The organism is Kribbella soli, assembly GCF_004331345.1.
GTDB lineage: Bacteria > Actinomycetota > Actinomycetes > Propionibacteriales > Kribbellaceae > Kribbella > Kribbella soli.
Genome location: NZ_SJJZ01000001.1, coordinates 784,761 through 897,212 on the forward strand (window position 1 = coordinate 784,761; position 112,452 = coordinate 897,212).

Consider the following 112,452-nt stretch of genomic DNA (forward strand, 5'->3'; position numbering starts at 1 on the left):
ACGAGAACTGTGGTGTCCGCGACCCGTTGTGCGGCACGGGTCCAGAACGACTCCTTGGTCCGGATCGCAACCAGTTCGTCGGGCACATGTCCCAGGTGGCCGTCCTGCCAACCGGCGTACCAGATCGCAGCCACCGCATCGGCATCCTCGGCAACAGCAGGTCTCACGGTCATACGGCCAGCGTAGGTGAACCCGCCGCGCCCCTACGCTTGCTGCGTTCCGCTTCCCTCACGAAGGAGAACACGCCGTGGCCACTGGCCTGGTCAGGACCGACGATCCGTGCGTCTCCTGGGGAGAGTCGATCGTCGAAGCCGTCAGCGAGACCACCGATCGCGTCGTCCGCTGGCGCGGCATCGACTTCGTCGTCCAGCCGAACGGCCGAGAGCCGAACGCGGTCCACTCGCTTCGGTCGAACGACAGTCCCCTGTTCCTGCCGGAGGAGCTGGCCGACGCGGTCCGCCGGTACGACGCCGGTAAGCCGAAACGGGGCGATGCGGAACGGTTGGTCCGGGCCACCGGGCACACGATGTCGCAGTCGGCCGGCTTGAGCAGCCCGCTGTTCGACAACATCGGCGGGCTCCACGAGCAGGAGGCCGTCCTGGACGGCGCGCTGGCCGACGTCTGGACCCAGGAACGACTGGCCGACCTCTGGCCGAAGACCGACTCCGGAAGGTTCCTCCCCGCCGACGAGGTGCCGGACTTCGCCTTCGCCGGCCGGAACCCGGCGGCGGCCGCGGCAGCACGGGACCTGATGACGGAGATCGTCCGGCAGCAGGGCCCCGGCGCACCGGTCGGACCTGAGGACTACGCCGCCCTCTCCGAGGCGTTGATCGCGACGAAACCCGAGGAACGGTTCGGCGAGGTCCTCAAGCTGCTGCCGGGCACCGACGAACTGTCGCCGTCCGACACGTTCTCGGCCGAGGCCGCCCTCCGCAGGGGCTTCGCCGAGGCCGTCGCACAGGGCGACCCGTCGCTCGCGGCCACTGCCGTCCGGAGGGCGTCGGAGCGGATCGACCCACAGCTGCGCCGGCTGGTGGAGGATCCTGCAATGGCCCCGGTCACTGCGGGTCGTACGCCAGATTCGGCCGGAGCCAGCGTTCGACCTCAGCGACCGGGAGATTCCGCCGTACGGCGTAGTCCTCGATCTGATCGCGGCCTAGGCGGCCGACGCTGAAGTAGCGCGACGCCGGGTGCGCGAAGATCAGACCGCTCACCGCCGCGGCCGGCGTCATCGCGAACGACTCGGTCAGCCCGAGGCCGATCTTGTCCGCCGCGAGCAGCTCGAACAGCTCCTGCTTCTCGCTGTGGTCCGGGCTCGCCGGGTACCCGAGGGCCGGCCGGATGCCGCGGAACCGCTCCGCGTGCAGGTCCTCCAGCACCGGCTGTACGTCGGGCTCGAACCACGCCCGCCGCGCCTCCAGGTGGATCCACTCCGCGAACGCTTCCGCCAGCCGGTCGGCCAGCGCCTTCACCATGATCGCCCGGTAGTCGTCGTTGCGTTCCTCGTACGACTTCGCCAGCGCCTCCGCGCCGTGGATCGCGACTCCGAACCCGCCGAGATGATCACCGGACGGCGCGATGTAGTCGGCGAGGCAACGGTTGTCCCGCCCGGCCGGCTTCGCGGTCTGCTGCCGCAGCATCGGGAACGACCGGTCCAGCCCGTCGAGGATGATGTCGTCGCCCTCGCTGTGCGCCGGCCAGAACCCGTACACGCCGTCGGCGGTGAAGGACCCGTTCGCGATGATCTCGTCCAGCAACGTGTTCGCGTCGTCGAACAGCTCCCGCGCGACCGGCTGATCCAGGATCGCCGGGTACTTCCCCTTCAATTCCCAAGCCAGGAACAAGAACTGCCAGTCGATCATCTCGCGCAGCGTCTCGATGGATGGCGACACGTACCGCAGCCCGGTGAACTCCGGCACCGGCAACTCGCCGTACTCGACTGTCTCCTTGTTCGCCTGCGCCTCGGCCAGCGTCAGCATCGGCGCGCGCTGCTTGTTCGCGTGCTGCTCGCGCAACCGCTCCTGCTCGATGCTGTTGCTCTTGGCAAGCTCTACGGCGCGGTCGGCGTCGAGCAGATCGGACACCACACCAACGACGCGCGAGGCATCCAGCACGTGCACAGTGGTGTTCTCGTACGCCGGTGCGATCCGGACGGCGGTGTGCTGCTTGGAGGTCGTCGCGCCACCGATCAGCAACGGGAGCTTCAGCCCGCGCCGCTGCATCTCGTCGGCCACCGACACCATCTCGTCCAGTGACGGCGTGATCAGCCCGGACAGGCCGACCGCGTCCGCGCCCTCGGCCACCGCTGTGTCGAGGATCCTTGCCGCCGGCACCATCACGCCGAGGTCGATCACCTCGTAGTTGTTGCAGCCGAGCACCACGCCGACGATGTTCTTGCCGATGTCGTGGACGTCGCCCTTCACGGTCGCGAGCACCACCTTGCCCTGGCCGCGGACGGCCTCGGCGCGGCCCTCGAGCCGAGCCTGCTCCTTCTCCGCCTCCATGAACGGCTCCAGGTAGGCGACCGAGCGCTTCATCACCCGGGCGCTCTTCACCACCTGCGGCAGGAACATCTTGCCGGCGCCGAACAGGTCGCCGACCACCTTCATGCCGTCCATCAACGGGCCTTCGATCACTTCCAGCGGCCGCGGCAGCTTCTGCCGGGCCTCCTCGGTGTCGTCCTCGATGAAGTCGACGATGCCGTGCACGAGCGCGTGCGACAGCCGCTGCTCGACTGTGCCCTCACGCCAGGTCAGGTCGACCTCGCGCTGCTTGCCCTTGCCCTTCACGTTCTCGGCGAAGGCGACCAGGCGGTCGGTGGCGTCGTCGCGGCGGTTGAAGATGACGTCCTCGACCAGCTCCAGCAGGTCCTTCGGGATGTCCTCGTAGACCGCGAGCTGACCGGCGTTCACGATTCCCATGTCCAGGCCGACCTGACCGGCGTGGTACAGGAACGCGGAGTGCATCGCCTCGCGGACGATGTCGTTGCCGCGGAACGAGAAGGACAGGTTCGAGATACCACCGCTGATGTGGACGCCCGGGCAGCGTTCCTTGATCAGAGGCAACGCCTCGATGAAGTTCTGCGCGTAGCCGTTGTGCTCGGACATGCCGGTCGCGACCGCGAGGACGTTCGGGTCGAAGATGATGTCCTCGGCCGGGAAGCCGATCCCGGTCAGCAGGTCGTACGCGCGGCCGCAGATCGCCACCTTGCGCTCGACGGTGTCGGCCTGGCCCTGCTCGTCGAACGCCATCACGACCGCGCCGGCGCCGTAGCTCATGATCCGGCGGGCCCGGTCGAGGAACTCCTCCTCGCCCTCCTTGAGGCTGATCGAGTTGACCACGCCCTTGCCCTGCACGCATTTCAGGCCGGCCTCGAGCACGGTCCACTTCGAGCTGTCGACCATGATCGGGATCCGGGCCACCTCGGGCTCGGTCGCGATCAGGTTCAGGAACGTGGTCATCGCCTGCTCGCTGTCGAGCAGGTCGGCGTCCATGTTCACGTCCAGCAGGTTCGCGCCGCCGCGCACCTGCTCCAGCGCCACGTCCACCGCGGCCTGGTGGTTGTCGCCCTCGATCAGCCGGCGGAACTTCGCCGACCCGGTGACGTTGGTCCGCTCACCGATCATCACGAACCCGGTGTCCTTGCCGATCTTGAACGGCTCGAGCCCGGAGAACCGGGTGGTGAGATCAGCGGGTACGACGGTGCGCGGCGGCAACGGCTTCACGGCGGCCGCGATCTGCTTGATGTGGGCAGGCGTCGTACCGCAACAGCCGCCGACGATGTTGACGAGACCGGACTGCGCGAACTCCTCCAGCATGCCGGCGGTCTCGTCGGGCGTCTCGTCGTACCCGCCGAAGGCGTTCGGGAGGCCGGCGTTCGGGTGCGAGGCGACGTACGTGTCGGCGAACCGGGCGAGGTCCGCGACGTGCGGCCGCATCTCGGCGGCGCCGAGCGAACAGTTCACGCCGACGACGAGCGGCTTGGCGTGCTCGACCGAGCTCCAGAACGCCTCGACGGTCTGCCCCGACAGGGTCCGCCCGCTCAGGTCGACGATCGTCACCGAGATCCACAGCGGCAGGTCGGGCGCGACCTCGCGGGCGGCGGCGACGGCGGCCTTGGCATTCAGGGTGTCGAAGATCGTCTCGATCAGCAGCAGGTCGACGCCGCCCTCGGCGAGCGCCGCGATCTGCTCGGCATACGCGTCCTTCACCTGCTGGAAGGACACTGCGCGGTACGACGGGTCCTCGACGCGGGGGCTCAGCGACAGGGTGACGTTCAACGGGCCGATCGAACCGGCGACGAACCTACCTCCGAACTCGTCGGCCGCCTGGCGGGCGAGACGCGCGCCGGCGACGTTCATCTCGCGGACGTACTCCTGCAGGCCGTAGTCGGCCTGGCCGATGCTCGTCGCGGTGAACGTGTTCGTGGTGGTGATGTCCGCGCCCGCCGCCAGGTATTGCCGGTGGACGTCGAGGATCAGATCCGGCCGGGTCAGGTTCAGCACGTCCGGGTCGCCGGTCACGTCGTGCGTGTGGCTCCCGAAGCGATCGCCCTGGAAATCGGCGGTCTGTAGCTTCGCGCCCTGCAGCATCGTGCCCCAGGCACCGTCGAGGACCGCGATCCGCTGATCCAGCAGGTCCCGCAGCGCGGCTTCACTCATCTGCCAACCCCTCCAGAAGAACTCTCCGGAGGCGCCCTTGCATCAGTGCTCCAGGTCGAGCGTGGCGGACCTGGGTCCGTTGCAGCGCCTCTCGGCCTGGATGCCCCATGTTAGTGGCGTCACACTCAGCACCAAGCGCTTTGTCCACATTGTAGGACGGGCGTTCAATCAGTGGATAAGTTGCTGGATCGCCGGGGCGTAGAGCCCGGCGACGGTCCCCAGGTCCGCGGTGGCGATCGGGCCGGTCTTGTCGATCGCGATCGCGGCGCCGAGGCCGAGCAGCTGCGCGGTGATCAGGCCCGCCCGGAGCTCGGCGTCCGGTCCGGTCAGCCGGGCGGCGAAGGCGCGGGTGACCTGGTCGCGGAAGTGCTCGCGGATCTGCGCCCGCTCGTCGGCCTTGCCGGCCGCGAACACGACCCGGACGAGCAGGTCCTGATCGTTCTCCCGGCGGTACTCGACGAGCGTGCGGACGGCGTGCTCGCCGAGCCGCTCGTTCGGTGCGGCGAGCAGCAACTGGGCCGCCTCGGTGAAGTCGGCGACCCGCTCGAACAGCGCTTCTTTGCCGCCGAAGTACTTGACGATCAGGGCGGCGCTGACACCGGCGTCCGCGGCGACCCCGCGGAGCGTGACCGCGTCGTACGACTCCCGTGCGAACGCCTTGCGCGCCGCGCGGAGGATCGTGGTCCGCCCCGGGTCGGTCACGCCGTCGTCACCTTGACCGGCACCGGCTCCGGCCGCCTCGCCGGGATGAACATGACCAGGCCCGCCGCGACCAGGGCCGAGATGCCCGCGATGACGAACACGATCAGGTACGCCGACAGCGCGGGCGCGACCCGGCCGCCCGAGGAGATCGTGACGCCGGCGAGCACGCTCGCGACGATCGTGCTGCAGATCGCCTGCCCGATCGTGCGCATCAGCGTGTTGAGGCCGTTCGCCGCAGCTGTTTCGGTCACCGGCACAGCATGCATGATCAATGCCGGAAGCGCCGAGTACGCAACGGCGGTTCCAGCGCTTACGACCGTTGCGCCGATCACGATCCCGGCGACATTGCTGCTGGTGAAGAGGCGGACGACGTACCCGGCGGCCATCAGCACCGACGCGATCGCGAGCGTGAACCGCGGGCCGCGCGCGCTCGAGATCCGGGCCGACACCGGCGAGAGCAGCACCATCGCGACACCGCCCGGGAGCAGGCACAGGCCGCTGACCACGATGGATTCACCGAGGCCGTAGCCGGTCCACGTCGGCTCCTGGACGAGTTGCGCCGTCGACAGCGAGTTGGCGTAGAAGGCGAAGCCGATCAGCAGGGCGCCGAGGTTCGTGAAGAGAACGGCCGGGCGCGCGGACACGCGGAGGTCGACGAGCGGGCTCTTCGTACGCAACTCGTACCAGCCCCACAGTGGGACCAGCAGGATCGCGGCGGCGGACAGGCCGGCGATCGTCGTCGTACTCCACGCACTGCTCTTGGAGACGGCGAGCAGCAGGCAGACCAGGAACGCGCTCAAGCCGACGGCACCGAGGATGTCGAACCGGCCCCTGGTGCGGATTGCGGACTCCGGCACGATCAGCAGGACCAGCACAACGTCGAGCACGCCGAGTCCGAGGTTGATCCAGAACATCGTGTGCCAGTTCGCGTACTCGACGACGAGCGTCGCGGCCGGGATGCCGAACGCGGCGCCGATGCCCAGGGTCGAGCTCATGATGGCGATCGATGGGATCACCCGGCGCGGCGGCAGCTCGTCGCGCAGGATGCTGATCCCGAGCGGGACGACCGCGACCGCGGCGCCCTGGAACGCGCGGCCGACGATCAGCACGGTCAGGTTCGAGCTGCTCGCGCAGAGCAGCGAGCCGACGATCATCGACGACAGCGCGATCAGCAGGACGCGGCGCTTGCCGTACATGTCGCCGGCGCGGCCGAGCAGCGGCGTGAACACCGCGCCGGTGAGCAGCGTGACCGTGATCAGCCAGCTGACGTCCGCCGCCGGGCTGTGCGTGATCGCGGGGAGTACAGGGAGCAGTGGCACGACGATGGTCTGGCTGATCGACACCAGTACGCCGCAGAACGCTAGCGCTGCCAGGACCAGACGTGGACGGGCAGCAGGACGGACGGTCAAGCGGAGTCCTCACGGGGGTGAACGGTTGTTTACCCAGGCATCGTAAACGCTTGTTCACCCCGATCGGAAGTGGCCCGGGAAACCGTTCACCAATTGGCCCAGCGCGACCGGTACCCGGTTCCCTACGGTGGGCAGCATGAGGATCTTCATCGCCGGCGCCACCGGCGCAGTCGGCCGCCGCCTCGTCCCCCTCCTAGCGGCCGAGGGCCACCACGTAACAGCCCTGAGCCGCCGCACCCACCCCGGCGCGGGTGGTGGCGTGACGACCGTTGTGGGGGATGTGTACGACGCGGAGCGGTTGCGGGACGTGGTTATGGCGGCTCGGCCGGATGTGGTGATGCATCAGTTGACCGATCTGGCGTCGCGGGACTTCGCCGCGAACAGCCGCATCCGCCGCGAGGGCACGCGCAACCTGGTGGACGCAGCCCTGGCCGCCGGCGTACGGCGGGTTGTGTCGCAGAGCATCGCGTGGGCATACGAGCCCGGCTCGACGCCCGCGGACGAATCCACCCCGCTCGACCTGCACGCCCCGGACGCCACCCGCCGCGCCACGGTCGAGGCGGTCGCGACACTGGAGGCGATCACCGCCGAAGCACCCGAGTGGGTCGCGCTCCGGTACGGCATGGTCTACGGCCCCGACACCTGGTACACCAAGGGCGCCCTGATGGCCGACCTCGCCACCACCGGCAACCTCCCCACCGGCCCCGACATCACCAGCTTCCTCCACATCGACGACGCCGCCACAGCCGCAGCAGCCGCCCTCACGTGGCCCACCGGAGCCGTAAACGTCGTCGACAACACTCCCGCCCCCGCCTCAACCTGGGCCCCGGCCTTCGCCGAATCCGTCGGCTCCCCCGCTGCAGCCGCGGACGGTGGGGCTGCGGGCGACGTACCGGATGAGGTGGCTGCTGCGCGTACGCCCTGGGCTCGTGGGGCGTCCAACGACTACGCCCGCTCGCTCGGCTGGTCACCTGCTCACCCGACCTGGCGTACCGGCTTCGGCTCCTGACTCGTCGAGTCGTGGTGTTTGGCTGGCGGCCCGGATCGCGAGTCGTGGATTGTGGTTGAGGTTCGGCGCCGATTCTCGCGACTCGGCGGGTGCAAAGAGACCGGGCCCGACGCTCCGAGGGGGAGGGGAAGCGTCGGGCCCGATCTGGGCGGTCCGCCGGCAGCGGGGGGGCGCTGAGGTCAGCGGACCGGGCCTGTGATGAGTTCGATGGTTGCCTTGTGGGTCTGACCGGACTGGTCGGTCCAGCCGACCTCGACCTTGTCGCCCGGGTGCTGCTTGTTGAGGAGCTCGGACAGGGTGTCGGGCGAGGTGACGGCGTGCCCGGCGAAGGAGGTGATCACGTCACCGGCCTCGAGACCGGCCTCGTCCGCGTGACCGTCCGCGACCACGTCGCCGACGACCGCTCCGCTGGTACCGGTGCTGGTCACGACCGAGATCCCGAGCATCGCCGAGTCGCCGATGTGTACGTCGGCCGACGCCTTCCCGTCCTCGATCTGCTCGGCGATGTCGAGCGCCTGGTTGATCGGGATCGCGTACCCCTCGGTCGTCGTCCCCGACCCATTGCCCTGCCCCGACCCGTCACCAGAACCGTTCCCGGACCCATCGCCCGAGCCGTCCCCGTAGCCGTTGCCCGAGCCGTTCCCGTAGCCGTTGCCGGAACCCGAGCCGTCACCCGAACCGGAGCCGTCGCCGAACGGGAAGCCGCCGGTGCCGTTCCCATCGCCGTAGCCGCTGCCGTTCCCGGTACCGGTGTTGCCGTCGCCCCAGGCCGCCAGCGTCGCGGTGGCGCTCTGCGCGGTGGACGCCGAGGTCTGCCCCGGACGACCCTGGCCGCCGTTGTTGCCGCCGTTGCCGGCCACGTCGACGCCGACCACCTCGCCGTTCGCGTTCGCCAACGGGCCGCCGGAGTCGCCGGCCTGGATGTTCGCGTCGGTCTGGATCAGGTCCTCCAGGTTCTCCGGGTCCTGGCCGTTCTCGTCGGTCGCGGTGATCGACTGGTTCAGCCCGGTCACCTTCCCGGCCGCGTAGCTCGGCGTGCCGCCGTCGCCACCCGCGTTCCCGATCCCGACCACCTGGTCGCCGAGCTTCACCTGGTCGGAGTTCCCGGTCTTCGCGGTCTCCAGCCCGGACGCGTCCTTCAGCTTCAGTACGGCGATGTCGTGATCCTCGTCGTACCCGACGACACTCGCGCTGTACGTCTTCCCGTTCCCGACGTCCGTCACGCTGATCGACGTCGCGCCCTCGATCACGTGGTGGTTGGTGAGGACCTCGCCGTCGGAAGTGAGCACGATCCCGGTGCCGGCCGCTCGCGCGTTCTCGTACCCGAGGACGGTGTTCACGTCGACCAGCCCCGGCGACACCTTCGCCGCCACGGCTGCCGGATCGAACGCCTGCTGCGACAGTTGCGAGCTGTTCGCGCCGGCGCGCTGGTCGATGCCCCAGGCAACCGACCCGGCGACCAGCACCGCGGCCAGCCCGAACGCCCCGGCGGCCAGCAGTCGCCGCCCACGCTTCTTCGGCGGCTGCGGCGGAGGACCGAACGGGTACGGCGCCCCGAACTGCGGCCCGTTCGGCGGACCGTACTGCGGACCGTACTGCGGCACCTGCTGGTACTGCGGATACGGCTGCGGCTGCCCATACGGCTGCCCGTACTGCGACCCTGGCTGCTGCTGCGCGTGCGGCTGCCCGTACTGCGGCCGCGGCTGCTGCCCGCCTTGCGGCGACTGCCCGCCGTGCTGCTGCCCGCTCTGCGGCGCCTGTCCGCCGTTGTACGGTCCCGGTCCAGCGCTCTCGTTCATCTGGTGTCGCCCTCCTCGGCAAGTTCCCTCTGCCTTCGAGTAGAGCTCGCCAGACTGAGAACTCCATCGGGCCCACCAATGAATCAGCTGAGAATCCGCTCCACCGCCATCACAACGGCCGTCCGCCGGAGCGACCGGTCCGGAAGCTCCGCGCCGTACTCCGGATTCATCGACGACCAGCTCGTCGCGATCGCCTGAATCAGCGACAGCAGACTGACCGGGGTGAACCGGCGCGACACCACCCGGCGCCGTATCCCCCGCTGGATCTCCTCCAGCCGGCGCTGATTGACCGCGACGATCGCTTCCAACGGCTGACCGTCCGGCCGCTCGAGCCGGTACCAGACCGACAGTCGGAGCCGGTCCGGATGCTCCTCGAAGTAGTCGAACACCCGGCCCGCGTACGACGGCAGGTCGTCGACGTCGAACCCGACCTCGTCCAGGTACTTCTCCACCGACGCACTGAACACCGCGTCGAACAGGTCGTCCTTGTTCCCGAAGTACGCGTACAGCATCGCCTTGTTGCACTCGGCCACCTCAGCGATCCGGCTGACCCGCGCACCGCCGATCCCGAGCGCCGCGAACTCCTCGGTGGCGGCCTCCAGGATGCGGGCCCGGGTCCGGTCTGCGTTCCGTTGCTGCATACCGGCAGCTTACCAACCAACCGGTTGGTTGATTTCTAACCAACCGTTTGGTTACATAGAGGACGTATCCAACCGAACGGTTAGTTAGGAACGACAATGAGCAAGATCTGGCTGGTCACCGGCAGCTCGCGCGGCCTGGGTCGCGCGCTGACCGAGGCAGTGCTCGCGGCCGGCGACCGCGTCGTCGGCACGGCTCGCAAACCCGAGCAGCTCGACGACCTGGTGACGAAGTACGGCGACCAGTTGCGGGCCGTCGCCCTCGATGTCACGGACGCCGAGGCCGCGCGCGCCGCCGTACGGACCGCGGTGGCGGAGTTCGGCGGGCTGGACGTGGTGGCGAACAACGCGGGTTACGCGAACAGCGCGTCGATCGAGGAGATGGCCGACGACGACTTCCGGGCGCAGGTCGAGACCAACCTGTTCGGTGTGGTCAACGTGACGAAGGCCGCCCTGCCGGTGTTCCGCGAGCAGCGCAGCGGGCACTTCCTGCAGTTCTCGTCGATCGGTGGACGGGCCGGCGGCACACCCGGCATGGGTGCGTACCAGACCGCGAAGTTCGCCGTCGAAGGCTTCTCCGAGGTGCTGAACAACGAGGTGCGCCCGTTCGGCGTGAAGGTGACGATCGTCGAGCCGGGCGGTTTCCGGACCGACTGGGGCGGCTCGTCGATGCAGCTCGCCGACGTGCACCCGGATTACGAGTCCACCGTCGGCGAGATGCACCGGCGCCGTCTGGAGACCGACGGCAAGCAGCCCGGCGACCCGGCCAAGGCCGCGCAGGCGATCCTCGAGATCGTCGGCCTCGACAACCCGCCGCTCCGGCTGCTGCTCGGCACCGACGCCCTCAAGCTCGCCGAGTCCGCGTCGACGTCCCGCGCCGCCGAAGCCACCGCCTGGGCGCACCTCACCACCTCAACCGACTTCAGCTGAGCGAACGCTGCACTACCCGCGGAGGTCGTGGAAGAACTCTCTGACGTCGGTGACCAGCAACTCGGGCTCTTCGAGCGCCGCGAAGTGACCACCGTGGTCAACCTCGGTCCACCGCGTGATCGTGTTCGACGTCTCGCAGTACTTGCGGATCGCGACGTCGTGCGCCATCGCAAGGACAGCGGTCGGCACACCCGAGTTCGGCCGCGGCGACCAGTCGCGCGGCTGCGCGTACCCGATGTAGGCCGCCGACCCGCCGGTCCCGGTCAGCCAGTACATCATCACGTTCGTCAGCAGCCGGTCCTTGCTGATGATTGCCTCGGGCAAGGTCTCGGCCGGGTACGTCCAGGCCTTGAACTTGTCCATGATCCAGGCCAGTTGCGCGACCGGCGAGTCGACCAGGCCGTAGCCCAGCGTCTGCGGCCGGGTCGACTGGATCGAGATGTAGCCGAACTCGTCCTGCATGAACTGCGCGATCCGCGCCATCTTGTCCTGCTCCAGCGGCGTCAGCGTCTGCAGTTCCTCGTCGGACATCTGCAGCGGCGGCAGGTTCGTCCCGCCGTTCGTGTGGACGCCGACGACGTGCTCCGGAGCGGCCCGCCCGACCTCGGGTGACACCGATCCACCCAGATCCCCACCCTGTACGCCGTACCGCTCGTAGCCGAGCTCGTTCATCAACGCTGCCCACACGCGCCCGATCCGCGGGAACGTCCAGTCGTCGTCCGCCGTCGGCCCGGAGAACCCGAACCCGGGCAGCGCCGGGATCACGACATGGAAAGCGTCCGAGGCCTGCCCACCAAAAGCGACCGGGTCGGTCAGCGGCCCGATCAGGTCGAGGAACTCGACGATCGACCCGGGCCAGCCGTGCGTGAGCATCAGCGGCAGCGCGTCCGGCTCCGCGGACCGGACGTGGATGAAGTGGATCCGCTGGCCTTCGATCTCGGTGGTGAACTGCGGGTACGAGTTCAGCTCCTTCTCGGCGGCGCGCCAGTCGTACGTCGTACGCCAGTACTCGACCAGCGACGAAAGCCAGGCGACCGGTACGCCGGTGTTCCAGTCGTCGCCGGGAAGCGGTGCGGGAAGCCGGGTGCTCGCCAGCTTGGCGGCGAGTTCGTCGAGCGTGCTCTGCGGGATGTCGATGCTGAACGGCTTGATCATGTCCACAACTCTGTCACCCACCTAGGACACCTTCAGTCCTAACAACCTGACAGAATTGAAAACATGATCGAGACCTCGGCACGACTGCTGAAGCTCCTCTCCCTGTTGCAGCAACCCAAGGAGTGGAGCGGCACCGCCCTGGCCGGCGAGCTCGGCGTCGGGGTTCGGACGGTACGGCGGGACGTCGACAAGCTCCGCAACCTCGGCTACCCCGTCGACGCCATCCCCGGTGTCGCCGGCTACCGCCTCGGCGCGGGCGCCGCACTCCCCCCGCTGCTGCTCGACGACGAGGAAGCGATCGCGGTCGCCATCGGACTGCGGGCCGCGGCGAGCGGGACCGTCGCGGGCACCGAGGAGTCGTCGGTCCGCGCGCTGACGAAGCTCGAGCAGGTGCTGCCGTCACGACTACGCCATCGGATCGAGCTCCTCCAGCAGATCGCCGTGACGCCCTCGGGCGGTCCGTCGGTGCAACCCGACGTACTGCTGGCGGTCGCGGCTGCGTGCCGGGACCATCAGCGGCTGCGGTTCGACTACCGCAACCACGACGGTACGGCGACCACGCGGACGACCGAGCCGCACCGGCTCGTGCACACCGGGCGCCGGTGGTACCTGGTCGCGTGGGATCTCGACCGCGACGACTGGCGGACGTTCCGCGTCGACCGGGTGGAGCCGCGTATCCCGACCGGCCCGCGGTTCACCCCGCGCGACGTACCTGATCTCGCGACCACGAACCGCGGCGTCGCGTACGGCGGCTACCGCTACCAGTCACGACTGCTCGTCCAGGCCCCGGTCGAGCAGGTCGCGGACAAGTTCGCGCCGAGCGTCGCCACGGTGACGCCCGTCGACGCGACGACGACGCTGGTCGAGACCGGGGCCAACTCGCTCGACGAGCTCGCGCTGCACCTCGGCCTGCTCGGCTATCCGCTCGAGATCCAGTCACCGCCGGAGCTGATCGACCACATCCGCGAGCTCACGACGCGCCTGGCGGCGGCGATTCCGGCGTCCTGACGGGGCCACGCCCCTGTACCGTTCAGGCATGCAGGATCGCTACGTCGAGACCGTGCTCGGCCGGATCCGGTTGCGCGTCGACGGGTCCGGACCCGCGATGCTGTTCTGGCCGAGCCTGTTGATGGACGGCACGCTGTGGTCGGCTCAGGCCGCGCATTTCGCGGACCGCTTCCAGGTGATCCTGGTCGATCCGCCCGGGCACGGCGGCAGCGATCCGCTGACCGGGCCGTTCACGTTCGAGCAGTGCGCCGAGGTGATCCTGGCGATCATCGACGACCTGCAGGTCGATCGGGTGCACCTGATCGGCAACAGCTGGGGCGGGATGATCGGCGGTACCTTCGCCGCGCTGCATCCGGACCGGATCGGCATCGCCGTACTGATGAACGCCACCGCGTCCCCGGCCGGACGACGGCAGAAGATCGAGTACGGCGTCCTGATCCGCGCGGCGCAGCTGCTCGGCGGGATGCGCGGACCGCTCACCGGGCCCGTGCGCGACGCCTTCCTCGGCCCGACCGCGAAACGCGAGAAGCCCGAGGTCGTTGCCACGGTCAACGAACTCGCACGCAAGGTGGACATCACGTCGGGGCGGCACGCCGTCATCAGCGTGGTCCCGCGGCGTCCCGATCAGCGCACGCTGCTCGGCAAGATCCGGACACCGGTCCTGGTGGTGGCCGGTGCGGAGGACGCCACCTTCCCGGTCGCCGAGACCGAGGAGATGGCGGACTCCATCCCGGGCGCGAGGTTCGTCGTACTCGAGCAGTCCGCCCATCTGGCGGCACTCGAATCCCCGCAAGAGGTCAACGCCCTGATCGACGATTTCCTCGCCGATCAGAGCGCGACCCCGTCTGGCTGACGAATGGCTTAGCTGACGACAGCCCCGGTCTTCGGGTCCAGGATCACCTTCTGCTTGCTCGGCCGCCAGAAGTTGAACATGCCGGTCAGGCTGCCCGCGCGCTGGTCGAACGAGTGGTCACCGATCCGGCCGGTCCGCCAGTTGTCCTCGATGAACTTCAGGACCGAGGTCTGGTCGGTCAGCGAGTGGTCGACGTAGTTGCTCTTGGCGTACGGCGAGACCACCAGCAGCGGCAGGCGCGGGCCGTAGCCGCAACGGTCGGCGTACCCGCCGGACACCGGAGCCTTGCCACACGTTGCCGACTGGTCGAGCGCCGCGTCCTTCGAGCCGTTCACCGTCAGGGGCTTCACGTGGTCGTACCAGCCGTCGGAGTCGTCGTACGCCAGGACAACCGCGGTCGACGACCACTCCTTCGACTTCTGCAGCTGGTTGATCTCCTTGACGACGAACGCCTGCTCGTCCAGCGGGTCGGAGTACCCGGCGTGGCCGTCCTGGTACTCGCCGGCCTTCAGGAAGCTGACCGCCGGCAGGTTGTTCGACGCCAGGGCTGCGTCGAAGTCCGACGTGTCGTACTGGTGGTTGGCCTGGTCGGTGTGACCGATGGCGGCCGTCGAGGTCGGCGGCAGGTGCTTCGGGTTCGCCGTCGACTTGTAGTACTGGAACGGCTCGTGGTGCGGGCTGTAGTCGTTCGCCGCGATACCGCCGATGTTGGCGTGCTGCGCGCCGCAGACTGCCTTGCCGTCGACCGTGCTGGTCGGCTTGAAGCCGCCCTGGAACCAGCCCCAGGTGACGTTGCGCTGGTTCAGCAGGTCACCGATGTTCTGCCCGTGCATCCCGGCCAGGTTGTTGGTCGACTTGCCGTTGTTGTTCGAGCAGTCGTCGTAGATCGGGTCGGGGTCGTTGGTGATGGTGCCGATCCCGTTCTGGTCCGGCGACTGTACGGCGTACGCGTCGGTGGTCGGCTGCCCCGTCTTCGGGTCGTAGGCCTGACCGCCGTGGGTCTGCCCGGAGATCAGGTTCAGCGCGCCCGGGGTCGACGGGCCGTACACCGTGTCGAACGAGTTGTCGCTCATCGCGTAGTGCTGGGCGTAGTTCCACAGCCCGGTGACGGTGTTGCCGTCGTAGTAGTCCATCACCAGGCCCGGCTCGCCGAACAGCACCGGCTGACCGGTGCACTTGTCGGTCTCGGTGTTCTCGACGAACTTGTCCAGCTTGCCGCCGTTGACCGCCTTCTGCTCCGGCCCATAGCCGTGGTTCTGGTCGCAGGTCAGCGCCTGCGACGGGGCCAGCCGCTTCGGGTTGTAGGCGTTCGGGTTGTCCGTCAGCAGCTTCTTGGACAGACCGTTCACCTTGGGCGTGTGCCGGGCCGCCGTGAACGGCGTACCGTCCGCGTTGGTCGCGTTCGGGTACGTCCCGAAGTAGTGGTCGAACGAGATGTTCTCGCCAAAGATCACCACCACGTGCTTGATCGGCGTGGTCGTCCCCGCCGGATGGTACGAAGCGGCGTCTGCCGCTGTGAACGCCGCGCCGGCGTTGGTCACCTGCTGGGCGGCGCCGGGGGCGCCACAGGCGGCCAGCAACAACCCCGTCGCGGCCGCGACGGCCGTGGCGGCGACAGGAAGTCTTGCGCGCATGCCTTCTCCTCCTGAATAACTCATCCGAGCAACGACCGCGCGAAGTGGTCGTTGCCGTCCCGAACACCGGGAAGCACGAAGAAATAGCCGCCGCCGACCGGCCGGATGTAGTCGACGAGAGGCTCGTCGGCCAGCCTGGTCTGCACGGCCTCGAACTGCCGGGCGATGTCCTGCTGGTAAGCGCAGAACAGCAGCCCCATGTCCAGGTCACCGACCGCGTCGGTGCCCTTGTCGTAGTTGTAGCCGCGGCGCAGGAACTGGCTGGCCGCGGTGTCCGCGGTGCGCGGGTTGGCCCTGCGGATGTGACTGGTCAGCGGAATCGCCCCGCCGGTCGGATCGGCCGGGTAGTTCGGGAGGTCGGTCTCGCTGCTGCCGTCCAGCGGCGCACCGGAGTCCCGGCGCCGGCCGAACATGTTCTCCTGCTCGCCGACCGACACCCGGTCCCAGAACTCGACCAGCATCCGGATCTGCCGCAGCACCTGGTAGCTGCCGCCCTCGGTCCAGGCCGGCTCGCCGTTGCCCTTGCCCACCCACACGAGCTTGTCGTGGTCGGCCGACGCCGGTTTGACGATGCCGTCCTTGAAGCCCATCAGGTTGCGCGGCGCGCCGGCTGGGCGCGGCGAGCTCTGGAAGCCGTCGACCCGCCAGCGCAACTGCATCGCGCCGCGCGTGTGCCGAGCGAGGTCCCGCAACGCGTGCAGCACGGTGTCGGTCTCCGACGCGCACAACTGCAGGCTCAGATCCCCGTGACACAGGCTGTCGTCCAGACTGTCTTTCGGGAACTCCTTCATCGCCGTGAGCTTCGCGGGCTTGCGATCCTTCAGGCCGTACCGGTCGTCGAACAGCGACGCCCCGACTCCGACGGTCACCGTCAGATCGTCGCCGGGCATCTCCGGCCCGAGTACGCCGGAATCGGCCGGCGGGGCCGTGATACCCAACGGCGGCAGCGCACCACCCGCGGTGAGCAGCCGCGCCCGATCGGTCAGAGTCCTGAACAGGTCGGTCAGCTCGCCCCGGTTCGCGGCGATCACGTCGAACGACGCGAAGATCGCCTGCTTCTGCTGATCGGTGGCTATGCCGGCCTGATGTACGCCGTGGAACGGCACGGACGTCGGCGTCGCTGCGTCAGCGCGCATCCCAGTCGCTGCCACAGCACCGGCCCCGGTGACTGCGGCCGCGCCCGCCCCGGCGAGTGCGCCGCGGAGGAAGGATCGGCGGCCGACGTCGCTCATGACCCCCTCCGGACTTCGCAGATCGCGGCGACCGGGGCGAGCTTCTCCAGCAGCTCCCCCACCGCACCGTTCAACTGTTCCCGGGTGGTCCGGTCCAACTGGTCGACCGGTGTGTTCCGGTGCGCGGTCAGCAGCGTGCGCACGCGGCTCTCCCACTTCTGCACCTCGGGAAGGTCGGGGTAGCGCGGTTTGAGGACCGGGTCCAGGATGGCCAGCACGTTCGCCGTGCCGTTCAGGTTCGCCAGCGCGGTGTTCAGCGACGTACCGCTGCCTTGGTCGTTCTCGCCGGTCAGCTCGAACTGGAGGGCGTTCTCCATGATCTCGTGGGCGCGCAGCCCGAGATCGTTCGGATCCACCTGCTCGTTGGGCAGATCCTTCTGCAGGCCGTGCACGTCGGCGGCCAACTGGTCCGCGATCGGCTTCAGCCCAGAGGTCTTGTGCCACAGGCCTTTCTCCAGCGGATGGAAACCGTTGGAGGGTCCATCGATCTTGTCGGCAAAGTCTCCGAAGGCGTCGTACGCCGCGCCGAGCGAGTTGTACGCAAGGTGCGCGGACAGCCAGTCGGTGCGGGCGGCGTCCAGGTTGCCGGCATCCACATCGGCGCGCAGCTTGTCCGTCTTGAGTGCCAGGTCCGCGATGCCGCGGGCGACCCCGGCCTGGTACTTCTTCACCAGCGGCAGCATGTCGTTCTTGGTGACGGGGACGACGGCAGGACCGCCCTGCGCGTCACCCGCCAGCGTGACCGTCGGCCCGGTGATCGCGTCGGTGTCCTCGATCAGGCAGCGGATCGCGTACTGCCCGGCGCCGAGTTGCACGTCCATCGACGCGCTCGTGTTCGGACCCAGGCCTTCCACTTCGCCGTACACCTTGTTGCTGCGGACCTCGACGAGGTCGACCTCGGCGGCCGCGTCGCCGGTGTTGTGGACGACGAGCGTCTGCCGGCCGGTCCTCGCGTCGGTCCACCCCTGTCCGCATTGGCTGCGGGACACGGCGATCCCGGACGGGCGGCCGGTCGCGTCGGCGGAACCTTCCCAGGGCCGCCAGACCGTGACCCCCGCCGCTGCGCTCAGAACGACCAATGCGACAGCCGTCGGCACCGGACGGGGAGTGCGCACGACAGGTCGCTCCTGAAGATCGGCAATTTACATTCGCCGGTAATGCTAATCCTGGGATCGCCCGGGTTCGGGCTTGTTCGCCGGTCCGTCACGCATTGTTCGTCCGCTACGCCTACCGGTTCGGTTAGCGGCGAGCCGGAACTGAGAGCCGGCTGAGATCGGAGGCGACCACGATCTCGCCGGAGAACTCCGCCGCGGCCTCTTCGTAGAAGCGTTCCGGCTCGAGGTAGCGCTGGGAGAAGTGCGTGAGGACGAGCTTGCGGACGCCGCATTCGGCCGCGACCCGCGCGGCCTGACGGGCGGTCAGGTGACCGAAGCGGCGGGCCAGTTCGGCTTCGGACGACAGGTACGTCGACTCGATGACGAGCAGGTCGGCGCCGTCCGCGAGGCGCAGGACGTTCTCGCACAAGCGGGTGTCCATGATGAACGCGAATCGTTGCCCCGGCCGCAGCTCACTGACGTCGTCCACGTGCACAGTGCGATCGCCGAGGTCGAGCGATCCGGCTCGGTGAAGCCGGCCGACGTCAGGCCCGGTCACGCCGTACGCCGCGAGCTTGTCCGGGAGCATCCGGCGTCCGTCGGGCTCGATCAGCTGGTACCCGAACGACTCGATCGGGTGCTCCAGGCGCCGCGCCCACAACTGCCCGAACGATCCGACGGACAGCAGCCCGTCCTCCTCGATCGGCTCCTCGAGCAGCTCGGCCCGCTCGAAGAACGACGCGGCGTATCGCAACCGCGTGAAGTAGGTCTGCCCCGATGCCGGATAGTGCGCCCGCACCGGATGCGGTACGTCGTCCAGCGACAACCGCTGCACCACTCCCGGCACCCCGAGACAGTGATCGCCGTGGAAGTGCGTCACGCACAGCCGCGTGATCGCCCGGGCCGCGAGCCCGGCGTAGATCATCTGCCGCTGCGTCCCCTCGCCGGGATCGAACAGGAACCCCTCGTCGTCCCAGCGCAGGAAGTACCCGTTCTGCGTACGTTCCCGGGACGGCACCTGACTGCCGGTCCCGAGTACGACGAGCTCACGCAAGGGCAGCCACCAGCGTGGAGGACGACATGTTGCCGCCGCAGGACACGACCGCGACACGCTTCCCGGCCAGTTCGGTACGTCGTGCGCTCGCCGCCGCGAACGCCAGCGCGGCCGAGCCTTCGATCAACTGGTGCTCGGTGTCGATCACCGTCCGGAGCGCCTCGCGGATCGCGTCCTCCTCGACCAGCACCCAGTCGTCGACCAGTTCACGACACAGGTCGAACGTGATACTCCCCGGCTCGACGCTGCCCGCCGTACCGTCCGACAACGTCTGCCCGGCGTCGACCTGCACGATCTCGCCGGCCCGTACCGAGGCCGCCATCGCGTCGTCGACGGCCGGCTGCGCGCCGTACACGCGGATCCCGGGCAGGTGCTTCTTGAGCACCGCGGCGACCCCGCTGATCAGCCCGCCGCCACCGACCGCGACGACGACCGCATCGAGTGACGCACCGGCCAACTGCTCGACGATCTCGACACCGACCGTCCCCTGCCCGGCGATGATGTCCGGGTCGTTGTACGGCGGGACGTACGCCAGCCCGTGCTCCGCGGCGTACGCCCGGGCCTTGATCTCGAGCACACCGGTGTCGTTGCCCTCGGCCCGTAGTTCGAGACCGAGCCGGCGCAGCGCCGCGACCTTGCCCGGCGCGGCGTTCTCGGGCAGGTAGACGATGCCATGGCCCCCGAGTGTCGCGAGCGCGTTGCCGACGCCGAGCCCGTGATTCCCGGTGGACGCCGTGATCACGCCCGCCGCACGCTCCGCCTCGGTCAGCGTGAGGATCTTCGCCAGCGCACCGCGGGCCTTGAACGATCCCGTCCGTTGCTGGTGCTCGCACTTCACGAGCACCTCGGCGCCCAGCTCGTCGCTGAACGCGCCGTAGCGGACGAACGGTGTCGGCGGCAGGTGCTCCCGCAGGGCCGGCGCGACGCGCTCGGCCCGTGCGGCAGCTTCCGCGGGGGTCATCACTCCGCGGCGTTGAGGCTCGTGCCGAGGGCCTGCCAGTCGAGGACCGGTGCGGCGAGCTTGCTGATCGTTGCCAGCAGCCCCAACCGCGCGGCGCGGATCTCCGGCTCCTTCGCCATCACGAGGATCTCGTCGAAGAACGCGTTCACCGGCTCGACCAGGACCGACGCGGTGGAGACGAAGTCGCCGAGCCCGGTCGGCGCCTGCCCGATCTTCTGGACCGCCTCGTGCAGCACGACCTCGGCGGGCTCGGTGAGCTTGCCGGCGTCGTACTCCGCCTCGGTGCCTTCCGGAACGATCCGGCGGACCCGCTGGAGTACGGCGACCAGGTCGGCGAAGTCGCTGTTGCCGACCAGGCCCTGCAGGGTCTTCAGCGTCTCGTCCGCGACCACCGGGGCAGTTGCCAATGGCAACACTGCGGCGACCTGGAGGTGGTCGTCTCCGCGGTCGATCAGCTGCTGCTCGTACCGCCGAACGGTGAAGTCGGCGACCTCGTCGAGCGAGTCCGCCGGTACATCGATGCCTTGCGCACCGATCTCGTCAGCGGCCGCCTTCAGCCCGACCGGCAACGTGATCGCCCGCAGCTCCGGGTGTTCGCGGAGGATCGCGACCACACCGGCAGCGGCCCTGCGCAGCGCGAACGGGTCGGAGCTTCCGGTCGGCTTCGCGCCGATCCCGAACAGACCGGCCAGCAGATCGAACCGGTCGGCGAGCGCGAGCAGCGAGCCCGGGGTCGTCGACGGGACGGGGTCACCGGCCGACCGCGGCAGCTCCATGTCGTACAGGGCCTGTGCGACGGCCTCGGTCTCTCCGGCGCGCTTGGCGTACTCGCGAGCCATCGTGCCGGCCAGGCTGGTCAGCTCGACCACCATCTGCGAACCGAGGTCGAACTTGGCCAGTTCGGCGGCCCGCTTCAGTGTCGTCAGGTCGTCGCCGTCGAGGTCGACGGTGGACGCCAGCTTGGTAGCGATCCGCCCGATCCGGCCGGCGCGGTCGGCCATCGAGCCGAGCCGCTCCTCGAAGGCCAGCTTCTCCAGCTCGCTCTTCATCGACTCCAGCGGCGTCTCCAGGTCGGCCCGCCAGAAGAACGCGGCGTCCTCGTAGCGTGCCCGCAGTACCGCCTCGTTGCCGGTCCGGACCCGGTCCTCGTCGACCGAACCGTTGGCCACGGCAACGAAGTGCGGCAACAGCTTGCCGTCACCGTCGCGGACCGGCAGGTAGCGCTGGTGCTTGCGCATCACGGTCGTGAGGATCTCGCTCGGCAGGTCCAGGTAGTCGGCCGCGAAGCCGCCCAGGATCGGCGTCGGCTCCTCGATCAGGTTGACGATCTGGTCGACCAGCGCGGACTCGCCGTCGACGTCGACCGTACCGCCGACACCCTTCGACAACTCAGCCGCGGCCTCGATGATCTGCGCCCGCCGACGAGCCGGATCGGCTTCGATCCCGTGGATCCGGAGCAGGTCCAGGTAGCCCTCGGCCGACGCGATCTCGACCTTCGGCTGCGCGGCGGTCCGGTGCACCCGCGTCGTCCGTCCGGCCGCGAGGCTCGAGACGGAGACCGGGACGATCTCGTCGCCGAGCAGCGCGACCAGCCAGCGGATCGGGCGGGTGAACGACAGCTTGGCGTCGTTCCACCGCATGTTCTTGTCCGAACGCAGGCCCGCGACGATCTCGCTCAGTACGCCGCTCAACACCTCGGCCGCACCGCGGCCCGGATCCGGCTTGGTCACCGCGACGTACTCGACGCCGTCGACATCCAGGTCGTGCAGCTCGGTCGGCTCCACTTTCTGACCGCGGGCGAACCCGGCGGCGGCTTTGGTGAGGTTGCCGTCGGCGTCGTACGCGGCCGCCTTCTTCGGACCACGCACCACCCGCTCGGCATCCGGCTCACCGGCCTGGACGGAGGCGACGAAGGCGACCACGCGGCGCGGGGTTGCGTACGTCGTGATTGCGCCGTGCTCGAGCCGCGTCGCGGCCAGCTTCTCCTCCAGCGCAGCCTGCACCGCCGCGGCGGTCTTCGTGACCTCGGACGGCGGCATCTCCTCGGTGCCGATCTCGAAGGTCAGCTGCCGGGTGCCGGTGCTCGCCGGGAACTCGGTCGGCTCCTCCGCGGCCGGCGGCAGTTCAGCCAGGCCCAGCGGGTGCTTCAGCTCCTCGCGGCGCTCGGCCCACAGCCGCGACACCTCGCGGGCCAGGGTCCGCATCCGGCCGAACGCCTTGGCGCGTTCCGTCGTACTGACGGCACCGCGGGCGTCGAGGACGTTGAACGTGTGCGAGCACCGCAGGACCTGGATGTGCGCCGGCACCGGGAGGCGGTCGTCGATCATCCGGCGGGCCTCGTTCGCGTACTCCTCGAACAAGCGCTTCTGCGATTCCACGTCCGCGTCGTCCAGGTAGTACCGGCTCATCTCGTACTCCGCCTGGCCGAACGCCTCGCCGTACGAGATGCCCGGCGCGTAGGCGATGTCCTTGAAGTGCGAGACGCCCTGCAGCGCCATCATGATCCGCTCGATGCCGTAGGTGATCTCCACCGACACCGGGTCGAGCGTCATCCCGCCGGCCTGCTGGAAGTACGTGAACTGGGTGATCTCCAGACCGTCCAGCCAGACCTCCCAGCCCAGACCCCAGGAACCGGTCGCCGGGTTCGCCCAGTTGTCCTCGACGAACCGTACGTCGTGCGCGTCGATGTCGATTCCGAGCGCGGACAGGCTGTCCAGGAACAACTCCTGTGGGTTACCCGGGTCCGGCTTGAGCACCACCTGGAACTGGGTGTGGGTCTGCAGGCGGTTCGGGTTCTCGCCGTAGCGGCTGTCGTCCGGCCGCACACTCGGCTCGACGTACGCCACCCGCCACGGCTCCGGACCGAGCACCCGCAGGATGGTCGCCGGGTTCAGCGTTCCGGCACCGACCTCGGTGTTGAACGGCTGCACCATCATGCAGCCTCGGTCGGTCCAGTACTTCGTGAGCGCGATGAGCGCGTCCTGCATGGTGAGCACAACAAACCTCAAGCCATCTTCCGGGGTGGTGTTCGCCCGAAGTCTATTAGGCCGACGCCGGTGCTATCCCCCGGATTGCCAGCGTGAGCAACCGGTCGGCCTGAGCGGTGTCCTCGGCACTGGCCAGCGAGATGCCGTTGACCAGCTTCAGCAGGTCCTCGATCCGGACTTCCGCGGGTACGACGCCACTGCTCTGAGCGCGCTCCAGCAGCTTCCGGCCGGCCGAGATCACCCGCGCGTGTGTGTCCGAACCACAGTCCCCACTCATCACCAGCGCCGTCGCCAGACCGCGGCTGCTGGTCGCATGCCGGACCATCGCACGCAGCCAGTTCGTCAACGCCCGCAGGGGATCCGGATCGTCGAGCAGCTCGGTCGCCTGTGCACAGACCTCGTCGACGCTGCTCCGGAACACCTCCTCCAGCAACCTGATCCGGCCGCCGAAATGCCGGTGCAGGGTCGCCGACCCGACGCCGGCCCGACGGGCGATCTCCTCCAGCGACGCGTCCGCGCCCTGCTCGGACACCACCTCGGCCGCGACCGCGACCAGGCGGTCCCGGTTCCGCTGAGCGTCAGCGCGCATCGTGCCCGTCCCTTGACGTAAGTGGGGTGGTCCCCCATATCGTAGCCGAAGGTAAGCGGGGGGCCACCCCACTTAGATCGAGGAGACTTTGTGATGCGCATTGGCATGGCGTTCGGCGACGTCCGTGGACGGGCCCCGCTGACCGAGATCACCCGGCAGATCCAGGAGGCGGCCACGGCCGGGGTCGCCTCGGCCTGGGTGACGCACGGGGTGGGCTGGGACGCCCTCACCACACTGGCGGTCGCCGGCCCGACGGCTCCCGGCATCGAGCTCGGCACCGCGGTCGTACCGTTCCCCCAGCGGCACCCGCTCGTACTCGCGAAGCAGGCACTGACCGTGCAGGCGGCGATCGGCAACCGGCTCACCCTCGGCATCGGCGCCGGCATCGCCCGGATGGTCAGCACGATGTACGGGCTGCCCACCGATCGACCGACGCGACGGATGCGTGAGTACCTCGAAGTACTGCGGCCGCTGCTCCGCGGCGAGACGGTCGACCATCACGGCGAGACGTACACGGCCGTCGGTGCGATCGACCTTCCCGGGACCGAGGCTCCGTCCGTACTGCTCGCGGCGCTCGGCCCCGCGATGTTGAAGGTCGCGGGCGAGCTCGCCGACGGCACGATCACCTGGATGACCGGACCCCAGACACTCAGCAAGCACGTCGTACCGTCGATCACCCGAGCGTCCGGGAGCCGCACCCCGCGCATCGTGGCGGGGCTTGGTGTGTGTCTCACGTCCGCCGAGGACGCCGTACGAGCACGGTTCGCCGAGCAGTTCGGGCTGGCCGGGCAGGTCCCGGAGTACCGCGCGATGCTCGACCGGGAAGGTGTCGACGGGCCGGCCGACGTACTGATCGTCGGCGACGAGGGCTCGATCGCGAAGCAACTCGCCCAGATCGGCGACACCGGCGTGACCGACCTGATGCTGGCACCGATCGGTACGCCGGAGGAGCAGGACCGGACGACCGCCCTTCTGTCTACAGTGGTGCGGTGACCTCGCCCAGACATGCGGCGGTAGTTCGCTAGTTCCGTCGTCCGCTCCCCGATGCCGATCCGGCGTTCGGGTGAGCCGTGCTGCCCATCTTCGCTTCGCACCGGCAGGGACGACTCTTGCACCAGGTCATCACGATCGACGACTCCATCTCCGCGGATCGGGCGCTGCGCCTGATCAGACGCGGATCGACACTTCACTGGGAGGGTGATTTCCAGAACGCCAAGCAACTCCTCGCCGCCCTCGGCCGCCGACTCCCGGCGCCGAGCGGCGGAACATTCCACGACCAGCGCCGACACCAGGCAGAACGGGTCCGCGTCCTGAACTCGTTGCTGGTTCCGCTCATCGACCACCGCATCACGCTGCGCCGCGCACCCGACGTACGGACAGCCTGTCGTGAGGCCTACGGCGCGCCCGACGGCGAGCGGTGGGTGCCACTGCGGGAGTTGCTGGGGGTGATCGGCGCGCACCAGCTCCGGCTCCGCGGCGTCTTCGTACCGGCCCTCGGCGAGCGCATCCACCCCCACTACAGCGTCTTCGCCCCCACCAGATCGGAGTACGCCGACCTCGTCGCTGACTGCCCGTTGCCGACCGGAAACACGGCGTTCGACATCGGCACCGGGACTGGACTGCTCGCCGCGATTCTGTCCAGGCGAGGCCTTCGTCGGGTAGTTGCCACGGACAACAACCCGCGGGCAATCGCGTGCGCCCGCGAGAACCTCCAACGACTGCAGGTGAACGCCACGATCGTCGAGACCGATCTGTTCCCGCCGGGGCGGGCGGATCTGATCGTCTGCAACCCGCCGTGGATCCCCGTGCCGCCGACAACCCTCCTCGACCAGGCCGTGTACGACGCGGACGGACGAATGCTCCGCGCGTTTCTCGGAACCGTCCGCGAACACCTCGAACCGGGCGGCGAAGTGTGGTTGATTCTGTCCGATCTGGCCGAGCGGCTCGAGCTCCGGGAACGGGGCGAGCTGCTGGAGATGTTTCGCGCCGGTGGACTGCAGGTCGCCGGGCGGGCCGACGTCGTACCTCGGCACCGTCGGGCGCGGGACGGCGAGACGACCTCATTATGGCGACTGCGGTCCACCGGATTCGTGTCTACTATCGGCGGGTGACGGTTACGGATGCGCACGGGGCGGTCGACGCGGTCTGGAGGATCGAGTCGGCGCGGATCATCGCGGGCGTCGCACGGATCGTGCGGGACGTCGGACTCGCGGAGGAGCTGGCGCAGGACGCGCTGGTGGCCGCGCTGGAGCAGTGGCCCGAGTCCGGCGTACCGAACAATCCCGGCGCCTGGCTGATGGCGATCGCCAAGCGGCGGGCGATCGACCTGATCCGGCGCAAGGACACCTATCAGCGCAAGCTCGCCGAGATGGGCCACGAGCTGGAGATCGACGGCGACAGCGTCGAGGACGACGTGGAGGCCATCCTCGAGGACCACATCGAGGACGACCTGCTCCGGCTGGTGTTCACCGCTTGTCACCCGGTGCTCACCATGGACGCCCGGGTGACACTGACACTCAAGCTGCTCGGCGGCCTGAAGACCGACGAGATCGCGCGCGCGTTCCTCGCTCCGGAGGCGACGATCGCGCAGCGCATCGTCCGCGCCAAGCGCAACCTGGCCAAGGCCGGCGTCGAGTTCGAGGTGCCGTCCGGGCCGGAGCTCCTGGAGCGGACGTCGGCGGTGCTCGAGGTCGTCTACCTGATCTACAACGAGGGGTACTCCGCGACCGCCGGCGACGACTGGATGCGGCCGGCCCTGTGCAACGAGGCGATGCGCCTGGGCCGGCTGATCGTCGAGCTGATGCCGACGGAACCCGAAGTACTCGGCCTGCTGGCGTTGATGGAGCTGCAGTCGTCCCGCGCGAACGCACGCGTCGGGAGCGACGGCGAGCCCGTACTGCTCCTCGACCAGGACCGCCGCCGCTGGGACCGGCTGCTCATTCGCCGCGGTCTCGAGGGCATCGAACGCGCCTGGGCACTCGAGAAGCCGCCCGGCCCGTACCTCCTGCAGGCCGCGATCGCCGCCTGTCACGCCCGCGCGACCGACCCCGAGGACACCGACTGGGCCCGGATTGCCGGCCTGTACGCCGTCCTCGCACAAGTGACCCCGTCACCGGTCATCGAGCTGAACCAGGCCGTCGCGATCTCGATGGCGTTCGGCCCGGAACGTGGACTGGCCGCGGTAGACCTGCTGGCGGACGACCCGTCGCTGAAGGACTACCACCTACTGCCGAGCGTGCGCGGCGACCTGCTGTTCAAGCTCGGCCGCATGGACGAGGCCCGCGCCGAGTTCGAGAAGGCCGCGGCTCTGACCCGCAACGAACGCGAACGCAAGCTCCTGCTGGAACGCGCCGCGGCCTGCTGACCAGCTGTCTACTTGTGCCGGCGGACCAGCCAAGCCATGACGCCGGCACCTAGGACCACGACTCCGCCGACGGCGGCTGCGGCCTTCGGGTGGCGCCTGCTCGTCGCGGGCAGTTCCTTCATCGCCCCAGGTACTTGCTTCATCTTCTGACCCGTCTGTCCGGCCGCGTCCGACATCCGATGGCCCGCGCTCGACGCGGTCTCCTTCATCCGGTGCGGAACGTTCAGCCGCCGGGTGAGTTCCTGAACGGTGTCGGCGAGGTGCTGCCGGGTGTGCTCGAGATCCTCGCGCAGCGTCTCGCTGTCCGTCATCGGCTCGCGATCCGTGGCGTTCTTCGTGGTGGTCATGCGATGCCCTTCCCTTCCGGCTGGTGTCCCTTGAGCGCTTCCAGGTCCTCGTGCACGCCGTCGACGGCACGTTGCGGAACGGGCGGAGTGGCACGGCTGACGTGCCGCTTGCCGAGCAGAGCGGCGACGGCCGCGATTGCGAACAGCACCACCGCGACGATCAGGGCCGACAACCAGGCCGGCAACGCGGTCGCGAGTCCAAGGATCGCCGCGGCGATCAGGACGCCCAGGCCGTACAGCGCGAGCGTGCCGGCTCCGCCGAACAACCCGGCACCGACGCCGGCCTCCTTGCCCTTCTCCTTCAGTTCGGCCTTGGCGAGCTGCACCTCATCACGTACCAACTGGCTGAGGTCGCTGGTCACCTCGCTGACGAGGCCACCGATGTTCACGCTCTGACCGTTCGGTCCAGCCTCACGCCGGACCATTTCCGGACGTGCTGTCATGACCGCCTCCCGTGCTCGGTTGCCCGCCCGGTACCCAGATGGGGCGAAAGCCACGCGACGAACGGCCGGCGAAGTGATCTGCGTCACATGGTGTCGAGTGGTCGTCCACCGTTCGACGCAGTGGTGAGATCGTCACCGACCAGGAGGAATCACCATGAATACCGTCGTATCGAAGGACGGCACCACCATCGCCTACGACCGGCGCGGGAACGGGCCGGCGCTCGTTCTCGTCGACGGCGCGCTCTGCTCCCGTGCACAGGGTCCGATGCCCGACGTCGCCGAGGCGCTCGCGGACCGTTTCACCGTCTACAACTACGACCGGCGCGGGCGCGGCGACTCCGGCGACGCGGGCGACTACGCGGTCGAGCGGGAGATCGAGGACCTGGCCGCGGTGATCGAGGCGGCCGGTGGATCGGCGTACGTCTACGGCTCGTCGTCCGGCGCGGCCCTGTCATTGCGGGCGGCGGCGGCCGGGGTGCCGATCGAGAAGCTGGTCGCGTTCGAGCCGCCGTACGTCGTCGACGACAGCCGCAAGCAGATCCCGCGGAACTGGGTCGCCGACCTGCAGGCGCTCGAGCCGGGCGACGCGATCAAGTACTTCTTCACGAAGGGAATCGGGCTGCCCGGGATCTTCGTCACGATGATGAAGCTGATGCCGGCCTGGAAACCGATGAAGGCGATCGCGCACACCCTGCCGTACGACGCCCAGGTGCTCGGCAAGAACTGCTTCGGCGACCCGATGGACACCGAGCAGTGGACACCGATCGAGCAGCCGGTGCTGGTGGTGAACGGCGGGAAGAGCCCCGGGTGGATGAAGACCTCGACGCGGGCGCTCGCGGCGGCGGTGCCGGGCGCCGGGCACACCGAAGTACCGGGTCAGAACCACGTGATCAAGGCTGGAGCGATCGCTCCGGTGATCGCTGAGTTCTGTAAGTGACGGTCGCCCACGCCATCACAATCGCGCCCGCCGGCCCCGCGTGAGCGGGGAACCGGCGGGCGCGATGAATTGTGATGGCCTGGGCGTCCGCGGTGGATCAGGCGCCGGTGATCAGGGCGCCGGCGCCGGAGCGGGCCGCGTCGAAGCGAGCCTGGGCGTCCGCCCAGTTCACGACGTTCCACCACGCCTTGACGTAGTCGGGCTTCACGTTCTTGTACTGCAGGTAGAACGCGTGCTCCCACATGTCCAGCATCGCGATCGGGATCTGGCCGGCCGGCAGGTTGCCCTGCTGGTCGTAGAGCTGGTGGATCAGCAGCTGACCACCCAGCGCGTCCCAGCCGAGAATCGCCCAGCCGGAGCCCTGGATCGTGGTCGCGCTCGCGGTGAAGTTGGCCTGGAAGGAGTCGAACGACCCGAAGAACTCGTCGATCGCCGCACCCAGCTCGCCGTCCGGCTTGTCGCCACCGTCCGGCGACAGGTTCTTCCAGAAGATCGAGTGGTTCACGTGCCCACCGAGGTTGAAGGCAAGCGTCTTCTCCAGCCCGACGATCGCGCCGAAGTCACCCTTGTCGCGGGCCTCGGCCAGCTTGTCCAGGGTGTCGTTCAGACCCTTCACGTAGGTCGCGTGGTGCTTGTCGTGGTGCAGCTCCATGATCTCGCCCGCGATGCTCGGCGCGAGCGCGCTGTAGTCGTAGGGGAGGTCGGGAAGCGTGTACGTGGTCAACTCTGCTCCTTCGTCGGGGCCCCGCGAGGGCCGATATCTGCGATGTCCTGGGTCAGCGACACCAGCTTGAAACTTCAACCACGGTTGAGGTCAAGACGCCACGCTGGCGAACGCAGCAGACCGGTGCCCGGCGCGACCGCTTTCACACCCCAGCGCACGCACCGGACACCCCCAGCTTCACATACTCCACCCGACGACCCACGGGCGAGTCTCACCTCCGCGGCTGGACGGCTCCCAGCAGGGCGCGCAGAGCGTCGGCGAAGGCCTCGGGGTGGTCGACAAAGCCGGTGTGGTCGCCCGGGAAGCGGGTCGGCTTGAGGCCCAGGCGGTCGGCGAGGGCGGTGGAGGTCCGGTCGCAGAGCTGACCGGTGGATTCCTCGCCGATTCCGACCACGATGTCGGCGGCGCGCAGCTTGTCGACGTCCGGGAGCCAGGTGATCGACTCGCGCATCTCATGGCCGAACCAGAACCGCTCCGTCGCCTCCTGCTCGGGGTCGCGCTCACCGCCGAACATCATCTCCACGACCTCGTCGGGCAGGTGGATGTTCGCCAGCGCGAAGAACTGCTTCCAGGCACCGGTCACATCGCCGGCGAGGTAGTCGGCCATCAGCTTCTCCGACTTCGCGAGCACCTCGTCCGCGTCCGGGATCAGCCGGTCGAGCGGCGGCTCGTGCGCGATGACGGTCCGGACGACCTCGGGGTGGGACTGCACCAGCGCGAGCGCGCTCACCGCTCCCCCACTGGAGCCGAGTACGACGGCCGGCCCGGCGTCGACGTGTCGGATCAACGCGGCCAGGTCGTCGGCTCGCTGCTCGGGTCGCGACGTACCGCCCGGGTCGAGCTTGCTCCGCTTCACACCGCGCGGGTCCAGAGTGAGGACCGTGTAGTCGGGTGCCAGCAGGTCGGCCAGGGGCGTGAACGCGTCCGCGTCCATGGGGGCGCCGACCAGGACCAGCAGCGGTCCTGATCCGCGCACCTCGTAGTACAGCTCTGCGTCGGAAACCTTCAGTGTGTTGTTCATGGCACTACCACGAACGGGACTGCCGGCTATGGACAGTCAGCTCGCGAAGACGTCCGAATCCGGTCCGAAGTCGGCTTCCTCCACGACCCGGCGTACCTCGACCTCGGAGCCGAGCGCCTCGGCCAGCCGGGCGGCCCACTCGATCGCCTCGTCGCGGCTGCGGACCTCGACGACGATCACGCCGCCGATCAGCTCCTTGGTCTCGGCGAACGGGCCGTCGGTGACGGTGCGCTTGCCGGCGTCGACCTTCACCCGCGCGCCGAGCGAACTGCGGTGCACGCCCTCCGCGAACAGCAGTACGCCGGCCTTCGACAGGTCCTCGACGACCCGTCCGACGCCTTCGGCTACCTCCTGCGGCGGGAAGTTCCCGGCCTCACTGTCGGCGTCGGCCTTGTTGATGATCATGTAGCGCATCGCTGATGCTCCCTCGTCGTTTCGGTCGATCACTTACTCTCACGTCGAGCGGGCCACCACCAGATCGACACCCTGAGTTCAGATCAATTCCCTGGTCAGCTCGTACAGCTTGCGCGCGTTCCGCGGGTCGAAAGTCTCGAGCTCCGGGTCCACCGGTTTGCCGACCGCTCGCAGGATCAGGCGCTCGGCGGGTTGGGAGTCCATGACCGTGAGGGTGTCGCGGACGCTTTCCGACGGGGGCTTGGCAAAGAGGGTGGACATGAGTTTGGCCATGGTCCGGAGCGGCTGTGGCAGGTGGTTGGTGCCGCTTCGCGTGTACGGCGGTTGCACGCCGAGGTACTTCGTCCGGCCGTCCGGGTGGTTCTGGAGATAGTGCACCGCGAGCAGATCGTTCGCCCGGCCGCCGCTGAGGACCGCCTGCACCACCCTGTACTTCCTGGTGAACTGCAGGTCATCCCAGTTGACCGCGCCCTTGGTGATACCGGTGGCGCCGAGGTTCGTGATGATCGGCGTCTCGCCGCGCTCCAGCAGATCGGTCAGGCCGTAGCTGAGGATGAAGCGGCTCAGGTAGTAGAGCATGAACGTGCCCTCGAGCCCGTCGGGCGTCTCGCGGCGCTTCACGAACGGGAGCATCGCGGCGAGCACCAGCGCGTCGAGCGCGTCGTGCCGCGCGGCGACCTCCTTGATCACCCGCTGGTTCTCCGCGATCGACAGCAGGTCCGCGCGCACGAACGCGGCCTCCCCGTCGAGCGGTTCCGCTGCGCGCAGGAACTCCTCCCCGCGGGCCGGCGTACTGCCGACCACGGTCACGCGGGCCCCGCGCCGCAGGTAGTGCAGCGCGATCTCCCGTCCCATTCCGGTCGTACCGCCGGCCACCACGACGTTCTTCATCTCTGTCATCCCTTAAGTCATCGATCGGTGACTTAGACCGTAGAGGGCGTCCGGGTAACATGTCAACGATCGATGACTTGGAGGGCAGATGGCGCACAAGCGGGATCGGGAGGCGACCCGGGCCCGGCTGCTGGAGTGTTCGCGGCTCCGGTTCGCCCGGGACGGGTACGACGGGACGAGCGTCCGGGACGTGGCCGGCGACGTGGGCGTCGACCCGGCGCTGGTGTTCCGGTACTTCGGGTCCAAGTCCGGGTTGTTCACCGAGGCGATGGCGGGATCGTCCGCTCCCGTCGTACTGCCGGACGGGCCGGTCGAGGAGTTGCCCGCGAAGCTGTTGCGGCAGTTGGTCTTCGAGGACTGGTCGGAGTACGCCGGAGAGCATCCGCTGATCGCGATGCTCCGCTCGTCCGGTCACGAGGACACCAAGGACCGCCTCCGCCAACAGGTCTGCGAGGGCTATCTCGACGTACTGTCCCAGCTCGCCGACGGCAACGAGGACAAGAACCTCCGCACCGAACTCTTCGCCGCGTGGCTCCTCGGCATCGGCATCCTCCGCACCGCCGTCGGCACCCCCACCCTCACCAAGGCCACCGAGGAAGAGCTCCTCCCGCACCTCGCCGCGGTCGCCGAGGCGTTGTTCGGTCGACCCGTCCCGACGGAATAGCGGTCAGCCATGCAGGCAGAACCCCTCGTTTTGGACGTGAACACCCCGCTGCGGCCAGGTTCTGCCTGCGCGGCGGTCCGCGCAAACTAGTTCGGCTGGTCGCCGTTGGGGTTGTAGGCGCAGGCGTCGGCGAGGTTCTGGGTCGGGCCGGGCGGTGCGGTGGTGGTTGCCGTAGTGGGCTTACGCGTGGTGCCGGGTGTGGTCGGCGTGGTGGGGGTCGTCGGGGTCGGGGCCGGGGCGGACTCGAGGGCGTTCTCGACGGTGTCGCGGAGGGCCTGGTAGTCCGGGTGCAGGTACTTCAGGCGCAGCTTGTCGGAGTCGAGCGTGACGTTCGAGACCGTCCCCGACTTCACCTTCAGCGCCAGCTGCACCATCGCGGGCAACAGCTCCTGCGGGATGTCGGTACGCAGCAGGTGCCGGCCGGCGCGAGCGATCGCCTTGTACTTCGTGACCAGCGTCTGCGGATCCGCCGCGTCGACGATGCTCTTGATCACGCACCGCTGCCGGACCTGCCGCTGGTCGTCGTCGGCGCCGTACCGCCCGCGGGCGAACCACAGCGCGTGCCGCCCGTCGAGGTACTGGTTCGGTCCCGGCTCGATCCACTCCTTCGGCGGGATGTGCGAGCTGCTGACGCCACCCATCGCGACCCGCTCGTTCACGTTCACCCGGATCCCACCAAGGGCGTCGACGATCTCCGGGAAGCTCTGCAGGTTGACCTGCAGGTAGTAGTCGAGCTTCAGCCCGATCGCCTCGCCGACGGACTGTTTCACCACGTCCGCGCCCTCGTTGTCGGACGGTCCGAGGATGCCGGGATGCGCGTCCGGGACGTTCTGGTACATCGCGGTCAGCATCCACTCCAGCCGTCCGTCGAGGCTGAGCCCTTCCTTGCCGAAGCCGTTCGGGTAGTACTTGCGCAGCGGCGAGTCCGCCGGGAACGGCATGAAGGTCAGGTTCCGCGGCAGTGAGACCAGCGCCGTGTTCCCGGTCTTGGTGTCGATGCTCGCGACGATCACCGTGTCGGTGCGCACGCCCTCGCGGCTCGGTGCGTCGTCCCCGCCGAGCAGCAGCAGGTTGAGCCGCGGCTTGTCCTCCCACGGGTCCTTGACGTTGACCGTCGACGGCCGGGTCGCGCTCTTGCTCTCACCCTGTGCCTGGAACACGTCCTGCACCAGCGACCGCTGCGCCAGCACGCTCTGTACGCCGACCGCCGCCGGCGCCGCGATCGCGAAACACAGCAGCCCGACGAACGTCGCGCCGAAGGCCCGCCCGCCGGCCCCACCCGTTGCCGGGCGCAACGACCGGTGCGAGGCCACGATCACCACGATCCAGCAGAACGCGACCGCGCCGATCACCACCGACGTCATCAGCAGCCGGCTCGGTACGACGGCGGCCGCGAGCACCTCGTCCCGGCGGGTGAGCCCGACGTACACCACAAGCCCGATCAGGCCGAGGAAGAGCGTGAGCACGAACGCGCCGATCCGCCGGCGCCCGCCGACGATCAGTCCGAGTCCTGGGATCACTGCGCCCAACAGGGTGAACCCCAGCAACTTCGGCATCGACCGCGGCCGCCTCGCCGTCGCGCGTGCACTCCCCATTGGCACCCCTGTCGCCCCGTCGTCCCCTGATGCAAGTGTGCGTCAAGTACCCGCGCCCTTACCTCTTCAGACGTGTTACAGGGTCAATCGGTTGTCAAACGGTCAGATGAGCGCCGTTGAAGCCTTCGGTCTCGACGAGGGTGCGGACCACGGCGGCGATCCGGTCCGGCGGCGTCCACTTGCTGGTGTCGGCGTTCGGCATCGCGGTGCGGTTCGCGGGGGTGTCGATGGTGCCGGGCAGGATGGTGTTCACCCGGATGCCGTCGCGCGCGTACTCCGCGTGCAGCGCGTCGGCGAACGCGATCACCCCGGCCTTCGCGGTGATGTACCCGGCCGCCCCGGAGAACGGGCGCAGCGCGGCGCCGCTCGAGGTACAAACGATCGCTCCGCCACCGCCGGCGAGCAGATGCGGCAGGACCCCCTGGGTGATCAGGTACGTCGGACGCAGGTTGAGCCGGAGCTGCTTCTCGAACTCCTCGATCGGCGTCTCGTGCACCCGGGCACCGGACGCGAAACCGCCGACGAGGTTGACCAGGGCGGTGAGCGGAGCGTTCTCGTCCGAGGTGGCGAGCGCGACGACGTCCGCCGTACCGGCCGGGTCGAAGGGGTCGGCGACCACCGGGTTGAGCGCCGGGTCGGCACCGAGGCGAGCGAGGGATTCCTCGGACCGCCCGGGTACGACGACCCGCCAGCCGGCCCGCAGGAACTCGGCGGTCACCGCGACGCCGAGCGCGCCGGTGCCACCGGCAACCACCACAGTCTTGGTCATATCCGCGAGCCTAATCGGACTGCGGGGACTAAGTTGAGCGGTTGTGCGGATTCTGATGCTAGGTGGGAACGGTTTTGTCGGGCGCGCGATCGTGGATGACGCGTTGGCGCAGGGCTACGAGGTCACGTCGTTCAGTCGCGGGAAGAGTGGGTCGCCGCTCCCCCCGGGCGTGACGCAGCTGATCGGGGATCGGGAGACGGGCGACTATTCGGCGCTGCGGACGGGCGAATGGGACGCGGTCGTCGACACGAGCGGCTTCCGGACGCGGGACGTCGATCAGGCGATGGACGTGCTCGGGGACCGCGTCGGGCGGTACGTGTTCATCTCGAGCCACGCGGTCTACGTACGGGATCTGCCCGCCGGGACCGACGAGACCGCACCACGCCGCGAGCCGCTGCGCGATGCCGACGTACTCACGAACGACACGTACGGCCGGTGCAAGGTCGCGTGTGAGGACGACGTCGTCGAGCGGTACGGCGATCGCGCGACGCTCGTCCGCCCTGGTCGGGTCACGGGCCCCGGCGACTCGTCCGGTACGGCGCTCTACTGGATCCGGCGCGGCGCTCGCGGTGGACGGGTCGCGCTCCCGACCAAGCCCGAGGCGCCGCTCCAACTGGTGGACAGCCGCGACGTCGCCGGGCTGATCACGCGACTCGTCACGGACAACCGCGCCGGTGCCTACAACGCGATCGGCCCTGATTCCACCATCGCCGAACTGATCCGGACCGCGGCCGAGCTGTCCGGCAGCACCGTCGACATCGTCCCCGTCCCGTTCGACGCCGTACCGCGCCGCTTCCCCCTGATGGACCCCGAGGCCGAATGGGGCGAACGCCGCCGCAACCCGGCCAAGGCCCGCGCGGCCGGCATGCCCGTCACACCCCTCCGCACGACGGTTGCCGACGTCCTCCAGTGGGACCACGACCGAGGCACCCCACCCCTCACGATCGGCCTCACCCCCGAAGCCGAAGCCACCCTCCTCACCCAGCACAATTTGCCTGGCTGACCCACCAATTTGCCTGGCTGACCCACCAATTTGCTTGGCTGACCCACCAACTCGGGGGTTCTACACCGTGGTTCCGGGTGTGGAACCCCTCATTTCGCTGGTTGACCCAGCAAATGCGGTCGGGGAAGGGTTACTCCGGTAGGGCGAGGGTGCGGCCGGCGTCTCGGGCGGCGTTGATGGAGCGGGTGAGGGTGTCTTTCAGGGCACTGGCCTCGTCGGCGAAGCCCTGGACGACGGACGTGTCGCCGACGGGTTCGGTGCGGGCGAGGAGTTCGATGTAGCGGTCGCCGTCGTCCAGCGCTGCCTCCGCGCGCAGGGCGGCGTCGGCGGAGCGGACCCGGTCGGCGTACCGGTCCAGGAGATCCACCTTGCGCTTGATCGCGTCCACCGAGAGCGCGAGGGCGCGACGCTGCGGTCCCAGTACGGCGTCGAGCTCGGCGGTCGCCATTCCGCGCGCGACGTCCTGCTGCCTGGCCCGCAGTACCGTCTGCTCGCGGAGCACCTGCGCGATGTCCCACAACTGCTCCGGCAGCACGAGCTCGTTCTGTACGTCGTCCAGCAGGCCACGCCGGGTAACCGTTGCCTCAAGCACCGTTTTCACGGCCCGCTGCGCCCGCCCGAGCAGCCGCGCGGCCGGCTCGTCGAAGTCTTCCGGCAGCAGGTACTTCCCGTGCTGCACGCGGACAGCCCTGTGCCCACGGTCCTCGACCGCCGACTTCACCAGGATCCCGCCGGTCGCGAGCGCCGCGACGCCCGCGAGTGCGACCGCGCCCCACGCCGCTACCGCGGTCGGCAGCGTCGCCGCCATGATGATCAGCGCCAGGATCCACCCACCGACGCACACCGCGATCCACACCAGCAACGTGCCGAACGTGTTGCCCGGCGCGACCGACCAGGACGTCTGCCGCTTCGGCCGCGGCGCGTCGGCCGCCACGAACAACTCCGGCCGGTGCTCGTACAACCGCCGCACGCCAACAGGCACACCCGGCGCGAACACAGGCTCCATTGCCACCTCCGGAGAAGTCGTCAGCACTCAGCGTAGCCGTGCGGACAGACCATCGAGGAAGACCCCGAGGCCGAATTCGAACAACTGATCCAGGTCGTACTCGTAGTCGAAGCCGTCGGCCAGCAACTCCTGGAACGCCGTCAGGTTCCCGGCTGCGATCATCGCCGCCAACTGGTCACCCTGCCGGGTGGCCCATTCGTCCGCGGTGACCCCGGTGTCCTGCTCGGCCTGCGCCTCGGACTCCATCACCAGCGCGATCCCCCGCACGTACGCGAACAGGCTGATCGTCGTCGACAACGCCGCACTCTTCTCGAACCCGCGCAACGCGCGCAGGATCGCGTCCGTGTGCGGCAGCAACCGCGGCACCAACTGCGGCCGGCTCAGACTGATCGCACTCGCCAGCCAAAGATGCCGCCGGTACGCCGCCCAATGCACGCGCGCCACGGCCGTCACCGCATCCCGCCAGTGCGCTGGACTCTCCCCCAACGGAAACTCCCCCAGCGCCGCGTCCACCATCTGCACGACCAGCGCATCCTTGCCGCCGACGTACCGGTAGAGCGCCATCGTCGACACCCCGAGCTCGGCCGCGATCCGCCGCATCGACAACGCCGCCAGCCCCTCGGCGTCCGCGATCGCGATCCCCATCCGCACGACCTCGTCGCGATTGAGATCCGGCACTCCATCAGGAGCGACCGCCGTACGCCGGGATCGCGGCGGCGGACCCACCACGGTCCCGACCCCCGGCGCGGGATGCACCAACTGGTCGGCCTGCAGCACCTGCAATGCCTTCGTCGCGGTCGCCATCGCCACCCCGAAGTCGCGGACCAGCGCCCGCGTCGACGGCACCCGGTCCCCCGGCAGCAACTCCCCGGCCTCGATCCGCCGCCGCAACTCGGCCGCGATCACCTGGTACGGCGCCTCACTCATGGGTCCCCTTCGACTAGTGCACGTACATCGTACGCGCACTATCTCAGATCGAGACCCGCTACTGACAGGTCAGCTAAGGTAAGGCTATCCTCAGCGCCATGCAGGAATCAGGCATCGTGGGGCTGACAGGCGACGACCTGCGGCTCGGGTACCACGGCCGCCAGGTGGTCGACGGCGCCTCGCTGCACATCGAGGCCGCGAGCGTGACCGCGCTCGTCGGGCCGAACGGCAGCGGGAAGTCGACGCTGTTGCGCGCCCTCGCCCGCCTGCACCAGCCGGACGCCGGGAGCATCACCTTCCCCGGCGGCGGCAACGCGCTCGACCTGTCGGCGAAGGAGTTCGCCCGCAAGGTGACGTTGCTGTCGCAGTCCCGGCCGACGCCGAACGGCGTCAGCGTCCGCGACGTCGTCGGGTACGGGCGGCATCCGTACCGCAGCCGCTGGCGCAACGAGGACACCGACGGTCCGCGGGCGATCGAGCACGCCATGAGCGTCACCGGAGTCACCGCGATGGCCGAGCGCGGCGTCGACGAACTCTCCGGCGGCGAACTGCAGCGGGTCTGGCTCGCCACGTGCCTCGCCCAGAACACTGGCGTACTCCTGCTCGACGAACCGACCACGTTCCTCGACCTGCGCTACCAGATCGAGATCCTCGACCTGATGCGCGAGCTCGCCGACGAGCACGGGGTCGCGGTCGGCGTCGTACTGCACGACCTGAACCAGGCCGCCGCGGTGGCGGACCGGATCGCGCTGCTCGATCAGGGGCGAGTACGCGCGACCGGCACGCCGGAAGAGGTACTGCGGGCCGACGCACTCACCGAGACGTACGGCATCACCATCGAGGTCGGCACCGACCCGGCCACCGGGCTGGTCAGCACCCGCCCGGTCGGCAAACACCTGACCCGCGTCACAACTATCTGAGGTCATCCTGATGAGACGAACCGCCATCGCCCTGATCGCTGCTGCCCTGTTCGGCCTCACGGCCTGCGGCACCAGTGAGCCCGCCGCAACCGACGACGCCAGCAACGCTGCCGCGCAGCCGGTGTCGCTGACCGACGGCCGGAGCAAGAAGCTCGACCTGAAAGCGCCGGCCACCAAGGTCGTCGCGCTGGAATGGGGCGCGGCCGAGAACCTGGTCTCGCTCGGCGTGATGCCGGTCGGGGTCGCGGACACCAAGGGCTACACGAACTGGGTCACCGCGGCCAAGCTGGACCCGTCGGTGAAGGACGTCGGCACCCGCGGTGAGGCCAGCGTCGACGCGATCGTTGCCCTCAACCCCGATCTGGTGATCACCACCACCGACGAGGCGGCGAACACGATCGCGCAGATCGAGAAGGCGACGCCGGTGCTGGTGATCCGCGGCGCGGATGCCGCGAACGCGATCCCGCAGATGAAGACGAACCTGGACCTGATCGGACAGGCGGTCGGGAAGTCGGAGCAGGCCAAGCAGCTGACCGCCGACTTCGACAAGGCGGTTGCCGACGGCAAACAGAAGATCGCGGACGCGGGCAAGGCGGGCACCGGCTTCACGATGGCGGACGGGTACAAGCAGGGCAGCACGATCTCGATCCGGATGTACACGACCGGCTCGCTGCTCGGCGCGGTCACGACCGAACTGGGTCTGAAGAACGGCTGGACCGGTGCCGGCGACAAGGACTACGGCCTCGCGCAGACCGACCTCGAGGGCCTGACCAAGCTGCCCGACGGCGCCTTCCTCTACATTGCCAACAAGAACGACGGCGGCGACGTGTTCGACGGCGACCTGGCCGGTAACGCGATCTGGAAGAACCTCCCGTTCGTGAAGTCGGGCCAGGTCCACCGTCTCCCCGACGGCATCTGGATGTTCGGCGGCCCGAAGTCCACCGAGCAGTTCATCGAGGCCGCAGTCCAGGCAGTCACCTCTTGACCCAGTTGACGGCGCCGGTGCCGAAGGTCGAAAGCCTCCGGCAACCGGTACGCAGGATTCGGGTCGCGGGCGTCTTCGTGCTCGCGTGCGTCGCCATCGTGGTGCTCGCCGCCGTACATCTGACACAGGGGACCTCATCGGTCGGCGCGAGCGACCTGGTGCGGCTGGTGTTCGGTCAGGGGACCGACAACGCGGCGAACGTACTGGTGGCCTCGCGGCTGCCTCGGTTGCTGGCCGGGGTGCTCGTCGGTGTGGCGTTGGGTGTAGCGGGTGCCGGGCTGCAGTCGTTGGCCCGGAATCCGCTCGCCTCGCCGGACACGTTGGGGGTGAACTCCGGGGCCTACCTCGCAGTCGTGGTGGTCGCGGCGTTCGGGGTGTCATTGCCGGTACTGCCGGCAGGTGGGGTCGCGTTCGTCGGCGGGCTTGCGGCCGCTGGTCTGGTACTGGCGTTGTCCGCCGGTGGATCGACCGGGCCGACACGGCTGATCCTCGCGGGATCGGCGGTTGCGATGGCGTTGGGCGGAGTGACGACGCTGATGCTGCTGCTCTTCCGCGAGGAGACCGTCGGCACCTTCGCCTGGGGAGCCGGCACGCTCGTCCAGACCGATCTGCACGCGGTCACCCAGATGGCGCCGGTCGTTGCCGTCGGCATCGTCGGCGCCTTCCTCCTGGCCGCGAACCTCGACATCCTCACCCTCGGCGACGACACCGCCGCGGTCCTCGGCGTCAACGTACGCCGGACGCGCGTGCTCACCACCCTCGTCACCGTCCTGCTCTCCGCGGCAGCCGTCACGGTCGCAGGACCTGTCGGTTTCGTCGGCCTGGTCGCCCCGGTCCTGATCCGGCTCCTCGCCCCGCTCGTTCCCGGTCTGCTCCGGCACCGCGTCCTGCTCCCGCTCTCCGGTCTCGCCGGCTTTCTCGTCGTACTGACGTCGGACGTCGCACTGCGCGCGGCGTTCGGCGGCCAAGCCGGTGTGGAGATCCCGACCGGCATCATGACGATGGTCGTCGGTGCGGTCGTCCTGATCTGGCTGGCCCGCAAGCATCGCGACTCCGGTCCGAGCCGCTCCCCCGCCGGAACCGGCAGCGGACTCCGCAGCCGCCGTACGTTCCTGCTGGTGGCCGTGGGACTGGTCGTTCTCCTGATCGCCGCCGTGCTCACCGCGATGCTCACCGGCGACGCGTTCCTGCGCACCGGCGACCTGGTGAACTGGATCAACGGCCGCTCCGGACGCGCGATCACCTACGTCCTCGACCAGCGCTTCCCCCGCGTCGTCTCCGCCGTACTGTGCGGTGCGGCGCTCGCGATCGCCGGTACGACGGTGCAGGCCGTGTGCCGCAACCCACTCGCCGAACCCGGCATCCTCGGGATCACCGGCGGCGCCGGGGTCGGCGCGATCGCCACGCTCATCCTGTTGCCATCAGCAAGCATCTGGCTGCTGTCCGGGGTCGCAGCGGCGGCTGCGGTGATTACGTTCGGGCTCGTCTACCTGATCTCTTGGCGCGGCGGACTCAGCTCCGATCGGTTGGTGCTGATCGGCGTCGGCGTCTCGTCGGCTGCGACCGCGATCATCACGCTGCTGATCGTCGCTACGGATCCGTGGAACCTGAGTCTCGCGATGACCTGGCTCTCCGGCAGCACCTACGGCCGGACGCTCCCGCAGGTCGCCCCTGTCGCGCTAGCACTGCTAGTCCTCACTCCGTTCATCGTGCACGTACGGCGTGATCTCGATCTGCTCGCGCTGGACGACGACGTACCGCGCATCCTCGGCGTACGCCTCGAGCGGACCCGCCTGCTAGCACTGCTAGCGTCCGCGCTCCTGACGGCAGCGGCCGTGTCCGCGATCGGTGTGGTCGGCTTCGTCGGTCTGGTCGCTCCGCACGCCGCCCGCGCACTCGTCGGCGGACGGCACGCCCGGATCCTCCCGGTCGCCGCACTCCTCGGCGCGATCCTGGTCAGCCTCGCGGACAGCCTCGGCCGCACGGTTCTCGCCCCCGCCCAGATCCCCGCCGGCCTCCTCACCGCCCTGATCGGCGCGCCGTACTTCGTCTACCTGCTCTGGAGAACGCGGGTGCCGGTGCGCTGAGCTCCATGTCAAGATGGGGCGCATGCTGCGCGAACTGCACCTCACCGGCAATCCGGACGCCGACAAGTTGCTCAACGACGACCCGTTCGCCTTGCTGGTCGGCATGCTCCTCGACCAGCAGTACCCGATGGAGCACGCCTTCTCCGGTCCGCTGAAGATCGCGAACCGGATGGACGGTTTCGACCTGCACAAGATCGCCGCGACCGACCTGGAGACGTTCGTCGAACTCTGCGTCACCCCGCCGGCGATCCACCGGTACGGCGGCTCGATGGCCCGCCGCGTGCACGCCCTCGCGCAGGAGATCATCGAGAAGTACGACGGTGAGACCGCGAACATCTGGCTCTCCGGCCGCCCGAAGCCGGACGGCGCCGAGGTGCTGAAGCGGTTGAGGGCACTGCCCGGATTCGGCGAGCAGAAGGCGAAGATCTTCCTGGCCCTGCTCGGCAAGCAGCGCGGCGTGGCACCGAAGGGCTGGCGTGAGGCCGCGGGCAACTACGGCGACGCCGGCTCCCGCCGATCCATCGCCGACGTCACCGACGCCGCATCCCTCGCCGAGGTCCGCTCCTTCAAGAAGGCCGCAAAAGCAGCCGCGAAGGCCTGATCGGCGCGACAGTTGCGCCCGGTCTGTTGCAGGCCGGACGCGGGAGTCAACGGGGATTTCCCTTGTACTCCACGCGATTCCCTGCGAAGTCCGCCGTACCGCCTTATGCTCCTTAAGGCGATGGGAGGAGCGCGGATGGATATCCGGGATCTGGATCGCAGGGCCGGCGCAGTGCTCGGGGAAGTCGTGATGCAGGTACGGGCAGAGCACCTGTGGTTTCCCACCCCGTGCCCCGACTGGACGGTGCGAGGGCTGATGCGCCACCTGGTCAGCCAGAACGAGGGCCTCGCCGCGGCCGCGCTGAACGGATCCGCCTCCGTCCACGTCTGGACCGGCGGCCGCCTCGGCGACAACCCGGCCGGCGCCTACCGCCGCTCGAACGTCCGGGTCGCGGACGCGTTCGCCGACGGTGGCGCATTGGACCGGCTGGTGGAGGTCCGCGAGTTCGGCTCGTTCCCGCGCCGGATCGCGCTGACCTTCCACCAGCTCGACTGCATCGTGCACGCCTGGGACCTGGCCCGCGCGATCGACGTCCAGTACAACCCACCGCCGGACATGGTCGAGCTGGCGCTCACCCTGGCCCGCCGGATCCCCGACACCGAGGCGAACCGCGGCTCCGGCTACGCGTTCGAGCGCAGCGTCAAGGTCTCCGGCACGGCCCCCGACCTCGACCAGCTACTCGGCCTCCTCGGCCGCAACCCGGAGTGGGTCAGCCCGCTCGACTAGCTCGTGTCCGGTGATCCAGCGCCGTACCGAGGAGGTGCTCGGTGCGGTAGCTCGGCGTGCGGGGGCGAAGGTCTCGATGCGGAGCATCGTGGCCTTTGCACCCGTGCGGCGAGGTGCCGTGCCGAGTGCCCCGCAGTAGGCGCTGGATCACCGGACACGAGCTCGGTAGTCGGGCAGGTCGATCGCGTCCGGTTTCGCCACGGCCGACTTCGCCAGTACGCCGGCCAGCAGCCGCGACGTCATCACCCGCAGCACGAAGTCGCGGTAGGCGATCCCGAACGCGCTCATCGGCATCGCCATCTTGATCCCGCCGGGCGGCAGCTCCATCCGCTGCTCGACGTACGCCTGCATCCGGGTCTGGTACGCCGGGAACGCGCGGACGTGATCGCCCTGCGCAGCGGCCAGCTCGCCCGCCAGCACGTACGCGCCGACGAGTGAGAGCGCCGTACCGTGGCCGGCCATCGGTGAACCGCAGTACCCGGCGTCACCGACGAGCGCGACCCGGCCGCGGGACCACTCCGGCACCTCGACCCGGCTGATGGTGTCGAAGTAGAAGTCGTCGGACGCGTCCAACCCGTTCAGGATGTGCGCGGTGTGCCAGCCGAGCCCCTCGAAGCGGGACCGCACCAGCCGCTTCTGCGCCTCCACATCACGCCGGTCATAGGTGAGCAGCGGCGACCGGAAGCTCAACAGCGCCTTCGCGAACCGCGGATCGCGATCCGGCCGCAGGCCGACCCAGCGCCCGCCCGGTGCGGTGTGGATCTTCATCCAGTGCTCCAGATCCTCCGGAGCCTCAACCGTGAAGTACGACGTGTAGCCACCGAGGTGGTGCACGAACTGCTCCTCCGGCCCGAACGCGAGCCGCCGTACCCGGGAATGCACGCCGTCCGCGCCGATCACGAGATCGAACCGCCGCCGCGTCCCGCTCGCGAACGTGACGTCGACACCGCTCGGATCCTGCGTCAGTTCGGTGACCGAGTCGCCGTACAGGTACTCCACCTCACTCGTCGCGTCGGCCAGGATCTCGGCGAGGTCGCCGCGCAGGATCTCGATCTCCGCGACCGGCCCGGCCCCGTCGAGCAGTTCCGCGGGCATCGCCGCGGCCTGCCGCCCGTCGGCCTTCACGTACGCGAGCCCGCGCTCGTGCAGCTGCCGCTCGCCGACGGCCGGCATCAGCCCCATCCGCTCGGCCACCACCCGCGACACCCCGCGCAGGTCCACGGTCTGCCCACCCGGCCGCGGCCCCGGCGCGATCTCCACCACCGTCGGCGCGAACCCGAACCGCCGCAACCAGAACGCCAGCGCCGGCCCCGCAATCCCACCACCGGAAATCAGCACAGTCTTCATATCCCAGCTCCCTCTCACTAGTGCGCGTACGCTGTACACGGTGCACTAGGTGAAGGGATGACGCCAGCGCGCACTAGTGCACCGGGCTGGGTGCACTAGTACCGCCCTGCAGGCAGAACCCCCGGATTGACGCCCTTCGACCCCGAATCGGAGGGTTCTGCCTGCGTGGCGGTTCGCTCAGAGCGTGAGAGCCAGACGGGTCGCTTGCTCGATGGCCCGTTTCGCGTCGAGTTCGGCGGCTACGTCCGCTCCGCCGATCAGGTGGACGGGACGGCCGGTGGCGCGGAGCGCGTCGGCGAGGTCGCGGACCGGTTCCTGGCCGGCGCAGACGACGACCGTGTCGACGGCCAGCACGCGCGCCTTCTCGCGTTTCGGACCGAACGTGACGTGCAGCCCTTCGTCGTCGATGCGTTCGTAGTTCACCTCACGCAACTGCTCGACCTGCTTGTTCTTCAACGCCGCCCGATGCACCCACCCGGTCGTCTTCCCGAGCCCGGCGCCGATCTTCCCCGCCTTGCGCTGCAGGAGATACACCTTGCGCAGGGACGGTTCCGGCTGCGGTACGGCGAGCGCGCCCGGAAGGAGCGTCGGATCGCCGACACCCCACTCCGCCTTCCACGCCGCGAGATCCGGCGAGGTCGTGGTCAGGAACTCGCTGACGTCCACCCCGACCCCGCCGGCCCCGATCACCGCGACCGTGTCCCCGACCGGTTTGTGTTCGCGGACGACTTCGACGTACGAGAGCACCTTGGGGTGATCGATGCCGGGGATCGCGGGCACCCGCGGCACGACGCCGGTCGCGAGCACGATCTCGTCGAACCCGGCCAGGTCGTCGACCCCGGCGCGGCCGCCGAGGTGCAGCTTGACGCCGGTCAGCTCGAGCCGCCGCCGGTAGTACCTGATCGTCTCGGCGAACTCCTCCTTGCCCGGGATCTGCTGGGCGATGCCGAACTGCCCGCCGATCTCCGCATCCGCCTCGAACAGCTCGACGTGATGCCCGCGCTCGGCCGCCGTCACCGCCGCCGCCAGACCAGCCGGTCCGGCCCCGACGACAGCGATACTCTTGGTACGCCGGGTCGGCAGCAACTGCAGCTCGGTCTCCCGGACTGCGCGCGGATTGACCATGCAGCTCGCCTTCTTCTTCGCGAACACATGGTCCAGACACGCCTGGTTGCAGGCGATACACACGTTGATCTCGTCGGCCCGATCGGTCGTTGCCTTGAGCACCCATTCCGGATCGGCCAGGAACGGTCGGGCCATGCTGACCAGATCGGCGTCACCGCGGGCCAGGACCTCTTCGGCGACCTGCGGCAGGTTGATCCGGTTCGACGTGACGACCGGGATCTTCACGTGCGGCTTGAACGCCGCGGTCACGCTGGTGAACGCGGCTCGGGGTACGGACGTGACGATCGTCGGCACCCGTGCCTCGTGCCAGCCGATCCCGGTGTTGATGATCGACGCACCGGCCGCCTCGATCTCCTTGCCCAGCGCAACCACGTCGTCCCAGGTCTGCCCGCCCTCGACCAGGTCGGCCATCGACAGCCGGTAGATGATCAGGAAGTCCTCGCCGACCCGTTCCCGGGTCCGCCGGACGATCTCCACCGCGAGCCGGCGCCGGTTCTCCGGGCTGCCTCCCCAGCGGTCGGTCCGCTTGTTCGTCCGCTCGGCCAGGAACTGGTTGATGAAGTACCCCTCGGATCCCATGATCTCGACGCCGTCGTACCCGGCCTCGCGGGCGAGTGCCGCACAGTCGACGTACGCCTCGATCTGTTGGCGGACGCCGCGATCGGACAGGGCACGTGGCTTGAAGGGGTTGATGGGGGCCTTCAGGGCGGAGGCCGAGACGCTGAACGGGTGGTACGAGTACCGGCCGGCGTGCAGGATCTGGAGCGCGATCCGGCCGCCCTCGGCGTGCACGGCATCGGTGAGCAGGCGATGCTTTCGGGCCTGTCGCCTGGAGGTCAACGTCGATCCGAAGGGCGTCAGCCAGCCGGTGCGGTTCGGCGCGTAGCCGCCGGTCACCATCAGGCCGACACCACCGCGAGCCCGTTCGGCGAAGTATGCCGCCAGCTTGGGCAGATCGCTCAACCGGTCCTCGAGCCCGGTGTGCATCGACCCCATGATCACCCGGTTCGGCAGGACGACATGGCCGAGATCCAACGGCTCCAGCAGGTGCGGGTACGAACTCATCGGTTGTCCTTCCGGAGGGCGTCGATCACCTCGTCGCACCAGGCGACGAAGGATTCCTCGGCGCGGACCCCGCCGCGCAGTACGAGGTACTGGTGCAGGTCGCGGCCGTGCAGCGTGCTCGGCTTCGGGAAGTCCCGTTTCTGGATCCCGCGGTACACCTCGAGCCGCGTGGCGTGCTCCGCCCGGTGCCGCTCGATCTCCTTGAGCACCACGTCCGCGGCACCCAGCGAGGCTCCACGCAGCTTCACCCCGAGCCCGTCGCGCAGTACGGCGGGATCCTCCGGCTCGGCCAGCCAGCGCGACAACTCCGCACGCCCGGCCGCAGCGACCCGGTAGACCTTCTTGTCCGGGCGGCCGTCCTGGGCAATCTCGGTGTGCTTCACCCAGCCCGCCTCGTCCATCCGCCGCAGCACCCGGTAGATCTGCTGGTGCGTGGCCGGCCAGAAGTACCCGATCGACCGGTCGAACCGCCGGGCCAACTCGTACCCGGACCCGGCCCGCTCGGTCAGCGAAACCAGAATCGCGTGCTCCAGCGCCATGACCCTGAGGCTACCTATGCAACCAGTTGCACTGCACCTGATTGCATCCCAGCTCACATCACTTGTCCGAACAAGCTTGGTGGAGTTTGAGAGAATGGTTGCAGACGCCAGCTATTGATCGGAGCACCATGGACGCGCAGGCCCACCCGACCAAGACGACGTTGCCGGGGATCGGTACCCGGTACGACCTGGTCACCGAGGCCGGTAAGCACGTGTCGGTGGTGGTGCACAACGACGGCCGGCGGTTCCTCGGCTTCCACAATCCCGAGGACGACGACGAGTGCCAGGCCACCGTCCCGTTAGGTCAGGGCGAAGCGGCCGCGCTCGCGCAACTGCTGCTCCCGGCGCAGCTCGACCCGGTCCGCGGCGAGATCGAGATCGACCTGGTCACGGAACACATCCCGATCACCGCCAAGTCGCCGTACTCCGGCCGGACGCTCGGCGACACCCAGGCCCGCAGCCGGACCGGCGCGTCGATCGTCGCGGTACTGCGGCGTACCGGGGCTACCCCGTCGCCGACGCCGGACTTCCGGTTCGCGATCGGCGACACCCTGGTCGTGGTCGGCACCCGTGAGGGCGTCGACGCCGTGGCCGAGCTGATCGCGGGGGGCTGAGCATGCACGAGAACATCACCGCCCTGCTGATCGAGCTGGGCGCGGTCATCCTTGCCCTGGGCATCCTCGGCCGGATCGCCGGCCGCCTCGGCTTCTCGCCGATTCCGCTGTACCTGCTGGCCGGGCTGGCGTTCGGGCACGGCGGCTTCCTGCCGCTGGCCGCGAGCGAGGAGTTCGTCGCCACCGGCGCCGAGATCGGCGTGATCCTGCTGCTGTTGCTGCTCGGTCTCGAGTACACCGCCTCCGACCTCGTCAGCACACTGAAGACGCAGTACATCTCCGGAGCGGTCGACTTCCTGCTCAACGCGTTGCCTGGCGCAGCCGTCGCGTTGCTGCTCGGCTGGGGTCCGGTCGCGGCGGTCGCACTGGCCGGCGTCACCTGGATCTCGTCGTCCGGCGTGATCGCGAAGGTCGTCGGGGATCTCGGCCGGCTGGGCAACCGGGAAACGCCGGTGATCCTCGGGATCCTGGTGCTCGAGGACCTGTCGATGGCGGTCTACCTGCCGATCCTCACCGCGCTGCTGGCCGGCGTCGGGCTGGCCGGCGGGAGCATCACGCTGCTGATCTCGCTCGGCACGGTGAGCATCGTGCTGTTCCTCGCACTCCGGTACGGGCGCGTCATCAGCCGGGCCGTTTCCTCGGACAATCCGGAGATGCTGCTGCTCGTCGTCCTCGGCCTCACGCTGCTCGTCGCGGGAATCGCGCAGCAGTTGCAGGTGTCGGCGGCGGTCGGCGCGTTCCTGGTCGGCATCGCGTTGTCCGGCGAGGTCGCCCACGGCGCTCGTAATCTGCTCAGCCCGCTGCGCGACCTGTTCGCCGCGGTGTTCTTCGTGTTCTTCGGCCTGAGCACCGATCCGGCAAAGATCCCGCCGGTGCTGGCGATCGCGTTCGGGCTGGCGATCCTCACCGCACTCACGAAGGTCCTCACCGGTTGGTACGCCGCTCGACGCGCGGGCATCTCGACCGCGGGTCGATGGCGAGCGGGCGGGACACTGGTCGCGCGTGGCGAGTTCTCGATCGTCATCGCCGGTCTCGCGGTCGGTGTCGAACCGAAGCTCGGTCCGCTGGCTACGGCGTACGTGCTGATCCTGGTCATCCTCGGCCCGGTCGCCGCCCGCTACACCGAGCCGCTCGCGCGCCGTCTCACCCGCAAAGCCGCCAAGCCGGCGGGGCCGATCGAGGCCCCGGCCGCGGAACGGCTGGACGACACCGCCAACACAGCCGGCTGAAGCTGGCCGACATTCCGGCGGTCAGCGGACCCGGTTGCCGGCGGCGGCCTGGTCGACGGTCTCGGCGATCCGGCGCTCGCGCGTCTCCGCGCGCTTGGCGAGCGTGATCCACTCGAGGATCGTCCGGCGGGCCGACGGCGAGAAGGCCCGGAAGTTCTCGTCCGCCCGCGGGTCGGCCGCCAGTGCGGCCTGCAGGTCGGGCGGGACGATCAGGTTCTGCGCGTCGGCGAGCAGATCCCACGTCCCGGTACTCCGGGCGTGCGCCACGAGCTCCTCGCCCGGCGGCATCATCAACCCCGCCGCGGTCAGTCGCTCGACGCGCTCGCGGTTCACCTTGCTCCAAGTGCTGCGCGGGTTCCGCGGCGTGAAGCACTGGTACGTCGTCCGGTCGTCGCGGCGGATCGTCTTGCTGTCGATCCACCCGAAGCACAGCGCATGCTCGACCGCGGCCGTGAGGTTCAGGCCGGCCGCCTCGCGGTGCACGACGAGCCAGACGGACCGCTCACTCCGGCCGTTGGCGGTCAGCCAGGCACGCCACTCGTCGACATCCGCGCAGTTCAGGGCCTCGTCTTCGTTCATGAGACCAGCATGCGCCGGATAAGTGCTCATCCAGTGAGCAGTTTTTCTCCGCGTTCGTGATCGAGCAGCGCCTGCTTGCGTTCGATGCCACCGCCGTACCCGGTCAGGTTGCCGGTCGAGCCGACGAGGCGGTGGCACGGCACGATGATGCTGACCGGGTTCTTCCCGTTCGCCAGCCCGACCGCCCGAGCCGACCCCGGCTTCAGGCCGAGCGTTTCCGCGAGACCGCCGTACGTCGTGGTCCTGCCGTACGGGATGTCCTGGAGCGCAGCCCAGACCTCGCGCTGGAACGGCGTACCGACGAGGTGCAGCGGTACGTCGAAGGTCGTGCGGCCGTGATGGAAGTACTCATCCAGCTGCTCGACCACCGCGGGAAGCGCCGCGTCGTCGCGATCACCGAAGCCCGACTGCTCCGGGCGGTAGCGCTGCCGGTCCATGTACAGACCGGTCAACTCGCCCGCATCGGTCCCCACCACCGTGAGCGGACCGAGCGGGCTGTCGACGACGGCGTACGTCACCTGGTGGACTCCCACTGCGCGCGGTCGATCCGGTAGAGCACGTGCCGCTGCAGCCGGTGGCCGTCCGCGATGCGCGGGTGGTCGAAGTCACCGGGCTCGTCGTGCACCATGCCGATTCGCTGCATGACGCGCTGCGACGGCACGTTCGGGACCGCGGTGAACGACACGATCTCGTCCAGCCCGCCCGGCCCGAACCCGTGCGCCAGGGCGGCCCGCGCCGCCTCGGTCGCATAGCCGTTGCCCCAGGCACCCTTCGCGAGCCGCCAGCCGATCTCGACGCCCGGCAGGAAGGGCGCCTCGAAGCTCGGCACCGACAGCCCGGTGAACCCGATGAACTCACCGGTGTCCCGCACCTCCAGTGCCCACAGCCCCCAGCCGCGCTCGTCGATCATCGGAATGCTCCGGTCGATCAGTGCGTCGCTCTGTTCCCGCGTCTGCGTCGCCGGGAAGTGCTCCATCACCGCCGGGTCCGCATTCAGCGCCGCGAACGGCTCCCGGTCCGAGTCGCGCCAGTTCCGCAGCAGCAGCCGGTCGGTGGTCAGTTCGGTCATTCGTCACTCCGTGGGGATCTTGTTGATCGCATGGTCGCCGGTGGCCCACAGGTACTGCACGGCGTACGCACGCCAAGGCCGCCACGCGCGGGCGTGGTCGGTCAGAGGTTTGGGGGCCTCGGGCAAGCCTAGGTCACGCGCGGCGTACCGGATGCCCAGATCGCTGGCCACGAAGGCATCCGGGTCACCGAGCGCGCGCATCGCGATCGACTCCACCGTCCACGGCCCGATCCCGGGCAGCGCGGCCAGTTGCTCGCGCGCGCGATCCCAGTCGGCGCCGGCGCCCAGGTCGATCTCACCGCGGGCGAGCGTCGCGATCAGCGTGGTGAGCGTCGTACGGCGGGACTTCGGGAACGCCAGCGTCTCCGGGTCGAGCTCCGCGAGCGCCTGCATCGTCGGGAACAGATGCGTGAGTCCGCCGGCCGCGTCCTCGATCGGCTCGCCGTGCTGCAGGACCAGGCGATGCGCGTGCGTCCGTGCCGCCGCCGTCGACACCTGCTGGCCGAGCACCGCGCGTACGGCGAACTCCTCGCCGTCGACCGTGTGCGGGACCCGGCGGCCGGGCGCCTTCACGATCAGCGGAGCGAGCACCGGGTCGGTGCCGAGCAGGTCGTCGACCGCGACCGGGTCCGCGTCCAGGTCGAGCATCCGGCGGCAACGGCTGATCGCGATCGCGAGATCGCGCTGGTCGGTGAGCGAGAGCTGGCAGGCGATGTGGTCCGGCATCGGCCGCAGGGCGACGACACCGTGACCGTGCGGAAGTCGCAGCGTGCGGCGGTAGTGGCCGTCGCGCCATTCCTCGACCCCCGGTACGCCGGTCGCGATCAGGTGACCGAAGAGGTTGTCGGGCGTCAACGGGGCGCGGAACGGGAGCCGGAGCGAGATCGTGCCGGGCGCGGCGGACGTCGTACCCCGGCGGGCTCGGCGGCGCAGCTCCGTCGGCGCGAGCGCGAAGACCTCCTGCACGGTTTCGTTGAAGGTCCGCACGCTGGAGAAGCCGGCGGCGAACGCCACGTCGGCCATCTGCAGCTCACTCGTCTCGATCAGCAGCCGCGCGGTCTGCGCACGTTGCGCCCGGGCGAGCGCGAGCGGGCCGGCGCCGAGCTCGGCCTGGAGCTGGCGTTGCACCTGGCGGACGCTGTACCCGAGCTGACCGGCCAGGCCCGGTACGCCGTCGCGGTCGACGACGCCGTCCGCGATCAGGCGCATCGCCCGGGCGACCAGGTCGGCGCGGTCGTTCCACTCGGGTGAACCCGGGCTCGCGTCGGGACGGCACCGCTTGCAGGCGCGGAACCCGGCCTGCTGGGCAGCGGCCGCGCTCGGGTAGAACCGCATGTTCTCCACCTTCGGCGGCACCACCGGGCAACTCGGCCGGCAGTAGATCTTGGTGGTCAGCACCGCCGTGAAGAACCACCCGTCGAACCGCGCGTCCTTGGACTGCACCGCCCGGATGCATCGCTCCCTACACTCGTACACGCCCTCCAGCATCCCTGCCGCCACCGACAGTTCCTAGCGGTTTTGCGACATGGAGGTACAGCGGTCGCGATTTTGCGACGCGAGGATCCGGTGGCCGATTCTCGCCAGCTTCGCCGTCGTCGCGCGGCTGAACTTGAAGGCATGAACGAACTACTTGGCAAGAAGGCTTTGGTCACCGGCGGTAGCCGCGGGATCGGCGCGGCGACCGCCGTCGCACTGGCGGAGCGTGGCGCGGACGTCGCGATCACGTACCACTCGTCTGCGGACGCCGCGGCTTCGGTGGTGAAGGAGATCGAGGCACTCGGGCGGCGCGGGTTCGCGTACGCCGTCGACTCGGGTGATGCGGTGGCGGTCGGTGACGGCGTACGTCGGGCCGCGGAATCCCTTGGCGGGTTGGACATCCTGGTCAACAACGCCGGCGTCGGCGCGATCGCCCCGATCACCGACCTCACGTTGGAGGACGTCGACCGAGTCATCGCCGTCAACGTCCGCGGGGCCTATGCGGCCGCGCAGGCCGCCGTACCGCGGCTGTCCGACGGCGGCCGGATGATCCACCTCGGCAGCTGCGTGACGGGGCGGGTGCCCGGTCCGGGGATGACGCTGTACGCGATGAGCAAGTCCGCGATGACCGGCCTGAGCACGAGCCTCGCCCGCGAACTCGGGCCGCGCGGCATCACGTCCAACATCGTCCACCCGGGTCCGATCGACACCGACATGAACCCGGCCGACGGCCCGTTCGCCGCCGCCCAACTGACCAACCTGGCCCTCCCCCGCTTCGGCACCTCTGCGGAGGTAGCCGCCGCCATCACCTACCTGGCCGGCCCGAACGCCACATACATCACCGGCACCGCCCTAACCATCGACGGCGGCCACACCGCCTAACGCACCCAAGAACGGGTAGTGCACCCCGACGGACTGCACCACGAACCCGGTGCACGGCGCACTCAAGCGCCCCAGCCCTCGCCTGCCGACCGTCCCGCTCCAGCACTACCCGTTCTTCCGCACGCCGCCAAACCCACCCGCCGCCTCACCAAAACCCGCGCCAACACGAAGGGATATCCCTCCGCGTTGTGGGTTCTCTGCTGGTATGCGAGGGGAGAACCCACAACAGGACGGGTTATCCCCTCGGGTGTCGGTGGGTGGGGTTAGCGTCGGGTGGGTGAAGTTTTCGGTGACGGTTGGGGCGGTGGGACTCGGGCGGGACCCGCGGGGGCTGGCGGAGCTTGCCCGGGTTGTGGAGGGGTCCGGGTGGGACGGGTTGTTCTTGGAGGACTACCTCGTCTACCAGGGGGACGCGGCCCAGCCGACGTACGACCCGTGGATCTGCCTGGCGGCGATGGCGATGAGTACCGAGCGGATCCGGATCGGGACGACCGTTACGCCGCTGCCTCGGCGGCGACCGTGGAAGGTGGCGGCGGAGGCGGTGGCGTTGGATCAGCTGTCCGGCGGGCGGATGATCCTCGGCGTCGGGATCGGGGACCCGGGTGATCCGTTCCAGGAGAGCAGCAGTCCGCGGGTGCTCGCGGAGATGCTCGACGAGGGGCTCGCGGTCATCGACGAGTTGTGGACCGGGCGGCCGGTGTCCTTCAGCGGGAAGCACTACACGCTGAAGGACGTGCAGCTGACGGCGCGGGCGGTGCAGGAGCCGAGGATTCCGATCTGGGTAGGAGGCAACTTTCTCGTGCCCGCCGTACGGCGGCGGATTCTCCGCTGGGACGGCTCCTGCGCGTACAAAGGCAGCACCGACGCACCCCAGCAAATCACGCCGGACGACGTCCGCGAATTACGAGCCGACAGCCGCCGGGATCTCGACGTGAAGGTGAGCGGCGGGGACCCGGCCGCGTTCGCCGAGGCCGGCGCCACCTGGTGGGGCCGGTGGATCCCACCACTGTCCGTCGCGGAGACGCGAGCCATCATCGAGCAAGGACCTCCGACACTTTGAACCGTTGACAGCGCGAAGGGCGTCGAGAGAGACTGCGGATGTTTTTAACGTTCAAAACGTCCGTGGGAGGTCGCTGTGGCTACTTTGAAGCAGGTCGCCGCCCACGCCGAGGTCTCCGTGCAGACGGTGTCGAACGCGTTGAACGCCCCGCACCGCTTGCGTGCGGACACGCTCGAACGGGTCAACCGCTCCATCGAGCTGCTCAACTACCGGCCCAATCGTAACGCCCGCAGTCTCCGCACCAGCGCGGTCGAGCTGATCGGGTACTGCGTGCCGAGCTGGCCGAACCACACGCACCTGGTGATGGACCAGTTCCTGCACGCCCTCTGCGCCGCAGCCGAACGCACCGGCCGGCACATCCTGCTCTTCACCGCACCGGGCGGCGTCGACGGTATGCCGACGTACGACGACCTGCACGCCCGCCGGATGGTGGACGGGTTCGTCCTGTCGCAGACCGAGACGCACGACCCGCGGCACGGCTGGCTGAAGGAACAGGACATCCCGTTCGTCAGCTTCGGCCGGGTGTGGAAGCAGACCACGCAACCCGGCCCGTGGGTGGACGTCGACGGCGCGGCCGGCTCCGCGATGGCCGTCCGGCACCTGCACGAGAGCGGCCGTCGCCGGATCGCCTTCCTGGGCTGGCCGAAGTTGTCCGGGCTGGGCGAGGACCGGCTCGGCGGCTGGCGTGACGCGTGCAAGGACCTCGGTCTGCCGACGACCGGGCTGACTGTCCGGTGCCGCGAGGACAGTATCGAGGAAGGCGCTCGCGCCACCGCGCGGATGCTCGACACCGGCCGTACCGTCGACGGGATCGTTGCCCTGAGCGACATTCTCGCGCTCGGCGCGCTCCGCGAGCTCACCCGCCGCGGCCTCACCCCCGGCCACGACGTCGGCGTCACCGGCTTCGACGACTCCCCGCTCGCGGAGGTCGTCTCCCCCGGCCTGACCAGCCTCCGGCAACCGATGGACCAGATCGCCGAAGAGCTGATCACGATCCTGACCGGCACCGTCAACGGGAGCCCGGTCGAACGTTTGTTGCGGCCAGAACTGGTGATCAGGGGCAGCTCGGCCCCTGGCTGATTTTCGGCGCTTCTCCCCGGGCGCCGCGAGAAGGAGGAACCGCCATGACTCCCTATCCGATCAACCGAACCCCACCCCGCCGGAAACCGGTGCGCAAGGTGGCCGGCGTCGCTCTGCTGGCCACCGCCGTCGTGCTGGCCGGCACCGCCTCGGCCACCGCCGGCTCTTCCGGCACCGCCGCAACTGGAGGAACCCGGGCGACGACACCCTCCGAACTCTCGGAGACCACCCGCCTCGCCGACCGCCGTTCGCTCGTCGTCGGCGACCGCGCCTACGCGATGGGCGACGAGTCCGGTCTCTACCCCGCCACCGGGTGGCACGTCCGCGGTGAGATGGGCGGCTTCTGGTCGCAGCCGATCAAGCTCCTGGACGGCATCTGGTTCGGGCTCGACGGGAACTGGCTCGGCAAGCAGGTGCCCGCCGCGAAGTACACCAGCGGCCACGGCTACAGCCGGATCGACTACTCCGGTGCCGTGAACGTACGCCGTACCGACTTCGTCCCCGACGGCATCCGCGCGACGCTGGTCGGCCTCACCCTCAGTTCGAGTACGGCGAAGACCGTCAAGCTCGACGTCGACGCGCACTCCGAGCTGATGCAGCCGTACCCGTGGGGCTGGACCAAACCGAGCGCCGCGGACGCGAACCTGCCCGACACCGGCGACTTCAGCGACGGCGCGCTCCGCTTCCGCGAGCAGGGCACCCCGTCGTACCCGAACGCGACCGCGCACGACTACGCCGCGTTCGTCGGATCGTCCCTGCGTCCGACGAGCCACCAACTCGGCGCGGACCACCGCGGACCGCAGAGCCCGGCGGTGACGTGCCCGGCCGACGGTACGACGCCCGCGCGGTGCGACGACTCGCTCGTCGGGAAAGGCACCGGCGGCCGGCTCACGTACGACGTACAGCTGGCGGCCGGTCAACAGAAGACGATCTGGTTCGCCGTCGCCGGATCCGATCAAGGCAGCCCGGCCGCGGAACGCGAGTACGGCAAGGCCCTGAGTAACCCGGACAAGTTGCTGCGGGCAAAGACTGCCGCGCGGCAGCAGATCGATGCGCAGTCCGCAGTGGACCTTCCTGGTGACCGTCTCCTGCAGCAGAGCGTCGAGTGGAGCAAGCAGAACCTCGCGGACTCGGTCCAGGAGGCGCGCAACCTGCAGATCCGGGACGTGAACGAAGGCAAGGACTACCCGGCACCGGTCGGGACGGTGCCGACCGCCCGCTGGTTCGGCGCCGGCTTCCCGGACTATCCGTGGCTCTTCGCGACCGATGGTGAGTACACGGCGTTCGCGGCCGTCGCCGCCGGTCAGTTCGACACCGTGAAGGAGCACCTGCGGGCACTCCGCGATGTCAGCGACCTTCTGAACAACCGCAGCGGCAAGGTCGCGCACGAGGTGACGCCGACCGGTGACGTGTACTTCGGCTCGAACCAGAGCGCGGGCAACACCGACGAGACGGTGAAGTTCCCGAGTACTGTCGCACTGCTGTGGCGGTGGACCGGTGACAACAAGTTCCGCGACGAGATGTACGACTTCAGCGTCCGGAACCTGCAGTACATCTACAAGACCCTCGACAAGGACAACGACGGCTGGCCCGAGGGTCTGGCGAATGTCGAGCGCGCGGGCATGGGGGTCGAGAAGCTCGACAGCACCGTGTACCTCGCCCGCGGTCTGCGGGACCTGGCCGACCTCGCGGCGTCCAAGCACGACACGAAGGTGCAGCAGTGGGCGACCGGCCGCGCCAACGACCTCGAGGCCAAGTTCGAGGCGCAGTGGTGGGTGCCGGCGGCGAAGGGGTACGCCGACTCGGTCGACGACCCGGCCAACCCGGCGAACGACAACACCCCGATCTTCCAGCGGCACTGGATCGGCGTCACACCGATGGAAGCAGTACTGACCCGTCCGGGCCAGACGTCGCCGCTCGCGTCGGCCGAGCACGCGAAGACCGCGCTCGACCAGCGCGAAACCTCTTGCTACACAGGGGAATTCGGACTCTTCCACACCGGCAGCGGCCCGACGTCCGCCGAGGGCGGCAACCGCGGCGACGCGTGTGACCCGATCGTTTCCCAGGTCCAGAGCGAGCGCACCATGTTCGGTCTGAACACGTCGATCATGGCCGTTGCGGAGGGCAACTTCGGCCGTCTGGGCGTGAAGCAGCAGCAGCGGTACACCACCGGCAACGCCCGGATCCAGCTCGACCCGTCGGTCTGGGAGACACCCGGCGCGATGCCGGAGATCGCTCCGTCGCCGGACTCGCCGGCGAACATCGGCCGGCCGTTCTACGACCGCTCGATGGCGCTGCAGGCCTGGGGCGCGTACGGCATCCTCTGGCCGGTGGTCCACCAGCAGCTCGGCGTCGATCCCGATCTGGGACACGGGCGGATCGCCGTCGTACCGCAACTCCCGGAAGGCCAGCAGAAGGTGGCCGGTAGCAACATCCGGGTCGGTCGCGGTTCGGTCGACGTGTCGGCACGCCTTACAGGTAAGGCGTTGTCGACCGAGGTGACCGCGAAGGGCGTCGGCGCGGCGCTCACGGTCGGCGCCGTACTGCCGACCGGCGCGCAGGTGCAGAGCGTGGCGGTCGACGGTCACGCAGCGCAGTACAAGCTCGTGACGACGAGCCGTGGAACAGAGGTCCAGGTGCCGGCGCGCGGTGCGCGGACGTCACTGACGATCACTCTCAAGTGACCTGAGGAACCCCCCGGCCGGTGCGCAACCGTTCTGCGCACCGGCCGGCTTTGTCATGCCCGGTAATCGGTACTGCGGAGTCTTGATGAACACAAGAAGGCGGGCCCCTCCGAGTATGAGTCGGAGGGGCCCGCACAGCTGAAGGAAGGTGACGTCTCCAGCTTCCCGATACGGGTCCGTGGAGGCCGGCAGACCCCGTCACCGGTCTACCTCGGTGGGGATCCCCACCGCGAGGGCCCTCGGTTTCCGTTCGACCCGCCGCTCCGATCGAAGCAGCGTGTCGACCTTTCTACCGCTGTCGGCGGGCCCGGCACAACCCTTTCCAGGCAACAGTTTCGGTCGTCCACAGTGTTACCGCAGCCATCCACAGAAACCGTCCGAGTTATACACACCCCCTGTGCATAACCCCCTTAGCCCTTAGGTGGTTTGACTCCCATCGGTTGCAGGAGCCGGTACCCGCAGTACACGCCGAGCACACTGACCACGAGAACGGCGGGTACGGCGACGGCGAGTGGCGGACGGTGGTAACCGATGTTGTTGAGCGCGTCCGCGAGCCACTGCGCGACGAGCAGGAACTCGGCCGCCGCCGCGGGCACGAGGGCGAGCGGCAGCAGCAAGATGCCGCGCCAGGTTCCGAACCGGACGAACGTGATGCCGAGCAGCCAGCCCGTCACCTCGTGGGCGACGATCATCAGGAAGAACTCGGCGAACACCAGACCGACCTGCGACGTACTCGTGAACAGGTGCGGGTTGGCCAGTTTGTCGGGCCAGTCCTGCCACGCGTACAGAACGTGTTCCACCTGGTAGACCAGCACCCACAGCAGCGACGTGGCCGCCGCCGCGCCGGCAAGATAGATGCCTGCGGCAACCGAAAACATCCGGCGGGTGATGCCCTGGGAGATGAGCAGCGCGAAGTACGCCGGCGTGACGGTGATACCGAGCGCCATCGAGAAGTACTTCGGTGACTGGGTTCCGTAGTCCCACGCGCTGCTGGTGACGCCGTTGGCCAGGACCTGGAAGAGGACCCCGACGAGGAACAACGCGAAGACCATCACCGCCCAGTAGCCGAGCAGCATCGGCCGCAGACCGACCGCCAACGCCCGCAGCACATGCTTGAGCCGATGCCAGTCGGTAACACCACGCGGCAGTGCCTTGGTCTGGACCGCCGTACTCATGACTTGACCCCCGTGAGGTGGACGAAGAGATCTTGGAGGCCGACCGGGCCGATCTCCAGGCCGGCGGCGGTCGCCTGGGCGAGCAGCGCCGGGTCGAGGTCGCCGAGGACCGTGGACGACTTGGTGCCGCCGAGCCGTTCCTCCGCGAGCACGGTGAAGCCGCCGGTGAACTCGTCGACGGCCGCGGCCGGACCGACGATCGAGGCGCCACGCCCGCGAAGCGCGTCCACCGGCGACTGGGTGACGAGGCGGCCCTGGTCCAGGATCACGACCTCCTCGAGCATCGCGCTCACTTCGCTGACCAGATGGGTGGAGAGCACGATCGTGCGCGGCACCTCGGCGTAGTCGGCGAGCAGCATGTCGTAGAAGAGGTTCCGGGACGGCACGTCCATGCCCAGGTAGCTCTCGTCGAAGATCGTCAGCGGGGCGCGGCTGGCGAGGCCGAGGACGACACCGAGCGCGGATTTCTTACCGCGGGAGAGCTTCTGGATCTTCTTGTTCAGCGGGACCTCGAAGCGGTCCAGGAGGTCGCCGGCGAGGTCGGCGTCCCAGTACGGGCGCAGCGCCGCCGCGAGCCCGACCGCGTGCTTGACGGGTACGGCGTCCGGACGGTCACCGGACTCGCGGATCAGGCACACCCGGCTCGTCACGACCGCGTTCTCGTACGGCTCCTGCGCCGTACCGAGGTCGCCGCCCTCGATCAGCACCCGCCCCTCGTCGGGCCGCCGGAAACCGGCCAGCGTCGCGGCGAGCGTGCTCTTGCCGGACCCGTTCCGGCCGAGCAACCCGTGGATCTTCCCCGGCGCGAGACGCAGATCGAGCCGGTCCAGCGCGGGCACACCGGCGAACCGGACCGAGAGGTCCTCGGTCCTGACAGTCAGGGCGGCGGTCATCAGGCTTCTCCGTACGAGCGAATGTGCTGAACGATGTCCTTCAAGGGGATGCCGATCGCCTTGGCCTCGCGGATCATCGGGTCGACGACGTCGGCGAAGAACGAGTCGCGGCGGCCGGTGCGGAGCAGGTCGCGGGCGTTCGGCGCGACGAACATGCCGATCCCGCGCTTCTTGTAGAGCACGCCGTCGTCGACCAGTTGGGCGAACCCCTTGGCCGCGGTGGCCGGGTTGATCCGGTAGAAGGCGGCGTACTGATTGGTCGACATCACCTGCTCGTCCTCGGCCAGCGCGCCGGTCACGATGTCGTTCTTGATCTGCTCGGCGATCTGCAGGTAGATCGGACTCCGGTCGTCGAACACCATCCACCCCCTTCATCGGTTCATTACCTGAGTAACGAACCATAGCGCCGCACAGGTTCACCCGCCCGCGGAAGACTGCTGGAGCGACTTCTTCAAGGCCGGTACGACGGGACCGACGCGGACCGCGAGCTGAGCCAGGCGATCCTTGTGCCGGACCCGCTGCTCCTTGGTGACGACCGTGCGCAGATCCGCCGTGGACGCCAGTACGACGACTGCGGCATCGCGGAGGTCCACTCGCGAGACGAGCCGGGACGGTCGCAGGGTGTCGCGGGCGCTCTGCAGGACATGTCGGCGTACCAAAGGATGGCGCAGCGTGATGCGGGCCGCCGGGAAGATGCCGAGGACGCGATGCGGCTCGACCCTGATCAGCTGTGCGCGGGCGAGCTCGTCGCGAACCTGACGGACGGTCAGACCCGTCCGCCGATCGATCCAGTGCCGCCATCGCCGCGGGCCCGCCGCACGCAACTCCTCGAGCACTGCCGCGGCCACCGGGTCGACCGGCGCCGGCGCGGAGCCCGATCCGGCGGAGCGCGATCCCGGCGTCGTCACCCGCGCCCGCCCGCCGTCGTCTTCGATGTTCCCGCTGAGCTGCAGGTCGACCAGCACGGCCGCCCGCAACACCTTCCCCAGCTTCGGCCGGGCCGTCAGCCGACCGCGCTCCGGATCGTAGGCCAGCAGAAAGACCCTTGCCGCCAAGGAATTCGGGGCAGTTGCGTTGCCGAGCGCAACTGTCTTTCGCGGCCGAGCCGGTTGCCTGGCCGACGTCGAGCGTTCCGGCCGCCGCAGCGGCGTCACCACAGCTCTACTCATCGTTGTCCTCCTTGGACGGGCGGCCCGGGCGACGTTGTTTCGTCACGCCGGTCGGAAGACGGCCGGCGTCGGCCAGGGCACGGCGGAGCAGGTACTCGATCTGGGCGTTCGTGCTGCGCAGGTCGTCGGCCGCCCAGCGGGCGAGCGCGTCGTGCACCGCGGGATCCAGCCGGAGCAGGATCTTCTTCCGTTCGGCAGGCACCGCAGACTCACTGGTAGAGGGAGCCGGCGTTGACCACCGGTTGGGCGTCGCGATCGCCGCACAGCACCACCAGCAGGTTGCTGACCATCGTCGCCTTGCGCTCCTCGTCGAGCTCGACCACCTCGTGCTCGGACAGCCGGTCCAGCGCCAGCTCGACCATGCCGACCGCGCCCTCGACGATCCGCTGCCGGGCCGCGACGATCGCACCGGCCTGCTGGCGACGCAGCATCGCCTGGGCGATCTCCGGCGCGTAGGCGAGATGCGTGATCCGGGACTCGATCACCCGGACACCGGCCGCCTGCACGCGAGCACCGATCTCGGCCGACAGCGTCTCGGTGATCTCGTCGGTGCTGTCCCGCAGCGACAACCCGCCGTCCTCGGTGTGTACGTCGTACGGGTAGCTGTTGGCAATGTGCCGTACGGCGGTCTCGGTCTGGATCGCCACGAACTCGACGAAATCGTCCACCTCGAACATCGCCTGCGCGGTGTCCTCGACCTGCCACACCACGACCGCGGCGATCTCGATCGGGTTGCCGTCGGCATCGTTGACCTTGGCAACGGCTGTCTCGTGGTTGCGGATCCGGGTCGACACCTCACGTCGTGTGGAGATCGGATTCACCCAGCGCAGACCGTCCGTCCGGATCGTCCCGGCGTACCGCCCGAGGATCTGCAACACCCGGGCTCGCCCCGGCGACACCGCGGTCAGTCCGCCCGCGACGATCAGCGCGGCCACGAACACCAGGATCCCGAGCGTGATCAGTACGCCGTTGCTGTTCCCAACGCCGATCACGATCAGCACGACACCAGCCACGGCCAGCACGAAGGCCAGCACCGCCATGGGCCACCCGTTCAGCCCCCGCCCCACGCGCTCGGCCACCTTCGGCGCCGGCATCTCCACTGCGACATCCACCATCACAAGCTCCTCTCGAATAGCTCGAAGGTAGCAAAGTGATATCACATTTGCAAGACAGCTCCGCGCGGACCGGGAGAGGCCGAGATCAGGGGAGGCGAGTGGCCAGGGACTCGAGGTGGGACTGCCAGAGGGCGGAGTGGGAGTTGGGGAGGGGGTCGATGGCGGAGGGGCCCCAGGCGTGGATGGGGCGGATGCCGTGCAGGGCGTTGACGAGCCAGGCCTCGGTGGTGTTCTGCAGGGCGTCGGGGGTGATCGAGTGCTCGGCGACCTCGATGCCCTGGTTGGCGGCGATCCGGCGCAGCAGCTGGGCGGTGACCGAAGGCAGCAACGGGCGGTCCGGCTCCGGAAAGCAGAGGGTGTCGTCCTCCCACCACGTGACGGCCGAGTACGCCGCCTCGAGGACCGTCCCGTCGGTGTCCAGCAGCAGGATCTCGTCGGCGCGGTCGGCCGCGGACTCCTTCAGCTTGCCGAGCAGCTCCAGGTCCGGTCCCTTCACCCGCGGCGCCGTCCGCGGATCCGGCCCGTCGTGGACTGCGACCCGCAGCCGGCCGCCGATCGGCGGCGCCGGTCGCAGTTGCACCGCCAGCTCCCCCGGCGCCTTCAGCTCGAACCGCGGGAACCACCGCCCGAACCCGGGCAACCGCGCGATCTGCTCGTCCCAGAACCGCTCCGCGGGCACCCCGGCCGCGGCACACGACCGGACGAACCGGTCCCGGTGCAGCTCCAGTCCCCGAACCTTGCCATTGGCAACCAGAAATGAATCCGCCACCAACAGTGTTGTCATTGTCCCCCACCTTGTCCGCCGACGGCAGCCGTTGCCTTCAGCACCATCTCGTCGTACTCCGCGACCGGGTCGGAGTCAAGCACGATCGCACCCCCGGCCCCGACCACGGTCTCGTCCGGCGTCAGCACCGCCGTCCGGATCACCACACTCAGGTCCGCCCGCCCGTCCACGGTCAGGTAGCCGAGCGCACCGGAGTACACCCCGCGGGCGCTCTCCTCGAGCTCGTCGATGATCTGCATGGTGCGGATCTTCGGCGCACCCGTCATCGACCCCGGCGGGAAGCACGCCCGGACGGCGTCCACCGCGGTCACGTCGGCGCGAAGCCGGCCGCGGACGGTCGTCACCAGTTGGTGCACGGTGCGATAGCTCTCGACCTGCATCAACTGCGGCACGTTCACGGTCCCGGGCACGCTGACCCGTCCGAGGTCGTTGCGGATCAGGTCGACGATCATCAGGTTCTCGGCGCGGGTCTTGTCGTCCTCGGCCAGCGCCTTCGCCGCGAGCTGGTCCTCCGCCGGGTCGAGGTCCCGCGGCGCCGTCCCCTTGATGGGCCGGCATTCGGCCCAGCCGTCCGCGTCCACGGTCAGGAACCGTTCCGGCGACGAGCTTGCCACCGCCAGATCGCCGTACCGGAGGAAGGCCGCGTACGGCGCCGGATTCGCGGACCGCTGCCAGCGGAAGAACTCGAACGGGTCCTGGACCGCGGGCAGGCGGACCCGGTTGGTCAGGTTGACCTCGTACGTCTGGCCCGCCTCGAGCTCGGCCAGCACCCGCGCGATTCCGGCCAGGTATGTCGCGCGGTCCTGCTCCAGGTGCGCCTCGAGATCCAGCCGCGCGATCGCGGGTACGTCGACGCTGCCCATCCACCAGTTCGACGCGGCCTCCTGCGCCTTGTCCAACCAGTCCTCGCCGGCGCCGGGCTCGTCGAGCGCCACCAGATGGGTGACGTCGCGGTCGTGGTCGATGACGACGAACCGGTTCGCCCAGATCCACAGCGCGTCCGGCGTCGGGGCCTCGTGCGCCGCCACTCCTCCGGTCAGCGCCTTCAGCTCGTAGCCGAAGTAACCGACGTACCCACCGCAGAACAGCCCGGCGAGCTCGGGCGGCGGCTCCGCGGCGCGGGCGGCCAGTAGCTCGTTCAGTTCGGCGAAGACGTCGCTGTCGGCCACGTCCCGGGTGATGACGTCGTCTGTCGTCGTACCGAGGATTGAAATCCTGCGGGCCGTGCGATCGGTCAGGCTGCCGTCGAGCCAGTACGCGACCGGCTCGGCGGCCAGCAGCTCGCGGTAGACAGTCTCACCGTCGAGCGCCCGGTCGAGCGTCCGGAGGGACCAACGCAGCGCACTCACACGCACACGGTACCGAGCCCGTGCCGATTCGTGGGCGCGGATCAGGACGTGGTCAGCGCCACCTTGGTCCGCATCGCGGTGATCCGGCGGATCGGGATCGCGACCTCAAGGCCGTCCTTGGACTCGGCGCGGTCCGCGAGCCAGGCCGCCGCGGTGTCCCGGCGGACGTCCGGCGTACCCGGGAGGTAGAGCGCGTTCACCAGTCGCATCGCGTCGTCCCGGCTGTGGATCATGTACACGTACCGCTCGCGCTGGCTCTCCATCACATCGAACCCCGCGTGCTTCAGCTGATCCTTCAGCTCGGTGATCTCACCGCCGGCCGGGAACTGCGGCGTCGACCGCAGCCGGGTGGTCAGACCGCTCAGCGTGCGGATGTCACCGCGCCGCAGCGGCCGTACGGCGGGCACGATCGCGGCCAGTACGCCGCCCCGCCGCAGTACCCGCGCCGCCTCGGCGAGCACGTCCGCCAGCGGCTGGAGGACCATCAGGCCCATCGAGCACGTGACGACGTCGAAGACCTCGTTCGCGAACGGCAGGTGCAGCGCGTCCGCCCGTACCTTCGGGCCGGGCGCACCGGCGAGCTGGGCCGCGTTGTTGTCGACCCCGACGACCCACCGCCCGTACAGCTCGCGTGCCACCGGCCCGTTGCCGCAGGCCAGGTCGAGCACCCTGCGGGCCTCACCCGAGACAGCACGGACGAGCCAGCGGTACGGCGTGTGGTCGCCGGCCACCGCACGTGACAACAGGGCTTCGGTACTGCCCGGAGCCGCGGTGTGGAACTCCCGCAGGTACTCCGGCCAGTTGATCGCATTCTCAGACATCGCGGCCCGAACCTACCGGCTGGCGACCCGGCGTGCCTCGCCGGGTGCTCAGCGTTAACGCATTGTTGACTGTCAGACTCTGCTGACGAAGATGTGACCAGCGGTCTCGTCGGTGATGACGCCGCCCGCCTCGCGGCTCCCGACCAGGACACCCTCGGCGTCCAGGGTGGAGTCGACCTCACGGCCGGGCAGCGCGCCCGCCCGCCGCAGGACCGCCATCGCGAAGTCGTCGGTCTGCACCGGCTCGGCGATCCGCCGCACCAGCACCCGCACGCTTTCCCCGGTGGCCGCGTCGAGCACCTGGTCCAGGGGCTCGACCCCGACCCGGAAGTCCCCGATGTTGCTGACCTGGTGGTCCTTCTGCAGCTCCTCCAGGCCCGGGATCGGGTTGCCGTACGGCGACTCCGTCGGGTTGCCGAGGAGCTGGAGCAGTCGCAGCTCGACCGCGTCGCTCATCACGTGCTCCCACCGGCAGGCCTCGGCGTGCACGTCCTCCCACTCGAGCCCGATCACGTCGACCAGCAGCCGCTCGGCCAGGCGGTGCTTGCGCATCACCCGGACCGCCTGCTTGCGGCCGACGTCGGTGAGCTCCAGGTGGCGGTCGCCCTCCACCTTGATCAAACCGTCGCGTTCCATTCGTGCGACCGTCTGACTGACCGTCGGACCGGACTGGTGCAGGCGCTCGGCGATCCGCGCGCGCAGCGGCAGGATGCCCTCTTCTTCCAGTTCGTAGACGGTCCGCAGGTACATCTCGGTGGTATCGATCAGCTCGCTCACGACAACCATTCTCACCTATTGAGGCAAGCCTTACCCAATTCAGCTGGGTACCGGGGCACGATGAGCACGGTGACAGCGGTGATGTGGTTCCGCCGGGACCTTCGATTGGGCGACAACCCCGCACTTCTCGACGCAATGACCCATGGCCGGGTACTCGGATTGTTCGTGGTGGATCCGTTGCTGTGGGGACGATCCGGCGATCCGCGCAGGGACCAGTTGGCCGCGTCGTTGCGCAGCTTGTCCGAGTCGATGGGTGGGCGGCTTGTCGTACGGCGGGGTGACCCGGCGACCGTCGTACCGGCGATCGCGGCCGAGGTCGGGGCGGCGAGCGTGCACGTGAGCGCGGACTATGCGCCGTACGGACAGCAACGCGATGAAGAGGTTGAAGCCTCATTGAAGTGTCCGTTGGTGCGGACGGGATCGCCGTACGCCGTCGCGCCGAGGCGGGTGCTCAATCAGCAAGGGCGGTCGTACCAGGTGTTCACGCCGTACTTCAAGGCATGGCTGGCGCACGGGTGGCGGCAGCCGGTCGAGGCGCCGGAACGCGTGCAATGGATCGAGGCGGAGAGCGAGAAACTGCCGGAGAGCTCGCAGGTCGCGGGTGAGCAGGCGGCCCTCGAGCGATGGCGGGCCTACGACGTTGCGGCGTACGACGACGAGCGGGATCGGCCCGATCTCGACAGTACGTCGCGGATGTCGATCCCGTTGAAGTACGGCGAGATCCACCCGCGGACGATGCTCGCCGACCTGGCCCGCAAGCGCAGCGCCGGCGCGGAGGCGTACCGTCGCGAACTGGCCTGGCGCGAGTTCTGCGCCGACCTCTTGGCGCGGCACCCGCACGCCGCCTGGAAACCGCTGCGTCCCGAGTTCGACCGGATGCAGTACGACGAACCGGGTGAGCTCCTCGAGGCCTGGCAGGAAGGCCGCACGGGCTTCCCGTTCGTCGACGCGGGGATGCGGCAGTTGGCCGCGACCGGGTTCATGCACAACCGGGTCCGGATGGTCGTCGCGTCGTTCCTGGTCAAGGATCTCCACGTGCACTGGAAGTTCGGCGCGCGCTGGTTCATGCGCGCGTTGCGCGACGGCGATCTCGCCTCGAACTCGCTCAACTGGCAATGGGTCGCCGGTTGCGGCGCGGACGCGGCGCCGTACTTCCGGATCTTCAATCCGGTCGGCCAGGGCCTGAAGTTCGACCCGGACGGCGCTTACGTACGGCGCTGGGTCCCCGAGCTCCGCGATCTCGACGGCCGGACGGCTCATGAGCCGTGGAAGCACGGCGGCGCCGACGGCTACCCGGATCCCGTCGTCGACCACGCCGAGGCGCGCAGCGAGGCGCTCCGGAGGTACGCAGCGATTCGCTCTTGACGCCCGTTTGACCGATACATCTATAGTGCTAGTTACATAGATGAATGGGGTTATCGATGATCGAGTTCCATCTGGACGGCCGGTCGGGGGTCTCGCCGTACCAGCAGATCGTTCAGCAGGTCCGGAACGCGTTGCGGCTCGGACTGCTGCGGGAGGGGGATCAGCTGCCGACCGTGAAGGACGTGGTGGCGGCGCTGGCGATCAACCCGAACACCGTGCTCAAGGCGTACCGCGAGCTCGAGCACGAAGGCCTGGTCCAGGCCCGGCCCGGGCGCGGCACGTTCGTCACCCGCACCCTCACCGACAACACGCTCGCCGCCCACGGCCCGCTCCGCCAGGACCTTCGCCGCTGGCTGGCCAAGGCCCGCAAAGCGGGGCTCGACGACGAGAGCATCGAGGCGTTGTTCCTTACCACCTTTCGGTCCGCCTCTCAGGAGGAGCACATAGCATGACGAGCGTTCTGCAGGCCCATGGGCTGGGGAAGAAGTATGGGCGGCGCTGGGCGCTGACCGATTGTGAACTGGAAGTGCCGGCTGGACATGTGGTCGGGCTCGTGGGGCCCAACGGCGCCGGTAAGAGCACGTTGCTGAATCTGGCGGTCGGGATGATCACGCCGTCCGCGGGGTCCGTCGAGGTGCTCGGAGGGCCGCCAGGAGCACAGCAGGCCAAGGTCGGCTACGTCGCCCAGGACACGCCGACGTACGCACGGTTGAGCGTCGCGGATCACCTGCGGCTGGGCGCCCGGCTCAACCCGGCGTGGGACGAATCCCTTGCACAGCAGCGACTCCAGCATCTTCGATTCGATCCGAAGCAACGTGCGGGCAGGCTGTCCGGTGGTCAGCGCGCGCAGCTCGCGCTCACGCTCGGGCTGGCCAAGCGCCCCGATCTGCTGATCCTCGACGAGCCGGTGGCGGCGCTCGACCCGCTCGCCCGGCGCGAGTTCCTCCAGGACCTGATGGAGGCGGTCGCCGAGCAGGAGCTGAGCGTCGTACTGTCCTCGCACCTCGTCTCCGACGTGGAGCGGGCCTGCGACTACCTGATCGTGCTGGTGGAGTCGCGGGTGCAGGTCAGCGGCGAGATCGACACGCTGCTGGCGACGCACTTCCGGCTGACCGGTCCGCGTCGGGACCAGAAGGACCTGCCGCGCGACCAGCATGTCGTGACGGCGAGCCACACCGACCGGCAGTCGACGTACCTGATCCGGACCGACAAGCCGATCCTGGATCCGGCCTGGACGGTCACCCAACTCACGCTCGAGGACCTGGTACTGGCCTACATGGGCCGCGACGTCCAGCCCGAGCGCCCGGTCCTGGAGGTGCAGCGATGATCTGGCTGACCTGGCGACAGTTCCGCGTCCAGCTCCTGGTGGTCGCCACCGTGATCCTGGCCGCGGCGATCTTCCTGGCGGCGACGGGTCCCGGCCTGCTCGACGACTCCCGCACACTGGCCGACAACTTCATCAGCAGCCTCCCGTCCCATCCGATCCAGATGTGGCTGTATCGCATCGGGCTGATCCTGCTGTACGCCGTACCGCCGGTGATCGGAGCGTTCTGGGGCGCGCCGCTGGTCGCTCGCGAACTCGAGAGCGGCACCCATCGGCTGGTGTGGGGTCAGAGCATCTCCCGGACGCGCTGGCTGGCGGCCAAAGTCGGGATCACCGGGCTCGCCGCCATGGCGATCACCGGCCTGCTCAGCCTCGCGGTGACCTGGTGGTCGGACCCGATCGACGACGCGATCAACGCCGGCCAGGACTCGAACGACTACCTGCCGCGGATGTTCCCGCCGACCTTCGCCGCCCGCGGACTCGTACCGGTCGGGTACGCCGCGTTCGCGTTCGCGCTCGGTGTCGCGGTGGGTCTCGCGGTCCGTCGGACGGTCGTCGGACTCGCCGTCACGCTGACCGTGGTGATCCTCGTACAGGTGTTCACGCCGGTGTTCCTCCGGCCGCATCTGATGGCGCCGACCGAGCAGAACATCATCCTCACCAAGGACAACGTGCGCGGCTTCATGATGTCCGGCGACCAAAGCAGTCCGACGCTCAAACAACTGGAGGTGGCGAGCGGATCCGTCGGGGCCTGGAAGTTCGCCGACAAGACCGTCGACAAGGCCGGGCAGGAAATCAGCACCCTGCCGGGATGGGCGGTCAAATGTGCACCACGCGACCCGAGCCCGAACGCCCCGGTCCGCAGTCCGGAAGAGCAGGACGCCTGCTACCAGCGGCTTGCGGACGAGGGGTACCACCAGCACATCAAGTACTTCGCGGCGGACAAGTTCTGGGCGTTGCAGTGGCGTGAGTTCGGATTCTTCATGCTGCTGGCGTTGCTGCTGAGCGGGTTCAGCTTCTGGCGGATCCGGCGCGACCTGTCGTGAAACGCCGTACCAGCAGGGCTGCGGCGAGGACGGCCGCGGCGACGACCGCCGACGTCCACGGGAGCGTGACCGCGAGGACGACGCACCCGGTCAGGCCGATCACGTTGACGGCGCGCGGCCAGCGACGCTGATCGGCCGGCTGGGTGAACGCGGAGGCGTTCGCGATCGCGTAGTACAGCAGGACGCCGAACGACGAGAAGCCGATCACGCCCCGCAGATCGGTGGTGAGTACGAGGATCCCGACCACCGCGGCGAGCGCGAGCTCGGCGTGGTGCGGGACCTGGTAGCGGGGATGTACGGCGGCCAGCCAGGTGGGCAGGTCGCGATTGCGGGCCATGGCGAGCGTGGTGCGGCCGATGCCGGCGATCAGGGCGAGCAGGGCGCCGAGGCTGGCGAGTGCGGCACCGATCCGGACGACCGGTACCGCCCAGACCGCACCGACCCCGTCGACCGCGGCCGCGAGGGGCGCCGTGGTCGACGCGGGGTCGCCGGTCCGCAGCAGGGCCAGCGCGACGGCGAGATAGATGCCAATGGCAATGACCAGCGCGACGGTGATCGCCCGCGGAATGGTCTTCGCCGGTTCCCGGACCTCCTCCCCCATGGTGGCGATCCGTGCGTAGCCGGCGAACGCGAAGAACAACAGGCCCGCCGACTGCAGAACGCCGTACGGCGAGGTGCTGGTCATCTCGTGATGCTGCGGGGTTCCCGTGAACAGGACGACGAGCACGAGGGCCAGTACGACGAGGGTGCAGGTGACGAGGATCCTTGTGAGGCGTGCCGTCCTCGTCACGCCCCGGTAGTTGACGGCCGCCAGCGCGAGGACCGCTGCGAGGGCGATCAACCGCCGCAACCAGTTGATGTCGGTGACGTAGGTGCCGAAGGTCAGCGCCATCGCGGCACACGACGCGGTCTTGCCGATCACGAAACACCAGCCGGCGGCGAACCCCCACCACTCCCCCAGGCGCTCACGCCCGTAGACGTACGTGCCACCCGATACCGGGTAGACGGCCGCCAACTGGGCCGACGACGCCGCGTTGCAGTAGGCAACGATCGCGGCGAGGACGAGGCCGAGCAGCAGACCGGATCCGGCGGCCTGCGCAGCCGGCGCCCAGACCGCGAAGACCCCGGCCCCGACCATCGACCCGAGCCCGATCAGCACCGCGTCGCTCAGCCCCAGCCGCCGCGCCAGTCCCGGCCCGGCTGGCGGCGCCGTCATCTCAGTTGTCCGCCGCCAGAGCCGCCGCGATCTTGGCTTCGGCATCGGCGACGTCCTCCTTGGGGGCTTCGGGGAGCAGGTCCGCCCACAGCGGCAGCATCTCCCGGCGCGCCTCGAGCATGCCGAGCGGACGCGGGAAGAACCAGACGTGGAAGTGGGCCGAACCGTCGCCCCAACGATAGACGTGCACCCGCGCGATGTCGCCGAGCGCGAGGATCGCCCGCTCGATGCGTGCGACGACCGGGCCGTAGCTCTGCGCGACCTTGTCCGGCAGGTCGGAGAACGAGTCGTGATGCCCCCGGCTGGCCAGCCACACCACGCCCGGGATGGTCACCCCGGTGGCGCGGCACAGCGCCCAGTCGTCGTCGTACCAGAGTGGCGGTTCGTGTTCGGAGTTCTCGAAGTCGGCCAGCCAGTCACACAGGCCGCAGTGCGGGCCGCCGGGTTCACCGACGCGGGGCGGTTCGGGGATCACGCGAGGCTGCGGCTCGAGGCGGACCAGCGGTTCGGCGTACGGAAGTGTCATGGCGGTCTCCGGTGTGAGGAGGTGATGATGCGCCTAGTGAAACATGCCCGTTACATCAGATGCAACAGGCATGTTTCATGCTTCGAGGACGCCGCGGAGGACCAGGTCGAGGGTGAGCCGCCGGGCGCGGGACCGCGACCAGTGGTGCCGGCCGCGCATGTGCACGTAGGTGAAGGCCGCCGAGACCATCAACACCTCGGCAACGTCGCTGACCCGGCCGTGCGGGTGCAGCGTGCCGTCCGATTCGCCCTCGCGGAGGAACCGCTCGAACGGGTCCAGGAAGGAGACCGGCCCGTTGCGCGCCTGCTCCTGGTGGAAGACCAGATCCGACGACAGCATCAGCGGCAGATGCCGGTCGATGACGTCGAAGAGCGCCTCCAGCGTCCGGATCAGGCCTTCACGACCGGACCCCGTTCCCGCGAGCACCGGCCACAACGAATCCCGGTAGTCCTCGGCGAGCGCGTCGAGCAGCGAGTTCAGCAGCGTCTCGACGGTGAGTCCCTGCCGCCACAGCGTGACCCGCGACCGCCCGACCTTCTCCGCGACCCGCTCCAGGGTCACGCCGGTCCAGCCGTGCTCGGCCAGCACGGCGATGGTCGCCGTCCGGAGCGTCTCGTCCACCGCCACCGTCATCCGCGGCCCCTCACTCTTGTGCAACGAGGTTGTTGCACTGCACCATGACTGTACCAACCCCCGAGGGAGGACAGCGTGGAGACCAGGACCGAGATCCAGGTGCGGTTCACCGACCACGAGCGAGCCGGACTGACCGCGCTCGCAGCCGGTCTGCGGGGAGTGGCCGAGTCCGACCTCACCGAGGAGGACGCCCTGGTCGCAGCCTTGGAGCTCGCCCTGACCCGCCTGATCGAGGACTTCGAGGTCCCCGACCCGGCCGCCCGCGACCAGGTCCAACGCGCCCGCGACAACCTCCGCGCCAACTGGATCCGCGGCAGCGCAACCCTCTGATCATCAGCCCGCCCGCTGCCTCCCAACACGAGGGGATATCCGTCCGCGTGTTGGGTTCTCCCCTCGCATACCAAGGGAGAACCCCCAACGGGACGGGATATCCCCTCGTGTTGGGGAGGCTGACGGCGGCGGGGTGGGTGGTTAGACCGCGTTCAGTACGCCGAGGAGGCGGGCTACCTCGGTGGCGACGGCGTCCCGGGCCGGGCCGAGGTACTTGCGGGTGTCGACCAGTTTGGGGTTGTCGGCGAGGACCTGGCGGACCTTGTCGGTGAAGACGTTGTTGAGGTGGGTCGCGATGTTGACCTTGGTCATGCCGGCCTCGACCGCGCGGGTCAGGTCGGGGTCCGCGACGCCGGACGAGCCGTGCAGGACCAGCGGTACGGCGACGGCCTCGTGCAGGCGGGTGATGAGGTCGAAGTCGAGCGTCGCCGTACGCTCGGTCATCGCGTGCGAGGAACCGACCGCGACGGCGAGCGCGTCCACACCGGTCGCCTCGGCGAAGGCGACGGCCTCGTCGGGACGGGTACGGGCGCCGGGCGCGTGGACGCCGTCCTTCCCGCCGACCTCACCGATCTCCGCCTCGACGAAGACACCGTGATCGTGGCAGAAGGCCGTCACCTCGGTGGTCGCCGCGACGTTGTCGGCGTACTCGAGCTTGGACGCGTCGTACATCACCGACGTGAACCCGAGCGTGACGGCCTCGGTGACCAGGTCCCGATCCATCGCGTGGTCCAGGTGTACGACGACCGGCACAGTAGCGGCGGCCGCCGCGGCCAGCGTCGCGACCCCGATCGGCTTGAGCGCGCCGTGGTACTTCACCGCGTTCTCGCTGATCTGCAGGATCACCGGCGCACCGACCTGCTCGGCACCCGCGATCAGCGCGGTCGCGTGCTCCAGCTGGATCACGTTGAACGCGCCGACCCCACGACCGGCCTTGGCCGCGGCCAGCACGACCTCGGCACCGGATACCAACGGCATGAGTCCTCCTAATTCACAGTCACTTGAGGCTGCCAACGCCGATAAGCGGCCAGATCGATGTCGCCGGCAACGGGCATCAGCACGGCAGCAGCCGAAGCGGCAACAGCAGACTTGAGTACGGCGGACCAGTCCGGCTCCGGCGCTTCCGCGATCGCCGCGGCGACAACCGCCGTACACGCGTCGCCCGCACCCGTCGGGTTACCGCGCACGGTCTCGACCGGCAACGCCCGCCAGACGCCTTTCTTGCTAGCAGCAACCATTCCGCGGGGTCCGTCGGTGATCACGGCCGCGGTCGCACCGAGCGCGACCAGCTCCGACGCCCCGTCCTCGACCGCCACCTCGCCAACAGCAGCACGCAGTTCGGCAGCGTTCGCGCGTACCACCGCACCAGCCCGCGCAGCGGCGTTCAGAGCATCGCCACCCGCATCGATCACCGTCAGTACGTCGTGGTGCCGCGCGCGGACCGCGAGCTCGGCGTACGCGTCGGCCGGCAGTCCCGGCGGCAGGCTGCCCGAGCATGCGAGCACTCCGAGCCGTCCCCACGGCATCCGGTCGCCGAACGCGCGCCACTCGTCCGCGGTCACCGTCGGCCCGGCCTCGTTGAAGATCGTCGCGTCCCCGTCCGCATCGTTGACGATGGCAACGGTACGGCGGGTCTCGCCGCCGATCGGGGTGAGCAGCGCGGTCAGCCCGGCGTCGAACAGCTCCTCGGCGACCAGCTCGCCGGTGACCCCGCCGACGAATCCGAGCACCAGCACCTGGTGCCCGAGGGTCGCCGCCACCCGCGCGACGTTCACGCCCTTGCCGCCCGCGCGCCGCCGGATCCGGTCGACGCGATGACTCCCGCCGACCCGCAGTTCGTCGACCTCGTACGTGACGTCCAGCGCGAGGTTGAGGGTGACGGTCCCGATCAGTCCAGCCACGACCCGGCCCGCATGACTCGCTGGACGGCGTACTCGTCGTCGAGCAGCACCAGGTCCGCCCGCTTCCCGGTCTCGATCGAGCCCACGTCGTACCAGCCGAACGTCTGCGCCGGCGTCGTCGACGCCATCCGGGACGCGTCGACCAGCGAGACACCGGCCTGCACCGCGTTCCGGAACGCGACGTCCATGGTGAGCGTGCTGCCGGCGATCGAATGAGTGCCGTGCGCGAGCGTTGCCAGACCGTCCTTGACGTCGACCTCGAGGCTGCCGATCTTGTAGCGGCCGTTGCCCATCCCGGTCGCCTCCATCGCGTCGGTGATCAGCGCGATCCGGTTCACCCCGGCCGCCGCGAGCGCGACCCGGACGACCTGCGGGTCCAGGTGCATGCCGTCGTTGATCACCTCGAGCAGCAGCCGTTCGTCGTTCAGCGCGGCGCCGACCGGGCCCGGGTCGCGGTGGTGGAACGGCCGCATCCCGTTGAACAGGTGTGTCGCCACGGTCGCGCCGGCGTCAGCGCCCGCGACCATCTGCTCGTACGTCGCGTCCGTGTGCCCGAGCGCGGCGACCGCGCCCGCGTCGACGACCTGGCGAATCGCGTCCAGCCCGTTCTCCAGCTCCGGCGCGATCGTGACCATCTTGACCGCGTCGCTCAGCACCTTCGCGACATCGTCCTTGAGCGGCGGCCGCAGCAGCGACGGCTCGTGCGCCCCGCAGCGCGCCTCGGACAGGAACGGTCCTTCGAGGTGGACGCCCGCGATGACACCGTCGGTGATCAGCTCCGCGAGGCACGCCGTCTGCGCGACCAGCTCGTCGAGCGGCGCCGTCACCAGGCTGGCCAGCGTGGTCGTCGTACCGTGCTTGCCGTGGAAGGCCGCGACCTTGCGCGCCTCCTCCGGATCGGTGGTCGAGTACGTCGACCCGCCGCCGCCGTGCGTGTGGATGTCCACGAAGCCCGGTACGACCGTCACGTCGCCGAGGTCCTCCGGGCGCTTGCCGTCGGCCGGCATCCCCTCGGAGCGCCGCCCGAACGCGCGGATGTCCTCACCCTCCACCTGGATCCAGGCGTTCTCCAGCACGTCGTCCGGCGTCACCACGCGACATACGCGGTACACGGTCATGGGGCCTCCCGATCTGGACTGAGGAGCGGAGGGAGCGAAGCGACTGGAGCGACGAGGGAAGACCGGGAGTTCCAGCCCCATGACCCGCCGCGACGGAGTCGTGGCATGTGCAACTTCATACCGTTTCCTCCTCGTCGACGCCTGCGCGGTCCCAGGCCATCTGGGCGGCGCCGAGCATGCCGGCTTCCTCGCCCAGGACGGCTGCCACGATCTCCGGTTCGCGCTGGAACGTCAGTCGCGCATGGACACCTTCGCGCAGCGGCTGCAGCAGTGTCTCGCCGGCGCCCACCAGACCGCCGCCGATCGCGATCCGGGTCGGGGCGACCAGGGTCGTGTAGAGCACCAGCGCGTCGATCAGGGCGGCCAGCGCGTCGCGCCAGACGTGTTCGGCGTCCGGGTCTCCGGCCGCGAGCAGTTCCATCACCTCGCGGGCGCCGTCGACGGTCCGTCCGGTGCGGGCGGCGTACCGCCTGGCCAGCGCGGCCGCGGACGCGACCGTCTCGAGGCAGCCCCACTGACCGCAGGCGCAGAGTTCGGCGGCGTCGCCGTGGATGAACTTCGAGTGGCCGAGCTCACCGGCGTACCCGTCGCCGCTGACCAGCGAGCCGTCGACGATCATCGCGGCCGCGATCCCGGTGCCGAGCGGGAGGAACATCGAGTTCGTGGTGCCGGCCAGCGCGCCGTGCCGCAGTTCGGCGTACCCGCCGGCGCGGACGTCGTGGGCGAGCACGATCGGCTCCCCGTCACCGACCGCGGCCGTCAGCTCGGCGAGGACCGGCGTACCGGTCCATTCGAGGTTCTCGGCGCCGACCGTGCCGTGCTCGGCGTCGATGACACCGGGGACGACGACACCGATGGCGCGCACGCGATGACCCTCCGCGGTCGCCTTCTGGCTGAGCTCGACGACGGTCTCCAGCAGGGCGTCGAGCACGGCACGGCCACCGTCTCGTGCGTCGGCCCGGGGCGTCGGCCTGGTCTCGCGGTGCAGCACGGCACCGTCGGCGGCGACCAGGCCGCACTTCATCCGGGTTCCACCGAGGTCGACGGCAACCACGACTTCACAGGGGTCCACGGAGCGCCATTATGCAGCGTTACCTGGCAGTCCGAACATCCATGAGCAGAATCCGGACAAACTCACACGGACCAGTGCGCAATCTGGTCCTAGAACTGACTGGGAACCGTGGGCAGGGAATCCACGGTTTCCAGGTGTCAGGAACTCAGGCCGTGGTCGAACGCGGCCACCAGGAAGGTGACCAGGTTCTCAGCCAGTTTGCTCGGGTCCTCGGGGCCGGCGGCACCCGGCGTCGGGGACAGTGCCTGCGACTGATGGAGCGCGAGCAGGCCGAGCATGTTCATGTACCCGAACGCGACCGCGTCCGGTGACGCCTTCGGCAACGCCTGCTGCAGCGCGGCCAGGTACCTGCTCTCGATCGGCTCCGACTCGACCGCGTACAACTCACGGATCCGCCGGCTCGGATCGAACGCGATCCGGCCGATGAACCGTGCGATCAGGGCACCGCGCTCACCGCGGCGCAGTACCAGTTCCAGTCCGGGCTCGACGAAGGCCCGGATCAGGGCCTCCGGTGTCGGCGGAGCGCCCGCCTCCAATTGGTCCAGCCGGCGCCGCCGTTCGGTGTTGACCGGCGCCATCGCCCGCGCCACGGCAGCGCGCAGCAGGGCTTCTTTCGAGCCGAAGTGATAGTTGACCGCCGCGATGTTCGCCGCCGCCGCGACCGTGATGGCCCGCAGCGACGTCCCCTCATAACCCCCTTCACCGAATCGTTGCTCGGCGACGTTGAGCAACCTCTCCCGGGTCGTTTCGACCGTTGTCTCCACAGAGTTCTCCTTCCCCCCAGCTACCGCTCGCGCAGGCACCCCACCTGCTCACGCGCAGTAGCCTGCAGTCAGCATAGTTCAAACGGTCGTTTGAACTGGAGGGCTCAGCTCACTTGTTCCGAGAATTCCTCAGATTTCTCTGAAACCCTTTTCTTCCCAGCACTCTCTTCCTTCACACCTCCACCACGGCATGTACACAAACGAGTGATTCCTGTTAGTGCATTAGGGTCCTGGGCCATGACTTTTGTGCGGGTCGAGCGGCGATTCCAGGGGCCGGAGCGGTCGGGCAACGGCGGGTACGTCGCCGGTCTGGTCGGGACCGCGCTGGCAGCCGGCCTCGGGCCGGAGTCGGTGCCGAAGGTGACGCTGCGGATGCCGCCGCCACTGGAGAAGGACCTCGAACTGGGTGCCGGCCGGTTGACGGACGGTGACGCCGTGGTGGCAGAAGCGGCGCCGGTCGACAGCGATTTCCTCGCCGACGCGACGATCGATCCGGTGCTGCCTGCAGAGGCTCGCGCGGCCGAGGCGGCGTACCGCGGGCTGCACGACCACCCGTTCCCGACCTGCTTCGTCTGCGGGCCGGCGAACCAGAACGGTCTGCGCCTGCAACCCGGCCCGATCGGCGGCGGCCGTACGGCGTGCACCTGGACGCCGGCCGCGGACCTCGCGACCGACGGCCTGGTCGACGAGGTGTTCCTGTGGGCGGCGCTGGACTGCCCCGGCGGCTGGACGATCGACCTCGAAGGACGCCCGTCGGTCCTCGGCCAGCTGACCGCATGCATCGACGCGCGCCCGGAGGCCGGCGAGGAATGCGTCGCGCTCGGCCGCTACCTCGGCGAGGACGGCCGCAAGACGTTCACCGCGAGCACCCTGTACGACGCCGACGGCCGCGTCCTCGCCCGCGCCAAGCACACCTGGATCTCGGTCGACCCAGCCGCCTTCAACTAGCTTCGTCCCTGCACGCAGGCAGAACCCGCCCAAATGACCCCGAAACCCGGTCCCGCTGGGGTTGTGCCTGCACAGCGGTCCACCTAGCGGGTGCGGGCGGCGTGGGCGCGGACCTTCGCGCGGTTGCCGCAGGTGGCCATCGAGCACCAGCGGCGGCGGCCGCGTGCGTCGACGAACAGCCAGCCGCACGACGGGCAGGTCCGCACGTGCTCGCGAGACGAGCCGGTCAGTAGCTCGCCCGCGAGCAACGCGAGATTGTGCAGCGGGAGCTCCAGATCCTCCGGCAGCTCCCACACCGGCCCGTCCCCGGAGCGCACGAGTTGGCGTCGCCCGGAGGCCTTCTCGATCAGCCGGGCCGCCGCCTCGAAGGTGTGATCGGTCGCCTGCCCGGTGAGTACGTCGTACAGATCGCTGCGGAAATCGAGTGTGGTCTGCAGCCGCCGTCCCACTTCGGTCGGACTGCTCCCGGCCCGCTCGATCAGCCGGAACACGGTCGCCGGCGGCAGCAGGCCGACGTACGAGTTCCAGATCAGGAAGGCCTCGTACGACGTCAGCCACTCGGTCCGGGCGGCGCCACGGGTGGTCCACTCGGACCGGGTGTTGACGAAGTCGAGCACCGGGTGCGCGCCGACCGGCTTGGGCAGGACGACGCCCTGCACGAGCTCGAGGTGGGACGGTAGCGCGCTCATCGGACTACCTGACCGGCGTAGTGGGCTGGGTGGTCGGCTGCTGGTTGGTCGTGGTCGGCACCGGGATGCTGACGTTGCCGTTCTGCGGGATGACCATGAACTGGATCTTGCCCGACTCGATCGCGGTCTTCAGCAGGTAGCCCTGCGCCCCGAGCATCGCGACCTGCTGCTTGACCGACTGCAGCTCGACGTTCACCTGCTGGTTCTTCTGCTCCTGCGTGGCCTTGGCGAGCTCGGCGCGCTGCTTGGCCTCCAGGCCGTCGATGATGCCCTTGTCCAGCGGCATCGGCTTCTGGACCGTGAAGGACAGCTCACCGCAGTCGTTGCTGCCGTTGTAGCCCGGGCCGCAGAAGTAGTCGCCGCCGACCGCGGCCGGCAGCAGCCGGGTGAACTCCTTGGCCGCCGCGGACTGGAACGCCGACTTCATCTTCTCGTTGTTGTAGAGCTCCGCCCAGCCGTAGTTGGTCGCGACCGCGGACAGGGCCCGGTCGATCTGCGGGCGGAAGTAGCTCTGCAGCATGTCGTTCCAGCCGCTCTCCTCGTACGCCTCGGTCTTCAGGCCGATCCGCTCGTGGAACGACTTCAGCACGTCCTTGTTGCGGTTCAGTGTGAAGTACACCTGGACGCGGACACCGAGCCGGACGTTGTCCTTGCTGACCACGGTGACCTCGTCGGCCGCGTCCGTGTCGGCGCCGTCGCCGCCGATGATGTAGGAGCGCTGGTCGATCGGGTACGTGTACAACGTGTCGCCCGGGCCGATCAGCTTGTTCGTCGAGCCGGGCGGGACCACCGACTTGAACTTCTTGTCCTCGATCACGCCGCCGCCGTAGTGCAGACCGATCCGGTTGGCGTCGGTGTTCGCGAAGTTGAAGATGTTGAACAAGATGATGATCACGATCACCACGAGGATCAGAACGCCGATCACCTTCGCCTTGCCGCCGCCCCCCTTGGGCTTGATCGCCGCCGCGGCAGTCCCCAGCTTTACCATCAGTCGTCTAGCTCCTTGTGCTCTTCCAGCAGTCGCCGGACGTCGGCGAGGGTCAGGTCGGCGGTGACCGCGACGTCCCGCGGCACCGACGGATGCGAGCTGAGCGTACGCAGACCCTGCTCCGCAGCCGCGACTGCCCGCTCCAGTGCCCTGACCTCCTGCATCAGCGCCCGATGTTCGGCGTTCAGCGTGGCCAGTGCCTGCTCCGCGTTCACGGCCCGGCGGTACGAGGACCACGCGAACCAGGCGGCACCGATCAACAACACGATTGCCGGCAGTCCGAGTCTGATCATGCCGTCGATTGTGGTTCATCCCAGGGCGAAATTCTGTTGAACCGCGAATCGGTCGGCAGTAGGTTCTGAGTACACGCGAAGGGAGGTGGTCCAACGCATGAATTGCTATCGGACTCGTGAGGTGGCGGCGGGCTAACCGCCAACCACAGTTAAGTGGGCAAGTGGTCGGCCGAAACCAACGCCAGCCACCGGGCCTGCGGGCAGTCAGGTAGTCCGCCTGACCCTGAGTTCGGCCACCCGGTCGTGTCTCTGGAAGCGCCCGCAGGCTTTTCTATTCTGGCTCCGGGCAGTCCAGGCCCAGGGCCTGGCCGATCTCGAAGAGCTGCGCCTCGAAGTACGCCGCGGCGTCCGGCAGCACCCAGTGGAGCTGACCGAAGACCTCCATGCAGATCAGGCCGTAGAGCCTGGTCCAGTAGTTCAGCGACAGGTAGATCGCGCCGGGCGGCATCCCGTGGAAGTGCTCCGACTCGGCCGTGAGCTGCTCGACCAGCACGGTCCCGAGTTCGTCGTCGGCCGGGTGCGGGAACGGCTTCTGGTGCCAGATCTGCGCCACCAGCTCCTTGAACAGCGCCCCGAACCGCATCGCCGCCTGATGCCCCGGTGTCTCCTCGTGCCCATCGCCGTCGGGTTCCGGTACGGCGGTCCCGAACAGCAGCCCGAACTCGGCCGGATGGGCGAGCGCCCAGTCGCGCAGACCGTTCGCGAGCAGGTAGAGCCGGGCGCCCAGGTCGGCGTCCTCGTCCGCGCACTGCAGGTCCATCAACGCGGTGGTCAGCTCGTCGTACAGGTCCGCGATCAGCGCGCCGATCAGTGCCTCGTGACTCGGGAAGTACCGGTACAGCGCGGGCGGGGTGAGGCCGAGCTCGCGCGCCACCGCGCGCAGGCCGACCCCGGCCGATCCGCCGCTGACCAGCAGCCGACGGGCGGCCGCCTTGATCTCCGCCAGCGTCGCCGCTCGCCGCCGGTCTCGGCTGTCCACCTTCAAAACTCTCCTTGACATCGCCGTGGGGCACGACCTTAGAGTGAACACCGTTAACAGTTAACGCTGTTCACTCAAGCTCCTGCCGCTCAATCTACGCCCTGGGGGACAGTTTCGTGTTCGAGACGCTTGGCCACTTCGCCTACCGGCGGCGCCGTCTGGTGCTCGCCCTGACCGGTGTCTTCGTCGCTCTCGGCCTCGTCTGGGGCACCGGCGTGTTCGGCTCGCTGGCGAACGGCGGCTTCGACGCGCCGGACACCGAGGCCGCGAACGCCGTCAAGACCATCGAGCAGAACGTCGGCCGCACCGGCACCGACGTGATCGTGCTCTACCGCAGCCCGTCGTCGACCGTGGCCGATCCGGCCTTCCGGCAGTCCGTCGAGAGCGATCTGGCCGAGTTGCCGACCGCCGACGTGACCGCGGTCTCGACGTACTGGAGCACCAAGTCCCCGGTACTCGTGTCCAAGGACCAGCACAGCACGTACGCCGTGCTCACGCTGGCCGGCGCGACGCCGGAGGACCGGTTGGAGACGTTCCACAAGATCGCCTCGCAGGTCCGCTCGGGACCGGCCGGTCTGGACACGAAGGTCGGCGGCGAGGTCGCGGTCTTCGACGAGGTGAACACCCAGACCGAGCACGACATCGTCAAGGCCGAGACGATCTCGACGCCGATCGTCCTGGTGCTGCTGGTGGTCGTGTTCGGCGGCCTGGTCGCTGCGTCGCTGCCGCTGTTCGTCGGTGCGCTCGCCATCCTCGGCGCGTTCGTGCTGCTGCGCGGCCTGTCGGCGGTCACCGACGTGTCGATCTTCTCGATCAACATCGTCACGATGATCGGTCTCGGACTGGCCATCGACTACGCGCTGTTCATCGTCACCCGGTTCCGCGAAGAGCTTGCTCGCGGCAACGATGTCGAGACGGCGCTGACGGCGACGATGGCGACGGCCGGGCGGACGGTGGCGTTCTCCGGTGTGACGGTCGGGGTGGCGATCAGCAGCCTGGTCCTGTTCCCGGTGATGTTCCTGAAGTCGATGGCGTACGGCGGTGCCGCCGCGGTGGCGATCGCGATGATCGCGGCCCTGACCGCGTTGCCGGCGCTGCTCGCGGTCCTCGGGCACCGGGTCAACAACCTGCGGATCTTCAAGCCCCGCAAGGCTTCCAGTGATCACGGCGCCTGGTACCGGCTGGCGCACAGCGTGATGCGGCGCCCGGTGCGGTACGTCGTCGTGCTCGTCCCGGTGCTGCTCGTGCTGGGGATTCCGTTCCTGAGCGCGCAACTCGGGGGTGTCGACCACCGCTCGTTGCCGCCCGGTGCCACCTCGCGGACGGTGACCGAGACGCTGCAGCGCGACTTCCCGGGGGCCGGCGGGTCGGACATCTACGCGGCGGTGCGGTTCGACGCTGCCCCGAGTGATCCGTCTGCGGCGTTGGCGCCGTACATCGCTGGGTTGCAGCAGGTTCGGGACGTGGAGAACGTGCGGATCGGTGGGTATGCGCACGGCGTCGCGTCGGTTGTCGTACACACGCGCTTCACCGGGCAGGAGTTGCCGGCGCGGGATGTCGTGCACGGGGTGCGGGCGGTGCCGGCGCCGTCCGGGACCGACGTGCAGGTCGGTGGTGAGATGGCGGCGGTGATCGACCTGCTCGACGTGCTGAAGGAGCGGGCGCCGTACATGGCCGGATTCATCGTGGTGGTGACGTTCCTGCTGCTGTTCGTTGCCTTCGGCTCGTTCGTGCTGCCGGCGAAGGCGCTGCTGATGAACGTGCTGTCGCTGTCCGCGGCGTTCGGCGCGATGGTGTGGATCTTCCAGGACGGGCATCTGTCAGGGTTCCTCGACTTCACGCCGGCCGGGTTCCTCGACGCGACCAACCCGGTACTGCTGTTCGCCGTCCTGTTCGGGCTGTCGATGGACTACGAGGTGTTCCTGCTCAGCCGGATCCGGGAGGAGTACGACAAGAGCGGCGACAACGTCCAGGCGGTCGCGCTCGGGCTGCAGCGGACCGGCGGGATCATCACCAGTGCGGCGCTGCTGCTGATCATCGTGGTGGCGGCGTTCTCCACGTCGGGCATCGTGTTCGTGAAGATGATCGGGGTCGGGCTGGTGATCGCGATCGCGCTGGACGCGACGATCGTGCGGGCGTTGCTGGTGCCGGCGACGATGCGGCTACTGGGACGTGCGAACTGGTGGGCGCCCGCGCCGCTGGTGCGCTGGTGGAAGTCTCACGGCTTCCGGGAAGAGCCTCAGGGCTGGAGCCGGGACAGCTCCCAGTCGCCGCCGGAGCTGGTCCGGCGGTAGGCCAGGCGGTCGTGCAGACGGCCGATGCGGCCCTGCCAGAACTCGAACGCCTCCGGGGCCACCAGGTAGCCGCCCCAGAAGTACGGCGTGGAGATCTCGGTGCCCTCCGGCCACTGCCGCTCGTACGACTCGTACTGCAGGTCGAGCTCCTCGCGGGACTCGACCGGCTGGCTCTGCTGGGACGCCCACGCGCCGAGCTGTGACTCGCGCGGGCGGCCGGCGAAGTACTCGTCGACCTCGTCGCCGGGCAGCTTGGTGACGGTGCCTTCGATGCGGACCTGCCGCTCCATCGCGTGCCACGGGAACACCAGGGCGCAGTGCGGGTTCGCAGCCAGGTCATCTGCCTTGCGGGACTGCTGGTTGGTGTAGAAGACGAACCCGCGCTCGTCCACACGCTTCAGCAGGACGGTCCGCGCTGACGGGCGCCCGTCCTGGTCGGCGGTCGCGAGCACCATGGCGTTGGGCTCGGCAAGGCCGACTTCCCGGGCCTGCCCCAGCCAGGTCTGGAACTGCACAACCGGGTCAGGAGCCACCTGGCTCTCCAGCAACTCACCGAGCCCGTACGTACGCCGCATCTCCGCAAGGTCCACGCTTCGAGCCTACTTACGTCCGAACCTGCTCCGTCGATAGGCCCGCCACAACTTGGTGCGCCCGATCGTTCGGACGAGCGGACTGCGGCGTCTCTTGGCGGTTGGTGGCTTAGGGACTGGTTGCTGTTGAGCTTTGGGAGCCGGGACGCTCGGTAGGTGGCGGTTGACCTCGTCGAGGTGCTGATCGAAGGTGGCTCGCCACAGCGCCTGACGGAGCGTGGCCTCACCTGTGGCCGAGCTGGCGCCGGCTACGGAGGCAGCCCAGAGCGTGTCGAGGGATTCGAACCCTTCGACGTCCTGGAGGAGCTGCTCGATCAGGTCGCGGTCGGCGGCGTCAGCGAGGCAGCGGACCTTCGCCGGGCTCCTGCGTGTGCTGACCGTCGGGCTGGGTTTGAAGAACGGTACGTCGGCCCAGGCGGGCACCAGCCGCCGGACGAGCTCGCGGTGCAGTGCGTTGTCGACGCGTTGCGCGGGGTCGAGCGCGAAGGCCGACCGGACGAACGTGGGGATCAGGAGGGGCGAGACGACGCCGGTGCGCTCCCCCGTCGTACCCCAGCGGCGAAGGCGTTCGACGACGTAGAAGTAGTCGAGCATCGTCGCGTTCTGGATCCCGCCGTGGACGGCGGTCCGCAGTACACGCTCGACCTGCTCGGCGACGGCGGCACGGGCTTCGTCCGCGGGGCCTGCGGCCGGGACCAGACGCGCCTGGAGGTGGTTGCTGAAGGCATTCAGCTTGCGTGGCAGCGGTAGCGCGTCGAGTTGCAGCACGTCGCGTGGGTAGAAGTGGCCGTGCGCCACCTCGCCGCCGGCACCACCGATTGCGAGGTGCGCAACGCCCGCGAGCGTTGCGGGAGGCGTGTGGAAGAGGTAGCTGGCTGGGCGCAAGCCCTCGGCGTACCGGTGCCAGCGCAGCGCTCGGTTGACCATTTCGAGCGGCTGCGGCTTGGCGATGGGCTTGGCCGGGACCGGCGTACCTGGGGTCTTCCGGCTCACCACGTGTTCGACTGGTTGCTTCAACAGCTGCACCAGCGACTCCGCGACCTCCAGCTCACCGGGGACCGCGTCGTAGCTGTTGAGCTTCAGATCGACCCCAGCGGCCAGGAACGCGCCTGCGACCACACGTGAGTCGCGGCCGCCGCTGAGGTCGACGGTCGGCTGCCCCGGCCACAGGCGGCCCACCGATCGCGCTACGTCCTGCAGCGCGGCTGCTGTCTCTTCTGCTGTGTCCGCATTGTCCGTCGACCACACACTGGTCGTCTCGATCCGGCTGACGGTCCGCTGCTGACGGTAGCCATCGGCAACGATATGTGTCGCCCCGGGCACAGTCAGCACCCCGTCGTACGGCGTGCTGTCGTCCATGAACCAGCCGCAGGCCGCGGCGAAACTCCAGCCGCGCGGCGCTGCCACAGCGGGGACGCCCGCGAAGAGCAGGGCGGCCGCCGGCCGATTGCTCCAAACCCACCCGTTCGGCAACCGCAGCTGGAACAGCCGTCCGACACCGATCGAGTCGGTGAACAGGTCCAGGCGCTCTTCGCTCGGGTCCAGGACCGCCATCGTGAACGGTGGCGCCAGTTCGAGGAAGCTTGCCGGAGTACGCCGTACCGCCTTGGCCAGTTGGGCTGGGGCGTCGTACGGCTGGACGTCGCCGATCACACGTTGGTAGCCGAGTGGGGCGTGCACGCTGGCCACGCGGACGTCGCCGATGTCGTGCCAGGACGGCCAGAGACACGTGCCGTCGTGGCGATCCCACATGTGCAGTCCGACCGTGAGGCCGTCGTACCCCTGGTGCTTGGCCTCGTGCTTCCAGAGATCGCCGTAGTACGCCTCCACACGGGCGCGACCGGCGGCGGCCCGCGCGACGCTGTCGTGCGCGAACGTGTAGGCGATCAGCGTTTCCATGCAGAGCCTGATGCAGGCCCCGCTGGGAAAGTTATTGCTGCTGGCCCGGGTACTGCGGTGGCCGGCCGGGCTGCGGCTGGTCCTGCGGCTGGCTGTGCGGCTGGCTGTGTGGCTGCGACGGCTGGTACGGCTGCTGGCCCGGGTAGCCGCCCCACTGCTGGGTCTGCTGCGGGTACGTCGACTGGTAGCCACTGCTGTCCTGCGCGAGCCCAGGTGGCGTCGGAAGCTTGGCCAGCTTGGACTCCTGCGCCCAGCGCCGGATACCGACCAGCAACAGCGGTATGCCCAACAAGACGACGGACCCGTCGTACAGCAGCAGGGACGAGCCGACACGCGACCCCGGGAACTCGAAAAGCTTCATCATGTCGATCGTCTGCCGCAGCGGCAGCAGCATCGCGGCCAGACCGACCACAGTGAGCAACAAACCGGCCCCGGTCGTCACACCCGCACCGATGGCCGGCGCCATCATCAGCAGGCCGAGCACGATCGCAATCACGACCAGCAGTGCGAGCCAGGGCAGCGAATCGCCGAGGTCGTCGCGGAACATTTGCAGGCGCCGCATCAGCCGGGGCGTCGCGTAGGACGAGGTACCCACGGCGACGTAGGTGGCGATGACGCCGATCACGAGCCCGAGGGCGGGGAGGGGCTTTGTCATGAACCGAGACTAGACCTCGGTACGGTCCACCCCCGGAACCTCCGAACCGGTCACAAAACTGTCCGCGCGTCGATGTGGAGAACTATGCTGCCTGAGCGCCCAGGGTGCGCGGGCTCTCCTGGTGGGCCTGCGTCCTGACACGAGGACGAGGGAGTCGCATGTCTGATCCGAGGACCGAGGTGCAGCACGGGCTGGAGGGCGTGGTCGCGTTCGACACGCAGATCGCCGAGCCGGACAAGGAAGGTTCGGCGCTCCGTTACCGCGGCGTGGACATCGAGGACCTGGTCGGCCGAGTGCCGTTCGAGAACGTCTGGGGCCTGCTCGTCGACGGCGCGTTCACGCCGGGCCTGCCGCCCGCCGAGCCGTTCCCGCTGCCTGTGCACACCGGCGACGTGCGGGTCGACGTACAGTCCGCGCTGGCGATGCTCGCACCCGCCTGGGGTCTGCGGCCGCTGTACGACATCGACGACGTGCAGGCGCGTGAGGACCTGTCCCGGGCGGCCGTGATGGCGCTGTCGTACGTCGCGCAGGCGGCGCGCGGGATCGGGCAGCCGATGGTGCCGCAACGCGAGGTGGACAAGGCGACCACGATCACCGAGCGGTTCATGATCCGCTGGCGCGGCGAGCCGGACCCGAAGCACGTACGGGCGGTCGACGCGTACTGGACGTCCGCGGCCGAGCACGGCATGAACGCGTCGACGTTCACCGCACGGGTGATCGCATCGACCGGGGCGGATGTCGCCGCGGCGCTGTCCGGTGCGGTCGGTGCGATGTCCGGGCCGCTGCACGGCGGCGCGCCGGCGCGGGTGCTGACGATGATCGAGGGCGTCGAGCGCAGCGGTGACGCGCGCTCGTACGTGAAGGGTCTGCTGGACGCCGGCGAGCGGCTGATGGGCTTCGGGCACCGCGTGTACCGGGCCGAGGACCCGCGCGCCCGGGTACTTCGTCGTACGGCGCGTGAACTGGCCGCACCGCGGTACGAGGTCGCCGAGGCGCTCGAGCAGGCCGCACTGGCGGAGCTGCGGGAGCGGCGTCCGGACCGCGTACTGGAGACGAACGTGGAGTTCTGGGCGGCGATCGTCCTGGACTTCGCGGAGGTCCCGCCGCCGATGTTCACGTCGATGTTCACCTGCGCACGGACCGCCGGCTGGAGCGCCCACGTCCTGGAACAGAAACGCACCGGCCGCCTGATCCGCCCGTCGGCGATCTACTCCGGCCCGGCATCACGCCCGGCCGACGCGGTCGAGGGCTGGAACCCCAACTGGGCTTAGGGCCTGGGTTCCAACTCCACGCCGTAGCGAGCGAGTTGCCGTGCCGAGTGCCGCGCAGTAGGCGTGGAGTTGGAAGCCAGGCCCTCACGATCCTGGCTGGGGTTTCGGCCGGTTCGTTGTTTGTACTGGCGGCTGAAGTACGGGACATCCGTGTAGCCGAGGGCGGCGGCCGTTTCGGTGACGGTCATACCGCTCTCGGTGAGCAGCTGGTGCGCGCGGTCGATCCGCGCCTGGATCAGGTACTGCGCGGGTGACATCCCGAACTGGGCGACGAAGCGGCGGGTGAACTGGGCCCTGCTGAGCGACGCGCCGCGTGCCATCTCCGCGACGGTCCAGTCCCGGCCCGGGTCCTGCCGGAGCTGCCTCGCGATGCCGTCGACGGCGGTGTCGGTGACGCTGCGGCCCGGATGGTGGACGGCGTCCCAGATCAGCGCGACCAGTTGCTCGAGGCACAGTTCGGCCTGATGCCGGCCGAGGGCGTCACCGCGGCGGTACGACGCGTCGCTGGTCCGCGCGAGGACGCCGAGCAGCTCGCGGTCGAGTACCTCACCCCAGCGCGGATCCGGCGCTGCAGTCGTGGTGGTCTCGAAGTGCATGCCGAAGACCAGGAGCCGGCGGTGCGGGTCGTGGGTGGCTCGCGGGGCGTCGCCGGGCTGGAAGACCGCGCACACGCCGGGGCGCAGTTCCTGGCGTCTCCCGTCGAGTTCGAGGGCGCCGCGACCGTCGACGACGCACCAGAGCAGATGGTCCTGCAGCACGGGCGAGGTCCAGGACCAGCTGGGTTCGCAGCGCCAGAAGGTCGGGGCGGTCATCCGCTCGAGCCGGAGTCGGTGCAACAAAAGTTCAAGTCCTCGCGTGAATCGTCCGTGGTCCGGTGCAGTGCTACCGCAGGAAAATGGGGTTCACCGGAAGACTAAGGCAGATTCGCGGGAGCCGTGCATGAGCGTTTCATCCAATGTTGTCGACGTACATCAGGAAGAGTTCGAACGCACCGGGTACACGTTGGTGCGGGGACTGTTCTCCACGGACGAGGCCGAGCGGCTGCGGGACCACTACATGGACGTACGGCGCAGCGGGCCGCAGGCGCACGCGTTCGCGGGGCACACGTCGACCGACCGGGACCCGCTCAGGCGGTACCCGCGGTTGGCGCAGATGCACCGCTGGGACGACGCGTCGCTGCAGTGGATGATCGACCCGCGCATCGATCAGGTGATGACGGCGCTGCTCGGCAGGTCGCCGTACGCGGTGCAGACGATGCTCTACTTCAAGCCGCCGGGCTCCCGTGGGCAGGCGCTGCACCAGGACAACTTCTACCTGAAGGCCGATCCGGGGACGTGCGTCGCGGCGTGGATGGCGCTCGACCGGGTCGACGAGGCGAACGGCTGCCTCGAGGTCGTCCCCGGGTCGCACCGCTGGCCGATCCTGTGCACGGAGAAGGCCGACACCACGGTCAGCTTCACCGATGTCACGGTCCCGCTCCCGTCGGCGGGCGCCGCCGTACCCGTGGAGATGGAGCCGGGTGACGTCCTGTTCTTCCACGGCGCGTTGGTCCACGGCAGCAACCCGAACATCACGACCGACCGCTTCCGGCGGGCGCTCATCGGCCACTACATCGAGGGCGAGGCGGAGCGGGTCGCGCAGTACTACCACCCGGCGCTGCGGATGGACGGGACCGAACTCACCCTCGAGGTAGCCGAAGGCGGCGGCGCCTGCGGCGAGTGGACCGACACCCCCGACGGCCCGGTAGCCCTCCTCACCGGCACCGAGCGCACCACCCGCAAGCACGAGTAACGTCTTTGTGCACCGGATCCATACGGCGGGACGCTCGGCGTACGGAGCCGGTGCACAAAGTGGACCCCGGGTGGGGGGTCGGGTGGGATGTGCGAAGATGGATCGCGCTGACAGCGTCGTCGGCCTTCTTGTTGCAGACGACGAAGGGGACACGCTGGTGACCAGCGAAATTCAGATTCCTGAGGAGCTCAAGCCCGCGGACGGACGCTTCGGCGCCGGGCCGTCGAAGGTTCGCCCGGAAGCCGTCGCCGCGCTGGCGACCGAGGGCGCGAAGCTGCTCGGCACCTCCCACCGGCAGGCGCCGGTGAAGAACCTGGTGAAGCGGGTTCAGGAAGGCGTCGCCGAGCTCTTCCAGCTGCCGGACGGGTACCAGGTGGTGCTCGGCAACGGCGGCTCGACCGCGTTCTGGGACGTCGCGACGTTCGGGCTGATCCGGGAGAAGAGCCAGCACCTGAGCTTCGGTGAGTTCTCCTCGAAGTTCGCGAAGGCTTCGCAGCTCGCACCGCACCTCGGCGAGCCGTCGATCGTGAAGGCCGACCCCGGCAGCCGCTCGGTCGCGGTAGCCGAGGCCGGCGTCGACCTGTACGCGTGGCCGCACAACGAGACCTCCACCGGCGTGATGGCGCCGGTCAAGCGGGTCGAGGGCGCCGACGAGGGCGCGCTGGTCGCGATCGACGCCACCTCCGGCGCGGCCGGCCTGCCCGTCGACCTCAACGAGGCCGACGTCTACTACTTCGCGCCGCAGAAGGGCTTCGCCTCCGACGGCGGCCTGTGGATCGCCCTGATGAGCCCGGCCGCGCTCGCGCGGGTCGAGGAGATCGCCGCGTCCGGTCGGTGGATCCCGGCGTTCCTGGACCTGGCGACCGCGGTCGACAACTCCAGCAAGAACCAGACGTACAACACGCCGTCGCTCGCCACGCTCTTCCTGATGGCGGAGCAGACCGACTGGATCAACAACCAGGGCGGCCTGGAGTGGAGCGTCGCCCGTACGACGGACTCGAGCAACCGCCTGTACACGTGGGCCGAGAAGTCCGACTACGCCACGCCGTACGTCACCGACCCCGACGCCCGCTCGCTCGTCGTCGGCACCATCGACCTCGACGACTCGATCGACGCCACCGCGGTCGCCAAGACCCTGCGCGCCAACGGCATCGTCGACACCGAGCCCTACCGCAAACTCGGCCGCAACCAGCTCCGCGTAGCCATGTTCCCCGCGGTAGACCCCGAAGACGTCGAGAAACTCACCCAGTCCATCGACTACGTAGTCGAAAACCTCAAGTAACCCGTACCCCCACAGCCGCCGACCCCACCCGGGCCGGCGGCTGTCCCTTTCCCCACCACACACTTCGCTCGCACACACCGAGCCCCGCACATGAGGGGATATCCCTCGGCGTTGTGCCTTCTCCGTTGGTATGCGAGGGGAGAACCCACAACACCAGGGGATATCCGGCTCTCTTGCCGGAACTGTGGGTGGTGTGTCGCTGGCTGGCGGGTTATGTGTGCGATGGCGGGAAGCAGGAGGCCAGCGGTGACATAGCCCGCTACTAGTGACATAGCCCGCTAGTGGTGACCTGCAGGCGGGCTGGCATGAGGCTGCCGCACCGGTGGCCGGCTGGATGATCGGGTTGGTGGCGGCGCGGCTCCTGGCGGCTGGGTGATGTGTGAGCTCGACAGGTAGTGCACCGGCGAGACGCTGTACGCAGGCACGCGTTCACGCTCAGGTGCACTACCCGGCCACCTGACACATCCTGTCGAGCTGCAGATCGCACCAGACCCGACGCCGCCCTGGAGTCCGTCGGCCACCCACACATCAGTCACAAGAGCCGCGGATCTTCACCACTCTCGCGACCAGCGGATCTTCACCACTCACGAACCGCGTCTGTCGGCCGGTTCGCGCCGCCCGCTGAGCGTCAGGCGTACCGACGCCGGCCAGTTGGTGAGTGGTGGCGATCCGCCCAACGCCAGCAGGACCGGATCGCCGCGGCAACTGCGGTCGCGACACACGCGGGCCGGATCGCCGCGGCAGACGCAGTCGCTACACACGCGGGCCGGATCGCCGCGGCAGATGCAGTCGCGGCACATGCGGGCCGGGCCGGAGGCCGAGCTGGAGCGACTGGTCCGCTGGGGTCAGGAGTGTTGGCGGCGGTGGGGGGTGGGTTGGGATTGGCCTGTCAGGCGGGCGTTTTCGGCTTGGCGGTCCTGGCGTTCGCGGCGGCCGGGCGGGAAGGTGATGACGGTGATGATGAGGGCGAAGAGGGCGGCGCCGATGATGATCCAGCGGAGGTTGTGGCTCTTGCCGGAGTCGGAGCTGTTGCTGTCGGGCGTGGTCGCCGTCTTGGGGGTGGCGCTGCCTGTGGGAGGCGTGGAGGCGGCTGCCTTGGCCGGCACCTGGACCTGATAGACGGCCGAGTTCGCGCCCTCGCTGCCGACCAGGACGGTGTTGTCGGTGGGACCGACGGCGACGGTCTCGCCCTGACCCAGCGGTGCGGCGCCGCGGGCGATCGCGTTGGGGGTCTCGCCCCAGGCCACGGTCGCCACGTCGGCGTACGTGCGCAGCACGACCCGTTGGCCGTCCGGCAGGAACGTACCGTCGGTGATCACCCCGGATGGCGCCGCGGCGAGCTTGGTCAGGTCGTTCGTGCCCTCGCGGGAGGGTGCGGGCGGCGCCTCGTAGATCGCGCCGGTGCCCTTGAGCGCCTTCGTCACGATGTAGAGCTGGCTGGTCCCCGGCTCGATCAGCAGGGTCTCGGCGTCGTGCGCACCGTCCGGGTACTTGAAGTCGTACCGGTGGTACTTGACGTTCGACTCGTCCTCGAGCGTTGCCGGCTCCGGGATCGTGTAGATCTCGATCTGGTCCCGGTTCTCCTTGTTGTCGCCGATGTCCGCGATGTAGATCGTGCCGTCCCGGTCCACCCCGAGCGCCTCGACGTCGGTGACCTTCGCGCCGAACCGCAGGACGGCCTTCACCTCGCCGGTGGCGTCCACGGCGAACACCCGCCCGGTGTCGCCGGAGTCGTTCACGGTCCAGTAGATCCCCTGGTGCTTGACGCTCTTCGCCAGCCCGGACGACTCCTCGATCCGGTCGTCCTGGATCGTGAAGAGCTTCTTCGGCGCCGGCGCCGTCGGCCCCGCGTCCGTGCTCGCCGCGGCCGGCGACACAGGCAGCGCCGCACCCGCGAGCGTGCAGAGCGTCGCCCCCAGCAGAGCGAGCGCGGTCCGGACCTGTCTCACGAAACCACCTCGGTGACCGGAGTTTGCTCGGGCGGCGGGAGGAGCAGCTGGGCCAGCCGCGGCGTCACCTGCCATTCGGTGACCATCGACCGGTACTCGGCCCGCAGGTCCGCGGTCGGCTTGGCACCGGTCCGCGCAGCGCGGAGCAACAGATTGCGCGGCGTGTGCTGACTGTCCACGAACTGCACGACCTCCACCCGGTAACCGACCTGTCGGAGCACCGCCGCCCGCAGGGAGTCCGTCAGGACGTCGGCGAACCGCTCACGAACGATGCCATATCTCGTCATCAGCGCATAAGGCGCCGGTGGTGTGACGCTCTTGAGCTGCTTTTGGATGTCGTGATGACAACATGGGGCCGCGAGCACCAGTGAAGCCTCCCAGCGGACGGCTCGCGCCAGGGCGTCGTCGGTCGCGGTGTCGCAGGCATGCAGCGCCAGGACAACGTCGGGCCGGACGTCCAGCTCGGCGCCCTCGATGGTCGCGTCCAGGAACCGTAGGTGCTCCTGCCAGCCGAGCGCCTCGACCACCCGCGTGTTCCGCTTCCGCGCCGCCGGGTTGTGGTCGATACCGGTCATCCGGACGTCGTGACCGGCCGCAGTGAGCAGGTGGTACGCCGCCAGCGTGAGGTACGCGTTCCCGCAGCCGAGGTCGACCACCTGCAGCGGCGGACCGGTCGCGATCCGCCCGGCCGACACCGCGTCGTCGAGCGCCGGCGCGAGCAGCTTGCAGAACTCCTCGATCTGCTTGTACTTCGCCTGCCGGGACGGCTTCACCCGGCCCTGGTGGTCGCTGATCCCGAGCTCGATCAGGAACGGCGCCGCGGGATCGAGCACCCGGCGCTTCACCCGGTCGTGGCCGGTCTCCTGCTCCCGCAGGTCCTCCTGCCGGTGCAGCAGCTCCTTGCCCTTCTTCGTATAGCGCAGTCGCAGCGTCTCGCTCGTCGTCTCGACGTGCCACGACCCGTACGGCAGGTCGAGGAGCTCGTCGACCGCCTTCTCCAGATCCGCACCCGCCACGTTCCGCGTGTGCGCCTGGCGCTCGTCGAACTCGGTGATCTGCAGGTGCCGCTGACCCTTCAGATCGACGTACCGCAGCTCCGCCCGGAGGTACGAGGGCGGCTCCAGGCCACGGCGCCGGCCCGAGGCCAGGCCACGCACCAAACCACTCTGCTCTAGCAGGGCAGCACGGATCACTGCCCGCGCACCGGACTCCTCCGGCAGCGCCGACTCGTCCGACCGCACCTCTGGCTGCACCGCGCCATTGTCCCCGACCGATCGGGTCGATCACAAAAGGGTCTCGTCCACCCACCGTCGCAACCGATGAACTCGCCGCAGTCACCCCCCGCCGGCTCATGGGAGTTGCTGGTCGTCGGCGAGCAGCCCGAGCCCTCTGAGGCGGGTGATGACGCCGCCTTCCTGACGGCCCAAGGCCTCGACAAGCTGCTCCAGGGTCGCGCTGTTGTTGTACATCTCGATCAGGGTCTGCTCGTCGTCGGGACTCCACTGGCGGAACGCATTCGGGTGGGTCTTCCGGGCGCGCTTGATCTTGTGGGTCATCGAGCGCAGGTTCATCGGCTCGAGCGACCGGATCCGGGCCTGCCGGTGGCGGCCGACCTCCTCGCCCTCCCGCCAGAACACCACTGCCCCGTCGTCGAACGTCATCAGGTCGGCCGGCACGTCGCAGTAGTCGGCGTCCTCGAGCATCACGCGCATCATCGCTGGTTCTCTCCGTCTCCTCGGTGGATGCGTGGTCGACAGAGAAGATGCCGCGATCCCGCAGCCCGCAGCGCATCAATTCGCAACCTGTGGACAACCAACCGCACACCTTCTTTGCAAAATTACTTTGCAAAAAGTCTTTGTAGTCCTATGCTCAGACCCATGAGCGACGAGAACCAGAGCGTGGAGCCCGCACGGACGGTCCAACTGGATCGCCACCTCGTGCGCGCTCTCGCCCACCCGATGCGGAACCGGATCCTGGGCCTCCTCCGGGTCTACGGCCCGCAGACCGCCACCACCCTGGCCGGACGGCTCGGCGTGAACACCGGCGCGACCAGCTACCACCTCCGCCAGCTCGCGGACGCCGGTCTGGTGGTCGAGGACGACAGCCGCGGCAACGCCCGCGACCGCTGGTGGAAGTCGGCGCACCAGGGCACCGAGTTCAACGCCGCGGAGTTGCTGGACCAGGAGCCCGAGCTGGCCCTGGGCTTCCTGCACGGTGTCGGCCAGACGTACGCGGAGAACATCTTCGGCTTCATCGACGCGATGCAGACGATGCCCGACGACTGGCGCGACGCCAGCGTGCTCTCGGACTACTTCTTCCACCTCCGGGCCGACCAGCTCGACGCGATGATGCACGAGGTCATGGCGGTCCTGGAGAAGTACAAGACGCCGGACCTCACCGCTCCGCTCCCGGAGGGCGCCGAGCAGGTCACCGTCCAGATCCAGGCGTTCCCACGCGAGACGCGCTAGCGGCACAGGGGGTGAGGCGAACAATGAGCGACAAGGGCAACCGGGCGCCGTTGGCGGCGTTCCTGGTGGCGAACGTGGTGTCGATCTGCGGCACCCGGGTGAGCGCGATCGCGATCCCGTGGTTCGTCCTGATCACCACGGGGTCCCCGGTCAAGACCGGTCTCGTGGCGCTGGCAGAGATGGCGCCGCTGGTCGTGGTGAAGGCAATCGGCGGCCCACTGATCGACAAGGTCGGGGCACGCCGGATCAGCGTCGTGGCAGACACCGCCAGTACGGCGGTGGTGGCACTGATCCCCCTCCTGCACGAGCTGGGCATGCTGCACTTCCCGACCCTGCTGGTACTGGTCGCGATCGCCGGCGCGCTCCGTGGACCAGGCGACGCCGCCAAGTCGACACTGATCCCGGACATCGCCCGCGTGGCCAGAGTCCCCCTGGAGCGAGTGACAGGGCTGGAGAGTACGACGGAACGCCTGGCGGGCTTCTTCGCGTTCGCGCTCGCCGGCGGCCTCATCACCCTGGTCGGAGCAGTCAACGCCCTCTGGATCGACGCGGTGTCCTTCGGCATCTGCGCCGTACTGATCGCCCGATGGATCCCGAAGTACGCGACGGCCGCGCCAAAGGAGGAGCAGGGCTACGGCCGCCGGCTGCTGGAGGGCTGGACCTTCCTGCGTACCGACAAGCTCCTGCTGCCGCTGGTCGTCATGATCGCAGTGACCAACCTGCTCGATGCCGCGACCAGCACGGTATTGCTGCCCGTCTGGATCAAGGAGCACGGCTACGGCCCCGGCCACACCAGTCTGATCCTCACGTCGTTCGGAGTGACGGCGACGCTGTTCGCCTTGCTGGCGTCCGCGATCGGCGACCGCATTCCACGCAAGCTCGTCTTCACGGTCGCGTTCCTGATCGCCGGAGCGCCGCGCTTCGTGGCGATGGCCACTGATGCACCGGTCTGGACCCTGATGACGGTGTACGCCGTCGGCGGCATCGGAGCCGGCTTCATCAACCCCGTGCTCGGCGCGATCCAGATCGAACGGATCCCCAGCCACCTGCTCGGACGGGTCAACTCACTGTCCAACGCTGTCTGCTGGACCGGCGTACCCCTTGGCGGTCTCGTCGCCGGTGCGGCCGTCGCTGTCGTGGGCCTGGCACCTGCACTGCTCGCAGGTGGTGCGATCTACCTGGTCGCGACCATGTCACCGGTACTGATCGGCCGGCACGAGCAATGGAGGGCTACACCGGGTCCGACGGATCCTCCGGAAACGGCGGCAGACCCAGATCGGGTGGCAGTCGGAGCGCCTTGACCTTCGTGGCGTTGTCCAGCTCGCGCCGCATCCGCTCCCGCTCCGCCCGCAGCAGCCCGAGCATCACCAGGTCCAGCAACATCCCGCCGGCGGCCGCGAACTGCGTAGCGGCGAACTGGAAGACCTGTGTCATCAGCAACGACACCAGCACCGCCAGCTCGAACAGCCGGACCGCACGGGCCCGATTGCGCTTCCGCAACGCCAGAGCGCCGCGCACCGTGAACGTTGCTGACAGCAAACTCCCCACCGTCACACCGAGCACCGGAAGGTGGTTGAGACCCTCACCCAGCACAGCGGCGATGACGAGCGCGGCGACGAACTGGATCGCCAGCGCGGCGACGGCGATCGGCGGCGCCTTCGGGTGGGTGGCGAGCCGCTCGAACCCACGCTGCAGCGCCCGCCAGGCCGCGTCCACCGGAGCGGCTAACTCGACCTCGTCAGGCGGACACGCGGCGAGCAGCTCGGACGTCTCCCGGCGTCCCTCGATCTGCCGGGGTACGGCGCGCAGGAGCTCCGCCGCCTCGGCACGGCGCCGCCGGGACAGACCGCCCGCGACTCCTTCGACGGTGTGGTCGATGACGTTCGCCAGCTCCTCCCGCGGGTCGATCGGCCGCCGCGTGGTGAGGAAACGGAACCCGAGCACGATCAGCACGAAGACGACGTACACGATCGCGGCCGTCGGCTTGTAGAAGTAGTTGTTGTCCGAGGTGACGAACTTCCCCACCTCGTCGATGAACAGCCCGAACCCGATCCCGCCGACCGTCGCCGCGGCCGGCCGCACCACGGGACCGACGTACCCGAGCAGCAGAGAGATCGCGATCAGCATCAGCAGCCCGCCGGGCAGCACGTGGGCGATGTGCAGACCCTTGCCGCCGATCTGCGGGTACCCGCTGAGGCTGAGGATCAGCCGGGTGATCAGAACCGTCGCGACCCCGGACACCACGAACGTGGTCAGGTGCTCCCCCGACCGCACGTTGCGGACCAGCCCCGCCCGCATCAGGTACGACGAACGCTCACCGGTGGCGGGGGTACTCATGGGGCCACACGTTAGCGTCAGCGCACGAGCGCCGCGACCACGACGATGGCGACCAAGGCGGCCAGTACGAGCGAGGTCACCAGTCGGCGCGTGCGGGGGTCCACGAGGTCAGGGTAGGCGGAAGTTCCCGACCAACGTGCCATCGGGGTCGACCCGCTGCTTGATCTCCCGCAGTCTCGCCAGGTCCACCTCGCTGAAGCAGGTACCGGAAAGGGGAGTCAGTGGAGGTTGATCAGGGGTTCGGGGCGGTGTACGCCGCGGGGGCGGTAGCCGAGGGCGTCGGACAGGCCGAGGTAGTCGGACAGCAGCCAGATGATGGCCAGCCACATCTCGGTGCCCTGCAGGCCGGGGATCGCGCGGTCGTCGGTGCCGTCCGGGGCGAACGCGAAGCCGGCGCCGTCGACCCAGCGAGTCAGGATCGCGCGCAGCTGCGCCTCGGCCCAGCGACGGCCCTCCTGCTCGCCGTACGTCGTCTGCTTGCGGGCCAGCCACAGTGGGTGGATGACGTCGAGAATGTTGCACGCGTTGTAGTTGTCGCCGGTGAACATCCGCCTGTCGTTGCTGTGGGCAAGAACCGTGGCGACGGCCTGCTCGGGGTACGGCAGCGGGAGGCCGAACTGGGCGTAGGTGCCGCGCGTGAGGCGGTAGAAACCGTTGACGACCTGCAACAGTCCGTCGTCGGGATGCGGCGAACCCCAGGTCCCGGACGCCGGGTCGACCCGGGTGAGCAGCCATCCCATCAGCGGTTCGAGCGCGCCAGATTCCTTGTGATCATGGAGGTTTCGGGCGAGCGCCGTACCGAGCGCGTCGATGCCGGAACCGGCCGACCAAGCCCTCCTTGCCCAGGGCAAGTTATCGAGGTCGTCGAGGGTGAATTCCGTGGTGATCGGGTGCTCGAAGCTGCTGCCGAGCACCTGGAGGGCATAGCCGACACACAGGACGTGATAGCTCGCGGACCCTTCCAGGACTGACAGTTCGGCGTCCGACGGCTTGCCCAGTCCGTCGTCGGAGAGGTCTCCAGGCGATACCAGTCCGGTGGCCGGATCCTGGCGCGCGCGGAGTCGCCGGACGAGATCGTCACGGGTGTGGCCGGCCGGCGTCCGGCGTACCAGCAGGTCCGCGATCTCGATGGCGTCGCACCAGGGGCGGATCTCCGGATCGCGATCGATCCCGGGACGGTCGACGAAGCGGGAACCGTCCCAGCAACGCGCGAGTACGTCGTCGATCTGCTCGCGAGCCTTAGCCGCAAAGTCTTTCAGCAAGGTCGGTAGATCACCTGACATGGATGCTCCTGTCCGCGAGCGGAGGATTCGGGCGGGGTTGCCGGCCGCGACCGAGTTGGCCGGGATGTCCTTGGTGACGACCGCGCCGGCGCCGATGATGGTGTGCGGGCCGACCGTGACGCCGTCCAGGATCGTCACGTTGGAGCCGATCCAGACGTCGTCGCCGATCGTGATGCCGACGGCGGTGTGCGGCTGCTTGAAGATCGGCTCGCCGGGCGCGGTGCCGTGGTTGAACGCGAGCAGCGACGTGTGCGCGCCGATCCGGACGCCGTCGCCGATCGTCACCACACCGCGCACCGCGGCGAACGGGTTGATCGTCGAGTCGGAGCCGAGCGCGATCCGGCCGGTGACGTAGGCGTGGGCGGCGATGTACGAACGGTCCCCCATCCGGAGCTCGTCGCAGTACACCGCGGCCGACTCCGCGACGTACACGTCCGGGGCGAGCTCGACCGACCCGCCGAGGCCTGCCTGTCGTTCGGCCTGCCGGTCACGCTCGGCCTCGGAGGCCTTCCGGGCGTACTCCCAAGGCAGGAAATCCAGTCGCAACGGCTCGTTCGACACCATGGGAAAACGCTATCCAATTCCCGGGACGCAGACCAGCCCTGAAAGGCCGCTGCTAATCTCCCGTCTGACATGAACACTTTTCCGTCTGTGCGAGGGGCGGCCGGGCGATGACGACGAGCGGACCCGTTGCGGACGGCGACGACGGCGGTGACGGCACGACTGACGGCGGCGGTGACGGTACGGCGGGCAGCACCCGCCGGAGCCACCGGGTCACGATCAGCGATCTCGCGCGTCGACTGCACATCTCGAAGGCGTCTGTCTCGTACGCGCTGAACGGCCGCGCCGGGGTCAGCGACGAGACGCGGCAGCGGGTGCTCGACCTGGCCGAGGAACTGGGCTTCCACCCGAACTCCGCCGCGGTCGCACTGTCCGCGAGCCGCACCCGGACGATCGGGATCGTGATCGCCAGGGACCCCGCGCTGATCTCGACCGAAGCGTTCTACATGCGCACGCTGGTCGGCATCGAGCAGTACCTGAACGAGGTCGACTCGTCGCTGCTGCTCCGGCTGACGGGCGAGCACGGCGAGGACCTCGACGTACTGCGGCGGTGGTCGCGACAGGGGCGCGTGGACGGGTTCATCCTGTTCGACGAGCACGACGACGACCCGCGGATCCCGGTACTGAAGGAACTCGGGGTGCCGTGCGTGGTGGTGAGCTCGAACGCACCGGACGATGCGGTCGGACGGCTGATCAGCTCGCCGGACGAGACCGTCTCGCTGCTGCTCGACCACCTGGCCGGGTTCGGGCACACGAACGTCGCGCACATCAGCGGCCCGTTCACGTTCATCCACGAGCGACTCCGCGTCCAGACGCTGCAGGAGCACGCGGCGCGGCACGGGATCACGGTGCGGCACGTCGAGGGCAGCTACCGGTACGACGACGGCGCGGAACTCACGCGCCAACTGCTGACCGGCCCCAATCCGCCGACCGCGATCGTGCTCGGGAACGACCTGATGGCGGTTGCGGCGCTGCGGGTCGCGATGGATCTCGGTACGGCGGTGCCCGGCGAGGTCTCGATCGTCGCCTGGGACGACTCGCCCCTGTGCGAACTCGCGCGGCCCGGGATCACCGCGGTCGACCAGAAGACCATGGAACGCGGCCGCGCCGCCGCCGACCTCCTGCTCCGGATCGTCACCGGCGACCACACCCTGCACGAAGAGGCCCCGGCCGGCGAACTCCGGCACCGCGAATCCTCAGGTCCCGCACACTCCTGAGCTCAGTTTGAAGACTGTGTGAAATCGAGTCTTCGCAGAGAGTGTTGGATTGCGCTTGCCGCGCGCCGGGTGAAGATTGGCCGGGTCACGAGGTCGTAACGAACACGCCTCTACTGAACCGGTTAGGGTTACGGAACTTAACCGGTTAGGCCAGTATGGGGCCGATCCGCCTCCGCAGGTCTGCGGGGGCTCGAGACGGGACGAGGGAGTCCGACGTGAGACTGCGTTCGCTTGTAGCCGCGGTTGCGGCGACCGCCATGGGAATCAGCCTCGCCGCCTGTGGTGGCGGCGACAAGGATGACTCCTCCGGCGGCAGCACCGGTGACCAGACGCTGACCTACTGGGCCAGCAACCAGGGCACCAGCCTGGACAACGACAAGGAGGTCCTGACCCCGGTCCTGCAGAAGTTCACCCAGGAGACCGGGATCAAGGTGAACCTCGAGGTGATCGGCTGGAACGACCTGCAGACCCGGATCCAGACCGCGATCACCTCGGGTCAGGCGCCGGACGTGGTCAACATCGGCAACACCTGGGCGGCCTCGCTGCAGGCCACCGACGCGTTCCTGCCGTTCGACGGCGACGCGATGACCGCGATCGGGGGCAAGGACAAGTTCGTGCCGACGGCTCTGGCGACCGGCGGCAAGGAAGGCACCGACCCGACCTCGGTCCCGCTCTACGGTCTGGCCTACGGCCTGTACTACAACAAGGCGATGTTCGCCGCGGCCGGCCTGCAGCCGCCGAAGACCTGGGAAGAGATGGTCGCCGCGGCCAAGAAGCTGACCAACCCGGCGAAGAACCAGTGGGGTATGGCGCTGGCGGCCGGCAGCTACACCGAGAACGTGCACTTCGCGTTCATCAACGCCGCGCAGAACAAGGCCGACTGGTTCAACAGCGACGGCAAGCCGACGTTCACCGGTGACGGCAACGTGCAGGGCGTGCTGCGGTACCTCGACCTGATGCAGAAGGACAAGGTCGCGAACCCGTCGAACGCGCAGTACGACAACGGCACCAAGTCGGTGAACGACTTCGCCACCAAGAAGGTCGCGATGGTCATCAACCAGAACAACGCCGACTCCTCGATCGTTGCCAACGGCATGAAGGCCGGCGAGTACGGCGTCGTACCGTTCCCGGCTCCGGCCGGCGGCGAGCAGGTGGCCAGCCACGTGGCGGGGATCAACCTGTCGGTCTTCAAGAACACCAAGCACAAGGACGCGGCGCTGAAGTTCGTGAAGTACATGACGGACGCGAACACCCAGACCACGCTGGGCAAGCCGTTCTCCTCGCTGCCGGTGCTGAAGGACGCCAAGCCGGTGTTCACCACCGACGCGGCCGAGGCGGCCACCTTCCAGGACGTCTACAACACCAAGTCCAAGCCGCTGCCGCTGGTGCCGGCCGAGGACCAGTTCGAGAGCACTGTCGGCAAGGCGATGAACGCGATGTTCGCCAAGATCGCGACCGGTGGGACGGTGACCGCCGACGACGTGAAGGCGGCGCTGAAGACCGCCGAGGACCAGGTAGCCGCCAGTAGCTGACGTACGGGCGTTCGCGTCCGAAGAACCGGCCTCCGGCTCTTCGGACGCGACGCACGTGTCAGCCGATCCGCGAGACAGGAGGGCGACCACCCGGATGTCCGTCGCAACCGAAACTGCCGCTCCGGCACCGCCGAAACCACGGAGCCGGCTCGAGCACCGGCCCGGCCTGAACCGGTGGCTGCCGTACGCGCTGCTGGCCCCGGCAGTGTTGCTGGAACTGTTCATCCACATCATTCCGATGCTGGTCGGGATCTGGATGAGCTTCGTCAAACTGACCAAGTTCTTCATCGCGAACTGGTCCTCCGCGCCCAGCGCCGGGCTCGGCAACTACAAGGTCGCGCTCGACTTCAACAACGCGGTCGGGCAGGGGCTGCTGAAGTCGTTCGGCGTCACGGTCGTCTTCTCGCTCGTCACGGTCGCGTTCTCGTGGGTGCTCGGGATGGCCGCCGCGGTCGCCCTGCAGCCGGAGTTCCGCGGCCGGGGCATCGTCCGCACCTTGTTCCTGGTGCCGTACGCGCTCCCGGCGTACGCCGGAATCCTGACCTGGAACTTCATGCTCCAGCGCGACACCGGCGCGGTGAACCACGTGCTGAACCAGCTGCACCTGACCGACGGGAAAACGTTCTGGCTGATCGGCGGCAACGCGCTGATCTCGCTGATCACGGTGGCCGGCTGGAAGCTGTGGACGTTCGCGTTCCTCACCCTGATGGCCGGTATGCAGAGCATCCCGAGGGACCTCTACGAGGCCGCGTCGGTGGACGGCGCCGGCAACATCCGGCAGTGGCGCAACATCACGCTGCCCTCGCTGCGGCCGGTGAACCTGGTGCTCGTGCTCGTGCTGTTCCTGTGGACGTTCAGCGACTTCAACACGCCGTACGTGCTGTTCGGTACGGCGCAGCCGCCGGCCGGTGACCTGATCACGTTCCACATCTACAACGCGTCGTTCCTGACCTGGAACTTCGGCACCGGTGCGGCGATGTCCGTGCTGCTGCTGATCTTCCTGATGATCGTCACCGGCGCGTATCTGCTCGTCACCGGAAGGAGGTCGCGTCGTGCGTGAGACCAGAGGGTTCAAGATCTACCGCGGCGTCACCCTCACAGTGCTCGGATTGTTCGTCCTGGTCCCGCTGTACGTGATGGTGACCTCGTCGCTCAAACCGCTCAAGGACGTGCAGGGCGCGTTCTCCTGGTGGCCGTCGAACCTGACGCTGGCGCCGTTCGTGGACATGTGGAAGACGGTGCCGCTGGCCCGGTACTTCGTGAACTCGACGATCGTGTCGGTGGCGGCGACGGTGTTCTCGGTGGCGATCGCGATCCTGGCCGCGTTCGCGGTGTCGCGGTTCAAGTTCCGCGGGCGGACGGTGTTCACCACCACGGTGCTGTCGACGCAGATGTTCCCGGGTGTGCTGTTCCTGCTGCCGTTGTTCCTGATCTTCGTGAACATCAACAACTCGTTCGGGCTGCAGCTGGTCGGGACGCGGCTCGGGCTGATCATCACGTACCTGACATTCAGCCTGCCGTTCTCGATCTGGATGCTGGCCGGGTACTTCGACAGCATCCCGCGCGAGCTGGACGAGGCCGCGCTGGTCGACGGCTGCGGTCCGATGGGCGCGCTCTGGCGGGTCGTCCTGCCCGCGGCGCGACCTGGTGTGATCGCGGTCGCGATCTACTCGTTCATGACCGCGTGGGGCGAGGTCCTGTTCGCGTCGGTGATGACGACCGAGGCCAACCGGACGCTGTCGGTCGGCCTGCGGCAGTACTCCACGCAGACCAACATCTACTGGAACCAGATCATGGCGGCCGCCCTGGTCGTCAGCGTCCCCGTCGTCATCGGCTTCCTTCTCGCCCAGCGCCACTTCGTCGCGGGCGTCACGGCAGGTGCGGTGAAGTAGCGGATCTGCAGCACTCATCAATTGCGTCTCAGCGGACCGGCTGAGCGTGGCGATCGGTCGTCAGGCGCAATTGATGAGTGCTGGCGGTCCGCCAAGTGGGTCAGGCGAAGAGCTTTTCGCCCCAGTAGGAGCCGGGGGTGACGCCGGCGGGGCAGGCGAAGATGCCGGAGCCTACGTGGTGGATGTACTCGTTCATCGTGTCGCTCTTGGCCAACTGGTTCTGGACGGGGATGAACTGTTTGCGCGGGTCGCGTTGGTAGGCGAGGAAGAACAGGCCCGCGTCGAGGCGGCCGAGGCCGTCCGAGCCGTCGACGAAGTTGTAGCCGCGGCGTAGCAGTTCGGCGCCGTTGTTGAACTGCGGGTGTGCGAGCCGCACGTGCGAGTCCATCGGCACCCTCGGGTCGCCGTCGGAGTTCTTCGCGGTGAAGTCGATCGCGTCGAACTCGTCCGCCTTGCCCAACGGGGCGCCGGTGCCCTTCCCGCGGCCGATGATCGTCTCCTGCTCGCCGAGCGACGTACGGTCCCAGATCTCGATGTTCATCCGGATCCGCCGCGACACCAGGTACGCGCCGCCGACCATCCACTCCGGTCCGTCCTCGGGCTGCACCCACAGCTGCTGCTCGAGCTTGTCGGCTTCCTCGAGCTTGAGGTTGTTCGTCCCGTCCTTGAACCCGAACAGGTTCCGCGGCGTCGCCTGCGCCCGCGACGTCGACGACGTACGGCCGAAACCGAGCTGCGAGTACCGTACGGCGACCCGCCCGAACCCGATCCGCGCCAGGTTCCGGATCGCGTGTACGGCGACCTGCGGGTCATCGGAACACGCCTGTACGGCGATGTCGCCGCCGGACCGCGCCGGGTCGAGGTCGTCGCCGATGAAGTGCGGCAGGTCGACCAGCGCCTTGGGACGCTTGGACGCGAGCCCGAACCGCTTGTCGAACAACGACGGCCCGAACCCGACGGTGATCGTCAGCCGTGCCGGCGGCAGGCCGACCGCCTCGCCGGTGTCCTCCGGCGGCGCCTCCCCCGGTCCGTTCACGGCGCCGTACTGACCGATGTCGCGACCGGCCGTCAGCAGCGCCGCCGCGGCGGTCCACTCCTTCAGCAGGGCGATCAGGTCGTCGCGCTTCGTCGTGGTCACGTCGAAGGCGGCGAAGTGCAGCCGGTCCTGGACCGGCGTGGTGATCCCGGCCTGGTGCGGGCCGTGGAACTCGACCGGCCCGTTGTTGTCTGCGGCCTGCGACTCTTCACCGGTCAGCGCCGAGTGTGCGGCGTACCCGGCGACTCCGGTGGCGACAGCCGCGCCCGCAGCCCCGAAGAGACCGCGGCGCGAGATTCCCTTACGGTCGCTCATTTCTTCGCCAGCACCCCGGCGACCTTGCTGACCGGCTCGGCCAGCCCGTCGACCACCGCGCCGAGGGCCTTCTTCTCGGCCTCGGTCGCGGTGTACGGCTTGAAGCCGTCACCGTCGCGGTACTTGTCCAGCGACGCGAAGACGGCCTTGAACTGAGCGTCCAGCTGGGTGACGAGCGCCGCGTCCCGCTTCTGCAGGGCCGGGCGGAGCGCCTGGATCGCGGCCTGCGAGCCCTCGACGTTGGCCTCGAAGTCCCACAGGTCGGTGTGCGAGTAGCGGTCCTCCTCGCCGGTGACCTTGCCGGTCGCGACCTCGTCGAGCAGTTCCTTGGCGCCGTTGGCCAGCTGCAGCGGGGTGAGCTTGACGACCTTCGCCTTCGCGACCACGGTCTTCACATCGGTCAGCAGCAGGTCCGCGTACTTCTCCATGCCCTTGGTGGAGTTGGAGACCCAGAGCGCCTGCTCGATCCGGTGGTACCCGGTCCACTCGGTGCCCGGCTCGACGTCGTTGACGCGCGCGTCGATCTTCGGGTCCAGGTCGCCGAACGACTCGGCGACCGGCTCGATCCGCTCCCAGTAGGTCCGCGAGACCGGGAACAGCTCCTTCGCCTTCGCGACGTCGCCGGCCTTCACCGCGGTGACGAACTCGGTGGTCTTCTGCTCCAGCGCGACCGCCTGCGAGTTCACGTACCGCTGGTAGCTCTCGGTCGCCTGCTTCAGCGCGGTGTCGGTGTCGACCTGCGCGGGCGCGTCGCCGGCGACGTTGAGGTCGCCGCGGATCCCGTCGCCGACCATGCCGGGCTTGCAGACCGCCTGGTACTTGCCGGTCGGCAGCTCGACGATCAGGTCCCGCTTCAGGCCCGGACCGATGTTCTCGACCTCACCCATCACCCGGTCGCCGTCGGCGTACACGTAGAACTCGGTGACCTTACTGCCGCCGTTCGTCACCGAGAACGTGCTGGTGCCGGACTTCACGTCGCGGCGGCTCAGGTCGCAGCCCGAGTCGGACGCCTTCACCGACACCGGACCGGTGCCGTCGTCCTTGGCCGCCGGCTCGTCCTTCGCACACGCCGTGAGCGCGGCGAGGCCGATGACGACGACGGTACCGAAGATGGAGACCCGACGGGCTGTGCCAACAAAGACGGGAGTGGTGCGCATTGCTTCTCCTGGGGATTCAGGCCGCTTTGTGGGCGGTCGTCGCCGGTACGGCGGGCGGTGTGGAGCTCTTCACCGGAAGGAAATAGAGCACCATCACCGGGACGAGATAGGCGACCCACGCGATCGCCTCCAGCACGGACGGTGCCGGGTTGAAGTTGAAGATGCCCTTCAGCAGTACGCCGTACCAGCTGTCCGGCGGGATCACGTGGGAGATGTCGAAGGCGAGCGTGTGCAGACCGGGCAGGATGTTCGCCTCCTGCAGGTCGTGGAAGCCGTAGGCGAAGATGCCGGCCGCGACCAGGATCAGCACCGCGCCGGTCCACTTGAAGAACACGGCCAGGTTGATCTTCACCGCGCCCTTGTAGATGGCGACGCCGAGCAGCACCGAGGTCGCGAGCCCGAGCAGGACGCCGACGAACGGTACGGCGGTGGTCGCGGTGGCGGCCGACGCGTACACGATGAACGCGGTCTCGATGCTCTCCCGGAAGACCGCGAGGAACGCCAGGACGACCACCGCGCGGGAGCCGACCTCGAGGGCCTGGCCCATCCGCTCGCGCAGCTCCTTGGCGATGCTGCGGGACGCCTTGCGCATCCAGAAGATCATCCAGGTGACGAAGCCGACCGCGAGGATCGACATCACCCCGCCGACGGTCTCCTGGGTCGTGAACGACTTCGCGGTCAGCGCGGTGACGAACTGGAGCAGACCCCAGGCGGCGACCGCCACGGCAAGCGCCGTGGCGACACCGATCCAGACCAGTTTGAGTCGATCGCGATGCCCCGACTTGACCAGGAAGGTGGCGAGGATGCTGACGACCAGCGAGGCCTCGAGTCCTTCACGAAGTCCGATCAGGTAGTTCGCGAGCATGGCGGGACTCTCTCATTGCATTAGGTACGGCTAACCTTCCTGAGGTTAACCTAAGAAGTCCCATTCGCCTACCGTGATGTACGCCGCACTGTGGCCCGGTCCTTCACCCAGCCGGGACTCGATCAACTGCAGGCTGCCGGCGGTCCAGACCGGACCGTTGTAGGTGTCGAAAACCCTGACCCACTTGGTGACGTCGATCGGTCGGCGCACTCGCGCCAGTGTCAGGTGCGGGGTGAATTTCCTTCCTTCCACGGTCACTCCGGCGCGACTCGCTGCCGACCGCGTGGTCATCGCCAGGTGCTTGAGCGACTCGGTCTCGTCGCGCACTCCGGCGTACAGGACCCGCGCGTCGGGGACGCCGGGGAAGGCGCCGGCGCCGGCCAGCTGCAGCTCGAACGGTCTTTGTCGCTTGGCGGCGAGCTCCAGCCGCTCCTCGAGTTCCTCGGTCTTCCAGTCCGGCACCTCGTCGAGGAACGCCAGCGTGAGATGCCAGTGCTCGTCCGCCGCCCACCGGATGTCGTCGTCCGGATGGTCCCGGCGGGGCTCGACGAACTCGCTCAGATCCTCCACTACCTCTTGAGGTGGCACTACGGCCACGAACAATCGCATCCGAAAATGCTATCGGTGGTGGAAACTGCTTTTGTGTCCGAGTTCAAGCTGCCCTCGCCGTGTGTGGTGATCCTGGTGGGTCCGGGGGCGTCCGGGAAGTCGACGTGGGCGGCGGAGCATTTCGAGGCCGAGTTGGTGGTGTCGAGTGATCGGTTGCGGGCGTTGGTCGGGGCCGGTGAGGACGACATCGCGGCGAGTGCCGATGCGTTCGCGTTGCTGGAGGAGGTCGTGCGGCAGCGGATCGGGCGGCGGCTGACGACCGTCATCGACACACTCGGGCTCGACAGGGACCGGCGGGTGCGGTGGCTGGAACTGGCGCGCGAGGCCGGAATGCCTTGTGTGGCGGTGGGTTTCGATACGCCGGCCGACGAGTGCCGGCGGCGGAATCGGGAGCGTACGGCGAAGCGGATCCCGGCTGACGTACTGACGTCGCAGCTGCGGTCATGGGCTTCGGTGAAGCAAGAGCTCCCGACGGAGGGGTACGACGACGTACTGCAGCCGACCGCGGTGCGGGTGGTGCCGAACGCCTTCGTGGAGTCGACTGCGGCGCACGCGCGGCAATCAGAAGCTCCGATGGGGTTGCGGTTCGGGTTGCAACTGAGCAGATATCCAGGCGGTCGGGAAGGCCTGGCTTCGTGGATTCGGGAGGTGGCGGAGCGGGCCGAGGCGGTGGGGTTCGACGCGATCTACGTGATGGATCACTTCCGGCAGATCCCGCAGGTGGGGCGGGCGTGGGAGGACTTCCTGGAGAGCTGGACGACGCTCGGGTACCTCGCCGCGTGTACGACCCGAGTGCGGTTGGGGACGTTGGTTTCGGGCATCACGTACCGCAACGTCGCCCACCTCGGAAAGATCGCCGCGACGCTCGATGTGTTGAGTGGTGGGCGGGCGGTGTGCGGGGTCGGGCTCGCATGGTTCGAGGCGGAGCACAAGGCGTACGGCTGGCCGTTTCCCTCGGTGAGCGAACGCTATGCGCTGCTCGAGGACGCCTTGCAGGTGTTGCCGATTTTATGGGGACCTGGCAACAAACCGTTCCGCGGCAAGGTTCTCGACGTACCGGACACCACTTGTTATCCGCGACCGCTGCAGGAACATCTGCCCGTGCTCGTCGGCGGGAGTGGGCCGCGGACGCTGCGCTTGGCCGGGCGGTACGCGGACGCGGTGAATGTGTTCGGGGACGTCGCCGCGGTTCGGAAGGCGGCCGGCTATCTGGGCGACAGGCCGGTTGAGCTGACGCATCTGTCGACAACCCTGGTGGGCAAGGACTCGCAGCAGTTGGACGAGCTCGTACGGCGGTTGCGTCCGCGGAACGTGAACCCGGCGAAGTACGCCGCCTCCGTGAACGCCGGCACCGTCGACGATCAGATCGGGCGGTTCCGCGAGTTGTCCGAGGTGGGCGTGGCCGAGGTGATGATCAGCCTCCCCGACCTCGCCACCCTCGACACGGTCGCCGATGTGATCTCAGCGTTCCGGGTCTAGATCGAGTTTCAGCAGGGCGTTCTCGATCACCTCGGGCATGGCCGGATGGATCCAGTACTGGCCGCGCGCCATCGTGTACGCGTCCAGCCCGAAGCTCATCGCCTGGATCACCGGCTGGATCACGGTCGGCGCCTGCGGGCCGATCACGTGGCAGCCGATGATCTGCCCACTCTTCGGGTCGGCGAGGACCTTCGCGAACCCGGTGGTGTCCTCCATCGCCCAGCCGTACGCGATGTCAGCGTACCGCTGAACCGCTTTCACATAAGGGATTCCGCGTTCCTTCGCCTGCTCCTCGGTGAGGCCGACGGACGCGATCTGCGGCGCGCTGAACACCGCGTGCGGGACGAACCGGTGGTCGGCCTCGATCCGGTCGTCCGGGTTGAGCAGGTTGTGCTTCACCACCCGCGCCTCGTGGTTCGCGACGTGCTTCAGCTGGAGCGGACTCGTCACGTCGCCGAGCGCGTAGATGCCGTCGACGGTGGTCTGCTGGTACGCATCCACGACCACACGCCCCTCGCGGTCCACCTCGACCCCGGTGGCGTCGAGGTTCAGCAGGTCCGAGTTCGGTTCCCGGCCGACCGCGACCAGGAGCTCGTCGACGATCAGTTCGTCGGCGCCGTCCGGGTTCAGCATCCCGAGCAGGATCGAGCCGTCGTCACGTCGCTCGACCCGCACGGTCTCATGGTTGAGCCGTACGTCGTACTTGTCCCGCGCGATCTCCGTGTAGCGCGCGGAGATCTCGCCGTCCTCGAGCCGGAGCAGCTCGTTCGACCGGAGGACGATCGTCACCTCGACCCCGAACGACGCGAACACGTGCGCGAACTCGGCCGCGACGAACCCGCCGCCGATGATCGCCATCCGGCGCGGCAGCTCCTCGAGCCGCATGATCGTGTTCGACGTGTGGTACCCGGTCTCCTCGAGGCCCGGGATCGGTGGCACGATCGGCCGGCTGCCGGTGGCGATCACGAACCGATCCGCGCTGAACACGCTCGTCGAGCCGTCCTTGCCGTCGACGGTCAGCTCCTTGAACCCGGTGAACCGGCCGGTCCCGTCGTACACGCGGACGTTCGCGTTGTCCGGGTTGTGGTGCCGGTACTCCGAGCCGCCTTCCGCGATCGGATCGATCCGGCCGAAGATCCGGTCCCGGACGTCGGTCCAGCGGACGCCGAGCAGCTGCTCGTCGACGCCGTACCGCGAACTCACCGACGGGGTCGCGGCCACGTCGGCGGCGTGCACGAACATCTTGGTCGGGATGCACCCGACGTTCAGGCAGGTGCCGCCGAACGTACCGCGCTCGACGATCGCCACCTTCCAGTCGGCGAACCGCCGATTGACGATGGTGTTACCGGAGCCGGTCCCGATGATGACGAGGTCGTAATGGGTCACGATCCATTCTGACCCTTACCCGCAAGGACCTGCGCTGGACCCGCGGACGAGGAAAGATAGGGCGAGTGGCAGGTGGTGAGCTGACGAGCAGGTACGGCACGGTCGTCTGGGACGGCATCGGCACCCTCCGGATCCGGTACGGCGGGTCGCCCTTACGATCTCGCCTGGGTGAGCGGGTCGTGCCCATCGAAGCGTTGCGCGCCGTGGAGGTCACCGATGCGGGGCTCCAGTTCGTCCTGCGTGACGGCGCCGACCCGCTGCAGTCGGTGACTCAGCCGATCGAGCTCTACGACTTCCCGGGCGTCGACCACGAAGCCGCCGAGGGGATCGCCCGTGACATCGGCCAGGCGCTCGTGCGTCGCGACGTACCGGCGACGGCCTCCACCGCATGGCTGGTCGCGCCGCCGCCCGCGCCCGACCGGATCGAGGGGCGGGACGCGACGCTCGCGGTGGCTAGCGGGCAGCTCACGTTCAATTACCACCGGTCCGCGGGCCGAAAGAAGAAGGCGTTCGGCGATCCTTGGTCAGTGCCACTCGGGGACATCGTCGACGTGGAGTGGGCACCGGCGGTCGGTTTCGGCGCGCGTGGATTCCTCCGGATCAGCACAGCCGCGACCCCCGACGTACGCCCGAAGCCGAAGCACGATCCGGCCGCGATGCTGACCCGGCGCGCAGCGGAAGCCGACGCCCTGTTCTTCGCCGCCCGCCTACTGACGCGGATCCGCCCGTAGCCGAACCGCCGCGCAGGCAGAACCCCGACGATCGCGGCGTGTCGAGCCCGCAAACGGGGGTTCTGCCTGCATGCCCGTCCGCTCCTACGCGACCTGCGGCTTCTTCGGTACCTCGGGTGCGTCGACGACTGCCTTCTCGCCGAGTAGTTCGGTCTGGGGCAGGACCTCGAGGTGTGGGCGCGGGAGGAGCCGTGGGCGGATCGCGAGGCCGCGGCGGCGGGAGAAGTACAGCACCGAGCCGACCGTGCCGAGGACGGTGAGCCCACCGCCGACGATCAGCGACCAGCGGGCGCCCATCACCTGCCCGATCCAGCCGATGAACGGCGACCCGAGCGGCGTGCCGCCCATCAGGACCGTCATGTACAGCGCCATCACCCGGCCGCGCATCGTCGGCTCGATGCTCAACTGCATGGTCGCGTTCGCCGAGGTGAGCATGGTGAGCGAGGTCAGCCCGACCAGCGGCAGCACGAGCGCGAAGGTCAGGTACGTCGGCATCAGCGCACTCACGATCTCGAGCAGACCGAACGCCACCGCCGCACCGATCACCAGCCGCGCGCGGATCCGGACCCGCCGGGCCGCGAGCAGCGCGCCGGACAGCGAGCCGATCGCGAGGATCGAGCCGAGGATGCCGTACTCCCCCGCGCCCTTGTGGAATGCGCTCGTCGCCATCAGCGCCGAGGTCATCTGGAA

At 68.9% G+C, this 112,452-nt stretch carries 108 protein-coding genes and 1 riboswitch (2 of these 109 running past the window's edge); of the genes, 40 read left to right on the forward strand and 68 right to left on the reverse strand.

Annotated features, from left to right (window positions below):
- On the reverse strand, window positions 1-173 hold the beginning of the coding sequence (locus E0H45_RS03970; RefSeq protein WP_131334898.1) for a GNAT family N-acetyltransferase. Its footprint begins 298 nt before the window's first position; only the first 173 of its 471 coding nucleotides appear in the window; the start codon lies at window positions 171-173; the stop codon falls past the left edge of the window.
- Between the two features lie 74 nt (window positions 174-247).
- Between E0H45_RS03970 and E0H45_RS03975 the strand changes: the two genes are divergently transcribed.
- Window positions 248-1,174 carry a hypothetical protein gene (locus E0H45_RS03975; RefSeq protein WP_131334899.1) on the forward strand — a complete coding sequence of 309 codons (927 nt, stop codon included), beginning with the start codon at window positions 248-250 and terminating at the stop codon, window positions 1,172-1,174.
- Here the strand turns inward: E0H45_RS03975 and metH are convergent.
- From metH to E0H45_RS03990, 3 genes are all read right to left on the reverse strand, one after another.
- Window positions 1,059-4,661, reverse strand: coding sequence for a methionine synthase (gene metH / locus E0H45_RS03980; protein WP_131334900.1), 3,603 nt, complete (start codon window positions 4,659-4,661; stop codon window positions 1,059-1,061). The two genes, E0H45_RS03975 and metH, sit on opposite strands and share 116 nt — an antisense overlap.
- Window positions 4,662-4,683: 22 nt before the next feature.
- A riboswitch (S-adenosyl-L-homocysteine riboswitch) is annotated at window positions 4,684-4,760 on the reverse strand.
- A 69-nt stretch (window positions 4,761-4,829) separates the two neighbouring features.
- Window positions 4,830-5,363, reverse strand: coding sequence for a TetR/AcrR family transcriptional regulator (locus tag E0H45_RS03985; protein ID WP_131334901.1), 534 nt, complete (start codon window positions 5,361-5,363; stop codon window positions 4,830-4,832).
- Window positions 5,360-6,772 carry an MFS transporter gene (locus tag E0H45_RS03990; protein ID WP_131334902.1) on the reverse strand — a complete coding sequence of 471 codons (1,413 nt, stop codon included), beginning with the start codon at window positions 6,770-6,772 and terminating at the stop codon, window positions 5,360-5,362. Before E0H45_RS03990 ends, E0H45_RS03985 begins: the two co-directional genes overlap by 4 nt.
- Before the next feature lie 136 nt (window positions 6,773-6,908).
- On the opposite strand from E0H45_RS03990, the gene E0H45_RS03995 reads away from it, so the two are divergent.
- Entirely contained in the window at window positions 6,909-7,781 is an 873-nt protein-coding gene (locus E0H45_RS03995) for an NAD-dependent epimerase/dehydratase family protein (RefSeq protein ID WP_131334903.1), read from the forward strand.
- A gap of 179 nt (window positions 7,782-7,960) precedes the next feature.
- Here the strand turns inward: E0H45_RS03995 and E0H45_RS43575 are convergent, their stop codons facing one another.
- Window positions 7,961-9,580, reverse strand: coding sequence for a S1C family serine protease (locus tag E0H45_RS43575; protein ID WP_131334904.1), 1,620 nt, complete (start codon window positions 9,578-9,580; stop codon window positions 7,961-7,963).
- A gap of 83 nt (window positions 9,581-9,663) precedes the next feature.
- Window positions 9,664-10,221, reverse strand: coding sequence for a TetR family transcriptional regulator (locus E0H45_RS04005; RefSeq protein ID WP_131334905.1), 558 nt, complete (start codon window positions 10,219-10,221; stop codon window positions 9,664-9,666).
- A 96-nt stretch (window positions 10,222-10,317) separates the two neighbouring features.
- Between E0H45_RS04005 and E0H45_RS04010 the strand changes: the two genes are divergently transcribed.
- Window positions 10,318-11,148 (forward strand): oxidoreductase, encoded by an 831-nt coding sequence (locus E0H45_RS04010; RefSeq protein ID WP_131334906.1) that lies wholly within the window; start codon window positions 10,318-10,320, stop codon window positions 11,146-11,148.
- A gap of 12 nt (window positions 11,149-11,160) precedes the next feature.
- Here the strand turns inward: E0H45_RS04010 and E0H45_RS04015 are convergent, their stop codons facing one another.
- Entirely contained in the window at window positions 11,161-12,324 is a 1,164-nt protein-coding gene (locus E0H45_RS04015) for an epoxide hydrolase family protein (RefSeq protein WP_337590400.1), read from the reverse strand.
- Window positions 12,325-12,366: 42 nt separating this feature from the next.
- Here E0H45_RS04015 and E0H45_RS04020 point away from each other — a divergent pair, with 42 nt between their 5' ends.
- Complete coding sequence (locus E0H45_RS04020) at window positions 12,367-13,311, forward strand: helix-turn-helix transcriptional regulator (RefSeq protein WP_131334907.1); 945 nt, start codon at window positions 12,367-12,369, stop codon at window positions 13,309-13,311.
- A gap of 28 nt (window positions 13,312-13,339) precedes the next feature.
- A complete protein-coding gene (locus tag E0H45_RS04025; RefSeq protein ID WP_131334908.1) occupies window positions 13,340-14,164 on the forward strand; it encodes an alpha/beta fold hydrolase in 825 nt (274 codons plus the stop codon).
- Between the two features lie 8 nt (window positions 14,165-14,172).
- Here the strand turns inward: E0H45_RS04025 and E0H45_RS04030 are convergent, their stop codons facing one another.
- The 7 genes from E0H45_RS04030 to E0H45_RS04060 form a co-directional block, all read right to left on the reverse strand.
- Window positions 14,173-15,798: a phospholipase C gene (locus tag E0H45_RS04030; protein ID WP_131334909.1), complete on the reverse strand. Its 1,626-nt coding sequence runs from the start codon at window positions 15,796-15,798 to the stop codon at window positions 14,173-14,175.
- Between the two features lie 20 nt (window positions 15,799-15,818).
- Window positions 15,819-17,030, reverse strand: coding sequence for an iron uptake transporter deferrochelatase/peroxidase subunit (gene efeB, locus E0H45_RS04035; RefSeq protein WP_131334910.1), 1,212 nt, complete (start codon window positions 17,028-17,030; stop codon window positions 15,819-15,821).
- Window positions 17,027-18,145, reverse strand: a complete 1,119-nt coding sequence (locus tag E0H45_RS04040; protein ID WP_202872189.1) for an EfeM/EfeO family lipoprotein — start codon at window positions 18,143-18,145, stop codon at window positions 17,027-17,029. Before E0H45_RS04040 ends, efeB (E0H45_RS04035) begins: the two co-directional genes overlap by 4 nt.
- Window positions 18,146-18,269: 124 nt before the next feature.
- Window positions 18,270-19,178, reverse strand: coding sequence for a ribonuclease Z (locus tag E0H45_RS04045; RefSeq protein ID WP_202872190.1), 909 nt, complete (start codon window positions 19,176-19,178; stop codon window positions 18,270-18,272).
- Window positions 19,171-20,139, reverse strand: coding sequence for a pyridoxal-phosphate dependent enzyme (locus E0H45_RS04050; protein ID WP_131334911.1), 969 nt, complete (start codon window positions 20,137-20,139; stop codon window positions 19,171-19,173). The genes E0H45_RS04045 and E0H45_RS04050 overlap by 8 nt, the downstream gene beginning before the upstream one ends.
- The gene (locus tag E0H45_RS04055) at window positions 20,139-23,126 is read right to left on the reverse strand and encodes a glycine--tRNA ligase (protein WP_165546352.1); all 2,988 of its coding nucleotides are present in this window, start codon (window positions 23,124-23,126) and stop codon (window positions 20,139-20,141) included. Before E0H45_RS04055 ends, E0H45_RS04050 begins: the two co-directional genes overlap by 1 nt.
- 55 nt (window positions 23,127-23,181) lie before the next feature.
- Complete coding sequence (locus tag E0H45_RS04060; protein WP_131334912.1) at window positions 23,182-23,715, reverse strand: TetR/AcrR family transcriptional regulator; 534 nt, start codon at window positions 23,713-23,715, stop codon at window positions 23,182-23,184.
- Between the two features lie 93 nt (window positions 23,716-23,808).
- Here E0H45_RS04060 and E0H45_RS04065 point away from each other — a divergent pair, with 93 nt between their 5' ends.
- From E0H45_RS04065 to E0H45_RS04075, 3 genes are all read left to right on the forward strand, one after another.
- A complete protein-coding gene (locus E0H45_RS04065) occupies window positions 23,809-24,708 on the forward strand; it encodes a TIGR03564 family F420-dependent LLM class oxidoreductase (RefSeq protein ID WP_131334913.1) in 900 nt (299 codons plus the stop codon).
- Window positions 24,709-24,824: 116 nt separating this feature from the next.
- Window positions 24,825-25,826, forward strand: a complete 1,002-nt coding sequence (locus tag E0H45_RS04070; protein WP_202872191.1) for a methyltransferase — start codon at window positions 24,825-24,827, stop codon at window positions 25,824-25,826.
- Window positions 25,823-27,079, forward strand: coding sequence for an RNA polymerase sigma factor (locus E0H45_RS04075; RefSeq protein WP_238154785.1), 1,257 nt, complete (start codon window positions 25,823-25,825; stop codon window positions 27,077-27,079). The genes E0H45_RS04070 and E0H45_RS04075 overlap by 4 nt, the downstream gene beginning before the upstream one ends.
- Window positions 27,080-27,087: 8 nt before the next feature.
- Here the strand turns inward: E0H45_RS04075 and E0H45_RS04080 are convergent, their stop codons facing one another.
- Together E0H45_RS04080 and E0H45_RS04085 are read right to left on the reverse strand one after the other, a co-directional pair.
- A complete protein-coding gene (locus tag E0H45_RS04080) occupies window positions 27,088-27,426 on the reverse strand; it encodes a DUF3618 domain-containing protein (RefSeq protein ID WP_131334916.1) in 339 nt (112 codons plus the stop codon).
- Window positions 27,423-27,869 carry a phage holin family protein gene (locus E0H45_RS04085; RefSeq protein WP_202872192.1) on the reverse strand — a complete coding sequence of 149 codons (447 nt, stop codon included), beginning with the start codon at window positions 27,867-27,869 and terminating at the stop codon, window positions 27,423-27,425. Before E0H45_RS04085 ends, E0H45_RS04080 begins: the two co-directional genes overlap by 4 nt.
- A 154-nt stretch (window positions 27,870-28,023) precedes the next feature.
- On the opposite strand from E0H45_RS04085, the gene E0H45_RS04090 reads away from it, so the two are divergent.
- Window positions 28,024-28,806 (forward strand): alpha/beta fold hydrolase, encoded by a 783-nt coding sequence (locus tag E0H45_RS04090; protein ID WP_131334917.1) that lies wholly within the window; start codon window positions 28,024-28,026, stop codon window positions 28,804-28,806.
- Window positions 28,807-28,903: 97 nt separating this feature from the next.
- Here the strand turns inward: E0H45_RS04090 and E0H45_RS04095 are convergent, their stop codons facing one another.
- From E0H45_RS04095 to E0H45_RS04110, 4 genes are all read right to left on the reverse strand, one after another.
- Window positions 28,904-29,530: a superoxide dismutase gene (locus tag E0H45_RS04095; RefSeq protein ID WP_131334918.1), complete on the reverse strand. Its 627-nt coding sequence runs from the start codon at window positions 29,528-29,530 to the stop codon at window positions 28,904-28,906.
- A gap of 211 nt (window positions 29,531-29,741) precedes the next feature.
- A complete protein-coding gene (locus E0H45_RS04100; protein WP_131334919.1) occupies window positions 29,742-30,551 on the reverse strand; it encodes an alpha/beta fold hydrolase in 810 nt (269 codons plus the stop codon).
- Between the two features lie 36 nt (window positions 30,552-30,587).
- On the reverse strand, window positions 30,588-30,965 hold the full coding sequence (locus tag E0H45_RS04105; RefSeq protein ID WP_131334920.1) for a YciI family protein: 378 nt from the start codon (window positions 30,963-30,965) through the stop codon (window positions 30,588-30,590).
- Window positions 30,966-31,043: 78 nt separating this feature from the next.
- Window positions 31,044-31,856, reverse strand: coding sequence for an SDR family NAD(P)-dependent oxidoreductase (locus tag E0H45_RS04110; protein WP_131334921.1), 813 nt, complete (start codon window positions 31,854-31,856; stop codon window positions 31,044-31,046).
- 88 nt (window positions 31,857-31,944) lie between these two features.
- Between E0H45_RS04110 and E0H45_RS04115 the strand changes: the two genes are divergently transcribed.
- Complete coding sequence (locus E0H45_RS04115; RefSeq protein ID WP_131334922.1) at window positions 31,945-32,520, forward strand: TetR/AcrR family transcriptional regulator; 576 nt, start codon at window positions 31,945-31,947, stop codon at window positions 32,518-32,520.
- Window positions 32,521-32,606: 86 nt separating this feature from the next.
- Here the strand turns inward: E0H45_RS04115 and E0H45_RS04120 are convergent, their stop codons facing one another.
- Both E0H45_RS04120 and E0H45_RS04125 read right to left on the reverse strand, forming a co-directional pair.
- The gene (locus E0H45_RS04120; protein WP_238154786.1) at window positions 32,607-34,076 is read right to left on the reverse strand and encodes an LCP family protein; all 1,470 of its coding nucleotides are present in this window, start codon (window positions 34,074-34,076) and stop codon (window positions 32,607-32,609) included.
- 133 nt (window positions 34,077-34,209) lie between these two features.
- Window positions 34,210-34,884 carry an SDR family NAD(P)-dependent oxidoreductase gene (locus tag E0H45_RS04125; RefSeq protein WP_131334923.1) on the reverse strand — a complete coding sequence of 225 codons (675 nt, stop codon included), beginning with the start codon at window positions 34,882-34,884 and terminating at the stop codon, window positions 34,210-34,212.
- 43 nt (window positions 34,885-34,927) lie between these two features.
- Between E0H45_RS04125 and E0H45_RS04130 the strand changes: the two genes are divergently transcribed.
- The gene (locus tag E0H45_RS04130) at window positions 34,928-35,887 is read left to right on the forward strand and encodes an NAD-dependent epimerase/dehydratase family protein (RefSeq protein WP_131334924.1); all 960 of its coding nucleotides are present in this window, start codon (window positions 34,928-34,930) and stop codon (window positions 35,885-35,887) included.
- A gap of 130 nt (window positions 35,888-36,017) precedes the next feature.
- On the opposite strand, the gene E0H45_RS04135 is transcribed toward E0H45_RS04130, so the two are convergent.
- The gene (locus tag E0H45_RS04135; RefSeq protein ID WP_238154787.1) at window positions 36,018-36,893 is read right to left on the reverse strand and encodes a hypothetical protein; all 876 of its coding nucleotides are present in this window, start codon (window positions 36,891-36,893) and stop codon (window positions 36,018-36,020) included.
- A 27-nt stretch (window positions 36,894-36,920) separates the two neighbouring features.
- Window positions 36,921-37,820: a GntR family transcriptional regulator gene (locus E0H45_RS04140; RefSeq protein ID WP_131334926.1), complete on the reverse strand. Its 900-nt coding sequence runs from the start codon at window positions 37,818-37,820 to the stop codon at window positions 36,921-36,923.
- A 98-nt stretch (window positions 37,821-37,918) separates the two neighbouring features.
- Between E0H45_RS04140 and E0H45_RS04145 the strand changes: the two genes are divergently transcribed.
- The 5 genes from E0H45_RS04145 (at window position 37,919) to E0H45_RS04165 (ending at window position 43,139) form a co-directional block, all read left to right on the forward strand.
- Window positions 37,919-38,740, forward strand: coding sequence for an ABC transporter ATP-binding protein (locus E0H45_RS04145; RefSeq protein WP_131334927.1), 822 nt, complete (start codon window positions 37,919-37,921; stop codon window positions 38,738-38,740).
- 10 nt (window positions 38,741-38,750) lie between these two features.
- Entirely contained in the window at window positions 38,751-39,725 is a 975-nt protein-coding gene (locus E0H45_RS04150; protein ID WP_131334928.1) for an ABC transporter substrate-binding protein, read from the forward strand.
- The gene (locus tag E0H45_RS04155) at window positions 39,722-41,812 is read left to right on the forward strand and encodes an iron ABC transporter permease (protein ID WP_131334929.1); all 2,091 of its coding nucleotides are present in this window, start codon (window positions 39,722-39,724) and stop codon (window positions 41,810-41,812) included. The genes E0H45_RS04150 and E0H45_RS04155 overlap by 4 nt, the downstream gene beginning before the upstream one ends.
- Window positions 41,813-41,834: 22 nt before the next feature.
- Window positions 41,835-42,413 (forward strand): HhH-GPD-type base excision DNA repair protein, encoded by a 579-nt coding sequence (locus E0H45_RS04160; RefSeq protein WP_131334930.1) that lies wholly within the window; start codon window positions 41,835-41,837, stop codon window positions 42,411-42,413.
- 135 nt (window positions 42,414-42,548) lie between these two features.
- Window positions 42,549-43,139 (forward strand): TIGR03086 family metal-binding protein, encoded by a 591-nt coding sequence (locus E0H45_RS04165; RefSeq protein ID WP_131334931.1) that lies wholly within the window; start codon window positions 42,549-42,551, stop codon window positions 43,137-43,139.
- 147 nt (window positions 43,140-43,286) lie between these two features.
- On the opposite strand, the gene E0H45_RS04175 is transcribed toward E0H45_RS04165, so the two are convergent.
- The 3 genes from E0H45_RS04175 to E0H45_RS04185 form a co-directional block, all read right to left on the reverse strand.
- A complete protein-coding gene (locus tag E0H45_RS04175; RefSeq protein ID WP_131334932.1) occupies window positions 43,287-44,486 on the reverse strand; it encodes an FAD-dependent monooxygenase in 1,200 nt (399 codons plus the stop codon).
- 177 nt (window positions 44,487-44,663) lie between these two features.
- Window positions 44,664-46,676: an NADPH-dependent 2,4-dienoyl-CoA reductase gene (locus E0H45_RS04180; protein WP_131334933.1), complete on the reverse strand. Its 2,013-nt coding sequence runs from the start codon at window positions 46,674-46,676 to the stop codon at window positions 44,664-44,666.
- Window positions 46,673-47,215, reverse strand: coding sequence for a PadR family transcriptional regulator (locus tag E0H45_RS04185; protein ID WP_131334934.1), 543 nt, complete (start codon window positions 47,213-47,215; stop codon window positions 46,673-46,675). Before E0H45_RS04185 ends, E0H45_RS04180 begins: the two co-directional genes overlap by 4 nt.
- 128 nt (window positions 47,216-47,343) lie before the next feature.
- On the opposite strand from E0H45_RS04185, the gene E0H45_RS04190 reads away from it, so the two are divergent.
- Together E0H45_RS04190 and E0H45_RS04195 are read left to right on the forward strand one after the other, a co-directional pair.
- Window positions 47,344-47,829 (forward strand): cation:proton antiporter regulatory subunit, encoded by a 486-nt coding sequence (locus tag E0H45_RS04190; protein ID WP_131334935.1) that lies wholly within the window; start codon window positions 47,344-47,346, stop codon window positions 47,827-47,829.
- 2 nt (window positions 47,830-47,831) lie between these two features.
- Window positions 47,832-49,058 (forward strand): cation:proton antiporter, encoded by a 1,227-nt coding sequence (locus E0H45_RS04195; protein ID WP_131334936.1) that lies wholly within the window; start codon window positions 47,832-47,834, stop codon window positions 49,056-49,058.
- 21 nt (window positions 49,059-49,079) lie between these two features.
- Here the strand turns inward: E0H45_RS04195 and E0H45_RS04200 are convergent, their stop codons facing one another.
- From E0H45_RS04200 to E0H45_RS04215, 4 genes are read right to left on the reverse strand one after another with little or no spacing between them, the layout of a single operon-like run.
- Window positions 49,080-49,637: a YdeI/OmpD-associated family protein gene (locus tag E0H45_RS04200; RefSeq protein ID WP_131334937.1), complete on the reverse strand. Its 558-nt coding sequence runs from the start codon at window positions 49,635-49,637 to the stop codon at window positions 49,080-49,082.
- 26 nt (window positions 49,638-49,663) lie between these two features.
- Window positions 49,664-50,155 (reverse strand): methylated-DNA--[protein]-cysteine S-methyltransferase, encoded by a 492-nt coding sequence (locus E0H45_RS04205; protein ID WP_131334938.1) that lies wholly within the window; start codon window positions 50,153-50,155, stop codon window positions 49,664-49,666.
- Window positions 50,152-50,706, reverse strand: coding sequence for a GNAT family N-acetyltransferase (locus E0H45_RS04210; RefSeq protein ID WP_131334939.1), 555 nt, complete (start codon window positions 50,704-50,706; stop codon window positions 50,152-50,154). Before E0H45_RS04210 ends, E0H45_RS04205 begins: the two co-directional genes overlap by 4 nt.
- Window positions 50,707-50,709: 3 nt before the next feature.
- Window positions 50,710-52,182, reverse strand: coding sequence for an AlkA N-terminal domain-containing protein (locus E0H45_RS04215; protein ID WP_131334940.1), 1,473 nt, complete (start codon window positions 52,180-52,182; stop codon window positions 50,710-50,712).
- A 141-nt stretch (window positions 52,183-52,323) separates the two neighbouring features.
- Between E0H45_RS04215 and E0H45_RS04220 the strand changes: the two genes are divergently transcribed.
- The 4 genes from E0H45_RS04220 (at window position 52,324) to E0H45_RS04235 (ending at window position 57,888) form a co-directional block, all read left to right on the forward strand.
- Window positions 52,324-53,064 carry an SDR family NAD(P)-dependent oxidoreductase gene (locus E0H45_RS04220; protein ID WP_131334941.1) on the forward strand — a complete coding sequence of 247 codons (741 nt, stop codon included), beginning with the start codon at window positions 52,324-52,326 and terminating at the stop codon, window positions 53,062-53,064.
- A gap of 277 nt (window positions 53,065-53,341) precedes the next feature.
- Window positions 53,342-54,124, forward strand: coding sequence for an LLM class flavin-dependent oxidoreductase (locus tag E0H45_RS04225; protein WP_131334942.1), 783 nt, complete (start codon window positions 53,342-53,344; stop codon window positions 54,122-54,124).
- Window positions 54,125-54,199: 75 nt separating this feature from the next.
- Window positions 54,200-55,204 carry a LacI family DNA-binding transcriptional regulator gene (locus tag E0H45_RS04230; RefSeq protein WP_131334943.1) on the forward strand — a complete coding sequence of 335 codons (1,005 nt, stop codon included), beginning with the start codon at window positions 54,200-54,202 and terminating at the stop codon, window positions 55,202-55,204.
- Window positions 55,205-55,248: 44 nt separating this feature from the next.
- The gene (locus E0H45_RS04235) at window positions 55,249-57,888 is read left to right on the forward strand and encodes a glucosidase family protein (protein ID WP_131334944.1); all 2,640 of its coding nucleotides are present in this window, start codon (window positions 55,249-55,251) and stop codon (window positions 57,886-57,888) included.
- Window positions 57,889-58,298: 410 nt separating this feature from the next.
- Here E0H45_RS04235 and E0H45_RS04240 read toward each other — a convergent pair whose 3' ends face one another.
- The 10 genes from E0H45_RS04240 to E0H45_RS04285 form a co-directional block, all read right to left on the reverse strand.
- Entirely contained in the window at window positions 58,299-59,063 is a 765-nt protein-coding gene (locus E0H45_RS04240) for a hypothetical protein (RefSeq protein ID WP_131334945.1), read from the reverse strand.
- Window positions 59,060-59,956 (reverse strand): ATP-binding cassette domain-containing protein, encoded by an 897-nt coding sequence (locus E0H45_RS04245; RefSeq protein ID WP_131334946.1) that lies wholly within the window; start codon window positions 59,954-59,956, stop codon window positions 59,060-59,062. The genes E0H45_RS04240 and E0H45_RS04245 overlap by 4 nt, the downstream gene beginning before the upstream one ends.
- Window positions 59,956-60,318: a GntR family transcriptional regulator gene (locus E0H45_RS04250; RefSeq protein ID WP_238154788.1), complete on the reverse strand. Its 363-nt coding sequence runs from the start codon at window positions 60,316-60,318 to the stop codon at window positions 59,956-59,958. The genes E0H45_RS04245 and E0H45_RS04250 overlap by 1 nt, the downstream gene beginning before the upstream one ends.
- 54 nt (window positions 60,319-60,372) lie before the next feature.
- Window positions 60,373-61,125, reverse strand: coding sequence for a GOLPH3/VPS74 family protein (locus E0H45_RS04255; protein WP_131334947.1), 753 nt, complete (start codon window positions 61,123-61,125; stop codon window positions 60,373-60,375).
- Window positions 61,118-61,327 carry a type II toxin-antitoxin system antitoxin gene (locus tag E0H45_RS04260; protein WP_131334948.1) on the reverse strand — a complete coding sequence of 70 codons (210 nt, stop codon included), beginning with the start codon at window positions 61,325-61,327 and terminating at the stop codon, window positions 61,118-61,120. The genes E0H45_RS04255 and E0H45_RS04260 overlap by 8 nt, the downstream gene beginning before the upstream one ends.
- A gap of 7 nt (window positions 61,328-61,334) precedes the next feature.
- A complete protein-coding gene (locus tag E0H45_RS04265; RefSeq protein ID WP_131334949.1) occupies window positions 61,335-62,240 on the reverse strand; it encodes an SPFH domain-containing protein in 906 nt (301 codons plus the stop codon).
- An 85-nt stretch (window positions 62,241-62,325) separates the two neighbouring features.
- A complete protein-coding gene (locus E0H45_RS04270) occupies window positions 62,326-63,024 on the reverse strand; it encodes an aminotransferase class IV (RefSeq protein ID WP_131334950.1) in 699 nt (232 codons plus the stop codon).
- Window positions 63,021-64,373 carry an aminodeoxychorismate synthase component I gene (pabB, locus tag E0H45_RS04275; protein WP_131334951.1) on the reverse strand — a complete coding sequence of 451 codons (1,353 nt, stop codon included), beginning with the start codon at window positions 64,371-64,373 and terminating at the stop codon, window positions 63,021-63,023. The genes E0H45_RS04270 and pabB overlap by 4 nt, the downstream gene beginning before the upstream one ends.
- Before the next feature lie 41 nt (window positions 64,374-64,414).
- Window positions 64,415-65,194, reverse strand: coding sequence for a class I SAM-dependent methyltransferase (locus E0H45_RS04280; protein ID WP_131334952.1), 780 nt, complete (start codon window positions 65,192-65,194; stop codon window positions 64,415-64,417).
- A 72-nt stretch (window positions 65,195-65,266) separates the two neighbouring features.
- Window positions 65,267-65,980: an iron-dependent transcriptional repressor DtxR gene (locus E0H45_RS04285; protein WP_131337638.1), complete on the reverse strand. Its 714-nt coding sequence runs from the start codon at window positions 65,978-65,980 to the stop codon at window positions 65,267-65,269.
- 51 nt (window positions 65,981-66,031) lie between these two features.
- Between E0H45_RS04285 and E0H45_RS04290 the strand changes: the two genes are divergently transcribed.
- The 4 genes from E0H45_RS04290 to E0H45_RS04305 are packed head-to-tail and all read left to right on the forward strand — an operon-like array spanning window position 66,032 to window position 69,706.
- Window positions 66,032-67,336, forward strand: coding sequence for a cryptochrome/photolyase family protein (locus E0H45_RS04290; RefSeq protein WP_165546353.1), 1,305 nt, complete (start codon window positions 66,032-66,034; stop codon window positions 67,334-67,336).
- Between the two features lie 56 nt (window positions 67,337-67,392).
- Complete coding sequence (locus E0H45_RS04295; protein ID WP_165546354.1) at window positions 67,393-67,788, forward strand: GntR family transcriptional regulator; 396 nt, start codon at window positions 67,393-67,395, stop codon at window positions 67,786-67,788.
- Window positions 67,785-68,663 carry an ABC transporter ATP-binding protein gene (locus E0H45_RS04300; RefSeq protein ID WP_131334954.1) on the forward strand — a complete coding sequence of 293 codons (879 nt, stop codon included), beginning with the start codon at window positions 67,785-67,787 and terminating at the stop codon, window positions 68,661-68,663. The genes E0H45_RS04295 and E0H45_RS04300 overlap by 4 nt, the downstream gene beginning before the upstream one ends.
- Complete coding sequence (locus E0H45_RS04305) at window positions 68,660-69,706, forward strand: ABC transporter permease subunit (protein WP_131334955.1); 1,047 nt, start codon at window positions 68,660-68,662, stop codon at window positions 69,704-69,706. Before E0H45_RS04300 ends, E0H45_RS04305 begins: the two co-directional genes overlap by 4 nt.
- Here E0H45_RS04305 and E0H45_RS04310 read toward each other — a convergent pair.
- The 3 genes from E0H45_RS04310 to E0H45_RS04320 form a co-directional block, all read right to left on the reverse strand.
- Window positions 69,672-70,922 (reverse strand): APC family permease, encoded by a 1,251-nt coding sequence (locus E0H45_RS04310; protein WP_131334956.1) that lies wholly within the window; start codon window positions 70,920-70,922, stop codon window positions 69,672-69,674. The genes E0H45_RS04305 and E0H45_RS04310 overlap by 35 nt on opposite strands.
- A 1-nt stretch (window position 70,923) precedes the next feature.
- A complete protein-coding gene (locus tag E0H45_RS04315; RefSeq protein WP_131334957.1) occupies window positions 70,924-71,448 on the reverse strand; it encodes a hypothetical protein in 525 nt (174 codons plus the stop codon).
- 75 nt (window positions 71,449-71,523) lie between these two features.
- Window positions 71,524-72,081, reverse strand: coding sequence for a TetR/AcrR family transcriptional regulator (locus tag E0H45_RS04320; RefSeq protein WP_131334958.1), 558 nt, complete (start codon window positions 72,079-72,081; stop codon window positions 71,524-71,526).
- Window positions 72,082-72,156: 75 nt separating this feature from the next.
- Here E0H45_RS04320 and E0H45_RS04325 point away from each other — a divergent pair, with 75 nt between their 5' ends.
- Window positions 72,157-72,411 carry a hypothetical protein gene (locus tag E0H45_RS04325; protein WP_131334959.1) on the forward strand — a complete coding sequence of 85 codons (255 nt, stop codon included), beginning with the start codon at window positions 72,157-72,159 and terminating at the stop codon, window positions 72,409-72,411.
- A 141-nt stretch (window positions 72,412-72,552) separates the two neighbouring features.
- Here the strand turns inward: E0H45_RS04325 and E0H45_RS04330 are convergent, their stop codons facing one another.
- The 5 genes from E0H45_RS04330 to E0H45_RS04350 form a co-directional block, all read right to left on the reverse strand.
- Window positions 72,553-73,389: a class II fructose-bisphosphate aldolase gene (locus tag E0H45_RS04330; RefSeq protein ID WP_131334960.1), complete on the reverse strand. Its 837-nt coding sequence runs from the start codon at window positions 73,387-73,389 to the stop codon at window positions 72,553-72,555.
- 8 nt (window positions 73,390-73,397) lie between these two features.
- Window positions 73,398-74,312, reverse strand: coding sequence for a 1-phosphofructokinase family hexose kinase (locus E0H45_RS04335; RefSeq protein ID WP_202872194.1), 915 nt, complete (start codon window positions 74,310-74,312; stop codon window positions 73,398-73,400).
- Window positions 74,300-75,430, reverse strand: a complete 1,131-nt coding sequence (nagA, locus tag E0H45_RS04340) for an N-acetylglucosamine-6-phosphate deacetylase (protein WP_131334961.1) — start codon at window positions 75,428-75,430, stop codon at window positions 74,300-74,302. Before nagA ends, E0H45_RS04335 begins: the two co-directional genes overlap by 13 nt.
- Before the next feature lie 115 nt (window positions 75,431-75,545).
- Window positions 75,546-76,502 carry an ROK family protein gene (locus E0H45_RS04345; RefSeq protein ID WP_238154790.1) on the reverse strand — a complete coding sequence of 319 codons (957 nt, stop codon included), beginning with the start codon at window positions 76,500-76,502 and terminating at the stop codon, window positions 75,546-75,548.
- A gap of 137 nt (window positions 76,503-76,639) precedes the next feature.
- Window positions 76,640-77,266, reverse strand: coding sequence for a TetR/AcrR family transcriptional regulator (locus E0H45_RS04350; protein ID WP_131334962.1), 627 nt, complete (start codon window positions 77,264-77,266; stop codon window positions 76,640-76,642).
- Window positions 77,267-77,503: 237 nt separating this feature from the next.
- Here E0H45_RS04350 and E0H45_RS04355 point away from each other — a divergent pair, with 237 nt between their 5' ends.
- Window positions 77,504-78,214 (forward strand): hotdog family protein, encoded by a 711-nt coding sequence (locus E0H45_RS04355; RefSeq protein WP_131334963.1) that lies wholly within the window; start codon window positions 77,504-77,506, stop codon window positions 78,212-78,214.
- 83 nt (window positions 78,215-78,297) lie between these two features.
- Here the strand turns inward: E0H45_RS04355 and E0H45_RS04360 are convergent, their stop codons facing one another.
- From E0H45_RS04360 to E0H45_RS04375, 4 genes are all read right to left on the reverse strand, one after another.
- On the reverse strand, window positions 78,298-78,903 hold the full coding sequence (locus E0H45_RS04360) for a CGNR zinc finger domain-containing protein (protein WP_131334964.1): 606 nt from the start codon (window positions 78,901-78,903) through the stop codon (window positions 78,298-78,300).
- Window positions 78,904-78,907: 4 nt separating this feature from the next.
- Window positions 78,908-79,891 carry an SPFH domain-containing protein gene (locus E0H45_RS04365; protein WP_131334965.1) on the reverse strand — a complete coding sequence of 328 codons (984 nt, stop codon included), beginning with the start codon at window positions 79,889-79,891 and terminating at the stop codon, window positions 78,908-78,910.
- Window positions 79,891-80,184 carry a hypothetical protein gene (locus E0H45_RS04370; protein WP_238154791.1) on the reverse strand — a complete coding sequence of 98 codons (294 nt, stop codon included), beginning with the start codon at window positions 80,182-80,184 and terminating at the stop codon, window positions 79,891-79,893. Before E0H45_RS04370 ends, E0H45_RS04365 begins: the two co-directional genes overlap by 1 nt.
- A 271-nt stretch (window positions 80,185-80,455) precedes the next feature.
- Complete coding sequence (locus E0H45_RS04375; RefSeq protein ID WP_238154792.1) at window positions 80,456-81,163, reverse strand: TetR/AcrR family transcriptional regulator; 708 nt, start codon at window positions 81,161-81,163, stop codon at window positions 80,456-80,458.
- Window positions 81,164-81,279: 116 nt separating this feature from the next.
- Here E0H45_RS04375 and E0H45_RS04380 point away from each other — a divergent pair, with 116 nt between their 5' ends.
- Window positions 81,280-83,457: an MMPL family transporter gene (locus E0H45_RS04380; RefSeq protein ID WP_131334968.1), complete on the forward strand. Its 2,178-nt coding sequence runs from the start codon at window positions 81,280-81,282 to the stop codon at window positions 83,455-83,457.
- Here the strand turns inward: E0H45_RS04380 and pdxH are convergent.
- Genes pdxH through E0H45_RS04395 form a run of 3 tightly spaced genes read right to left on the reverse strand, consistent with a single transcriptional unit; the run spans window position 83,403 to window position 86,601 of the window.
- The gene (pdxH, locus tag E0H45_RS04385) at window positions 83,403-84,047 is read right to left on the reverse strand and encodes a pyridoxamine 5'-phosphate oxidase (RefSeq protein WP_238154793.1); all 645 of its coding nucleotides are present in this window, start codon (window positions 84,045-84,047) and stop codon (window positions 83,403-83,405) included. The two genes, E0H45_RS04380 and pdxH, sit on opposite strands and share 55 nt — an antisense overlap.
- Window positions 84,048-84,056: 9 nt before the next feature.
- Window positions 84,057-85,946, reverse strand: a complete 1,890-nt coding sequence (locus E0H45_RS04390) for a hypothetical protein (protein ID WP_131334969.1) — start codon at window positions 85,944-85,946, stop codon at window positions 84,057-84,059.
- A gap of 31 nt (window positions 85,947-85,977) precedes the next feature.
- Entirely contained in the window at window positions 85,978-86,601 is a 624-nt protein-coding gene (locus E0H45_RS04395; protein ID WP_131334970.1) for a hypothetical protein, read from the reverse strand.
- Window positions 86,602-86,759: 158 nt separating this feature from the next.
- Here E0H45_RS04395 and E0H45_RS04400 point away from each other — a divergent pair, with 158 nt between their 5' ends.
- On the forward strand, window positions 86,760-87,872 hold the full coding sequence (locus E0H45_RS04400) for a citrate synthase 2 (protein ID WP_131334971.1): 1,113 nt from the start codon (window positions 86,760-86,762) through the stop codon (window positions 87,870-87,872).
- On the opposite strand, the gene E0H45_RS04405 is transcribed toward E0H45_RS04400, so the two are convergent.
- On the reverse strand, window positions 87,869-88,684 hold the full coding sequence (locus E0H45_RS04405) for a helix-turn-helix domain-containing protein (protein WP_131334972.1): 816 nt from the start codon (window positions 88,682-88,684) through the stop codon (window positions 87,869-87,871). The two genes, E0H45_RS04400 and E0H45_RS04405, sit on opposite strands and share 4 nt — an antisense overlap.
- Window positions 88,685-88,811: 127 nt before the next feature.
- Here E0H45_RS04405 and E0H45_RS04410 point away from each other — a divergent pair, with 127 nt between their 5' ends.
- Entirely contained in the window at window positions 88,812-89,663 is an 852-nt protein-coding gene (locus E0H45_RS04410) for a phytanoyl-CoA dioxygenase family protein (protein ID WP_131334973.1), read from the forward strand.
- A gap of 157 nt (window positions 89,664-89,820) precedes the next feature.
- Window positions 89,821-90,945 (forward strand): phosphoserine transaminase, encoded by a 1,125-nt coding sequence (serC, locus tag E0H45_RS04415; protein WP_131337643.1) that lies wholly within the window; start codon window positions 89,821-89,823, stop codon window positions 90,943-90,945.
- Window positions 90,946-91,790: 845 nt separating this feature from the next.
- Here the strand turns inward: serC and E0H45_RS04420 are convergent.
- The 3 genes from E0H45_RS04420 to E0H45_RS04430 form a co-directional block, all read right to left on the reverse strand.
- Window positions 91,791-92,894: a hypothetical protein gene (locus E0H45_RS04420; protein ID WP_131334974.1), complete on the reverse strand. Its 1,104-nt coding sequence runs from the start codon at window positions 92,892-92,894 to the stop codon at window positions 91,791-91,793.
- A complete protein-coding gene (locus E0H45_RS04425) occupies window positions 92,891-94,147 on the reverse strand; it encodes a class I SAM-dependent methyltransferase (RefSeq protein WP_238154794.1) in 1,257 nt (418 codons plus the stop codon). The genes E0H45_RS04420 and E0H45_RS04425 overlap by 4 nt, the downstream gene beginning before the upstream one ends.
- Before the next feature lie 96 nt (window positions 94,148-94,243).
- Complete coding sequence (locus E0H45_RS04430; RefSeq protein ID WP_131334975.1) at window positions 94,244-94,609, reverse strand: hypothetical protein; 366 nt, start codon at window positions 94,607-94,609, stop codon at window positions 94,244-94,246.
- 162 nt (window positions 94,610-94,771) lie between these two features.
- On the opposite strand from E0H45_RS04430, the gene E0H45_RS04435 reads away from it, so the two are divergent.
- Both E0H45_RS04435 and E0H45_RS04440 read left to right on the forward strand, forming a co-directional pair.
- Entirely contained in the window at window positions 94,772-95,362 is a 591-nt protein-coding gene (locus tag E0H45_RS04435; RefSeq protein WP_202872195.1) for a helix-turn-helix domain-containing protein, read from the forward strand.
- A gap of 23 nt (window positions 95,363-95,385) precedes the next feature.
- Window positions 95,386-96,663: an MFS transporter gene (locus E0H45_RS04440; protein ID WP_131334977.1), complete on the forward strand. Its 1,278-nt coding sequence runs from the start codon at window positions 95,386-95,388 to the stop codon at window positions 96,661-96,663.
- On the opposite strand, the gene E0H45_RS04445 is transcribed toward E0H45_RS04440, so the two are convergent.
- A complete protein-coding gene (locus tag E0H45_RS04445; protein WP_238154795.1) occupies window positions 96,593-97,699 on the reverse strand; it encodes a hypothetical protein in 1,107 nt (368 codons plus the stop codon). The genes E0H45_RS04440 and E0H45_RS04445 overlap by 71 nt on opposite strands.
- A 218-nt stretch (window positions 97,700-97,917) precedes the next feature.
- Window positions 97,918-99,546 carry an acyltransferase gene (locus E0H45_RS04450; RefSeq protein ID WP_131334978.1) on the reverse strand — a complete coding sequence of 543 codons (1,629 nt, stop codon included), beginning with the start codon at window positions 99,544-99,546 and terminating at the stop codon, window positions 97,918-97,920.
- 107 nt (window positions 99,547-99,653) lie between these two features.
- Between E0H45_RS04450 and E0H45_RS04455 the strand changes: the two genes are divergently transcribed.
- The 4 genes from E0H45_RS04455 to E0H45_RS04470 all read left to right on the forward strand — a co-directional run bounded on the left by E0H45_RS04455 (window position 99,654) and on the right by E0H45_RS04470 (window position 104,184).
- On the forward strand, window positions 99,654-100,760 hold the full coding sequence (locus E0H45_RS04455) for a LacI family DNA-binding transcriptional regulator (protein WP_131334979.1): 1,107 nt from the start codon (window positions 99,654-99,656) through the stop codon (window positions 100,758-100,760).
- Window positions 100,761-100,975: 215 nt separating this feature from the next.
- Window positions 100,976-102,292 carry an ABC transporter substrate-binding protein gene (locus E0H45_RS04460; protein ID WP_131334980.1) on the forward strand — a complete coding sequence of 439 codons (1,317 nt, stop codon included), beginning with the start codon at window positions 100,976-100,978 and terminating at the stop codon, window positions 102,290-102,292.
- Between the two features lie 94 nt (window positions 102,293-102,386).
- Window positions 102,387-103,352: a carbohydrate ABC transporter permease gene (locus E0H45_RS04465; protein WP_131334981.1), complete on the forward strand. Its 966-nt coding sequence runs from the start codon at window positions 102,387-102,389 to the stop codon at window positions 103,350-103,352.
- A complete protein-coding gene (locus tag E0H45_RS04470; protein ID WP_131334982.1) occupies window positions 103,345-104,184 on the forward strand; it encodes a carbohydrate ABC transporter permease in 840 nt (279 codons plus the stop codon). Before E0H45_RS04465 ends, E0H45_RS04470 begins: the two co-directional genes overlap by 8 nt.
- Before the next feature lie 100 nt (window positions 104,185-104,284).
- Here E0H45_RS04470 and efeB (E0H45_RS04475) read toward each other — a convergent pair whose 3' ends face one another.
- The 4 genes from efeB (E0H45_RS04475) to thpR are packed head-to-tail and all read right to left on the reverse strand — an operon-like array spanning window position 104,285 to window position 108,166.
- On the reverse strand, window positions 104,285-105,535 hold the full coding sequence (gene efeB / locus E0H45_RS04475; RefSeq protein WP_131334983.1) for an iron uptake transporter deferrochelatase/peroxidase subunit: 1,251 nt from the start codon (window positions 105,533-105,535) through the stop codon (window positions 104,285-104,287).
- Window positions 105,532-106,692: an iron uptake system protein EfeO gene (gene efeO / locus E0H45_RS04480; protein WP_131334984.1), complete on the reverse strand. Its 1,161-nt coding sequence runs from the start codon at window positions 106,690-106,692 to the stop codon at window positions 105,532-105,534. Before efeO ends, efeB (E0H45_RS04475) begins: the two co-directional genes overlap by 4 nt.
- Before the next feature lie 16 nt (window positions 106,693-106,708).
- Window positions 106,709-107,557 carry an iron uptake transporter permease EfeU gene (gene efeU, locus E0H45_RS04485; RefSeq protein ID WP_131334985.1) on the reverse strand — a complete coding sequence of 283 codons (849 nt, stop codon included), beginning with the start codon at window positions 107,555-107,557 and terminating at the stop codon, window positions 106,709-106,711.
- A gap of 45 nt (window positions 107,558-107,602) precedes the next feature.
- On the reverse strand, window positions 107,603-108,166 hold the full coding sequence (gene thpR, locus E0H45_RS04490; RefSeq protein WP_131334986.1) for an RNA 2',3'-cyclic phosphodiesterase: 564 nt from the start codon (window positions 108,164-108,166) through the stop codon (window positions 107,603-107,605).
- Between the two features lie 33 nt (window positions 108,167-108,199).
- Here thpR and E0H45_RS04495 point away from each other — a divergent pair, with 33 nt between their 5' ends.
- On the forward strand, window positions 108,200-109,645 hold the full coding sequence (locus tag E0H45_RS04495) for an LLM class flavin-dependent oxidoreductase (protein ID WP_238154796.1): 1,446 nt from the start codon (window positions 108,200-108,202) through the stop codon (window positions 109,643-109,645).
- Here E0H45_RS04495 and E0H45_RS04500 read toward each other — a convergent pair.
- The gene (locus E0H45_RS04500) at window positions 109,628-111,031 is read right to left on the reverse strand and encodes a mycothione reductase (protein WP_131334988.1); all 1,404 of its coding nucleotides are present in this window, start codon (window positions 111,029-111,031) and stop codon (window positions 109,628-109,630) included. The genes E0H45_RS04495 and E0H45_RS04500 overlap by 18 nt on opposite strands.
- Window positions 111,032-111,096: 65 nt before the next feature.
- Here E0H45_RS04500 and E0H45_RS04505 point away from each other — a divergent pair, with 65 nt between their 5' ends.
- Window positions 111,097-111,762 carry a DUF4429 domain-containing protein gene (locus E0H45_RS04505; protein ID WP_165546355.1) on the forward strand — a complete coding sequence of 222 codons (666 nt, stop codon included), beginning with the start codon at window positions 111,097-111,099 and terminating at the stop codon, window positions 111,760-111,762.
- Between the two features lie 84 nt (window positions 111,763-111,846).
- Here the strand turns inward: E0H45_RS04505 and E0H45_RS04510 are convergent, their stop codons facing one another.
- On the reverse strand, window positions 111,847-112,452 hold the final stretch of the coding sequence (locus E0H45_RS04510) for an MFS transporter (RefSeq protein ID WP_131334990.1). Its footprint extends 711 nt past the window's final position; only the last 606 of its 1,317 coding nucleotides appear in the window; its start codon lies beyond the right edge, outside the window — the gene reads right to left on this strand; it ends in the stop codon at window positions 111,847-111,849.

What these genes read in the sequence shown, in the direction of transcription:
- E0H45_RS04055 (WP_165546352.1), bottom strand. Translation starts at nt 23,126, where the DNA reads ATGCAGGACGCGCTCATCGCGCTCACGAAGTACTGGACCGACCGAGGC.
- E0H45_RS04320 (WP_131334958.1), bottom strand. Translation starts at nt 72,081, where the DNA reads ATGACGGTGGCGGTGGACGAGACGCTCCGGACGGCGACCATCGCCGTG.
- E0H45_RS04120 (WP_238154786.1), bottom strand. Translation starts at nt 34,076, where the DNA reads ATGCCGAAGTTGCTGGGGTTCACCCTGTTGGGCGCAGTGATCCCAGGA.
- E0H45_RS04390 (WP_131334969.1), bottom strand. Translation starts at nt 85,946, where the DNA reads ATGGAAACGCTGATCGCCTACACGTTCGCGCACGACAGCGTCGCGCGG.
- thpR (WP_131334986.1), bottom strand. Translation starts at nt 108,166, where the DNA reads ATGCGATTGTTCGTGGCCGTAGTGCCACCTCAAGAGGTAGTGGAGGAT.
- E0H45_RS04410 (WP_131334973.1), top strand. Translation starts at nt 88,812, where the DNA reads ATGAGCGTTTCATCCAATGTTGTCGACGTACATCAGGAAGAGTTCGAA.
- E0H45_RS04080 (WP_131334916.1), bottom strand. Translation starts at nt 27,426, where the DNA reads ATGACCACCACGAAGAACGCCACGGATCGCGAGCCGATGACGGACAGC.
- E0H45_RS04360 (WP_131334964.1), bottom strand. Translation starts at nt 78,903, where the DNA reads ATGAGCGCGCTACCGTCCCACCTCGAGCTCGTGCAGGGCGTCGTCCTG.
- E0H45_RS04270 (WP_131334950.1), bottom strand. Translation starts at nt 63,024, where the DNA reads ATGACAACACTGTTGGTGGCGGATTCATTTCTGGTTGCCAATGGCAAG.
- E0H45_RS04220 (WP_131334941.1), top strand. Translation starts at nt 52,324, where the DNA reads ATGAACGAACTACTTGGCAAGAAGGCTTTGGTCACCGGCGGTAGCCGC.
- E0H45_RS04430 (WP_131334975.1), bottom strand. Translation starts at nt 94,609, where the DNA reads ATGATGCGCGTGATGCTCGAGGACGCCGACTACTGCGACGTGCCGGCC.
- E0H45_RS04115 (WP_131334922.1), top strand. Translation starts at nt 31,945, where the DNA reads ATGGCGCACAAGCGGGATCGGGAGGCGACCCGGGCCCGGCTGCTGGAG.
- E0H45_RS04285 (WP_131337638.1), bottom strand. Translation starts at nt 65,980, where the DNA reads ATGGTTGTCGTGAGCGAGCTGATCGATACCACCGAGATGTACCTGCGG.
- E0H45_RS04060 (WP_131334912.1), bottom strand. Translation starts at nt 23,715, where the DNA reads ATGCGCGCTGACGCTCAGCGGAACCGGGACCGCCTGGTCGCGGTCGCG.
- efeO (WP_131334984.1), bottom strand. Translation starts at nt 106,692, where the DNA reads ATGCGCACCACTCCCGTCTTTGTTGGCACAGCCCGTCGGGTCTCCATC.
- metH (WP_131334900.1), bottom strand. Translation starts at nt 4,661, where the DNA reads ATGAGTGAAGCCGCGCTGCGGGACCTGCTGGATCAGCGGATCGCGGTC.
- E0H45_RS04100 (WP_131334919.1), bottom strand. Translation starts at nt 30,551, where the DNA reads ATGAACAACACACTGAAGGTTTCCGACGCAGAGCTGTACTACGAGGTG.
- E0H45_RS04280 (WP_131334952.1), bottom strand. Translation starts at nt 65,194, where the DNA reads ATGTCTGAGAATGCGATCAACTGGCCGGAGTACCTGCGGGAGTTCCAC.
- E0H45_RS04250 (WP_238154788.1), bottom strand. Translation starts at nt 60,318, where the DNA reads ATGGTGTTCGACGACCGGAGTCCGATCTACCTGCAGATCGCCGAGCAG.
- E0H45_RS04240 (WP_131334945.1), bottom strand. Translation starts at nt 59,063, where the DNA reads ATGAGTACGGCGGTCCAGACCAAGGCACTGCCGCGTGGTGTTACCGAC.
- E0H45_RS04195 (WP_131334936.1), top strand. Translation starts at nt 47,832, where the DNA reads ATGCACGAGAACATCACCGCCCTGCTGATCGAGCTGGGCGCGGTCATC.
- E0H45_RS04150 (WP_131334928.1), top strand. Translation starts at nt 38,751, where the DNA reads ATGAGACGAACCGCCATCGCCCTGATCGCTGCTGCCCTGTTCGGCCTC.
- E0H45_RS04440 (WP_131334977.1), top strand. Translation starts at nt 95,386, where the DNA reads ATGAGCGACAAGGGCAACCGGGCGCCGTTGGCGGCGTTCCTGGTGGCG.
- E0H45_RS04330 (WP_131334960.1), bottom strand. Translation starts at nt 73,389, where the DNA reads ATGCCGTTGGTATCCGGTGCCGAGGTCGTGCTGGCCGCGGCCAAGGCC.
- E0H45_RS03995 (WP_131334903.1), top strand. Translation starts at nt 6,909, where the DNA reads ATGAGGATCTTCATCGCCGGCGCCACCGGCGCAGTCGGCCGCCGCCTC.
- E0H45_RS04010 (WP_131334906.1), top strand. Translation starts at nt 10,318, where the DNA reads ATGAGCAAGATCTGGCTGGTCACCGGCAGCTCGCGCGGCCTGGGTCGC.
- E0H45_RS04245 (WP_131334946.1), bottom strand. Translation starts at nt 59,956, where the DNA reads ATGACCGCCGCCCTGACTGTCAGGACCGAGGACCTCTCGGTCCGGTTC.
- E0H45_RS04365 (WP_131334965.1), bottom strand. Translation starts at nt 79,891, where the DNA reads ATGGTAAAGCTGGGGACTGCCGCGGCGGCGATCAAGCCCAAGGGGGGC.
- E0H45_RS04085 (WP_202872192.1), bottom strand. Translation starts at nt 27,869, where the DNA reads ATGACAGCACGTCCGGAAATGGTCCGGCGTGAGGCTGGACCGAACGGT.
- E0H45_RS04185 (WP_131334934.1), bottom strand. Translation starts at nt 47,215, where the DNA reads ATGGCGCTGGAGCACGCGATTCTGGTTTCGCTGACCGAGCGGGCCGGG.
- E0H45_RS04235 (WP_131334944.1), top strand. Translation starts at nt 55,249, where the DNA reads ATGACTCCCTATCCGATCAACCGAACCCCACCCCGCCGGAAACCGGTG.
- E0H45_RS04265 (WP_131334949.1), bottom strand. Translation starts at nt 62,240, where the DNA reads ATGGTGGATGTCGCAGTGGAGATGCCGGCGCCGAAGGTGGCCGAGCGC.
- E0H45_RS04435 (WP_202872195.1), top strand. Translation starts at nt 94,772, where the DNA reads ATGAGCGACGAGAACCAGAGCGTGGAGCCCGCACGGACGGTCCAACTG.
- nagA (WP_131334961.1), bottom strand. Translation starts at nt 75,430, where the DNA reads ATGACCGTGTACCGCGTATGTCGCGTGGTGACGCCGGACGACGTGCTG.
- efeU (WP_131334985.1), bottom strand. Translation starts at nt 107,557, where the DNA reads ATGCTCGCGAACTACCTGATCGGACTTCGTGAAGGACTCGAGGCCTCG.
- E0H45_RS04005 (WP_131334905.1), bottom strand. Translation starts at nt 10,221, where the DNA reads ATGCAGCAACGGAACGCAGACCGGACCCGGGCCCGCATCCTGGAGGCC.
- E0H45_RS04315 (WP_131334957.1), bottom strand. Translation starts at nt 71,448, where the DNA reads ATGACACTTCCGTACGCCGAACCGCTGGTCCGCCTCGAGCCGCAGCCT.
- E0H45_RS04125 (WP_131334923.1), bottom strand. Translation starts at nt 34,884, where the DNA reads ATGACCAAGACTGTGGTGGTTGCCGGTGGCACCGGCGCGCTCGGCGTC.
- E0H45_RS04065 (WP_131334913.1), top strand. Translation starts at nt 23,809, where the DNA reads ATGCGCATTGGCATGGCGTTCGGCGACGTCCGTGGACGGGCCCCGCTG.
- E0H45_RS04290 (WP_165546353.1), top strand. Translation starts at nt 66,032, where the DNA reads ATGAGCACGGTGACAGCGGTGATGTGGTTCCGCCGGGACCTTCGATTG.
- efeB (WP_131334983.1), bottom strand. Translation starts at nt 105,535, where the DNA reads ATGAGCGACCGTAAGGGAATCTCGCGCCGCGGTCTCTTCGGGGCTGCG.
- E0H45_RS04305 (WP_131334955.1), top strand. Translation starts at nt 68,660, where the DNA reads ATGATCTGGCTGACCTGGCGACAGTTCCGCGTCCAGCTCCTGGTGGTC.
- E0H45_RS04400 (WP_131334971.1), top strand. Translation starts at nt 86,760, where the DNA reads ATGTCTGATCCGAGGACCGAGGTGCAGCACGGGCTGGAGGGCGTGGTC.
- E0H45_RS04160 (WP_131334930.1), top strand. Translation starts at nt 41,835, where the DNA reads ATGCTGCGCGAACTGCACCTCACCGGCAATCCGGACGCCGACAAGTTG.
- E0H45_RS04370 (WP_238154791.1), bottom strand. Translation starts at nt 80,184, where the DNA reads ATGATCAGACTCGGACTGCCGGCAATCGTGTTGTTGATCGGTGCCGCC.
- E0H45_RS04210 (WP_131334939.1), bottom strand. Translation starts at nt 50,706, where the DNA reads ATGACCGAACTGACCACCGACCGGCTGCTGCTGCGGAACTGGCGCGAC.
- E0H45_RS04090 (WP_131334917.1), top strand. Translation starts at nt 28,024, where the DNA reads ATGAATACCGTCGTATCGAAGGACGGCACCACCATCGCCTACGACCGG.
- E0H45_RS43575 (WP_131334904.1), bottom strand. Translation starts at nt 9,580, where the DNA reads ATGAACGAGAGCGCTGGACCGGGACCGTACAACGGCGGACAGGCGCCG.
- E0H45_RS04405 (WP_131334972.1), bottom strand. Translation starts at nt 88,684, where the DNA reads ATGACCGCCCCGACCTTCTGGCGCTGCGAACCCAGCTGGTCCTGGACC.
- E0H45_RS04200 (WP_131334937.1), bottom strand. Translation starts at nt 49,637, where the DNA reads ATGAACGAAGACGAGGCCCTGAACTGCGCGGATGTCGACGAGTGGCGT.
- E0H45_RS04455 (WP_131334979.1), top strand. Translation starts at nt 99,654, where the DNA reads ATGACGACGAGCGGACCCGTTGCGGACGGCGACGACGGCGGTGACGGC.
- E0H45_RS04175 (WP_131334932.1), bottom strand. Translation starts at nt 44,486, where the DNA reads ATGAAGACTGTGCTGATTTCCGGTGGTGGGATTGCGGGGCCGGCGCTG.
- E0H45_RS04465 (WP_131334981.1), top strand. Translation starts at nt 102,387, where the DNA reads ATGTCCGTCGCAACCGAAACTGCCGCTCCGGCACCGCCGAAACCACGG.
- E0H45_RS04050 (WP_131334911.1), bottom strand. Translation starts at nt 20,139, where the DNA reads ATGACCCCCGCGGAAGCTGCCGCACGGGCCGAGCGCGTCGCGCCGGCC.
- E0H45_RS04135 (WP_238154787.1), bottom strand. Translation starts at nt 36,893, where the DNA reads ATGGAGCCTGTGTTCGCGCCGGGTGTGCCTGTTGGCGTGCGGCGGTTG.
- E0H45_RS04030 (WP_131334909.1), bottom strand. Translation starts at nt 15,798, where the DNA reads ATGCGCGCAAGACTTCCTGTCGCCGCCACGGCCGTCGCGGCCGCGACG.
- E0H45_RS04105 (WP_131334920.1), bottom strand. Translation starts at nt 30,965, where the DNA reads ATGCGCTACATGATCATCAACAAGGCCGACGCCGACAGTGAGGCCGGG.
- E0H45_RS04450 (WP_131334978.1), bottom strand. Translation starts at nt 99,546, where the DNA reads ATGGTGTCGAACGAGCCGTTGCGACTGGATTTCCTGCCTTGGGAGTAC.
- E0H45_RS04145 (WP_131334927.1), top strand. Translation starts at nt 37,919, where the DNA reads ATGCAGGAATCAGGCATCGTGGGGCTGACAGGCGACGACCTGCGGCTC.
- E0H45_RS04180 (WP_131334933.1), bottom strand. Translation starts at nt 46,676, where the DNA reads ATGAGTTCGTACCCGCACCTGCTGGAGCCGTTGGATCTCGGCCATGTC.
- E0H45_RS04110 (WP_131334921.1), bottom strand. Translation starts at nt 31,856, where the DNA reads ATGAAGAACGTCGTGGTGGCCGGCGGTACGACCGGAATGGGACGGGAG.
- E0H45_RS04020 (WP_131334907.1), top strand. Translation starts at nt 12,367, where the DNA reads ATGATCGAGACCTCGGCACGACTGCTGAAGCTCCTCTCCCTGTTGCAG.
- E0H45_RS04395 (WP_131334970.1), bottom strand. Translation starts at nt 86,601, where the DNA reads ATGACAAAGCCCCTCCCCGCCCTCGGGCTCGTGATCGGCGTCATCGCC.
- E0H45_RS04445 (WP_238154795.1), bottom strand. Translation starts at nt 97,699, where the DNA reads ATGAGTACCCCCGCCACCGGTGAGCGTTCGTCGTACCTGATGCGGGCG.
- E0H45_RS04295 (WP_165546354.1), top strand. Translation starts at nt 67,393, where the DNA reads ATGATCGAGTTCCATCTGGACGGCCGGTCGGGGGTCTCGCCGTACCAG.
- E0H45_RS04310 (WP_131334956.1), bottom strand. Translation starts at nt 70,922, where the DNA reads ATGACGGCGCCGCCAGCCGGGCCGGGACTGGCGCGGCGGCTGGGGCTG.
- E0H45_RS04255 (WP_131334947.1), bottom strand. Translation starts at nt 61,125, where the DNA reads ATGAGTAGAGCTGTGGTGACGCCGCTGCGGCGGCCGGAACGCTCGACG.
- E0H45_RS04025 (WP_131334908.1), top strand. Translation starts at nt 13,340, where the DNA reads ATGCAGGATCGCTACGTCGAGACCGTGCTCGGCCGGATCCGGTTGCGC.
- efeB (WP_131334910.1), bottom strand. Translation starts at nt 17,030, where the DNA reads ATGAGCGACGTCGGCCGCCGATCCTTCCTCCGCGGCGCACTCGCCGGG.
- E0H45_RS04165 (WP_131334931.1), top strand. Translation starts at nt 42,549, where the DNA reads ATGGATATCCGGGATCTGGATCGCAGGGCCGGCGCAGTGCTCGGGGAA.
- E0H45_RS04140 (WP_131334926.1), bottom strand. Translation starts at nt 37,820, where the DNA reads ATGAGTGAGGCGCCGTACCAGGTGATCGCGGCCGAGTTGCGGCGGCGG.
- E0H45_RS04300 (WP_131334954.1), top strand. Translation starts at nt 67,785, where the DNA reads ATGACGAGCGTTCTGCAGGCCCATGGGCTGGGGAAGAAGTATGGGCGG.
- E0H45_RS04190 (WP_131334935.1), top strand. Translation starts at nt 47,344, where the DNA reads ATGGACGCGCAGGCCCACCCGACCAAGACGACGTTGCCGGGGATCGGT.
- E0H45_RS04355 (WP_131334963.1), top strand. Translation starts at nt 77,504, where the DNA reads ATGACTTTTGTGCGGGTCGAGCGGCGATTCCAGGGGCCGGAGCGGTCG.